Annotated in this window: 102 protein-coding genes (1 of these 102 running past the window's edge); 45 read left to right on the top strand and 57 right to left on the bottom strand. The window is 65.7% G+C overall.

The window, feature by feature from the left end; genetic code table 11:
* Positions 1-211: 211 nt before the first annotated feature.
* Together ACVWY6_RS13315 and ACVWY6_RS13320 are read left to right on the top strand one after the other, a co-directional pair.
* Entirely contained in the window at positions 212-478 is a 267-nt protein-coding gene (locus tag ACVWY6_RS13315; protein WP_023959022.1) for a metal-sensitive transcriptional regulator, read from the top strand.
* 187 nt (positions 479-665) lie between these two features.
* Entirely contained in the window at positions 666-890 is a 225-nt protein-coding gene (locus tag ACVWY6_RS13320; protein ID WP_457538632.1) for an ATP dependent DNA ligase, read from the top strand.
* A 33-nt stretch (positions 891-923) separates the two neighbouring features.
* Here the strand turns inward: ACVWY6_RS13320 and ykgO are convergent, their stop codons facing one another.
* Positions 924-1,046, bottom strand: a complete 123-nt coding sequence (gene ykgO, locus ACVWY6_RS13325) for a type B 50S ribosomal protein L36 (RefSeq protein WP_457538633.1) — start codon at positions 1,044-1,046, stop codon at positions 924-926.
* Between the two features lie 57 nt (positions 1,047-1,103).
* On the opposite strand from ykgO, the gene ACVWY6_RS13330 reads away from it, so the two are divergent.
* The gene (locus tag ACVWY6_RS13330; RefSeq protein ID WP_457538636.1) at positions 1,104-1,880 is read left to right on the top strand and encodes a SagB family peptide dehydrogenase; all 777 of its coding nucleotides are present in this window, start codon (positions 1,104-1,106) and stop codon (positions 1,878-1,880) included.
* Here the strand turns inward: ACVWY6_RS13330 and ACVWY6_RS13335 are convergent.
* From ACVWY6_RS13335 to ACVWY6_RS13360, 6 genes are all read right to left on the bottom strand, one after another.
* Positions 1,794-3,020 (bottom strand): MFS transporter, encoded by a 1,227-nt coding sequence (locus ACVWY6_RS13335; RefSeq protein WP_457538638.1) that lies wholly within the window; start codon positions 3,018-3,020, stop codon positions 1,794-1,796. The two genes, ACVWY6_RS13330 and ACVWY6_RS13335, sit on opposite strands and share 87 nt — an antisense overlap.
* Positions 3,017-4,399 (bottom strand): YcaO-like family protein, encoded by a 1,383-nt coding sequence (locus tag ACVWY6_RS13340; RefSeq protein ID WP_457538640.1) that lies wholly within the window; start codon positions 4,397-4,399, stop codon positions 3,017-3,019. The genes ACVWY6_RS13335 and ACVWY6_RS13340 overlap by 4 nt, the downstream gene beginning before the upstream one ends.
* A 16-nt stretch (positions 4,400-4,415) precedes the next feature.
* Positions 4,416-5,735, bottom strand: coding sequence for a CocE/NonD family hydrolase (locus ACVWY6_RS13345; protein ID WP_457538642.1), 1,320 nt, complete (start codon positions 5,733-5,735; stop codon positions 4,416-4,418).
* Positions 5,732-6,445 carry a hypothetical protein gene (locus ACVWY6_RS13350; protein ID WP_457538644.1) on the bottom strand — a complete coding sequence of 238 codons (714 nt, stop codon included), beginning with the start codon at positions 6,443-6,445 and terminating at the stop codon, positions 5,732-5,734. The genes ACVWY6_RS13345 and ACVWY6_RS13350 overlap by 4 nt, the downstream gene beginning before the upstream one ends.
* Before the next feature lie 92 nt (positions 6,446-6,537).
* Positions 6,538-6,660, bottom strand: a complete 123-nt coding sequence (gene amiA / locus ACVWY6_RS13355; RefSeq protein WP_023960198.1) for a streptamidine family RiPP — start codon at positions 6,658-6,660, stop codon at positions 6,538-6,540.
* 119 nt (positions 6,661-6,779) lie between these two features.
* A complete protein-coding gene (locus ACVWY6_RS13360; protein WP_457538646.1) occupies positions 6,780-7,715 on the bottom strand; it encodes an ABC transporter substrate-binding protein in 936 nt (311 codons plus the stop codon).
* 31 nt (positions 7,716-7,746) lie between these two features.
* On the opposite strand from ACVWY6_RS13360, the gene ACVWY6_RS13365 reads away from it, so the two are divergent.
* The 3 genes from ACVWY6_RS13365 to ACVWY6_RS13375 are packed head-to-tail and all read left to right on the top strand — an operon-like array spanning position 7,747 to position 10,564.
* On the top strand, positions 7,747-8,769 hold the full coding sequence (locus tag ACVWY6_RS13365) for a FecCD family ABC transporter permease (RefSeq protein ID WP_457538648.1): 1,023 nt from the start codon (positions 7,747-7,749) through the stop codon (positions 8,767-8,769).
* Entirely contained in the window at positions 8,766-9,782 is a 1,017-nt protein-coding gene (locus ACVWY6_RS13370; RefSeq protein WP_457538650.1) for a FecCD family ABC transporter permease, read from the top strand. Before ACVWY6_RS13365 ends, ACVWY6_RS13370 begins: the two co-directional genes overlap by 4 nt.
* A complete protein-coding gene (locus tag ACVWY6_RS13375) occupies positions 9,779-10,564 on the top strand; it encodes an ABC transporter ATP-binding protein (RefSeq protein ID WP_457538652.1) in 786 nt (261 codons plus the stop codon). The genes ACVWY6_RS13370 and ACVWY6_RS13375 overlap by 4 nt, the downstream gene beginning before the upstream one ends.
* Positions 10,565-10,576: 12 nt before the next feature.
* Here the strand turns inward: ACVWY6_RS13375 and ACVWY6_RS13380 are convergent, their stop codons facing one another.
* Positions 10,577-11,455, bottom strand: a complete 879-nt coding sequence (locus ACVWY6_RS13380; protein ID WP_030174956.1) for a siderophore-interacting protein — start codon at positions 11,453-11,455, stop codon at positions 10,577-10,579.
* A 464-nt stretch (positions 11,456-11,919) separates the two neighbouring features.
* On the opposite strand from ACVWY6_RS13380, the gene ACVWY6_RS13385 reads away from it, so the two are divergent.
* The gene (locus ACVWY6_RS13385) at positions 11,920-13,299 is read left to right on the top strand and encodes a cytochrome P450 (protein WP_457538655.1); all 1,380 of its coding nucleotides are present in this window, start codon (positions 11,920-11,922) and stop codon (positions 13,297-13,299) included.
* A gap of 78 nt (positions 13,300-13,377) precedes the next feature.
* Here the strand turns inward: ACVWY6_RS13385 and ACVWY6_RS13390 are convergent, their stop codons facing one another.
* Positions 13,378-13,539 (bottom strand): hypothetical protein, encoded by a 162-nt coding sequence (locus ACVWY6_RS13390; protein ID WP_023960212.1) that lies wholly within the window; start codon positions 13,537-13,539, stop codon positions 13,378-13,380.
* A gap of 337 nt (positions 13,540-13,876) precedes the next feature.
* Entirely contained in the window at positions 13,877-15,172 is a 1,296-nt protein-coding gene (locus tag ACVWY6_RS13395; protein ID WP_116916978.1) for an acetyl-CoA C-acetyltransferase, read from the bottom strand.
* A gap of 156 nt (positions 15,173-15,328) precedes the next feature.
* On the opposite strand from ACVWY6_RS13395, the gene ACVWY6_RS13400 reads away from it, so the two are divergent.
* Entirely contained in the window at positions 15,329-16,690 is a 1,362-nt protein-coding gene (locus ACVWY6_RS13400) for a 3-oxoacyl-ACP reductase (RefSeq protein WP_457538658.1), read from the top strand.
* A gap of 1 nt (position 16,691) precedes the next feature.
* On the top strand, positions 16,692-17,567 hold the full coding sequence (locus ACVWY6_RS13405; protein WP_457538660.1) for a MaoC/PaaZ C-terminal domain-containing protein: 876 nt from the start codon (positions 16,692-16,694) through the stop codon (positions 17,565-17,567).
* Between the two features lie 82 nt (positions 17,568-17,649).
* Here the strand turns inward: ACVWY6_RS13405 and ACVWY6_RS13410 are convergent, their stop codons facing one another.
* Both ACVWY6_RS13410 and ACVWY6_RS13415 read right to left on the bottom strand, forming a co-directional pair.
* Positions 17,650-18,246, bottom strand: a complete 597-nt coding sequence (locus ACVWY6_RS13410) for a TetR/AcrR family transcriptional regulator (protein ID WP_030174971.1) — start codon at positions 18,244-18,246, stop codon at positions 17,650-17,652.
* A 106-nt stretch (positions 18,247-18,352) separates the two neighbouring features.
* A complete protein-coding gene (locus ACVWY6_RS13415; RefSeq protein ID WP_457540132.1) occupies positions 18,353-19,486 on the bottom strand; it encodes a glycoside hydrolase family 3 N-terminal domain-containing protein in 1,134 nt (377 codons plus the stop codon).
* A 221-nt stretch (positions 19,487-19,707) separates the two neighbouring features.
* Between ACVWY6_RS13415 and ACVWY6_RS13420 the strand changes: the two genes are divergently transcribed.
* The 3 genes from ACVWY6_RS13420 (at position 19,708) to ACVWY6_RS13430 (ending at position 24,661) form a co-directional block, all read left to right on the top strand.
* Positions 19,708-20,268, top strand: a complete 561-nt coding sequence (locus tag ACVWY6_RS13420; protein ID WP_457538662.1) for a universal stress protein — start codon at positions 19,708-19,710, stop codon at positions 20,266-20,268.
* Positions 20,265-20,465, top strand: coding sequence for a DUF2613 domain-containing protein (locus ACVWY6_RS13425; protein WP_023960227.1), 201 nt, complete (start codon positions 20,265-20,267; stop codon positions 20,463-20,465). The genes ACVWY6_RS13420 and ACVWY6_RS13425 overlap by 4 nt, the downstream gene beginning before the upstream one ends.
* Positions 20,466-20,533: 68 nt before the next feature.
* On the top strand, positions 20,534-24,661 hold the full coding sequence (locus ACVWY6_RS13430) for an alpha-(1->3)-arabinofuranosyltransferase domain-containing protein (protein WP_457540134.1): 4,128 nt from the start codon (positions 20,534-20,536) through the stop codon (positions 24,659-24,661).
* Here ACVWY6_RS13430 and ACVWY6_RS13435 read toward each other — a convergent pair.
* A complete protein-coding gene (locus ACVWY6_RS13435) occupies positions 24,563-25,780 on the bottom strand; it encodes an acyltransferase family protein (RefSeq protein WP_457538665.1) in 1,218 nt (405 codons plus the stop codon). The genes ACVWY6_RS13430 and ACVWY6_RS13435 overlap by 99 nt on opposite strands.
* Before the next feature lie 149 nt (positions 25,781-25,929).
* Between ACVWY6_RS13435 and ACVWY6_RS13440 the strand changes: the two genes are divergently transcribed.
* Entirely contained in the window at positions 25,930-27,465 is a 1,536-nt protein-coding gene (locus ACVWY6_RS13440) for a DUF3068 domain-containing protein (RefSeq protein ID WP_051722040.1), read from the top strand.
* Between the two features lie 21 nt (positions 27,466-27,486).
* Here the strand turns inward: ACVWY6_RS13440 and ACVWY6_RS13445 are convergent, their stop codons facing one another.
* Genes ACVWY6_RS13445 through ACVWY6_RS13455 form a run of 3 tightly spaced genes read right to left on the bottom strand, consistent with a single transcriptional unit; the run spans position 27,487 to position 30,696 of the window.
* The gene (locus ACVWY6_RS13445) at positions 27,487-28,467 is read right to left on the bottom strand and encodes an LLM class F420-dependent oxidoreductase (protein ID WP_457538667.1); all 981 of its coding nucleotides are present in this window, start codon (positions 28,465-28,467) and stop codon (positions 27,487-27,489) included.
* Entirely contained in the window at positions 28,464-29,660 is a 1,197-nt protein-coding gene (locus ACVWY6_RS13450; protein ID WP_457538669.1) for a polysaccharide biosynthesis protein, read from the bottom strand. The genes ACVWY6_RS13445 and ACVWY6_RS13450 overlap by 4 nt, the downstream gene beginning before the upstream one ends.
* A gap of 22 nt (positions 29,661-29,682) precedes the next feature.
* A complete protein-coding gene (locus ACVWY6_RS13455) occupies positions 29,683-30,696 on the bottom strand; it encodes a DMT family transporter (protein ID WP_457538670.1) in 1,014 nt (337 codons plus the stop codon).
* Between ACVWY6_RS13455 and ACVWY6_RS13460 the strand changes: the two genes are divergently transcribed.
* The 3 genes from ACVWY6_RS13460 to ACVWY6_RS13470 are packed head-to-tail and all read left to right on the top strand — an operon-like array spanning position 30,695 to position 34,295.
* Positions 30,695-32,083: an aminotransferase-like domain-containing protein gene (locus ACVWY6_RS13460; protein ID WP_457538672.1), complete on the top strand. Its 1,389-nt coding sequence runs from the start codon at positions 30,695-30,697 to the stop codon at positions 32,081-32,083. The genes ACVWY6_RS13455 and ACVWY6_RS13460 overlap by 2 nt on opposite strands.
* Positions 32,084-32,102: 19 nt before the next feature.
* On the top strand, positions 32,103-33,824 hold the full coding sequence (locus ACVWY6_RS13465; protein ID WP_457538674.1) for a hypothetical protein: 1,722 nt from the start codon (positions 32,103-32,105) through the stop codon (positions 33,822-33,824).
* 3 nt (positions 33,825-33,827) lie between these two features.
* The gene (locus ACVWY6_RS13470; protein ID WP_457538676.1) at positions 33,828-34,295 is read left to right on the top strand and encodes a nuclear transport factor 2 family protein; all 468 of its coding nucleotides are present in this window, start codon (positions 33,828-33,830) and stop codon (positions 34,293-34,295) included.
* Here the strand turns inward: ACVWY6_RS13470 and ACVWY6_RS13475 are convergent.
* Positions 34,285-35,478, bottom strand: coding sequence for a glycosyltransferase family 4 protein (locus ACVWY6_RS13475; protein ID WP_457538677.1), 1,194 nt, complete (start codon positions 35,476-35,478; stop codon positions 34,285-34,287). The genes ACVWY6_RS13470 and ACVWY6_RS13475 overlap by 11 nt on opposite strands.
* Positions 35,479-35,535: 57 nt before the next feature.
* On the opposite strand from ACVWY6_RS13475, the gene ACVWY6_RS13480 reads away from it, so the two are divergent.
* On the top strand, positions 35,536-36,342 hold the full coding sequence (locus ACVWY6_RS13480) for a class I SAM-dependent methyltransferase (protein WP_030175011.1): 807 nt from the start codon (positions 35,536-35,538) through the stop codon (positions 36,340-36,342).
* Here ACVWY6_RS13480 and surE read toward each other — a convergent pair.
* From surE to ACVWY6_RS13525, 9 genes are all read right to left on the bottom strand, one after another.
* Positions 36,337-37,104: a 5'/3'-nucleotidase SurE gene (gene surE / locus ACVWY6_RS13485; RefSeq protein WP_457538679.1), complete on the bottom strand. Its 768-nt coding sequence runs from the start codon at positions 37,102-37,104 to the stop codon at positions 36,337-36,339. The genes ACVWY6_RS13480 and surE overlap by 6 nt on opposite strands.
* Positions 37,101-38,045: a PfkB family carbohydrate kinase gene (locus tag ACVWY6_RS13490; RefSeq protein WP_457538680.1), complete on the bottom strand. Its 945-nt coding sequence runs from the start codon at positions 38,043-38,045 to the stop codon at positions 37,101-37,103. Before ACVWY6_RS13490 ends, surE begins: the two co-directional genes overlap by 4 nt.
* Positions 38,046-38,150: 105 nt before the next feature.
* Entirely contained in the window at positions 38,151-40,673 is a 2,523-nt protein-coding gene (locus ACVWY6_RS13495) for an ABC transporter permease (protein ID WP_457540135.1), read from the bottom strand.
* A 14-nt stretch (positions 40,674-40,687) separates the two neighbouring features.
* Positions 40,688-41,470, bottom strand: coding sequence for an ABC transporter ATP-binding protein (locus ACVWY6_RS13500; RefSeq protein ID WP_023960256.1), 783 nt, complete (start codon positions 41,468-41,470; stop codon positions 40,688-40,690).
* Between the two features lie 202 nt (positions 41,471-41,672).
* Complete coding sequence (locus ACVWY6_RS13505) at positions 41,673-42,767, bottom strand: esterase-like activity of phytase family protein (protein WP_457538682.1); 1,095 nt, start codon at positions 42,765-42,767, stop codon at positions 41,673-41,675.
* 57 nt (positions 42,768-42,824) lie between these two features.
* Complete coding sequence (locus tag ACVWY6_RS13510; protein WP_457538684.1) at positions 42,825-44,657, bottom strand: phosphoenolpyruvate carboxykinase (GTP); 1,833 nt, start codon at positions 44,655-44,657, stop codon at positions 42,825-42,827.
* Positions 44,658-44,860: 203 nt separating this feature from the next.
* Positions 44,861-45,205, bottom strand: coding sequence for a DUF6802 family protein (locus ACVWY6_RS13515; RefSeq protein WP_457538686.1), 345 nt, complete (start codon positions 45,203-45,205; stop codon positions 44,861-44,863).
* 110 nt (positions 45,206-45,315) lie between these two features.
* Positions 45,316-46,785: a hypothetical protein gene (locus tag ACVWY6_RS13520; RefSeq protein WP_457538688.1), complete on the bottom strand. Its 1,470-nt coding sequence runs from the start codon at positions 46,783-46,785 to the stop codon at positions 45,316-45,318.
* Entirely contained in the window at positions 46,782-47,624 is an 843-nt protein-coding gene (locus tag ACVWY6_RS13525; protein WP_457538689.1) for a hypothetical protein, read from the bottom strand. The genes ACVWY6_RS13520 and ACVWY6_RS13525 overlap by 4 nt, the downstream gene beginning before the upstream one ends.
* 123 nt (positions 47,625-47,747) lie before the next feature.
* Between ACVWY6_RS13525 and trmB the strand changes: the two genes are divergently transcribed.
* From trmB to ACVWY6_RS13540, 3 genes are all read left to right on the top strand, one after another.
* Positions 47,748-48,548, top strand: coding sequence for a tRNA (guanosine(46)-N7)-methyltransferase TrmB (gene trmB, locus ACVWY6_RS13530; RefSeq protein WP_457538691.1), 801 nt, complete (start codon positions 47,748-47,750; stop codon positions 48,546-48,548).
* Positions 48,545-49,285 carry an NYN domain-containing protein gene (locus ACVWY6_RS13535; RefSeq protein ID WP_030175043.1) on the top strand — a complete coding sequence of 247 codons (741 nt, stop codon included), beginning with the start codon at positions 48,545-48,547 and terminating at the stop codon, positions 49,283-49,285. The genes trmB and ACVWY6_RS13535 overlap by 4 nt, the downstream gene beginning before the upstream one ends.
* Before the next feature lie 114 nt (positions 49,286-49,399).
* Positions 49,400-52,708, top strand: coding sequence for an MMPL family transporter (locus ACVWY6_RS13540; protein ID WP_457538693.1), 3,309 nt, complete (start codon positions 49,400-49,402; stop codon positions 52,706-52,708).
* 78 nt (positions 52,709-52,786) lie between these two features.
* Here ACVWY6_RS13540 and ACVWY6_RS13545 read toward each other — a convergent pair whose 3' ends face one another.
* Complete coding sequence (locus ACVWY6_RS13545; protein ID WP_457538695.1) at positions 52,787-54,967, bottom strand: DUF2339 domain-containing protein; 2,181 nt, start codon at positions 54,965-54,967, stop codon at positions 52,787-52,789.
* Positions 54,968-55,177: 210 nt separating this feature from the next.
* On the opposite strand from ACVWY6_RS13545, the gene ACVWY6_RS13550 reads away from it, so the two are divergent.
* Positions 55,178-55,789, top strand: coding sequence for a dihydrofolate reductase family protein (locus ACVWY6_RS13550; RefSeq protein WP_457538696.1), 612 nt, complete (start codon positions 55,178-55,180; stop codon positions 55,787-55,789).
* Positions 55,790-55,814: 25 nt separating this feature from the next.
* Here ACVWY6_RS13550 and ACVWY6_RS13555 read toward each other — a convergent pair whose 3' ends face one another.
* Genes ACVWY6_RS13555 through ACVWY6_RS13565 form a run of 3 tightly spaced genes read right to left on the bottom strand, consistent with a single transcriptional unit; the run spans position 55,815 to position 59,012 of the window.
* Positions 55,815-56,474: a response regulator gene (locus ACVWY6_RS13555; protein WP_023955867.1), complete on the bottom strand. Its 660-nt coding sequence runs from the start codon at positions 56,472-56,474 to the stop codon at positions 55,815-55,817.
* Positions 56,467-57,705 carry a MacS family sensor histidine kinase gene (macS, locus tag ACVWY6_RS13560; protein WP_457538698.1) on the bottom strand — a complete coding sequence of 413 codons (1,239 nt, stop codon included), beginning with the start codon at positions 57,703-57,705 and terminating at the stop codon, positions 56,467-56,469. Before macS ends, ACVWY6_RS13555 begins: the two co-directional genes overlap by 8 nt.
* An 8-nt stretch (positions 57,706-57,713) precedes the next feature.
* A complete protein-coding gene (locus ACVWY6_RS13565; protein ID WP_457538700.1) occupies positions 57,714-59,012 on the bottom strand; it encodes an AI-2E family transporter in 1,299 nt (432 codons plus the stop codon).
* Between the two features lie 115 nt (positions 59,013-59,127).
* Between ACVWY6_RS13565 and ACVWY6_RS13570 the strand changes: the two genes are divergently transcribed.
* A complete protein-coding gene (locus ACVWY6_RS13570) occupies positions 59,128-60,285 on the top strand; it encodes a lysylphosphatidylglycerol synthase transmembrane domain-containing protein (protein ID WP_457538701.1) in 1,158 nt (385 codons plus the stop codon).
* Positions 60,286-60,315: 30 nt separating this feature from the next.
* Positions 60,316-60,720, top strand: coding sequence for a DUF3054 domain-containing protein (locus tag ACVWY6_RS13575; RefSeq protein WP_023955863.1), 405 nt, complete (start codon positions 60,316-60,318; stop codon positions 60,718-60,720).
* Here ACVWY6_RS13575 and ACVWY6_RS13580 read toward each other — a convergent pair.
* Positions 60,710-61,612 carry an RNA polymerase sigma-70 factor gene (locus ACVWY6_RS13580; protein WP_457538702.1) on the bottom strand — a complete coding sequence of 301 codons (903 nt, stop codon included), beginning with the start codon at positions 61,610-61,612 and terminating at the stop codon, positions 60,710-60,712. The two genes, ACVWY6_RS13575 and ACVWY6_RS13580, sit on opposite strands and share 11 nt — an antisense overlap.
* A gap of 138 nt (positions 61,613-61,750) precedes the next feature.
* Here ACVWY6_RS13580 and ACVWY6_RS13585 point away from each other — a divergent pair, with 138 nt between their 5' ends.
* The gene (locus ACVWY6_RS13585) at positions 61,751-62,491 is read left to right on the top strand and encodes an SDR family oxidoreductase (protein WP_457538704.1); all 741 of its coding nucleotides are present in this window, start codon (positions 61,751-61,753) and stop codon (positions 62,489-62,491) included.
* 12 nt (positions 62,492-62,503) lie between these two features.
* Here the strand turns inward: ACVWY6_RS13585 and ACVWY6_RS13590 are convergent, their stop codons facing one another.
* The gene (locus ACVWY6_RS13590) at positions 62,504-63,151 is read right to left on the bottom strand and encodes a TetR family transcriptional regulator (protein ID WP_457538706.1); all 648 of its coding nucleotides are present in this window, start codon (positions 63,149-63,151) and stop codon (positions 62,504-62,506) included.
* Positions 63,152-63,409: 258 nt separating this feature from the next.
* On the opposite strand from ACVWY6_RS13590, the gene ACVWY6_RS13595 reads away from it, so the two are divergent.
* From ACVWY6_RS13595 to ACVWY6_RS13610, 4 genes are read left to right on the top strand one after another with little or no spacing between them, the layout of a single operon-like run.
* Positions 63,410-64,978, top strand: a complete 1,569-nt coding sequence (locus ACVWY6_RS13595) for a long-chain-fatty-acid--CoA ligase (RefSeq protein ID WP_457538708.1) — start codon at positions 63,410-63,412, stop codon at positions 64,976-64,978.
* Positions 64,979-65,004: 26 nt separating this feature from the next.
* Entirely contained in the window at positions 65,005-66,021 is a 1,017-nt protein-coding gene (locus tag ACVWY6_RS13600) for a cyclase family protein (protein WP_457538710.1), read from the top strand.
* Between the two features lie 34 nt (positions 66,022-66,055).
* Positions 66,056-67,327 (top strand): acyl-CoA dehydrogenase family protein, encoded by a 1,272-nt coding sequence (locus ACVWY6_RS13605; RefSeq protein WP_457538712.1) that lies wholly within the window; start codon positions 66,056-66,058, stop codon positions 67,325-67,327.
* A gap of 5 nt (positions 67,328-67,332) precedes the next feature.
* Positions 67,333-68,694, top strand: a complete 1,362-nt coding sequence (locus ACVWY6_RS13610) for a phosphotransferase family protein (protein ID WP_457538714.1) — start codon at positions 67,333-67,335, stop codon at positions 68,692-68,694.
* 73 nt (positions 68,695-68,767) lie between these two features.
* Here the strand turns inward: ACVWY6_RS13610 and ACVWY6_RS13615 are convergent, their stop codons facing one another.
* Positions 68,768-69,754, bottom strand: a complete 987-nt coding sequence (locus ACVWY6_RS13615) for an Lrp/AsnC family transcriptional regulator (protein ID WP_033336260.1) — start codon at positions 69,752-69,754, stop codon at positions 68,768-68,770.
* 134 nt (positions 69,755-69,888) lie between these two features.
* On the opposite strand from ACVWY6_RS13615, the gene ACVWY6_RS13620 reads away from it, so the two are divergent.
* From ACVWY6_RS13620 to ACVWY6_RS13630, 3 genes are all read left to right on the top strand, one after another.
* Positions 69,889-70,989 (top strand): NAD/NADP-dependent octopine/nopaline dehydrogenase family protein, encoded by a 1,101-nt coding sequence (locus ACVWY6_RS13620; RefSeq protein WP_030175088.1) that lies wholly within the window; start codon positions 69,889-69,891, stop codon positions 70,987-70,989.
* Positions 70,986-71,975, top strand: a complete 990-nt coding sequence (locus ACVWY6_RS13625) for a 3-hydroxybutyryl-CoA dehydrogenase (RefSeq protein WP_457538716.1) — start codon at positions 70,986-70,988, stop codon at positions 71,973-71,975. Before ACVWY6_RS13620 ends, ACVWY6_RS13625 begins: the two co-directional genes overlap by 4 nt.
* 214 nt (positions 71,976-72,189) lie before the next feature.
* Positions 72,190-73,551, top strand: coding sequence for an MFS transporter (locus tag ACVWY6_RS13630; RefSeq protein WP_457538718.1), 1,362 nt, complete (start codon positions 72,190-72,192; stop codon positions 73,549-73,551).
* Between the two features lie 11 nt (positions 73,552-73,562).
* On the opposite strand, the gene ACVWY6_RS13635 is transcribed toward ACVWY6_RS13630, so the two are convergent.
* The gene (locus ACVWY6_RS13635) at positions 73,563-75,203 is read right to left on the bottom strand and encodes an NTF2-like N-terminal transpeptidase domain-containing protein (RefSeq protein ID WP_457538719.1); all 1,641 of its coding nucleotides are present in this window, start codon (positions 75,201-75,203) and stop codon (positions 73,563-73,565) included.
* Positions 75,204-75,354: 151 nt separating this feature from the next.
* Here ACVWY6_RS13635 and ACVWY6_RS13640 point away from each other — a divergent pair, with 151 nt between their 5' ends.
* Positions 75,355-76,107 (top strand): pirin family protein, encoded by a 753-nt coding sequence (locus ACVWY6_RS13640; RefSeq protein ID WP_457538721.1) that lies wholly within the window; start codon positions 75,355-75,357, stop codon positions 76,105-76,107.
* A gap of 274 nt (positions 76,108-76,381) precedes the next feature.
* Here the strand turns inward: ACVWY6_RS13640 and ACVWY6_RS13645 are convergent, their stop codons facing one another.
* Genes ACVWY6_RS13645 through ACVWY6_RS13655 form a run of 3 tightly spaced genes read right to left on the bottom strand, consistent with a single transcriptional unit; the run spans position 76,382 to position 79,149 of the window.
* Positions 76,382-77,176, bottom strand: coding sequence for an ABC transporter ATP-binding protein (locus ACVWY6_RS13645; RefSeq protein ID WP_457538723.1), 795 nt, complete (start codon positions 77,174-77,176; stop codon positions 76,382-76,384).
* The gene (locus tag ACVWY6_RS13650; RefSeq protein ID WP_023962458.1) at positions 77,160-78,215 is read right to left on the bottom strand and encodes a taurine ABC transporter substrate-binding protein; all 1,056 of its coding nucleotides are present in this window, start codon (positions 78,213-78,215) and stop codon (positions 77,160-77,162) included. Before ACVWY6_RS13650 ends, ACVWY6_RS13645 begins: the two co-directional genes overlap by 17 nt.
* Before the next feature lie 58 nt (positions 78,216-78,273).
* Positions 78,274-79,149: an ABC transporter permease gene (locus ACVWY6_RS13655; protein ID WP_457538725.1), complete on the bottom strand. Its 876-nt coding sequence runs from the start codon at positions 79,147-79,149 to the stop codon at positions 78,274-78,276.
* Between the two features lie 543 nt (positions 79,150-79,692).
* Between ACVWY6_RS13655 and ACVWY6_RS13660 the strand changes: the two genes are divergently transcribed.
* Together ACVWY6_RS13660 and ACVWY6_RS13665 are read left to right on the top strand one after the other, a co-directional pair.
* Positions 79,693-80,367 carry a PAS and ANTAR domain-containing protein gene (locus ACVWY6_RS13660; RefSeq protein WP_457538727.1) on the top strand — a complete coding sequence of 225 codons (675 nt, stop codon included), beginning with the start codon at positions 79,693-79,695 and terminating at the stop codon, positions 80,365-80,367.
* Between the two features lie 31 nt (positions 80,368-80,398).
* Positions 80,399-82,408: a M13 family metallopeptidase gene (locus ACVWY6_RS13665; RefSeq protein ID WP_457538729.1), complete on the top strand. Its 2,010-nt coding sequence runs from the start codon at positions 80,399-80,401 to the stop codon at positions 82,406-82,408.
* Between the two features lie 79 nt (positions 82,409-82,487).
* On the opposite strand, the gene ACVWY6_RS13670 is transcribed toward ACVWY6_RS13665, so the two are convergent.
* Positions 82,488-83,402 carry a L,D-transpeptidase gene (locus tag ACVWY6_RS13670; RefSeq protein WP_457538731.1) on the bottom strand — a complete coding sequence of 305 codons (915 nt, stop codon included), beginning with the start codon at positions 83,400-83,402 and terminating at the stop codon, positions 82,488-82,490.
* A 240-nt stretch (positions 83,403-83,642) separates the two neighbouring features.
* Between ACVWY6_RS13670 and ACVWY6_RS13675 the strand changes: the two genes are divergently transcribed.
* On the top strand, positions 83,643-84,350 hold the full coding sequence (locus ACVWY6_RS13675; protein WP_457538732.1) for a GAF and ANTAR domain-containing protein: 708 nt from the start codon (positions 83,643-83,645) through the stop codon (positions 84,348-84,350).
* Between the two features lie 34 nt (positions 84,351-84,384).
* Here the strand turns inward: ACVWY6_RS13675 and ACVWY6_RS13680 are convergent, their stop codons facing one another.
* From ACVWY6_RS13680 to ACVWY6_RS13705, 6 genes are all read right to left on the bottom strand, one after another.
* Positions 84,385-85,236, bottom strand: coding sequence for an alpha/beta fold hydrolase (locus ACVWY6_RS13680; protein WP_023962448.1), 852 nt, complete (start codon positions 85,234-85,236; stop codon positions 84,385-84,387).
* Positions 85,237-85,299: 63 nt separating this feature from the next.
* A complete protein-coding gene (locus ACVWY6_RS13685) occupies positions 85,300-85,890 on the bottom strand; it encodes a TetR/AcrR family transcriptional regulator (protein ID WP_235189670.1) in 591 nt (196 codons plus the stop codon).
* A gap of 149 nt (positions 85,891-86,039) precedes the next feature.
* A complete protein-coding gene (locus ACVWY6_RS13690) occupies positions 86,040-86,753 on the bottom strand; it encodes an ABC transporter ATP-binding protein (RefSeq protein ID WP_030175131.1) in 714 nt (237 codons plus the stop codon).
* Positions 86,754-86,899: 146 nt separating this feature from the next.
* Positions 86,900-87,733 (bottom strand): ABC transporter ATP-binding protein, encoded by an 834-nt coding sequence (locus tag ACVWY6_RS13695; RefSeq protein WP_062796783.1) that lies wholly within the window; start codon positions 87,731-87,733, stop codon positions 86,900-86,902.
* Positions 87,723-89,744 (bottom strand): ABC transporter permease, encoded by a 2,022-nt coding sequence (locus ACVWY6_RS13700; protein WP_457538733.1) that lies wholly within the window; start codon positions 89,742-89,744, stop codon positions 87,723-87,725. Before ACVWY6_RS13700 ends, ACVWY6_RS13695 begins: the two co-directional genes overlap by 11 nt.
* Before the next feature lie 144 nt (positions 89,745-89,888).
* On the bottom strand, positions 89,889-91,160 hold the full coding sequence (locus ACVWY6_RS13705) for an ABC transporter substrate-binding protein (protein WP_457538734.1): 1,272 nt from the start codon (positions 91,158-91,160) through the stop codon (positions 89,889-89,891).
* Positions 91,161-91,479: 319 nt separating this feature from the next.
* Between ACVWY6_RS13705 and ACVWY6_RS13710 the strand changes: the two genes are divergently transcribed.
* Positions 91,480-92,310 (top strand): SGNH/GDSL hydrolase family protein, encoded by an 831-nt coding sequence (locus tag ACVWY6_RS13710; RefSeq protein ID WP_457538735.1) that lies wholly within the window; start codon positions 91,480-91,482, stop codon positions 92,308-92,310.
* A gap of 31 nt (positions 92,311-92,341) precedes the next feature.
* On the opposite strand, the gene ACVWY6_RS13715 is transcribed toward ACVWY6_RS13710, so the two are convergent.
* Both ACVWY6_RS13715 and ACVWY6_RS13720 read right to left on the bottom strand, forming a co-directional pair.
* Complete coding sequence (locus ACVWY6_RS13715) at positions 92,342-94,519, bottom strand: 3-hydroxyacyl-CoA dehydrogenase NAD-binding domain-containing protein (protein ID WP_457538737.1); 2,178 nt, start codon at positions 94,517-94,519, stop codon at positions 92,342-92,344.
* 44 nt (positions 94,520-94,563) lie between these two features.
* A complete protein-coding gene (locus ACVWY6_RS13720) occupies positions 94,564-95,772 on the bottom strand; it encodes an acetyl-CoA C-acetyltransferase (RefSeq protein ID WP_023962434.1) in 1,209 nt (402 codons plus the stop codon).
* A 158-nt stretch (positions 95,773-95,930) separates the two neighbouring features.
* Here ACVWY6_RS13720 and ACVWY6_RS13725 point away from each other — a divergent pair, with 158 nt between their 5' ends.
* Complete coding sequence (locus ACVWY6_RS13725) at positions 95,931-97,175, top strand: TetR/AcrR family transcriptional regulator (protein ID WP_457538739.1); 1,245 nt, start codon at positions 95,931-95,933, stop codon at positions 97,173-97,175.
* The gene (locus ACVWY6_RS13730) at positions 97,172-98,125 is read left to right on the top strand and encodes an adenylate/guanylate cyclase domain-containing protein (RefSeq protein ID WP_457538741.1); all 954 of its coding nucleotides are present in this window, start codon (positions 97,172-97,174) and stop codon (positions 98,123-98,125) included. Before ACVWY6_RS13725 ends, ACVWY6_RS13730 begins: the two co-directional genes overlap by 4 nt.
* 25 nt (positions 98,126-98,150) lie before the next feature.
* Here ACVWY6_RS13730 and ehuA read toward each other — a convergent pair whose 3' ends face one another.
* From ehuA to ACVWY6_RS13770, 8 genes are all read right to left on the bottom strand, one after another.
* Positions 98,151-98,912 carry an ectoine/hydroxyectoine ABC transporter ATP-binding protein EhuA gene (gene ehuA / locus ACVWY6_RS13735; RefSeq protein WP_457540138.1) on the bottom strand — a complete coding sequence of 254 codons (762 nt, stop codon included), beginning with the start codon at positions 98,910-98,912 and terminating at the stop codon, positions 98,151-98,153.
* A gap of 37 nt (positions 98,913-98,949) precedes the next feature.
* Positions 98,950-99,594, bottom strand: coding sequence for an ectoine/hydroxyectoine ABC transporter permease subunit EhuD (gene ehuD, locus ACVWY6_RS13740; protein ID WP_457538743.1), 645 nt, complete (start codon positions 99,592-99,594; stop codon positions 98,950-98,952).
* Positions 99,591-100,322, bottom strand: coding sequence for an ectoine/hydroxyectoine ABC transporter permease subunit EhuC (ehuC, locus tag ACVWY6_RS13745; RefSeq protein WP_457538745.1), 732 nt, complete (start codon positions 100,320-100,322; stop codon positions 99,591-99,593). The genes ehuD and ehuC overlap by 4 nt, the downstream gene beginning before the upstream one ends.
* Positions 100,323-100,346: 24 nt before the next feature.
* Complete coding sequence (gene ehuB, locus ACVWY6_RS13750) at positions 100,347-101,240, bottom strand: ectoine/hydroxyectoine ABC transporter substrate-binding protein EhuB (RefSeq protein ID WP_023962423.1); 894 nt, start codon at positions 101,238-101,240, stop codon at positions 100,347-100,349.
* Positions 101,241-101,520: 280 nt separating this feature from the next.
* Positions 101,521-102,588 carry a sulfate/molybdate ABC transporter ATP-binding protein gene (locus ACVWY6_RS13755; protein WP_457538747.1) on the bottom strand — a complete coding sequence of 356 codons (1,068 nt, stop codon included), beginning with the start codon at positions 102,586-102,588 and terminating at the stop codon, positions 101,521-101,523.
* Entirely contained in the window at positions 102,585-103,313 is a 729-nt protein-coding gene (locus ACVWY6_RS13760) for an ABC transporter permease (RefSeq protein ID WP_457540140.1), read from the bottom strand. Before ACVWY6_RS13760 ends, ACVWY6_RS13755 begins: the two co-directional genes overlap by 4 nt.
* A gap of 74 nt (positions 103,314-103,387) precedes the next feature.
* Positions 103,388-104,176 (bottom strand): molybdate ABC transporter substrate-binding protein, encoded by a 789-nt coding sequence (gene modA, locus ACVWY6_RS13765; RefSeq protein WP_457538748.1) that lies wholly within the window; start codon positions 104,174-104,176, stop codon positions 103,388-103,390.
* Positions 104,176-104,628, bottom strand: coding sequence for a TOBE domain-containing protein (locus tag ACVWY6_RS13770; RefSeq protein WP_457538750.1), 453 nt, complete (start codon positions 104,626-104,628; stop codon positions 104,176-104,178). The genes modA and ACVWY6_RS13770 overlap by 1 nt, the downstream gene beginning before the upstream one ends.
* Positions 104,629-104,728: 100 nt before the next feature.
* On the opposite strand from ACVWY6_RS13770, the gene ACVWY6_RS13775 reads away from it, so the two are divergent.
* The 3 genes from ACVWY6_RS13775 (at position 104,729) to ACVWY6_RS13785 (ending at position 107,648) form a co-directional block, all read left to right on the top strand.
* Entirely contained in the window at positions 104,729-105,535 is an 807-nt protein-coding gene (locus ACVWY6_RS13775; RefSeq protein WP_457538752.1) for a VOC family protein, read from the top strand.
* 278 nt (positions 105,536-105,813) lie between these two features.
* Positions 105,814-106,797 carry a daunorubicin resistance protein DrrA family ABC transporter ATP-binding protein gene (locus tag ACVWY6_RS13780; RefSeq protein WP_023962413.1) on the top strand — a complete coding sequence of 328 codons (984 nt, stop codon included), beginning with the start codon at positions 105,814-105,816 and terminating at the stop codon, positions 106,795-106,797.
* Complete coding sequence (locus ACVWY6_RS13785; protein ID WP_457538754.1) at positions 106,794-107,648, top strand: ABC transporter permease; 855 nt, start codon at positions 106,794-106,796, stop codon at positions 107,646-107,648. The genes ACVWY6_RS13780 and ACVWY6_RS13785 overlap by 4 nt, the downstream gene beginning before the upstream one ends.
* Positions 107,649-107,703: 55 nt before the next feature.
* Here ACVWY6_RS13785 and ACVWY6_RS13790 read toward each other — a convergent pair whose 3' ends face one another.
* Positions 107,704-109,056 (bottom strand): ROK family protein, encoded by a 1,353-nt coding sequence (locus tag ACVWY6_RS13790; protein WP_457538756.1) that lies wholly within the window; start codon positions 109,054-109,056, stop codon positions 107,704-107,706.
* A 457-nt stretch (positions 109,057-109,513) separates the two neighbouring features.
* Between ACVWY6_RS13790 and ACVWY6_RS13795 the strand changes: the two genes are divergently transcribed.
* From ACVWY6_RS13795 to ACVWY6_RS13805, 3 genes are all read left to right on the top strand, one after another.
* The gene (locus tag ACVWY6_RS13795) at positions 109,514-110,692 is read left to right on the top strand and encodes an LLM class flavin-dependent oxidoreductase (protein WP_023962405.1); all 1,179 of its coding nucleotides are present in this window, start codon (positions 109,514-109,516) and stop codon (positions 110,690-110,692) included.
* A 73-nt stretch (positions 110,693-110,765) separates the two neighbouring features.
* Positions 110,766-111,884: a dimethylsulfone monooxygenase SfnG gene (sfnG, locus tag ACVWY6_RS13800; protein WP_062796751.1), complete on the top strand. Its 1,119-nt coding sequence runs from the start codon at positions 110,766-110,768 to the stop codon at positions 111,882-111,884.
* Entirely contained in the window at positions 111,878-113,104 is a 1,227-nt protein-coding gene (locus ACVWY6_RS13805; RefSeq protein WP_457540142.1) for an SfnB family sulfur acquisition oxidoreductase, read from the top strand. Before sfnG ends, ACVWY6_RS13805 begins: the two co-directional genes overlap by 7 nt.
* A 22-nt stretch (positions 113,105-113,126) precedes the next feature.
* On the opposite strand, the gene ACVWY6_RS13810 is transcribed toward ACVWY6_RS13805, so the two are convergent.
* Both ACVWY6_RS13810 and ACVWY6_RS13815 read right to left on the bottom strand, forming a co-directional pair.
* The gene (locus ACVWY6_RS13810) at positions 113,127-114,089 is read right to left on the bottom strand and encodes a YihY/virulence factor BrkB family protein (RefSeq protein ID WP_031333389.1); all 963 of its coding nucleotides are present in this window, start codon (positions 114,087-114,089) and stop codon (positions 113,127-113,129) included.
* A gap of 69 nt (positions 114,090-114,158) precedes the next feature.
* Positions 114,159-114,962, bottom strand: a complete 804-nt coding sequence (locus ACVWY6_RS13815; protein WP_457538759.1) for a DUF72 domain-containing protein — start codon at positions 114,960-114,962, stop codon at positions 114,159-114,161.
* Positions 114,963-115,085: 123 nt separating this feature from the next.
* On the opposite strand from ACVWY6_RS13815, the gene ACVWY6_RS13820 reads away from it, so the two are divergent.
* On the top strand, positions 115,086-115,343 hold the 5' portion of the coding sequence (locus ACVWY6_RS13820) for a sigma-70 family RNA polymerase sigma factor (RefSeq protein ID WP_457538761.1). 771 nt of this gene lie beyond the right edge of the window; only the first 258 of its 1,029 coding nucleotides appear in the window; its start codon is at positions 115,086-115,088; the stop codon falls past the right edge of the window.

The raw sequence follows: 115,343 nt of genomic DNA on the forward strand, positions 1-115,343 counted from the left end.
TCGGTGGCGAACTGGGCTGTTGATCGGCGGTCGAGATGTCGGGCATGGCAACGAACCTTCTCTCCAGATGTCGACTAGATACCCCCTGGGGTATACACACAAGCCCGAACGTACCCCTGGGGGTATCGTCGGGTCAACCCCCGACCGAACCGCGCGCCTATACCCCCTGGGGTACCCTGGCATTCGTTACACAAACAGAGAGGCATGACCCGTGACCGGTGACGAAGAATCAATGGCGGCTGTACTGAACCGACTCCGCCGGGCGCAGGGACAACTCTCCGGGGTGATCGCGATGATCGAAGCAGGCCGCGACTGCAAAGATGTCGTCACCCAGTTGGCTGCAGTGTCACGCGCGCTCGACCGAGCCGGCTTCAAGATCGTCGCCTCAGGCATGCGCCAATGCATCAACGGCGCCGACGGTGACCAGGCGCCTTTAACCGAAGCCGAGCTGGAAAAGCTGTTCCTCGCTCTAGCCTAGAGACCTACCCGGGCATCCACACCCAGGTATTGCCCGATCGGCACAACAATACCGAAGTGGTTGTCGTAGGCTGGGTTCCAGGATTCGGTGCCGCCTAAGGTGGAATCGGCTCGCTGCTCCTGGGCGCTCACAACGCAGATGGCGAACTCGTCTACATCGGCCACGGGGTACCGGATTCTCTTCTGCGATGCGGCGGGAACTACTCGAGATGCTCAGCGAGATCGAGACATCGACTCCGCCGTTCGCTCAGACTCCCCCTCGGGCCATCGCAAAAGACGCTCACTGGGTGACGCCGAAATATGTCGGCGATGTCGAGTACCGCGAGTTCACCGGCAAACTCCGCCATCCCAGCTGGAAGGGATTGCGTGATGACAAGTCACCCGCCGACGTCGACTGGCCAAGAGACTACTGAATTATGCTGCGTCAGACAGTATTTCGACCTTCCCTACCCCTGCCAAGCCTTGAACCGCGGGTTCCCCTTGTTGATCACATAGATTTTGCCGCGACGGCGCACGACCTGCGAGCCGGGCTGGTTCTTCAACGACTTGAGTGATGCACGAACCTTCACGAAGCGACTCCTGTGTTGTCCTGGCTATTGACAATGATTGCCATTAGGCTACACCCCATGGATGGTCTGGTGGGTACGAGAGTCGAGCGCGCACGGGCAGTCCACAATGCCCTCACCGACTCGGGCCCTCCTGTGTCGCCGATCCGGCTGGCGGAGGGCGACGGGGTGATCACGCTGAGTGAACCCTCCGACGCGCCATCGGTTCCCATCGACGGCGTCCTCCGCGACCGGCGCTCGCGGTACAGCTACGGCCCGCTTGGCCACCCAGACCTGTCGGCGTTGCTGCGGTGGGCGCTCGGTCCACAGCGCACCGTACAAACCGGCGACGGCGAGGAGCGTTCCTTGACTTTCCACCCCAGCGCCGGTGGCCTGCCGTCGACCACCGCCTACGTGGTTGCGCTGCAAGCACTCGCCGAGATACCCGTGGGTGTGTACGAGTTCGACCGCGGCCACCACCGGTTGCTCCGGCGCAGAACAGGCGACGTACGCGGCGCACTCGCACAGGGTCTCGTTCAACCGCAGTTCGCCCGACGCGCTCCGGTTGTCGTCATCCTCGTCGGCGAACTCGACGCGACACTGACCAAATATTCTGAGCGGCACTATCGCACCTTGCATGTCGATGCCGGCCTGGCTGCAGCACACCTGTACCTCATCGCCACCGCACTCGACCTCGCCTGCTGTGCGATATCCGGGTTCTATGACAACCGGATCAGCGAGATGCTCTCGTTGCAGCGCAGCCAGGTCCCACTACTCGCCTTTGCCGTGGGCGCTCGGTGTGAGGTCGGCAAGCAGCGGGAGCCGAGCGACCCCCATCCGCCAGCCGACGAAGGCTGAACACAGCAGGGCCACCGCGCCGGCGGACACCGCCACACCGACACCGCCGACCTGCGCCACCGCCCCACCCATCGCAGCGCCGAACGGGGTACCGCCCATGGCAATCATCCGCGCCGTCGTGTTCACCCGCGCCTGCAACTCGTCAGGCGTGATCGATTGCCGCACAACGATTCCGTTGACGATGATCATCGTGTTGGCAGCCTGGTACACAACCAGGATCACCAGCGAGACGACAAACCAGGCCGTCTGTGCCCACAGCAGCATCGCCCCGGCGGACACGGCGATCCCGGCGAGGGTGATCTTCCCGGTATCCACGACGCGCTGGATTTTCGCGCTGACGAGGCTGATGAGGAACGCACCGAGCGCGGTGGCCGCGTACAACGCACCCAGTCGGGCGTCGCCATCGTCCAGGCCCAGTCGCCGGACACCCACCACCACCATCAGTCCGACCACCACCCCGTTGGCGAGGCTCACACCGATTCCCACCAGAGTCAGTGCACGCACCACCGGCTGCTGCCAGATGTATCGCAACCCCTCACCTATCTGGTCCGAGATGCGACGGCCCGGAACGGCTTCGACGGCGTTCGGGGGAATCGCGATGGTGACGGTGAGTGCCGCTGCAGACAGATAGCAGCATGCATCGATCGCGATCGCACCGGCGGGACTGAGCGCGGTGGCCGCCACACCACCCAGTAACGGTCCGGCGATCCCGATGACTGTACCCACGGACACCAATGTTCCTGTGGCGTCGGCTATCCGGTCGCGCCCGACCAGAGCGGGCACCACTCCGAACGACGCCGCATCGTAGAACACGAACAGCGTCGACACTCCGAAGGCAACGGTGAGGGCGTGCACGATCAGGACGTCCCCAGCGACATTCGCCAGCGGAATCGACGCCAGCGCAACCGCACTCAGCATCTGGGCGGCAACCAGGATGGACTTTCGGTCGAACCGGTCCGCCACCGCGCCGGCGAAGAGCCCGAACAGCAGATAGGGCAGCGACTCGACGGCGAACGTCACACCGGACAGCAGTGCCGAGCCGCTCTGCTGGTAGACGAGAAGGGGCAGTGCCACCAGCGTGACGGCGTTGCCCGCCCAGCAGATGGCGCGCGCGACCACGAATGTGCGAAACGGGTTCATAGGCTCGGAGGAGCCACCAGCAGCAACGAGTTCGGGTCGTCCGGATCGCAGCCCGTCGCCTCTGCTCGCGCGACCTCCCGCCAGCGCGGCAGACCGAAGTAGGGGAACCCCGCCGGGGCGTTCGGGATCAGACCGGCGGCGCACACCCGCGCCACCCGCAGCGACGTCAATGCGATGTCGGGCGTGGTGATGTCGCAGACAACGATCTGGTGACCGGCAGCGCGCAGTCGGTGCTTGAGATCCAGGAGGTCGCCGGTGGGCAGTTCGTCGATACCCACCGTGGTGGCCGGTTCGGTGAAGCGCGGCAGCAACGCTTCCTGCGTCAATGGATCCAGCCATACCTGCGCCTGCGCCCCGAGATCGCGGACATGCTCACTCCGCACACCGGCGGCATCGAGGTAACTGCGGTCCGCCCGATGGTCCAGATACAACCCGCGGGAGAGGACCCCCGCCTCCATGGAGCCGAACACCCAGCCGTCGGGCTCCAGCAGGCCCCGCGTGAACACCCAGCTGTGAATGGCCTCGAGTACCGCCTTCCGGGCGGTCTCGGCCGGGTCGAGCTTGGCGGAGAAACCCCCCGCCACGATGCCCAGTTCCGGGTCGTGGATCACCGCAGCGACCACCGGGACACCGAAGTATGCGGGCAATTCGAGCAGGTGACAACGTAATCGGGTGTCACCGAGGTCGTCGGCCAGGCCTGGCACGCTACCGATGTCGATACCGCGGGCGGGCAGGTTCAGATGCCACCACAACGACAGTGAGTCCCGTTCTACGAGTTCGAGCAACCCCCGGGCGGCGGCATCGTCCAGGCCCGCCCCGGTCGCGATGCCCGCGTAGTTCAGATGGTGTAGCCACGGGTCGCGCTTACGGGTACCGGTTCGCCAGTTGAGATAAACATACGACGCGGGTACCAGCGTCGGTTCTCCGTCATCACCGCGGCCCTCACACCAGGCGATCACGGTGTCATGGGTGAACCGCTCGAACGGGAACCGCGTCGTCTCGAGTTGCCAATCAGCGAAGAAGTTCAGTTCATCGGGCCCGAGATGGCGCACACCCGCGCTGCGTAACTCCCGAGATGTCGCCCGCAGCAGGCCTTTCGGCACGTAGTTGCCGCAGTACCGCTCGACGGCCTCGCCGATCGCCGCGATACGGGCACCCGCCTCGTCGGCGAAGGTGGTTCCGAGGGACACCAGGTCACTCGGCCAGTTCCCATGCGTTCTGGTGTCGGCGATCTCGGCGGTCAGTCCCACATACCGTTCAGGCATCGCGTCGAGCCGGTCCACGGGGTGCAGGGCCCGGATGACGCCGGCGTACGGATCGATCAGATCCTCGGCCGACAGAACGGCTGATGTGTTCTGTTCTGCCGCAGTCGGGTTCATGCGGGCATGCCAAACGTCACGGACTCGACCTCGCGAAGGACGGCACGCGTTTCGGTGCCGGCAAGGTGGTCGCAGCTGGACTGGAGATCCCGCGCGTGACGAGGGAAGGAATGCGCCGAGAGGATGAGGACCATCGATTCTCCTGTGTCGAGGTGGGCGGCCACCGGGTGAGGTGGATCGTCGTGTGCGTGGACATACCGTGCGCCGTCTGTTCGAGTCGACCGTCGCGGCGCCGGATGGCGAGCAGAGCGCCCCAGTGTCCGGCTCCGCGAGTCGGATGCACTCGTACGGTGGGTGTTCCGATGAGTGCGGCAGAACGGTTCGGCAGGTCGAGAACAAGGCAATCCGGCCGCGCGGCCGCCTCGCTGAGGTCTGCCCCGTGAGCCATCGAAGGGAAGGGATCGGTGGGGTCGGCGTGAAATCGCCCGCCTGGCAGAACAGTGGACGCCTCGGTGCTCGGCCACCGGGTCGGGTCCACCGTCCCTCCAGGGAGGCCGAGCACCTGCGCGCCGGTTGTGGGGGTGCCGGCACACACGTCTTCAATCCACGACTCCATGCGGCGGGCTCGGTCGGAGCCGCGCAGACTGTGGTCCCAGGGACCCATGACCAGCGCCGCCGGGCCACCCCAGGACGTCCAGAGGTCGACAGTGTCCTGCGCAAACCAATCCGCCATGCCACCGATGGCAAGCAACGGACAGCGCAGCCGCGAAACCTCGGCACCACGTTCACAATCTCGACGCTCAGCTCGGATCACTCTCTCCCACGCCGAGATCTGCGGTGTGGCGCGGCGACCGATGTCGGCCACCGGCAGCGTGTCGAGCAGGCCGTCAGGGATTGCGGCGCCGGGCGATTCGGATCCTTCACCGTGTTCGAGCCACCAGCCCACCCGCGACTGCAAGTAGAAGCATCCGTCGATGTTGCGCGCCGTCTCACCGAGGCCGAGCGCGGGAACCGCCACCGACACCCCGCCGACGGCGTCGACCCCCGCCTCGGCCGCGGCGATCGCCGTCTCCACCGCGCAGTGCGCGGAATACGACGTGCCGTACAGGATCACCGGTGCGCCGGCCCACGATCGGCTCGCAACCCACTGCAGGGTCGCGAGCCCATCGGCCCCCTCGTTCTCGAACGGCCGAAAACGACCGCGGGACCGGTGACGTCCCCGGACATCCTGGGTGACCACTGCGATTCCCCGACGGACCCATGCGTGCGCTTCTGCCCGATAGGCGTCGGCATCGTAGGGCGTGCGGATGACGAGAACAGACCTCGGCGCGGTATCCGGCAGGAAGACATTTGTGTGAAGTCCGTCGACCTGGGTCTCGGTCAGCGAACAAGTCATTGCGGCACAGCGGGAATGGGCAACACGGGTCGCCGGACCACCCGCAGGGTGCGTAGGTCGACAGTGGTCAGCAGATGCCGCGAGCGGCTCGTCGGCGACTCGGTGATCGGCCGATCCTGTCGCTCGTCGATCTCGGTGACGATGAGGTCTGCGATCACATCAGCTGCCCGATCAGACACCGGATGAAGGGACGACTCCAGCCGCAGCCCGCCGTCGACCGGTCGGTGATACGACTGCATCCGGTCACGATGAATGGCGCAGGCACGACGCCGGCCGACCACGTCCGCGATACCGACCGCCTGCGGCGTGATCACCTGGATGATCCCGTCGCGATAGCTGGCCAGGTCCACGGCGCCGACCTCGGCCGGGTCAACGGGATCGTCGCTGACGTGACAGACGACGTCAGCGCTCACCATCTCACCGGATAGCCGCGTTCCCAACCTCTTCGAGGTCGAAGCCGCAATCTTCCCCTGCCCACACACTGCCACGGTCGGCCGCGACACGGCGGTGACCACGTGACCTGCGTCGACCAAAGCACTCAGGGCGGCACGGACCCTGCCCGAGGCAGGTGACGCGTCGCCGGACAGCACCGACAAGAGCTCGTGCACCTCGTCACCACCCAGAGTGAGTTCGAAGTGCTCGTCGTCGGCGGTGCGCAGGACAAAGCCCTGATGTGCTTGATATATGGCGGTATTCGGGGACAGCTGCACGGGTCTCGCTTCTCATCCGGTCCCGCGTGCCACCCGGGACGTCACTCGAATGGCACGCGGGCTCTTGACACATCAGGTGATGCGAGGACCTATCAGTCCTCGGAATCCTGTGCGTCGTCGAACGGGTTCTCGACGAGCGCATTGCTGTGGCCCGCGGAATGGGTCGCCAGGCTCACCGGCGCCTGGATGGAACGGAAGAACTCATTGTCGTTCATGAATCTCCTTCGCTTGTAGTGAATTCGGCTGCATCGCAACCGAATCGGTCGCTCATCGAACGACCAGGACTCACGCTAGGCTATTTGACAATCATTTTCAATAGCGTTGGCGCCTCCCGTCAGGACTTTGCCAACTCGTCCGTCACCTCATCGAGAACGATGCCCAACGACACGGTCCCGCGGCCGGTGGCCCACAGGCCCGCCTCCACCTCGACCACGCGGTTGTTCTGTGCTGCCGCGATCGAGGGCCAGATCGGGTTCGTCGCCAGTCTCGCCGACAGCGGTTCCGCGTCGTCGCCGGACGAAAATGCCTGCGCGAAGATGACATCGGGGTTGACGCCGGCGATCTGTTCAACCGACACGGTTGCGAAGGCGTCGGTGCCGGCCGGCCACGGGTAGTCACTGACCTCGGCGAGAAGCGAACCGACCGGCGTCTCGACGGAGTCGACACCGAGACTGCCCGGCTCCCCGTACATCGACAACGTGGTGAGGTCACTGCGCTTCTGGCGCGCGGTTTCGACGCGCTCGACAAGCGATTGGGCCGCAGCGTCCGCCTCTGCCTGCTTGCCCGTCAATTGCCCTACGGTGCGCAAGAACTCGACCGAGTCCTGCCAGGAGGACGGATCGACGAGATACAACGGCGCGGACTCCTCGACAGCTGCTCGCAGCCCGTCTTGTACGCCACCGAGCCCGATGACCAGGTCAGGCTCGGACATGGCGATGTCTTCTACGTTCTCCTCACCGAAGCCGCCGGTGATCTTTCGCATGTCTGCGTCGGGCCCGAAGAACCGCTCATCGAGGGCCAGATCCTCCCGGTAGGCAACGGGGGTGATCCCCACTTCCTTGAGAGCGTCGACGCAGATCATTGTCAGACAGGCGATTCGGTCGGCCGGGCCCGCCAGGGTGACCGTGGTGCCGGTTGCGTCGGTCACGACGATCGACTCCGCGGCCGGCTCGTCACCGTCGGTGCCGCAGGCTGCCACCCCCAGTAACGCCAATGCCGATGCGGCCGCGACGAGGCCTCGAGTGGTGGACAGAGCGATGGACTTGCGCATTCGATCTCCCTTGCAGATGATGTTGAGCGAAATGATAACCATTGTCAATACGACTGCCCAGAGGCGACCCAACCGACGGCTCATCGGCTCGTTGCTGCTGGGTACGGCCGCGATCGCAGCGGTGGTGGTAGTCGCCCTGTGCGCCGGAGACCCGGTGGTGACGCCACTCGAGGCTTTCGCCGCACTCACCGACGCTTCCGATCCCCTTCACCCCTACGTGGCGGATTCCCGGTTGCCACGAGCACTGCTCGGCGTGATGTGCGGGGCCGCCCTCGGCCTGGCGGGCATCTTGATGCAGGACGCGATACAGAACCGCATCGCCGGCCCCGAACTCCTGGGCGTGTCCTCGGGCGCTGCCGTGGTGTTGACCGCGGTGACCGTGCTCGCGTTGCCGGTGGGACTGCACCAGCTGCCGTACGTCGCCCTGCTCGGCGCCGCAGTGGCCGGCTCGACGGTGCTCGTGGCAGTGGGAAAAACCCACGACCCCACCACGATGCTGCTGATCGGCTCGGCGGTCACCGCGCTGGCGTCTGGACTCGTGATCGCGCTCGTGAGCCTGGGCACCGAGGGCAACCTGCCATTGCTGTTCCGCTATCTGCTGGGAAGCCTCAGCGATCGCGGCTGGCCACACGTCGCGGTGGTTGCTCCCTGGCTCGCCGTCGCCGTGCCGGCAGCCCTGTTCTTACGGCACCGCGTGGCAGCGCTGTCGCTCGGCGACGATGTTGCAGCGGGCTTGGGCATCAACGTGTTTCGTGCACGGCTGTCGGCGCTCGGGTGCGCCGGTGTCCTGGCGGCGGTTGTCGCCTGCGTGTGCGGCCCGGTGGCGTACGTGGCCCTGTTGGCGCCGCACCTGTGCAGGTGGGCGCTGCGCACCACCAGCGCCCGCCGGGTCTTCTGGCTGACACCGGTCGCGGGCGCACTGTTGCTCACCGCAGCTGATCTCTTGTCCCGAATTACGCTGTATCCCATCGAGATCCCGGTGGGTATCACCACCACCCTGATCGGCGTCCCGACTCTGCTCATCGCACTACGCCGCCAGGACTCGGCGGCATGAGGGAACCGAACCTGCTGCGACCCCTTCCTCTCCTGGCCGGCGGCGCGGTCGTGCTCGTCGTACTCGTGATGGCGCATCTGATGATCGGGCGTTCCGACCTCGGCGCCGCCGACACTTTTCGAGTGCTGACGGGCACGTCGGATGTCCGCGCACACGAGGTCATCGTCCTCAAGTACCGGCTCCCCCGGGTACTCGTCGGCATGGGCGCCGGTGTCCTGCTTGCTCTCTCGGGCGCACTGCTGCAAGCCGTGATCGGTAATCCGCTCGCCGAGCCGGGAACCACCGGAGTCGGGGCGGGCGCGGCACTCGGTGTTGTCGTGGCCATACTCGCGTTCCCACGCCAGGGCTCCCCACCGCTCCCGTTCTCGTTGGCAGCCATCGCGTCGTTGGTCGGTGCGGTCGTCGCCGGTGCTTTGCTGTACCTGGTCGGCCGACGCTCACTCGCGGTGGCGGGAATTCTGTTGGGCGCCATCCTCGGTGCAGTCACCTCGTTGCTGCTTGTCGTCGACTCGCAGCCGATGGGCGTGGTGCTCCGGTGGCTCATCGGATCACTCAACGCGCGTACGCAGTCCGATTGGAATGCCCTGTGGCCCTGGGTCCTCGTACTCGGGGTTTGTGCTCTGCTCGCATCCTCGCGGGTCAATGTCCTCTCGCTCGGCGACATCACCGCCACAGGTCTGGGATTGCGCACGGCGCGAACCCGTTTCGTGCTGCTGATGGTCGCGGTGCTCGCGGCCGCAGCGGCCGTCACGGCAGCCGGTGCGGTGGCATTCATCGGGTTGATGGCACCACATCTGGCACGCATCCTCGTCGGCGGCGACTACCGGGATCTGATACCCGTCAGCATGGTGCTCGGGGCAATCGCTCTGTCGGCCGCGGATCTCCTGGCCTTCAGCATCACAATCGATCTGCCCGGGAGTGGCCCGGCGGTCACCGGCCTCCCGGTCGGCGCCGTCACCGCGTCACTGGGTGCGCCGTACCTGATCTGGCTCGTCCGAAAGGAACGCAGATGAATCAAAGTCCGCCGCTGCTCGAGGGATTCGACCTCGAGCTCGGCTATCGGGGACGTGCCGTCGTCGACGGCCTGAACCTGCGAATCGAGTCCGGTACCGCAACAGCACTGGTGGGGCCCAACGGCTCGGGCAAGTCCACGCTGCTGATGGCTCTGGCCCGGGTACTCACCCCCCGCCATGGGGAAGTTCGACTGGACGGTCAACCCATCGCCACGCGCAAGACGGTCGACGTTGCACGCAGACTCGCGATCCTTCCGCAGACCTCCACGATCCCGGCAGGGTTGCGGGTTCGCGAGCTGGTGGAACAGGGCCGGTATCCGCGTCTGGGTCCCCTTGCCATGCTCAGTCGCCGCGACGACGAGGTGATGACCAGGGCGATGTCGATGGCGGGGGTGACGTCGATGGCCGAACGGCGCCTCGATTCGTTGTCGGGTGGTGAACGTCAACGGGCCTGGATCGCGATGGCACTCGCCCAGGACACGAGCGTGTTGCTGCTCGACGAGCCGACCACATATCTCGACATCCGGCATCAGATCGATCTGATGGAACTCATCGTCGAACTCGTTCGCGCACATGACAAAACGGTTGTGATGGTGCTCCACGACGTCAACCAGGCCGCGCGATACTGCGATCGGATCGTGGCGATGCGCGACGGCACGATCATCGCCGACGGTCATCCGGACGACGTGCTGACCGCCGACCTGCTGCACACGGTGTTCGACGTACGCGCCCGGATCAGCCGTGACCCGGTGTCGGGGCGGCCGATGTTCACCGCGGAATGAAGTGCGGCGAGATCAGAGCCCAGCGCGTTCGAGCGCGTCGTCGAAGATCTCCGAAGCCACCTTTTCGCTCTTGCCGTCGGCGAGCGCTGCCGCATACACCGCGTACAGCTCACCACCGACCTGCTCGAACCTCTTGGCCCAGGCTTCCCCGTCGAATCGCCAGTAGCCGATGATGTCGCACTGATCGGCCTTCCAGCCGAACTGCTTGCGGAAGTGCTTGCGAACAGCGCGCGATGCCTTCGCCTCGGCGGCGAACCAGCAGTACCCGCGGCCCTCGGGGTGACCGAACTGCTCGACTGCTTCGCCGAGTCGGCTGTCGCCGTAACCGTTTCCGCTGCCGACCAGACTGATCAGGTCCACGTTGTCGCGCCGGGGCAGATAGTCGAGATCGGACTCGTCGACAACCTCCACGATGGCGGTGACCCGGGCCTGCGCAGACAGTCCTTCGATGATCCGGGCGAGCGCGGGCAGACCCGCGAGGTCGGCGACCAGCAGTTGCCACTCGGTGGTTGCCTCAGGGCGGTACCAGCCTCGAGCGTGGGACATCCCGACCTCGTCTCCGACCTGGGCACCCTGCGCCCACAAGGTGGCGACGCCGTGGTCGTGCACCACGAAGTCGACCACCATCGTGTTGGCAGTCCGATCGACAGAGCGAACCGTGTAATTGCGACCCTCCGGTGGGGTCTCCTGGTCGTAGTAGCCCCAGACACCGTCCCGGTTCTCCATCGCCGGGGGCCGGCCGCCACCAGCGGTCGGAAAGTAGATGCCGACCACTTCGTCCGCCAGGTCAGGCAGTTCGAGGACGGCCACATCGGGTACGGAGAAAACGATCCGGCGGAGCCGCGGGTTCAGCTCGGTGTTCTCGACCACCCGCGCAAACGAAAATCCCATGCGGGGAAGGTTACCCTAACCAACTGTCGTTGGGCAGTCGCGATCTTCGTCCAGAATGTTCTGCTGGATCGCCGCAAAGGCCGTGGCGCATGACGGACACAGCGTGTGGTGGTCGCTCACCGACCAGCCGTTTGCAGTGGCCACGGCAGCAGCGGCGGCCGGACCAGCAAATCTTGACGCCGCGAGCTCGAATCCGCACCACAGGCACATGATCGATGACGAATCCCCACGCATCAGACAGTCCACCTCGATAAGTCACCCCGGTGAGCCCACGGAATGCGGGCACACAGCGCGTCGCGCTCGGCGAAGTGTGCCCACAACGGCACCACGTCAAACCCCGTCGATCGGGTTTAAGCCCATCAGCAGTGGGAATTCGGCCACCACATTGCACGCAGGGCCAGACCAGCCGCCAGTGGGTCGACTCCTCGAAGTCGAAGCGCTCACGCCAGAGAGGACCACACCCCATGACCGAGACGACATCCGCGCACACGTCCGCCGGGCACATCGCTCCGGTACCCCGGATTCGCGGTGCCGGTGCCCTGCGCGTACTCGCGGAGCTCGGCTTTGCCGCCATCGCTGCCGGTGTCATCGTGCGCCGACCGCTGGTGATGGCCGGGCTCGAGCGAGTGCAAGCCGACTCCACCGCACTCAAGTGCGCGCGCCGACTGCGCGAGCAGTACGGGTCCGGACCCGTCGAGCTGGTACTGCCCGGCCGCCGGATTCTGGTGATCCTCGATCCTGCCGACGTCCAGCGGGTGCTCGAGGAATCGCCGGATCCGTTCAACCCGGCGACACGGGAGAAGAAGGCTGCGCTCAACCCGTTTCAGCCGCATGCGGTTCTCATCTCGGAGGGACACCTCCGTGAGCAACGACGGCTGGTCAACGTCGCCGCGCTCGACACCCCGCGTGAACTGCACAGGATGGCAAGCACGATCGCGGACGTGGCCGGTCAAGAAGCAGACGTCCTTCTCTCTCAGACGACAGAAGCGGGGTCCATGAGCGCCGACGACCTGTTGATCGCCTGGTGGAAAGCGGTACGGCGGATCACGTTCGGCGACGCCGCACGCGACGACGAGCAGACCACCGACCTGTTGAGAAGACTCCGGGCGGCCGGCAACTGGTCTTTCCTGTCGCGCCCGCATCCGATGCGACGGGAGCGGTTCATCGAGCGGCTGTACCAGTACGTCGCCGACCCGGCCCCCGGAAGTCTGGCAGCGGCACTCGGCGAGATACCGACGACACCTGCGGTCGACCCCATCGGGCAGATGCCCCACTGGCTGTTCGCATTCGACGCCGCGGGAATCGCGATGAGCCGTGCACTCGCGCTGCTGGCCACCCATCCCGAGCAGATGCAGCGGGCGTTGTCGGAGATCGGATCCGACGGCGCGGAGCCGCGCACGTACGACTTCCTTCGCGACTGCATGCTGGAATCGGTGCGACTGTGGCCCACCACGACCAGCATCCTGCGGGACACCACAGCCGACACCTACTGGGGCGACGACCGCTCGATGGTGGCCAAAGCCGGTGCCGGAGTCATCATCCAGGCGCCTGTCTTTCATCGGGACCCCGAACTGGCGAATTACGCCAACACATTCGCCCCGGACATCTGGAGCGACGGCCGGGCCGCAGCACGCCCGGATCTGGTGCCCTTCAGCGCCGGACCGGCCCGATGCCCTGGCGAGAACCTCGTCTTGTTCACCACGAGCACGTTCCTCGCCCATCTGTTGCGGGGTGGGCGCTTCACGCTGACCTCCACACCGCACCTGTCGCCCGACGCACCGCTTCCCGTCACCTTCAACAACTTCGGTCTCCGGTTCGAGGTGTCTGCACCCTCTGCGGTGTGATCGGGCGCTCCGCGGTGTGACCGGGCCAGCGGCCGTGGCCCGCCGGTACCCAGACGCGGCGGGCCCGGCGAGCGGACGTCAGCTCGGAGTGGCGCCGATCAACATCAACGCCAGCAGTCCGAGTACTGCCGCGACCACCAGATAACCCGACCAGCCCGGCCCGGGTTCGTCGCCGATCGGACGAGTGTGGGCACGGAACGTCGGTGACGTCCATGTCGCCGGCGGCGAGTAGGAACTCATGGTCCACCTCCTGATATCTCCCGCCCGACAAGGGCGGCTGACTCACACAGCGAGATTCCAAACGTCAAGAGACAGCTGTTTATTGCGTCCGGCGGACGGATGTAGCCGACGCCACATCGGGAGGCCGCGAGCCTCGCTTCGAGAGCGGTACGGGCGGGGTCGACGAGCGACCAGAGGAACCGGCGGATTGTCACACCGGGAAAAATAGGGCTCCGGTTGAGCTACAGGGTCGGGGGTCGTGCAGCTCAACCGGAGTTATCAAGTACTTCGCCGTAAGGGCGCCGGGCGTTACACACCTTCAAAAAGTTTTTTCAGATGTGCAATTCCCGGCGTCCGATCACGCCTCGATGATCGCGGTGACGCCCTGTCCGCCTGCAGCGCAGATGGAGATCAGCGCACGTCCACCGCCGTTCTCCTTGATCTGCTTGGCCGTCTGGGCGACGATCCGGCCGCCGGTGGCAGCAAACGGATGGCCGGCCGCCAGCGAGGACCCGTTCACGTTGAGCTTGCTGCGGTCGATGCTGCCCAGTGCCGAATCGAGGCCCAACCGCTCCTTGCAGTACGCATCGGACTCGAACGCCGCCAGCGTGCACAGGACGACCGAGGCAAAGGCCTCGTGAATCTCGTAGTAGTCGAAGTCCTGCAAGGTCAGGCCGTTGCGCTCGAGGAGACGCGGAATCGCGTAGGTGGGAGCCATGAGCAGGCCGTCGGGCCCGTTGACGTAATCGACCGCGGCGGTCTCGACATCCACGAGGTGTGCAAGCACGGGCAGCTTCTTCTCCGCAGCCCACTCGTCGGTACTCAGCAACACAGCAGAAGCACCGTCGGTAAGCGGAGTCGAGTTGCCCGCAGTCATGGTGGCGTCGCCGAGGGACACCCCGAAGACCGGCTTGAGGGTCGACAACTTCTCGACAGTGCTTCCCGGCCGCAGGTTCTGGTCGCGGGTGAGACCGAGGAACGGCGTGATCAGGTCGTCGAAGAAACCGCGGTCGTAGGCGGCCGCCATGTTCTTGTGGCTGGCTGCGGCGAGTTCGTCCTGGTCGGACCGCTTGATGCCGAACTCCTTGGCGGTGATCGCGGCGTGTTCACCCATGGACATGCCGGTACGGGGCTCACCGTTGCGTGGGATCTCGATCCCCAGCGACGTCGGGAGCTTGGCGATGGCCTTGAGGCGGTCGACGGTGCTGCGGGCCCGGTTCACTGCCAGCAGCGACTGCCGCAGATCCTCGGATACCGCGATCGGGGCATCGGAGGTGGTGTCGACACCGCCGCCGATACCGGCGTCGAACTTGCCCGTCGCGATGCCGTCGGCCACAGCAGAGATCGCCTGGAGACCGGTGCCGCAGGCCTGCTGGAGGTCGAAGGCCGGGGTGTAGGGCGACAACGCCGAGCCGAGGACCGACTCGCGGATGAGGTTGAAGTCACGCGCGTGCTTGAGCACGGCACCACCGGCCACCATGCCCAGCCGCTCGCCCTGAAGGCTGAACCTGCTGATCAGGCCGTCGAGCGTGGCGGTGAACATGTCCTGGTTGCTGGCCTTGGCGTAGGCCCCGTCTTGCTTGGCGAACGGGATCCGGTTGCCGCCGACGATCGCGACAGGTCGCACGGTACGGGTCTGGTTATTCGATACCACTGTGGATCTCCCAAGTTGTGGATGGCTCTTATGGCGTATTCTTACTCCCGAGTAAGTTCGTTGTCGAGCCGCCCCCGGGATATGCCCGACTCGGGTGGTGCACACAACACACATGCCGTACGCGAGGCGTTCAAAAGCAAAGAAAAGGGAGTGCACGTGTCTGCCACAGGAACCACCGACCTTTACTCGACCATCGTCAGCTCAGGACCGGGCGCATTCATCGCGAGCAAGGTCGGCTTGCCACAGCCGCCCACGCTGCGCCGCTACAAGGCCGGCGAGCCCCCGCTGGCAGGGCCCGTCCTGATCGGCGGCAACGGCCGGCTGATCGAGCCCCTTCGCGAGATCCTCGGAGAGGACTACGAGCTGATCGTGAACAACACGAGCGGTCGTGGAGCAGACAAGTTGGGCGCCGCTGTGCTCGATGCCACCGGCATCACCAAGTCGTCCGAGCTGTCGCAGCTGTTCGAGTTCTTTGCGCCCACCATCCGGTCGGCGGGCAACAGTGCGCGGTTCGTGGTCATCGGCACCACTCCGGAGCTCATCAAGAACCCGAGCGAGCATGTCGCACAGCGTGCGCTCGAGGGCTTCACCCGTTCGCTGGGCAAGGAACTGCGCAACGGCGCAACCGCCCAGCTCGTCTACGTCTCCCCCGATGCCAAGACCGGTTTGAGCGGACTGGAGTCGACCCTGCGATTCCTGCTGTCGGCGAAGTCGGCGTTCGTGGACGCCCAGGTCATCCGCGTCGACGAGAAAGATGCTGTTGCCCCGGCCAGCTGGGACAAGCCGCTGACCGGCAAGGTCGCCGTGGTCACCGGTGCCGCCCGCGGTATCGGTGCCACCATCGCCGAGGTCCTCGCGCGTGACGGCGCCCACGTCATCGCCGCCGACATCCCCGCGGCCGGTGAAGCGCTGTCGGCCACTGCCAACAAGGTCGGCGGAACCGCGCTGCCGATCGACGTCACCGCTCCCGATGCCGGCGCCAAGCTCGCCGAGCACGCACTCGAACGTCACGGCGGCATCGACATCATCGTCAACAACGCCGGCATCACCCGCGACAAGCTGCTCGCCAACATGGACGACGCCCGCTGGAACGCGGTCATCGGCGTGAACCTGATCGCCCCGCAGCAGCTGGTCGACGACCTGCTCGAGGCCGGCGCACTGCGCGAGGGTGGCGCGGTCATCGATGTGTCGTCCATCGCCGGGATCGCGGGCAACCGCGGTCAGACCAACTACGGCACATCCAAGGCCGGCGTGATCGGGCTCGTCGACGCGTACGCGCCGGTTCTGGCGGAGAAGAAGATCACCATCAACGCTGTTGCGCCCGGCTTCATCGAGACCGCGATGACGGCGGCCATCCCGCTGGCCACCCGCGAGGTGGGCCGTCGGATCAGCTCGCTGCAGCAGGGCGGTCAGACCGTCGATGTCGCCGAAACCGTTGCGTACTTTGCCAATCCGGCATCGAGCGCGGTGACCGGCAACGTGGTGCGCGTGTGCGGTCAGAGCATGCTGGGAGCGTGACGTGCCAAAAACCATTGAGCTGAAAGGGTTTCCGGCCACCTCCGACATCTATCGTCGCGCGGTGGTCGGGATGCTGCCCGGTATCGGCAAGTCCGGTCCCATCAAGGCCGACGCGCACCTCCCCGACACCGAACTCGCCCTGTCCGACGTCAAGGTCGACCTCGACCAGCTGCGCGCGTACTGCGCCAGCACCGGTCAGCGGTTCGGCGACACCCTGCCGCTGACCTTCCCGTTCGTGATGCAGTTCCCGCTCGTGATGGAACTGCTTGTCGCCCGCGACTTCCCGTTCTCGGCGGTGGGTTCGGTGCACGTGGAGAACACCATCGAACGTATCCGCCCGGTCGCGGTGACCGAGCCGCTGAGCATCCGTACACACACGGAGAATCTGCGGGAGCACCGCAAGGGGATGCTCGTCGACGCGATCTCCGAGTTCTCGGTGGGCAACGAGCTGGTCACCCGTCAGACCGCGACGTTCCTCAGTCAGCAGCGCACAAGTTTGTCCGGTGGTGAACGCGGCGAAGCCCCCAAGGACCGTCGTCCGGCGCCTCCGGACGCGACTCTGGTCGCCAACCTCGGCCTGATTCGTAAATACGCGTCCGCGAGCGGCGACCGCAACCCGATCCACATGAGTGACCTGGGCGCCAAGGCATTCGGGTTCCCGCGGGCCATCGCCCACGGGATGTGGACCGCTGCGCGCGTGGTGGCGAATGTCGAAGGACAACTGGACGACAAGGTCACCTACAACGTGCGGTTCGGCAAGCCGATCGTGTTGCCCGCCAAGGTGAATCTCTACACCACCCGCACCGGCGACGGATTCGACCTCTCGGTGCTGCATCCCAAGAAGGGGTACCCGCACCTCACGGCGACCATCCGCTGACCCCGAATTGGTGGGTTCGGGCGAGCATTTCCCCTGGTGGGACTCGCCCGAACCCACCATTTTTGGTTCAGGGGCGGTCGGTTCAGGGGCGGTCGCCCGCCAGGCCTTTCCAGCCCATCGAGACCATGAGGTCGGCGGCGACGTCAAGGTCGATGTCGCCCTCGGAGATCCGGTCGGCGACAGCCTCACCGGCCCCGACGAGCGCTACGGCCATCAGCTCGAAGTCGGTGTCGCTGGGGTGCGGGACGGTGGTGCCGCGACGCAGCAGATCGGCGACCATCTCGATCAGCCGGGCGCGGCTCGCGGCCACCAGGCCGGCGAACTTGGCCTGACCGCTGGCGAGGCGGTAGAGCACTCGCCATGATTCGCGGTTGTCGTGCACATAACGCAGAAAGCTGTAGATCACCGTGCGGGCCTGGTCGTGCTGGCGCAGATTGGGGTCGAACCCAGAGCTCATCGCCTCGATGAACCGAGCGCCTTCACGGCTGATGCACGCGCCGAAGAGTTCGTCCTTGGAGCCGTAATAGAGGTAGAGCATCGGCTTGCTGATACTGGCCTGGGCAGCGATCGCGTCCATCGACGTCTCACGAAAACCGTTGGCGGCGAACACTTGCACAGCGGCGTCGAGCATCTGCTGCTCTCGTACGGCGCGTGGCAAACGCTTCGTTCCTCCGGCCACGACGACCACACCCCCTTTGAATTCAGACGAATGTCACCTTACCAGCCGGTAAGTTCGCCGCGGCCCGTCAAGTGGCTACGGCGCCTGATCGGCAGTCGAGTTCTGATCAGCAGTCGAGCTCACCCTTGGCACGCAGAACCCGCACCACCGATTCATCGACCTGCTGGGCCGGCAGAGTGCCGGAACCCATCGCCGCAGTCATTGCGTCGAGCACCGCGGGCACCTTGTCGGTCGAGAGCCACAGGGCGATGTCGGCGCCGGCGCTGATCGCCAGGGTGGCCGCCTTCTCGATGCCGTACTTGGCACTGATCGCAGCCATGCCTGACAGATCGTCGGTGAAGATCGGACCGTCGAAGGGCTTGCCGCCATATCCCGTGCCGTCGCGCAGCAGGGACATCGCGGGTTCGCTGATGCTGGCGGGGGTGTCCGGACCGGTCAGGCCCGGCACGATCAGATGCCCGACCATCACCGCCACCCCGGGCTGGATCAACGTCCGGTAAGGAACCAGGTCACTGTCCTGTAGTTCGTCGAGATCCGGGGTCGCCACGGTTCCCGTGTGGGAGTCACCGGACCCGTGCCCGTGCCCGGGGAAGTGCTTGAACACCGGCATGATTCCCGCGTCCTGCAGACCATGCGCGTAGGCGTTGGCGTAACGGGTCACCACCGCGGGGTCGTCGCTGAACGAACGGTCCCCGATCACCTCGTCGTCGGATTCGTCGCTCACATCGGCGACAGGCGCGTAGTCGACGGTGATGCCGAGCTCTTTCATCTGCAGGCCCTGCTCTTTGGCCAGGGCACGCACCTGCTCCACCGTCATCGTCGCGGCCAGTTCGCGCGCCGACGGGCTGTCGATACCGAGGCCGGACAACCGCGAGACGCGGCCACCTTCCTGATCGACCGTCACCATGACCGGCGTCTCGGCCGCCTTCTGTACAGAAGCCACGCCGCCGTCGGACAGCATCCCGAGATCGGTCCAACTGCCGATGAAGACGCCACCGATCTGTTCCCGGCGCACGATGTCCACCGCATCCTGGGTGCCGGTCACCCCGACGACCAGCAGCTGGGCCAGCTTGCGCCGGGGCGACATCTCGGCCAGTTCGCGTGCGCCACAGGCTGCCGGCACCACCTGCGGCGCGGCGGACGTCGACGACGACGGTGCCACCGACGACGAGGACGGGGCGTACGCCGTCGTAGAACTGAGGCCGCTGCCGCCGTCGCTGCCACTGCATGCGGCGAGCATCGCCACGCTGACCGCGAGTACCGCGAGAGTGCGGCCGGGGCGATGCCGTCCGCCGCGCGTCGACGCAGGTCGACCGGCTCTTTCAAGCCTTGCGCGAGGACGGGTCGGGCTGGGCCGGGGGCGAGCGAACATGGCACGAGTGTTGCATGCCGCCCTGGTGTGACGTGGGTTACATTGAGCGGTATTCTGAGGCTTACAAGCCCGTACGGGAGGAAAACGCCATGTCCAGTCAGTCCGGTACCGGCAAGCAAGACACGATCATGATCGCTTACGACGGAACCGACAATGCCGACCGTGCGATCGACTACGCCGGCCGCTTCCTCGCCGCCCACCGAGCGTTTGTCGTCACCGCATGGGAATCGGGTGTGCACCAGAGCGCACGCCTGTCCGCACTCTCCGGAGGTATGCAACCCGTGCTGCACTCGGTGGTCGACCAGGACATCGACGACGCCCTCCACGAGGATGCCCGCACCCGCAACGCCCGGGGAGTCGAACGCGCGATCGCCGCCGGTCATCGCGCCGAAGGACGACTCGCCGAGGTCGATTCCACCGTCTGGGGTGCGCTGGTGGACGCCGCGGACACCCTCGACGTCGACATCCTGGTGACAGGCACCCGCGGGTCGTCCGGCCTGCGTGCACTGCTCCACAGCAGCGTTTCCGAGCACGTCCTCAAGCACTGCCATCGACCGGTGCTGGTGGTGCCGGCGGGGTGCGCCAAGCGCCGCGTGGATACCCGCGCCGACCTGCGCGCCAGAGCACGGGTGGTAACTTCGCTGCCATGATGAACAACCGCCTGATCGCCGGCGCCGTTGCTGGACTCCTGGGCGTGGTCGTGGCCATCGCGGCGGTATTTCTGGGTGGAGTACTGACGTCCGAGGACAAGCCCGCCACCGACGTCAACAGCTTCAACGCCGACAGCGGATTCGTGAAGGGCTCGGTGGACTACGGCACCAGGGACAACGCCGGAGTCACAAACTGACCAAACGGGGACTGCTTTTTGCAGCTCTGTGGGCGCTGCTGGCGTCATTCGTTCAATCTCCCGGCCTGATCGCTGCCGACACCAAGCTCGATCTGACCGGCGACCCCCTCGCCTTCCTCGGACGCGCGGCCCACCTGTGGTCGTCGATCGCCCCGCTCGGCCAGGTGCAGAACCAGGCCTACGGGTACTTCTTCCCACACGGTGCATTCTTCGCGCTGGGCGATCTCCTCGCGATACCGCCCTGGGTGATCCAGCGCCTGTGGTGGGCATTGCTTTTGTGGGTCGGTTTCGTGGGCTTCATGCGTCTCGCCGACGCCCTCGGGGTGGGATCGCGGTGGTCGCGCATCTGTGCTGCCCTGGTGTTCGTCCTGAGCCCACGGGTGATGACCACCATCGGATCCATCTCGTCGGAGACACTGCCGGTGATGTTGGCGCCCTGGGTGCTCGCGCCTGTGGTGATCGCATTGAATCGCGCACAGCCGACGAACTCCTTGCGGCGCCTCGCCTTTCAATCGGCATGCGCACTGGCATTGATGGGTGCGGTGAACGCTGTCGCCACGCTGGCCGCGGCATCCGTCGCCGTGTTGTGGTGGCTGCTGCACGCACCCCTGCGTGGTCCGGCTGCCCGTTGGCTCCGGTTCGGCGGCTGGTGGCTGCTGGGTTCCGTCCTGGCCTGTCTGTGGTGGCTGGTGCCACTACTGATCCTGTCGCGCGTCAGCCCCCCGTTCCTCGACTTCATCGAATCATCAAGGGTGACAACCGAATGGGTGTCGCTCACCGAAGTCCTCCGGGGCACCAGCGCCTGGACACCATTTGTCTCGCCGGAGCGGGTCGCGGGCGCCGGCCTGGCGACGCAGCCGTACGCAGTCCTCGCCACCGGTCTGCTCGCCGCCGCCGGATTGGCCGGGCTCGCGATGCGGTCGATGCCGGGTCGCGGCCGGTTGATCACCATCGCATTCGTCGGCCTGCTCGCCATCTGCCTCGGCTATCCCGGACAGCTCGGTTCACCGATCTCCGAGTCGGTGAGGGTGTTCCTCGACGGTGCCGGCGCGCCACTGCGCAACGTGCACAAATGGGACCCGCTGATCCGTATCCCGCTGGCCCTGGGTATCGCCCATCTGCTGGCCCGGGTGCCGACGCCGGACATCGTCGGCTGGCGCGAGACCGGTCGGGTGTTCGCCCACCCGGAACGGTCGCGACCGGTGGCGGCCGCAGTGGTCGTGGTGGTTGCCTTGCTGGCCGCGGGATCGATGGTGTGGACCGCCGGGCTGGCGGCGCCCGCGAGCTATCGCGCGATCCCGTCGTACTGGAAAGATGCGGCGACGTGGCTCGATGACCACGGCGCCGATGAGGATCGGCGCGCGCTGGTGGTCCCGGGGTCGCCGTTTGCGAATCAGACCTGGGGCCTTACCCGTGACGAGCCTCTGCAGGTACTCACCGAACAACCGTGGGCTGTGCGTGATGCCATCCCACTCACCCCTCCCGGCGCCATCCGCGCCCTGGACTCGGTGCAGCGGGCCATCGCGGACGGCAGGCCGTCGCCCGGGCTGGCCGCGACCCTTGCCGGGCAGGGCATCGCCTACGTGGTGGTGCGGGCCGACCTCGATCCGTCCACCTCCCGTTCGGCACGGCCGCTGCTCGCACAACACGCTGTCGCGGCATCGCCGGGAATGGTGCCGGTCGCGCGGTTCGGGCCGGACGTCGGACCGAACACCATCGAGGATGTGGTCGCAGACGACGGTCTGCGTCCGAAAATGCCTGCGGTACAGATCTTTGCGGTCGAATCGACCGTGTCTTTCCCAGGGACCCGGCCCGCCACGGTTCCACTGTCGTCGATGCCTCGGGTGGCCGGCGGTCCCGAAGCCCTTGCAACACTGCAGGACAACGCCGCGCTCGCCGGGCAACAGCCTCTCGGTCCGGCCCTGCTCGAATCCGATGCCCGCCGAGCGGGTCTCGCCGAAGCACCCGTGGTGGTCACCGACACCCCCACCGATCGCGAAGTCGACTTCGGGCGCGTGGACAACCACAGCTCGGCCATCCGGACCCCACAGGACCGGCGCCTGACCCAGAACGCCGTCCCCGATTACCCTGTGACCGGCCAGCCCTTGGTGCACGGCGAGTGGCTACTCGACGGGCAGCCTGGCGAACTGAACGTCAGCGCGTCCGGATCAGCTTCGGATGCAACGCAACTGGGACAGAGCGCTCCGGGCAGCTCTCCTGCCGCGGCATTCGACGGCGACACCAACACCGCCTGGGTCAGCCGTGGTCTCGACTCAGCGGTGGGGCAGTATCTGCAGCTCGACTTCACCCGCCCCCGCGAGCGCCTGGCCCTCGACATCACCGTCGGCAAGGCCCTCGGCCCCGAGGTGGACACCCTGCTCATCACCACCGAAGCCGGCAGTACGGTCGCCACCGGGGTCAAGGCCGGCACCCCCGCCACGGTGGTGCCGCCGAGCGGACCTACCCGGTGGGTTCAGATCCGGGCCATCGCGACCCAGGACAACACCGGCGGCAATCAGTTCGCGATCTCCGAGGTGACCCTGCGCGACGCGGCTGCTGCCCGCGATCTCCCCATCCGGCACCGGGTGGTGTTGCCGCAGTTGGTCGCCGGCCAACAGGTCTCGGGCTGGGTCCTCGGACCCGAGCTACCCGCTCGCGCGGCCTGCGTTCCCGGACCCGGCGCCACCCGCTGCTCGGCGGGGCTGGGCCTGGCGGCCGAGGAGCCAGGCGTGTTCGGTCGGGTGCTCTCGGTACCGACCACGACGTCGGTGGACACCTCGGTCACGGTCACCGCCAATCCGTCGGACGCTCTCAACGCCTTGCTGTCCGGGCTCGGCTCGATCGGCGCCTCCGCGGAGTCGGCCGTGACCGATCCGCGCGGCAGCGCAACGGCCGCGGTCGACGGCGACCCGACGACCACCTGGATCGCCGGGGACAGCGGCCCGACGGCCGAGCGACCCACTCTGCGACTCACCCTCCCGACCCCACGCGAGGTCGATGGATTACGGATCACTGTGCCACCGGGTCAGTTCCCGGCACGCCCGCAGCGTCTGGCCATCGACCTGGGCAACGGCAGGCAGGTCCGCGACATCCCCGCCGACGGCACCATCGAACTCGATCCCCATGTCACCTCCACGATCACGATCACCGTGCTGGAGAAGGACGAGGTGCTCGACGTGAACAGCCTCGGATTCGCCGAGGTGTCGCCCACCGGCATCTCGGAGATCGGTGTCCTCGGGGATCCGCAGCCGGTGGCCGACCCGAACCGACGAATCGACGTGAGCTGCGATCAGGGTCCGGGACTCACGATCGCCGGTGTGGCGCAGCGCTTCTCGCTGTCGGCCACGGTTCAGCAGCTGCGTTCCGGCGAACCCTTCCGGGCGACTGTGTGCGGCTCCGACCGGATCACGCTGCCCGCGGGTGAGCAGGAACTGATGGTCAACCCCGGCGACGCGTTCAGCGTCGCAGGGGTGAGCCTCACCGCCGGTTCCACACCGCGTGCGGTCCCGACACCGGTTTCCGTCCAGGAATGGGAGGCGATCGATCGCAGCGTCACCGTCGGTTCATCCGCCGAGGAACGGGTGCTCATCGTGCCCGAGAGCGAGAACGTCGGCCGGCAGGCACATGCGGACGGACGCGAGCTGACGCCCATCGTGGTGGGCGGTTGGCAGCAGGGCTGGATCATCCCCGCCGGGTACGCCGGCACGATCGACCTCACCTTTCCTCTCGACCGTCCGTACCGGTGGTCGATCGGTGTCGGGCTCGCCCTGGTGGTGCTGTTGTTCGCGATGACGCTCTGGCCCCAGAGAACCACAACACCTGTCTCGCTGCCGGTTTCACGCCCCTTGCGGGCAACTCTGGCGGGCCCGTTGTTCTTGGGCGTCGCCATGTTCCTGCTGACCGGGCCGATCGGGTTCGCGATCGCCGCCGCGGTCGCGGCCGCCCAGACCGCGGTGCTCATCACCCACCCGCGGCTGCGCCTACGGCGGAGTGCACCCGCGTGGGTGGCCGCGCTGATGATGGCCGCGACGTTCGGCCTCGCCGCAGGACCTTGGCGGTCGTCGCTGGGGTACAACGGCTGGGACTGGTGGGTTCAGTTACCGGCTGTGCTGGCCTTGGTGGTCCTGGCGTGGAACGCCATCGCCGTGCCGCGGTGGCTGATCCGGCTCCGGGTTCGCCGCCGCCGTCCTACCTGATCTGGCTTCCCACCGACGCAGCCACCGCCGCGCGGGATCTTCGACCCACGCGTAGCCGGCGGCCGAGATGCCGATCGTGAGGAGGACGGTCAGGGCCCACACGGCAGGCATCGATCCGGCGAACGGGAGGACACCCGCCAGAGGGAACACCGCCGACAGCACCACCAGATGCCAGATGAAGATCGAGTAGGACCACCGGCCGAGGGCCTGCATCGGCCCGGAATCGAGGATGCGGTGCGGCCGCGGCTCACCGAGCACCAACGGGCCGAGCAGCGCGAACCCCAGCACCGCGCCGAGGACGATCTTGACGGCGAACTGCCACGGGGCCAGTGGGGCCAGGCCGGTGGGCCCGGCGAGCTCGGTGCACGAGAGTGCGAAGGCCCCGGCCGCGACCACGGCCATGACGATCGGGCGCGACCCGACCCGGCTCAACACCCCGCCTGCGGGTACGACAACCAGTTCGGCGAGCACCAGTCCGGCGATGAACCATGGCATGTGACCCGGGAGCCAGTTCTTGGCCTCGACGCCCTGTGCGAGCGGGAGCTGTTCGGCCACCCACGCCCAGGCCAGACAGACCACCGCGACCGACAGCAGGACGGGGACCCGCCACCGTGCCCGGGGACCGCGCAACCACACCAGGAACCACGCGAACAACGGCAGCAGCAGATAGAAACTGACCTCGACCGACAGACTCCACATCTGCGTCAATCCGGCCGTCAGCGTCAGCGGGACGTACACCTGGGTGAGGGTGAGATTGGCCAGCCACACCGTCGCGCTTGCGGGGCGCGCGTCCGGGAGCAGGCTGAGCACCACCACCACGACCACCACGTATGCGGGCCAGATCCGGAGAACCCGGTGACGCAGGTACCGCGCCAGGCCGGGCACCCTGGCGGTCGGATCATGGGCTGCCGCGGCATGCGGCCGCCACAGCAGGAAGCCGGAGAGCGCGAAGAACAGGGCCACCGCCATGTCGAAGCGACCCCAGACCGCGCCGAGCACGTCGTCGCCCACCGAACCCGTCTGGAAGGCGACGTGGGTGGTCAGCACACCGATGGCCGCCAGCGCCCGCATTCCCTCGAGCGCGGGGACGAAGCCCTTGGCCTGCTGATCCGGACGCATGATCAGCCAATGTACCGGTGGCCGATCGTGTTGCGCCCTGTCCTGACGTGCCCGTTCCAGCCGACCTCGGCTGTTAGTCTCGCAAGAAACCACCAGCTGCACCGATCGAAGACCTGAAGGAGAACCGACGTATGGCTACAGGGCCTCGGATGTCTGCCAGAGACCTTGCCGGACCGGTCGCGATCTTCCTGGGGGCTCTGCTGCTGGTGGCCGCCATCGCGCTACCCCTCTATTACGTGGGTACGTTGAAGAAGACGCCGATGGACCTCGACATCACCAGCGTGTCGGACAGTCAAGCGCAGCAGGGTGTCTCGGGCAGCGATGCGCTGCCCGCGAAGATCTTCAACCGATGCTCGCTGGAAGGCCCGCGCGCCGAGGTCTCCGACGCACACCTGACCGATCAGCAACGCGTGCTCGTGGTGGACCCGGCCGATGCCGACAAGGTCACCTTCCAGGCAGGCAATTCCGTCCGCATCGACTCGTACACCGATGGCGACGAGACCGTCACCCCGCCCGCCGACGGAGCCGACTCCGGTTGCATGAGCTCGCTACTCACCGCCACCCGTGACCGCATCACCACCAACCGCGAGACCGCCGAGCCGCAGATCAGCGGTGGCGGACAGAGCGAGGTGCAGGTCGACGCCGGCGAGAACAGCGTCAGCCTCCCCGACCGCAAGGGCCTGCAGTACCGGTTCCCGTTCGGCGTCGAGAAGAACGACAGTTACCTCTACTTCGATCTGCCGACTCGCACCACCAACCCGTTGACCTTTGTCGACGAGCAGGAAATCCAGGGCGTGAAGACCTATCACTTCACCCAAGAGGTCCCCGAGATGGATCTGAGCACCCTGACCGATGCCAACGACCAGCAGCTCGCCGGAACCTCGATCGACCAACCTGCCGGCTGGTACGGCGGATTCCCGGGATCCCGGAACAACGACCGGCTGCCTGCCTCGCTGATCCAGAAGACCACTCGCGACCTGTACGTCGATCCGGTCAGCGGAACGATCATCAACGAGCGTGAGCACGTCCAGCAGTACTTCAAGCTCAACGTCAGCGAGGACTCCCCGCAGGAGATGCTCGACTACAAACTGACCGCACTGGACGTCGTCTTCTCGTACAACCAGAGCACCCAGGAGCAGTTGGCCAGTGACGCCAAGAGTCTCGACGATCCGATCAAGCTCTGGGGTCGCTGGATCCCGATCGTGATCGGAATCCTCGGCGTCCTGCTGCTGGCTGCGGGCGTGTGGTTGCTCCTGCGCGGTGGACCGAAAACCCCTGCGCCGGCCGCGGATTCGCCGTACGACCCGAACGAGCAGCAGCGCACCGATCTGATCGGACAGTACCGGGGCGACGACCGCGGCAACGTCTATCCCGCCGCCGGTGCACCGATGGGTTCGCACGAGCAACAGCCCTACGATCCCGATCAGACCCGCCAGATCCCCGCTGTGCGCGACGACCGCGGGGACGGTTTCGCCGAGGTCGGCGACCACTATCCGTACATGGATCAGCAACGGATCGGTAATGACGGTTCGGCGCAACAACCGCCATCGGGCGACCCGGGCTGGGTCACGCCGCAGCAATCCGACGTGCCCCAGACCGGTGCGCCTCAGTCCGATGCGCCCCAGTCACAGGATGACTCGCTGCGCCGCAATCGCGACGAGCCCTGGCGCCGGCCCGGTGAATAGTCCGGCGGGCCGGCCTACCGCCTAGGCGAACAACGGGGACAACGCTTTTCCGGCCAGTTCCACCATCCCGGGGACGTGACCGTTGGTGACCATGTTGATGGTGACGCCGTCCACTCCGGCATCGATCACGCGTTCCTTGATCTGTGCCGCGACCTCGTCGGGCGCACCAACAAAGAACCTGCTGTTCGCCTGCGCCCATTCCTCATCCGTCGCGGTGGCGCGGTCGATTCCCCTGGCCTTCAGCAGATCTGCCGCCTGAGCGCGGGCCTTGTCGCCATCGGGGTCGAGGATGACAAACGCCAGGTAACTGGTCTGGATCGTCGACCGGTCGCGGCCGGCTTCCTCGCATCGCTTCGCGAGTGCCTCGAGCTTGCGAGGCAACTCGTCGACCCCCGCGATGATGTTGAGGTGCTGCGCGTACCGGGCAGCGAGGCCGAACGTCTTCTTCTCGCCGCCTCCGCCGAGCATGATCGGAATGTCGGTGCGCAACAGCGGTGAGGTGCGGGTGCCGTGCGCCTGGTACCACTTGCCATCCAGCTCGGGTTTGCCTCCGCGCAGCATCGGTTCGATGATCTGCAACGCTTCCTCGAGTCGTTCGAAGCGTTCGGTGAATGTGCCGAACTCGTAACCCATCTCGCGGTGTTCGAGTTCGAACCATCCGGCACCGAGTCCGAGGATCGCCCGGCCCCCGCTGACCACGTCGAGCGTGGTGATGGTCTTCGCCAGCATCGCGGGATTGCGGTAGGTGTTGCCGGTGACCAGCGTCGACAGGTTGATCGTCGAGGTGGCCGTGGCGAGGGCACCCAGTGTGGTGTAGGCCTCGAGCATCGGCTCGTCAGGGGCTCCGATGCCAGGCAGTTGATAGAAGTGATCCATCACCAAAACGGTGTCGAAACCGGATCTTTCGGCTTCTTGCGCTTGCGCGATGACCGTGGGGAACAGCTCTGCGGTGGTGCCGGGGTAGGAGAAATTGGGGATCTGATAGCCGAGGCGGATGCTCATGCATCCACAGTACGACCGCGGTCTTGCGTCCGGGTGACGCTCAGCGCAACCAGCGTCGACACCGTTCCGACCACCGCGCAGCTCGCAGCGATCACCGCGAGCGTGACGATGCTGTGTGCAACGGTGACCACCAGCACCACCTCGACGGCGAGCACCGTCCAGCTCAGCAGGCCGATCCAGGTACGGTCGCGCGCGATGGCCGCCAGAAGGCCCACTTGCAGCACCGACAGCGCGCTCCCGGTGAGAGCGAACAACCAGAGGATCGGGGCGACCGGCCGGTAGTCCTCCCCGGCGATCACCGGAACCAGTGGCCCACAGATCGCCGCACCGACCACCACGGTCGCGGCGATGGCGGTGAGCCACCCGACCGCGGTACGCAGGGCGCCGGCCGTCTTCGCGACGTCTGCGAGTTGTGGGTACAGCACCACGCCGATCGCCTGCGGCAACCAGAACGCCGCCTTGGTGGCGATCGTCCCGAGCGCGTACACCCCAGCGTCGTATTCGCCGAGGATCGGCCGGGCGGCCAGCAGATCAACCGACGACAATGCGATCAGCACAAGCTGCACCTGCGAGGCGTGCAACACGAGCCGCAGCGCCAAACCCTCGGATATCGCGCTGTCGGCGGGCTTGTCCGCCAACACGATCAGCCAGATGACAGAAGCGGCGATGGCTGCGCCGACTGCGGTTGCGGTGAGGGCACCGGCCGCGCCCGCGCCGACCGCCAACGCGACCACGCCGGGAACGGTGCGGGCCATACCCACACCCGCCAGCACCCACGACAGCACCGAAAACCGTTGTCCGCCCTGCAATATGCCCTGACCGGCAGCGATCAGAACCAGCAGGGGCGCGGTGGAGAAAGCTGCGATCGTGGCCGCCAGGCCGGTATCGGCCACCGCCATCACCACCGGTACTGCGAAGGCCGCGGCCACCAGCACCGCAGCGGTGGTCCGCAGGGTGATCGAGATCAGGTCGGCGACGGCACGCCCTCGCACGACCTCCCGGGCGATCACGACCTGCAGAGCCAGCGCCGGGACACCCAGCACCAGCATCGCCTGGAGCAGCACTGCGAACTCGCCGTACTCCGCGGGCGACAACCATCGGGTGGCCGGCAGGTGGATGAGGTAGGCGCAGATGTTGGCGACCATCGTGCCGGCGGCCACGCCACCCACTCCCGCCATCGCACCCATCGCCATGGGTTCAGTCTCGCAGGAGCGATCAGCGGCGCAGGGAGACAGGCTCGTTCGCATCAGATGCGGCGGGCGCCGGCGCTGGTGGGACTGCGAGTGCGGCTTCGCGGAACCGCGCACGCTGCGCGATCCACACGAGCAGGCCCAGCACCACACCGACCGGGTAGATCCACCGGTCGAGGTGTTCGCCCAGCAGCAGCGCCGACCACGCGATGGTGAGCAGCGGCTGCACCTGCTGGATCTGGCCCACGCGGGCGATACCACCGCGGGCCAGCCCTCCGTACCAGGCGAAGAACCCGAGGAATTGGGAGATGACGGTGATGTAGACCATCCCGATCACCACCGGGCCGGTCAGCGAGAACGAGCCCGTCGCGGCGGTGAGCGCGCACAACGGAACCGATATCGGCAGCAGCAGCACTAGCGACCACGAGATGCTCTGCGCTCCGCCGATCCGTTTTGCCTGGGTTCCGCCGACCGCGTATCCGAACCCGGCACTGACCGTCCCGAGCACCATCCACAGGTGACCCCAGCTCAGCGCGAACCCGGACAGCGCGTCAGGACTCGTCGAGACCAGGAACGCACAGAGGACAAGCACGCCGGCGCCGGTCGCGCCCCAGAAAAGCCACGGCAGTCGTTCTCCGCCCAGCAACGCCGCGAATGTGGCGGTCATGGCCGGCAGCAGTCCCAGGATCACCGCACCGGTCGCCGAGTCGATCCTCTCCAGCGCCAGCGAGGAGAACAGCGGAAAACCGACAACCACACCCAGACCGGAACACAACAATGCGGCGAGGTCGTGCAGGGCCGGACGCTGCGCCCCGACGATCCGCAGATACGCCAGCGCGAGCAGCCCGGCCAGCGCCGCCCGCCAGACCGTGACCCCCACCGCATCGATTCCGGCGACGGCGAGTTTGTTGGCCGGCAGCGAGAAACTGAAGGCCAGGACACCGAGACAACCCAGCAGCACGCCGGCGTGAGCGGACGACTTTCGACGTCCGTTATCTGCTATCGCCGAAAACCGCGAACTGTTATCGTTGATCTTCATGTACAACGATAGCGGAGTATCGGTCCTGACCGAAAGTCTGCGTGCCCTGATCACCCAGAGCACGCCGGGTACCCGGCTCCCGTCGGTACGGACGCTGCAGGAGCAGCACCGCGTCTCGCCCAACTCTGTGCAGCGGGTTCTGCGCGATCTCGCCACCGAAGGTCTCGTCGACGTCAGACCGGGTGCCGGATCCTTTGTCGCAGCCGCGGCGCCACCGCGCTCGCCTGCCGACACCTCGTGGCAGGAATCGGTACTGGGCGCCCGGATGCCGCCCGAGCTCTCCCGCACGCTCGACCTGTGGCGTGTCCCCGGGTCCGAGGTCGTCCGGCTCAAAGGCGGGTACCTCGACGACGAACTGCTGCCTCACGCCGCACTCGACGCCGCCATGACCCGGGCGATCAAACGGTCCCGGAGCTGGGGCCGCTACCCCATCGAGGGCAGTCCGGAACTGCGCCGCTGGTTCGCATCCGAGATCGACGGCATCCACGCGTCGGAGGTGATCGTGACCGCCGGCGGACAGACCGCGCTGTCGGTGGCGGTCCGCGCGCTGATCCGGCCAGGAGAATCCGTGATCGTCGAGAGCCCCACGTACACGGGGCTCATCGCGATCGTGCGCAGTCATGGCGCCGAGGTCATTCCCGTGCCAATGGACTCCGAAGGAATCCGCACCGACCTGCTGGCCGACGCGATCAGCCGCACCGGCAGCCGCCTGCTCGTGGTGCAGCCGGCGTTCGCCAATCCGAGCGGGGTGACACTGGCCGCACATCGCCGCAAGCAGATCATCGAACTGGCCGAACAGCATTCGCTGTTCGTGATCGAGGACGATTACGCGCGGTACCTCGGCATCGACGGTGACCCGCCCCCACCGTTGACGGCACAGGATCCCAATGGCCATGTGGTGCACATCCGTTCGCTCACCAAGCCTGTCGGGCCCGGGATGCGGGTCGCCGCCCTGTGCGCTCGGGGACCCGCATTGGCGCGGCTGCGGGCAGCCAAGATGCTCGACGACTTCTACGTGGCCGGCCCGGTCCAGGAGGCCGCCGTCGAGTTCCTCAACTCTCCCGCGTGGCCCCGGCACAACCGGCAGGTGCGCCGGGCACTCGGAGAGCGCAGGGATGCCCTTCTGGGACACCTGGGCCGGCTGATCCCGGAGATCGAGGTCGCCGCGGTGCCCCGTGGCGGCATGCATCTGTGGGTGCGACTCCCAGACGGGCTCGACGATCGGGACGTGGCGGCAGCCGCTCACGCCGAGGGCGTCATGGTCGGCGAGGGAACGCCGTGGTTTCCCGCCGAATCCGACCACTCTCACCTGCGCCTGACGTTCGGGGAGACGCCGGTGCCAGTCATCGGCGAGGCCGTCTCCCGACTGGCGAAGGTGTTCCGTTAGCGCTTGTTAGGGTCCATGCATGACCCGCAGGCATTGGCTCAGCCTGTGGCTGACCAGCATCGCCCTGTCGATGGCGATCCTCGGGCCCGTCTTCGGTCCGGGATACCTGCTGATCCGCGACATGGTCAGCACTCCCCGCTCCTTTGTCACCGACTCGGCGCTCGGCTTGTCCGATTCTGCGCCGCGGGCCGTGCCGCAGGACTGGCTGATCGCCGTCGCCTCCGGCGTGATCGACGGTGGAATCGTGGTCAAGGCACTGACTTTCGCGGCCATCGTGCTGGCCGGCGTCGGGTACGGACGATTGGCTCGGCGCGTCCTGCCCGCGGCGGGGACACCCGGCATGCTGGCGGCCACGGTCATCGCCGTCTGGAATCCCTATGTGGCCGAACGCCTTCTACAGGGCCAGTGGAGTCTGCTCGTCGGCTACGCAGCGCTCGGATGGATTCTGGTCGCCGCGGTCGACGTCCGCCGCGGTTGCGGCTGGGCTCGCTGGTCGGTGCTGACGGGCTGGCTCGCCGTCGCCGGGATCACGCCGACCGGTTCACTACTCGCCGGACTTGTGCTGCTCGCCGGTCTGGTCATCCCGGCGCTTGCCCGGCGCGAATGGCGAATGGCGCTGACCGCGCCCGTGCTCTGGGCGGCGTCGTCCCTCCCGTGGCTGACCGCATCGTTCCTGGGTGCGGGCACCGGTACGGCTGATCCCGGATCCGTCGCGCTGTTCGCAGCCCGCGCGGAGCCGTGGCTCGGAACGGTCGGTTCGCTGTTGGGCCTCGGTGGCGTGTGGAACGCCGACGCCGTACCCGAGAGCCGGACCTCGCCGTGGGCACTGGTGGCCACCGCCGCCTTGCTGCTGGTTGTCCTCGTCGGGCTCCCGGGCCTGTGGCACCGCCGACGCAACCCGGTGATCAGGGCAGCAGGCGGCCTTGCGATCGGTTCGGTTGTCCTGGTCGCCCTCGCGGCCACGCCGTTCGGCATGGCGATCCTGGAATGGCTGGTCGATACGATGCCCGGTGCCGGTCTGCTGCGCGACACCCAGAAATGGATCGCCCTCGCGGTTCCGGCATACGCGCTGGCTGCCGCGTCAGCTGTCCAATCGGCCGGCCGACACGTGCCGAAAGGGTTTGCCGCCGTCGTCGCCTCCGCGCTGATTGTCGCCCCACTGCCCGACCTTGCGTGGGGTGTGGGCAACTCGCTCACCCCGATCCACTACCCGGGCGACTGGCAGGTCGTTGCCGACACCATCACGTCCGGACACGGCGATGTGCTCGTGCTCCCGGTGGGGACCAACCGCCAGTACGCCTTCGCCGATTCGGTGTCCCTGGATCCGGCCCCGAGACTCGTGCGCGCCGACGTCCTGCAATCGGGTGAGCTGATCGTCGACGGCCGCAGTGTCGATCGACCGGATTCACGGGCCACCCGCGCCGAGGAAGCACTCCTCGCCGGATCGTCCCCGCAGGCGCTCGCAGCACTGGGAGTCGGATGGGTTCTCGTCGAGGGCGATTCGGCCATCAACGCGGCGCCGCGCACCCTGGCCCAGCTCGACCTCGCGTTCGACGGTGCCGACCTGCGCGTCTATCGGGTGGACATCGATCGTTTGCACAGTGCAATCGGCGAGCCCTCATCAGTCGAGCGGGGTGCGCTGTGGGTTGCCCATCTGGTGTGGATTGTGCTGATCGCCAATGGATTACTCGCAGCTGTGCTGAAATGGCCCCACCGAACGGCGCACCGAAAGAGGCTCTAGGCAGTGGACGAGCTCGAAACCTTCACACAGATCGAAGCGATCAAACAGGTCAAATACCGGTATCTCCGTGCCTTGGACACCAAGGCGTGGGAAGAGTTCGAGACCACCCTGGCCGAAGACGTCACCGGCGACTACGGCGACAGCCTGTCGTTCACCACCCGAGCCGAGCTCGTCGACTTCATGAAGTCGTCGCTGGGGGCAGCGGTGCTGACCGAGCATCGAGTCGACCACCCGGAGATCACCGTCGACGGCGACGAGGCCACGGGCCGGTGGTACCTGCAGGACCGGGTCATCGTCGCGGACTTCAACTTCATGCTCTTCGGGGCGGCGTTCTACAACGACCGCTACATCCGGACGGCAGACGGATGGAAGATCAGCGCGACCGGCTACGACCGTACCTACGAGGCCACGGTGTCACTCGAGGACATGCCGAGCTTCAAGGTGAAGCCCGGTGCGGCACTCAATCTCTGACGAGGCCCGATACACGTCGCCCTGAGACCGTTTCGGCCAGAACATATTTCACCCGGGCGGCTGCCGCCGACCATGAGTAGTCCCCGGCTCGCTCTCGCGCCTTGTCGCCGAGTTCACGGCATCGCGCCGGCTCATCGAGCAATTCCGCTGTGGCCGAAACCAATTCGTCGAGGTCGTCTACGAGCAGTCCGGTCACGCCGTCGACCACGGAGTCGGTGAGGCCCCGAGAAGATCGATACCCGATGGTCGGTACGCCGTGCCCGGCGGCCTCGACGACGGCAAGTCCCCACCCCTCGGTCTGCGACGGCATCAGATGCAGCGCCGACCCGGCGAGGATGCGGTGCTTGTCGGATTCGCTGACATGCCCATGAAAACTCACGCGCCGGTCGACACCGAGTTCGGTCGCGCGCTCACGAAGACGGGTCGACCACCAGCCGTCGCCCACCACGTCCAACGTCACGTCCGGATGGGTGGATGCAAGCCGGGCCATCACCTCGAGCGCGTGTTCGATCTGCTTGTGCGGCACCAGACGAGAGAGCACCACCAGCCGGCGCGGATCCGGTTCGACATTGACGTGAGGTGACGGGTCGGTGCCTGCGCGCACCACCGACACCCGGCCGGCGTCCACACCGAGTGAGACGAGATCTTCGGCCGACGGCAACGACACGGTCAGGTACTGCGAATCCCGATGCACCCAGGGTGAAAGGCGGGATTCGATGAACCATCCGATCCGGCCCATCGCGGCGCCGGCGACCGGCCATTGGCGGCGATGGCAGTGATGCACCAAAACCACCACCGGCGCGCGCATCACCCAGCGGGCGAAGAAGGGGATGCCGTTCTGGGTGTCGATCACCACGTCGGGATCGAGCCCGGCCATCGGTCCACGACCGAGCCGGCCGGCGACGATCGCCGCGAGCGCCCGCGGGTACACGCTGAGTCGGCCACCGCCGCGCGAGACCCGGATGCCGTCACGGATCTCCGTGCGCGCCGCACCCGGGTAGCCGGCCGTCCGCAGGGTCACGCGCACGCCGTCGCGGACGAGTTCGGCCCCGATGCGCTCGAGGTACCGTTCGCTGCCGCCACCCTGCGGGTGGTCGGAGTCGCGCCAGCACAGCAACAGCACCTCGCGGACGGGCGCGGTGGGCTCACCTTTGGCGACGTTGTCAGGTTGTTCGTTTTTCACTGTTGGCCAGGGTAGCGGCCGGATCACCACCGACGTCCGACCCGTATCGTTTCGCTGGTGAAAGACACCACCCGCCGTGCCCGTCAGCGCGCCACGGTGGTCCGTTCGGCCACCTTGCTGAACCACTTCCGGTACGAGCAGTCCGACCCCGACCGCTTCTACGGCGCCCTCGCCGATGACTCGGTGGAGTTGATCGAGGCGCTGCACCGCGGCGTCACGGGCCTCGACCCCGGCGGCCCGGCCGGCCTCGACGGCAAGGTTGTCCTCGATGTGGGAGGCGGTCCCGGCTACTTCGCCGAGGTGTTCCGGCGCCGCGGCGCCCACTATGTGTCGGTCGAACCTGACCCGGACGAGATGCATGCCGCCGGTCTCCCCCAGCAGGCCGGTGTCCGCGGGTCGGGGACTGCACTGCCGATCGCCGATGCCGTGGTGGACATCTGCTACTCGTCCAATGTCGCCGAACACGTCGCCGAGCCCTGGGCCATGGCCCGCGAGATGCTGCGGGTCACTCGCCCCGGCGGCCTCGTCCTGCTCAGCTACACCCTCTGGTACGGACCGTTCGGCGGCCACGAGATGGGTTTGACCCATTATTTCGGCGGTGCCCGGGCGGCCCGCTGGTACACCAATAAGCACGGCCACCGGCCCAAGAACCTCTACGGCACATCGTTGTTCAAGGTCACCGCAGCCGACGGGCTGCGGTGGGCACATTCGGTGCCGCCTAGCGAGGCGACGCTGGTGGCAGCCTTTCCCCGGTATCTCCCGGGGCGGCTGTGGTGGGTGATGAAGGTGCCGCTGATCCGGGAAGTACTGGGCACCAACTTGGTGCTACTGCTCCGTAAGGCCGACCCGACGAATCCGCTATAGGACAAGCCCGTCGAGGTCGGTGTCCGGGGCCTCGATCGGCGGGACCCGGAGAGCGGTCACCGTCGCCCACCCGTCCGCGATGAGGGCGGCATCCGAACCCGGCGGGCTGTCGTCCTGCTCCTGGGCACGGATCTCGTCGAAGGTCACCGCCACCGACTCCTCATCTCGTTCCCCGATCCGGGCCTGCACGGCCCCGAACGGTGCAAGCGATGCCCGCCGCAGCCCCTCCAGATCCGCTCTGGCCAGATCGGGGATGTTGACGTTGAGCACCGAACCGGGCTGGGCCTTGTCGACCACCCACGCTGCTGCGACACGCGCGACCTCGGCGACGCAGCCCCAATCGCGGGGCTCGGCGGCGTCCACCGACACCGCCAACGTCGCGGCGCCGTGGGCGGCAGCGGTGAACGCCGCGCCCACCGTCCCCGAGTGCAAGATCGCGTGTCCGGTGTTGGGTCCGTGATTGATTCCGGAGAACACCAGATCCGGAGGTGACCCAAAAGCTCCGTCGCACGCGACAAAAGCGATGAGGGCAGGCGACGCGTCCACGGCGTAAGCCGTCACGCCGGGCAACTCGGTCAGGTCGGTGGCTCGCATCCGCAACCGGCCGCCGTCTTCGATGGCACTGAGCGACGCGCTCGCGCCGCTGCGTTCCCGGTCGGGCGCAGCAACCACCACGTCGAGACCCAGGTCGGCCGCAACTCTCGCGAGCACGCGGATCCCGGCACGGTCGATACCGTCGTCGTTGGTGATCAGCACCTTCACGACGTGCCCTTTCCGGGTCGGTCCACCTTGCGGACCTCGGCTCGTTCGGCCAACTTCCGGACCACCTCGCCGTGGCCCGTCGCCAGCCCTCGCCGGGTCACCGTTGCCGCACCTGCCGCGACCGCCAGCCGCAGTCCCGACTCGAGGGACTCGCCCTGCGCGGTCGACACGGCCAGCGCAGCGGTCATCGAGTCGCCGGCACCCCGATGGTCGATCGATTGGGCGGGCGGCGCGATGGCCTCCCAGAACTGACCGTCCTCCCAGGCCAGCGTGGATTCTTCACCACGCGAGATCACGACCACCCTGGCGCCCTTTTCTCCGAATTTCTCCATCGCCGTGGCAAGATCCGCAGGCTTCTCCGACTTCGCGAACCCGTCCTCGACGAGGTCCTCGTGACTCACCTTGAGGATGTCGAGGCCACCTTCGAGCGCGCTCTGCAAGGTCGGGCCGGACAGGTCGGCCACCACCGGGATGCCGTTGGCCGTCAGATCTGCAGCCAGGCGTCCGTAGGTCTCATCCGGGATCACCCCGTCCTCATGGGGGCCGCCGAGTGCCGCGACGCCCGAGGTGAGCCCCTCGGCAAGGCAGTTGCTGAAGAGGTCGTCCACCTCGTGCCGGGTGAGCACTTGTGGACGCACACTCACCACCTCGAGGCGGTTGCCGCTGCGCCGATCGTGGACGTACGAGCCGTTCTCGCCGCCCATCGCCACGCCTCGCACCGCGACGCCCTCACCTTCGATCAGTGGGCGCAGTATCTTTCCGGCCTCGCCGCCGAACACCCCACACAACGTGGTGTTCAGGCCGAGCGTCTCCATCATCCGGGCGATCCAGAAACCCTGCCCTCCGGCGTGGACGTGCAGCTCCGCAGCGTCGCTGGCGTCGGCTTCGATTGTTACGGTCAGTAAAGGGGTCGGGGCGAAAACCAGACCATGTGAACTCATGATGTCCTCCTCGCGGCCCGCTTACCCGCTCGCGCCGGCCGGAAAACGGACAGAACCCCCGCACCGGGATCGGCGCGGGGGTTCTGTTGTCTGCAGTGTCGTGGACTAGTTGTCGATCGCGTCCAGCGGTTTGGTCTTCGCCGCCCGCGAGGCCGGCCACAGGGCCGCCAGCACTCCGACAACGGCCGCACCGACCAGCGTGATGACGATCAGACTCCACGGCAACACCGGAGCACCCAGACCCCAGTACTTCAGGGTGCGTACCAGCGCCCAGCCGAATGCCACGCCCAGCACCACACCGAGCAGCGCACCGAAGATCGCGATCAACAGCGACTCGACGTAGATCGTCCGCCGTAGTTGAGCACGGGCCATCCCGATCGCCCGCAACATCCCGATCTCACGTTTGCGTTCGATCACCGACAGGGCGAGCGTGTTGACGATGCCCAGGACTGCGATCACCAACGCCAGTCCGAGCATTCCGTAGAGGACGCTCAGCATCTGGTCGATCTGCGATGACTGCTCGCCCTTGAACTCGGCAGGCGTCCGGATCTTCACCGTCAGGTAGTCGGCGGTGACATCTTCGACCCGGTCGCTCACCTCGTCGACGTTGGCGCCCGGCACCGTCTTGATGGCGGCGAAGACCTCTTGCCGCAGCGGTGACGGGATCAGCTTCTCGTAGGCATCCGAGCCCATCGCCCACGGATCGATCAGCGGGTTGTCCTTGAAGATGCCGGTCACCCTCACCGGGACCACCGTGCCGTCGTAGTTCGTGAACTCGATCGTCTCGCCGACGTTCCAGCCCTTCTCCTTCGACGTGCGTTCGCCGACGATCATGCCGTCCGGTTCGATCGTTCGCGGCCCCTCGACCATCTCGTACGGGGTGACCGAGTACATGTCACCGTCGGGCGAGTACCCGAACACGCCCTGACCATCGACCTCGGCCTGGATACCCCCGAAGCCGACAACCGATTCGACTCCGTCGATCTCGGCGATGGCCTCCACCACCAGGGGCGAGAACCCGCTGCCCTGATCGCCGGACACCAGCAGATTCGCCGTCAGTCCGGTGTCGATCGCATCGTCGATCGTGCCCTTGAACGTCGAACCGAGAGTGCCGATCACCGCCACCAGCATCAAACCGAGTGTCAACGCGAAAGCTGTTGCGGCAGTACGCCTCGGATTGCGGACAGCGTTGGTACGCGCTAGCTGACCGATCTTGCCGAAAGGCCGTGCCAGCACTGCACCGAGCACGGTGACCGCCGGACGTGACAACGCAGGCGCGGCGAACACCACCGCGAAGATCATCACCAGCGCACCGAGTCCGACGATGCTCGCAGCTCCGGACCCCTCACCGGAGGCACCGATCGCCAGCAGCGCCAGTGCGATGACCGCCAGCACGATGCCTGCGATGGTGCGCACCTTGAGTGACGCCTGACCATCGGTGAGGCTCTCCCGCATCGCCTCCACGGGCGACACCTTCGATGCCCGTCTGGCCGGCGCATACGCACTGACCATGGTGACGAGGATGCCCACCAACAGACAGGCGATCACCGCCGACGGACCGATCTGGAGCGACGTCGTCGGCAGACCGGTCGAGGACGTCACGGCCTTGAGGACTGCTGCGATACCGATGCCGGCAGCCAAGCCGACCAGCGCGCCGATGAGCCCCACGACAAACGCCTCGAGGAGCACCGAACGGGTGACCTGTTTGCGGCTGGCCCCGATTGCCCTGAGCAGGGCCAACTCTCGCACCCGCTGGGCAACGATCATCGAGAAGGTGTTGTAGATGATGAACGTGCCGACGATGAGTCCGATCGCGGCGAACGCCAGCAGGATGTAGTTGAAGACGTCGAGGAACTGGTTGATCGAGTCCTTCTCGTCCTGACGCACCTGGTCGCCGGTGCGCAGCTTGTAGTCGTCGCCGATCAGGCCTGCGACACGTTCTTTCAACTGCTCGGGGCTGACACCCGGCACCGCCTGCAGGTCGATCGCCTGCGAATGCGAGCCGTCGGTGAACAGGTCTTTGGCAGTCTCCTCCTGGAACTGGATGCTGGTGAATCCGCTGGTGGCGCCCGGCACGTCGAGGATGCCGACCACCGTCACCTCCATCGGCGCCCCGCTGCCACGGCCCACCGCCACCTTGGTGGTCGAGCCGAGCTTCAGGTCGGCCTCGTCGGCGGACGAATCATTGAGGGCGATCTCGTTGGGGGCAGTCGGAGCACGGCCGTCGATGAGATTGCTCTCGGTGTCGGACAGCCGTTGGTCCGGCGACTGGAAGGCGCTGCCCACACTGGGCGCGCCACCCGTCTGCAACGCCTTGCCGTCGGCCTTGGCGATGGTGGCCGGACCGCTGTACTGCGGCAACACCTTTGCCACTCCGAGCTCGGCCTTGTTGTCCTCGATCTGGGTGAGGACCGAATCGGGCACACCCGACGAATTGGAGTCCTCCGGTGAGATCTGGGTGTCCACGCCGAGTGCGACCTTGTCGAAGATCCCGTCGAAGGCGCTGGACACGGTCGCGGTGAAGATCATCGAACCGGCGACGAAAGCGGTGCCCAACACGACCGACAGAACAGTCAGGACAAGGCGAAGCTTATGCGCGCCAAGGTTTCTCAGTGAGACCTTACGCATCGCATTCGATGCCATCACAGTTCCTTGGGAGCGCGCGAGAAGCCTCCGGTCGACGGGGTCTCGTCGAGGTTCTTCATGTACTCGAAGATCTCGTCGGCATCGGGATTGCGGAGCTCCTGCACTATCTGGCCGTCGGCGAGGAAGACCACCCGGTCGGCATAGCTCGCCGCACGGGGGTCGTGGGTGACGATCACAACGGTCTGGCCGAACTCGTCGACCGCGGCGCGAAGAATGCTGAGCACCTCGCCCGACGACCTGGAGTCGAGGTTGCCGGTGGGCTCGTCACCGAAGATGATCTCGGGTTGCCCGACCAGCGCTCGCGCACACGCCACGCGCTGCTGCTGACCGCCGGACAGCTCGCTGGGGCGATGGCCCAGACGGTCGGCGATACCGAGGCGCCCGATCACGGTGTCGAACCATTGCTGATCGGGTTTGCGGCCGGCAATGTCGAGCGGCAGCGTGATGTTCTCCCGGGCCGTCAGGGTCGGCACCAGGTTGAAGGATTGGAACACGAAGCCGATCCGGTCCCGGCGCAGGAGCGTCATCTGCTTGTCGGAGAGATCGGTCAGATTGGTGTCGCCGATGCTCACCGTTCCGCTGGTCGCGGTGTCGAGTCCGGCGAGGCAGTGCATCAACGTGGACTTGCCGGACCCGGACGGGCCCATGATGGCCGTGAACTCACCTCGGACGAACTCCGCGGTGACACCCGCCAATGCATGCACTTGGGTGTCTCCGGATCCGTAGATCTTCTTCAGATCGCTCGCGCGGGCCGCAACTGCGGTGGGTGGGGCGGTCATGTCTGGCCTTTCTCATTCTCGGTCAGTTGATGCACGATGCCTGGCTACCGGCAGTACAAATACTGACTGCCATGCCATCGCCGAATCATCGGGGACCACCCTGATCTTTCCCCCTACATCCCGCCGACGAATCGGCCGTGAGGATGATTTGGCCCCCTCGCAGTAGTACCGCAGAGTGAGGTCGCGGTCCAGCGAATACAGGTCAGTCAGGGAATTGCACGGCCATGACGTGCAGCTTGTTGGGTACGGCAGGCGAGTTGAAGCCGTTGTCGGACACGGCGAGAAGAGCGCGCCGATTGTTCGAGAGTCTCGGCCCCCACGCCAGACCTTCGACGTCGCCCGGCCTCAAGTTCGTCAAACTGCTCAGGTTGTAGACCAAGTGCTTCGGCATCGCCTTCTCGTTCCCTGCCAGGGCTGCTTTACCCGTGACCCGGTCGGCGCCGTTGGTGGTCGTCCAGAAGATCTTGATGTCGTAGGAGTTGCGAGCGGGATCGTAACCGCGTTCGAGCACCAGGAAGTCGGTCTTGTTGACGGCCAACACCTCCGAGACACCCTTGAACGCCCGGCCCGACGAACCCGGGGTAAGCGGGTCGGTGCGATAGACGAACTCGCCGCTCACACTTCCGTTGCCACGTAGTTGCAGAAGCCGCGAGCTGGTGCCTGCGGCCAGGGTGGGCCGTGGGCCATCCTGGGCGAGTGAGTTCTCGGTGATGGTGCTGATGAGGCCGCCCTCGCTCACCGCCAGGGATTCCAGACCCAGGTGCCCCCGCAGCCCACTGCCCTTCTTGGGGACATACGCAGCGGGGAGCGCGAAGTCCCGCTGATGGAGCCCTGGGGCCGAGACCATCCGGATGAACGGCTCGGGCCCATCACTGGCGACGATCAACGAGTTGCCGTAGTGCCTGATGGTCTCGAACTCGTAGCCGGAGCCGGGCAGCATCGGGATGTTGTTCGGCCCCAGCACCACACCACCGCCGACCAACGCGGGGGCGCCGACCGACATGCCGTCGCGGCCCAGTGGAACGCTGACGTCGTAGTAGCGGGTGGGACCGTTGGCGCCGGTGTCGTCGGTGATCACCGAGTAGTTGCCACGACCGTCACCGTCGATGCCGGAGATGCCGCCGAAGCGGGCGGGCGCCGGAAGCCAGTCGAACGGCAGGTTTGTCGTCGACAGGAACTTCGCGGACACCACAGGTGCTGCCGCCGCATTCACTGGTGCAATCAGACCCGCTGCCAGCGTGGCCGCGACAACTCCTGTGGCCGTTGCCAATACACCGCGCAGCTTCGCTCGCCTCATGGGCGGGATGTTACCGGTGCCGCCCCACCTGCGCGCGTTCAGAAGTGACTTGAAGGATCAAGAATCGGCGCCGAGCCGATGCTTGAGCGCCTCGAACTCGTCCCGGATGCCCGACGGCAGCTTCTCGCCGACGAAGTCGAACCATTCCTCGATGGACGGGATCTCGCCGCGCCACTCCTCGGGGTTCACCGCGAGCGCTTCGGCGACGTCGGCCTCGGAGACGTCCAAGCCGTCGAGGTCCAGCGCTTCGGGCGTCGCCACGATGCCGATGGGGGTCTCCACACCGCTGGTCTTGCCCTCGATGCGTTCGACGATCCACTTCAGCACGCGGCTGTTCTCACCGAATCCTGGCCACAGGAAGCGCTTGTCGTCGCCGCGACGGAACCAGTTGACGTAGAACACCTTCGGCAACTTGGACTCGTCGGCGTTCTTGCCGAGGTCGATCCAGTGGTTGAGGTAATCGCCGACGTTGTAGCCGAGGAACGGCAGCATCGCCATGGGATCGCGGCGGATGGCGCCGACGGTGCCCTCCGCTGCTGCGGTCTGCTCCGAGCCGACGGTGGCGCCCATGAACACGCCGTGCTGCCAGCTACGGGCCTCGGTCACCAGCGGGATGGTGGTCTTGCGCCGGCCGCCGAACAGGATCGCCGAGATCGGCACACCCTGCGGGTCATCCCACTCGGGTGCCATGATCGGGCACTGGCTCATCGGGGTGCAGTACCGCGAGTTCGGGTGCGCAGCCTGCGTATCCGAGTCCGGGGTCCAGTCGTTCCCGCGCCAGTCGATGAGGTGCTGGGGGTCGCCTTCGAGGCCCTCCCACCAGACGTCCTTGTCGTCGGTGAGCGCAACGTTGGTGTAGATGGTGTTGCCCGCCTCCATGGTCTTCATGGCGTTGGGGTTGGAGCTGTAGTTGGTACCGGGCGCGACACCGAAGAAGCCGAACTCCGGGTTGACCGCGTACAGGCGGCCGTCTTCGCCGAACCGCATCCAGGCGATGTCGTCACCGAGGGTCTCGGCACGCCACCCGGGGATGGTGGGCTGGATCATCGCGAGGTTGGTCTTGCCACAGGCGCTCGGGAACGCGGCGGCGATGTAGTACGCCTTGTCCTCCGGGCTGATCAGCTTGAGGATCAGCATGTGCTCTGCGAGCCAGCCCTCGTCGTGGGCCATGGCCGACGCGATGCGCAGCGAGTAGCACTTCTTGCCCAGGAGCGCGTTACCGCCGTAACCCGAACCGTACGACCAGATCTCGCGGTCTTCCGGGAAGTGGGTGATGTACTTGGTCTCGTTGCACGGCCACGGCACGTCTTCCTGGCCGGCCTCGAGTGGGGCACCCAGTGAGTGCAGCGCCTTGACGAAGAAGCGGTCCTCGCCCAGCGCCGCGACGACGTCGGGGCCGACCCGGGTCATCACACGCATGGAGAGCACGACGTATTCGGAATCGGTGATCTCGACACCGAGCTTGGGGTCGTCGGAGCCGAGCGGTCCCATGCAGAACGGGATGACGTACATGGTGCGGCCGCGCATGCTGCCTCGGTAGAGCTCGGTCATCGTCGCGCGCATCTCGGTCGGATCGACCCAGTTGTTCGTGGGGCCGGCGTCGATCTCGTTCTTCGAGCAGATGTAGGTGCGTGATTCCACGCGTGCGACGTCGGCGGGGTCGGAGTTGGCCAGGAACGAGTTGGGCTTCTTCTTCTCGTCCAGCTTGGTCATGGTCCCGGCGGCGACGAGCTGGGTGGTGAGGCGATCCCACTCGTCGTCGGAGCCGTCAGACCAGACAACCCGCTCCGGTTCGGTGAGTTCTGCGACTTCTCGCACCCAGGCCAACAGTTCGGCGTGCGACGTCGGCGCGCTGTCGGGATCCAAACCGGGAATGGTTGCTGAAGTCATGTGTCATCTCTCCTACCGGTGACCGACGGGCACAGGAACCGCATGGGTTCATCGTCTGCGCCGGTCAGCCCCTCCGTGGCGGCCTTTTATTCAGATTACTTCGGGCGTACCCGCTGGCATCAATCGGGGCGTGTATCAGGGCACATCTCACCGTGTGAGTGACGAACATTGTAGTCGGCCCAACAACGCGCTGACCAGCCGAGCTATCGGAGTCGACCGGCGTCGGTGGCTGTCCATTCCCCGGTCGCCGGGTCCAGCCGATGCGAGCTGTAGCCGCCATCGCCACGCACCTCTGTGATCAGATCCACCTGACCGTCACGATCACTATCGGTGTACACGGTCAATCCAGCTGGTCCTGGCCTCGTGAGCGAATCCGCGACCCCGTCGGCGTCGGTGTCGATGTCGGCGGGCCCCAGATCCCAGACCCTGTCGTTCTCGACGATCCAGAGATTGTCGTAGACGCCGTCGATGGGCGGCGCCGAGACCGGATGGACGAACACCGGCTCATTCTGGTCGTCGCCGCATCCGGCAAGGAAGTCGTTGTCCATACCGTGCACCCACCCGCCCGTCGAAGAAGAAGTGTCCCGGTGGGTTGGACGCAGAACACGTCGGCACGGTTCCCGCCCACCGAGGGTCGAGTGCGAGAGGTCAGGTCAGATCAGTGTCCGATCGCCTCGAGGAGGGGGTCGAGCCGGTCCCGCACCTCGGCCGCAGCCGCAAGTTTCGCGAGGTCGCCGTCGCGACGACCGACCGCCGCCTGCCGCACCCGCCTGATCTCGCGGTCCATTTCGGCGATCCGGGCGGCAGCCCCTTGCGACCGCCTTTCGTAGTGGCGGGTGAGTCTGCCGCCGATGACCGACTCGGCACTGGAGACCTGCCGCACTATCTCCCGCTCGATCTGTGACCGCAGATCACCGACCGCGTCGTGCGCCCATGTCGTCATCGCCGCCCGCCGGGTCGACAGTCGGCGTATCCGGACCATCCCCACCGCGATCCCTACGCCGAGGACAAGCGTCAGCGGCATCGAGATCCACTGCAATGTGTCGACCGCCGCCATCGGGGTGACCACCAGACGGCCGAGACCCAGACCTGCCGAGGCCCCGAACACCACGAGCAACGCCTCCTCGGCGCCCCGGCGCGGCACCGGCAGGGCGGGAACTGCCACCGTCTCGTAGGAACGGGCCGGCGCCGTGGGGGCCGCCTGCTCCAGCCCGAGCATCGTGCGCGCCTGCAGGCCGTCGAGCTCGTCGTCGAGCCGGTGGAGGATGCCGGTGCGGACCTCTGTCGGCTCGCCCTCGAGCCACTGCACAAACGACGTTTCGCCGGAACGGTTGAGTCGCGCCGCAGCTGCTGTCGCCCCCGCGTCGATGGCTCGCGTCGTCGAATTGAGTGCGCCGGTCACGTCACCACGGATCTGCCCGGCACCGGCGCGCAATGCAGCCAACCGGTCCATCCGACCGCGGTCACGGGTTCCCGCGAGCACTGCCCGCTCGTCCAACAACGCGGCGGCGGGGTCCGAGCCATGGTCGACAGTGGCCAGGTCCTCGACAAACGCTTCGAGAGTGCGATCAGCGGCCACGGTCGCCAATCGTTCGCGGCGATCAGTGGGGTGGAGTTGCTCGTGCAGCCAGCCCGTCAGCGCCTCGAATCCTGAGCCGGTGTGATGACCGGCCAGCGCGGCCGCGGCCGACACGGCAAAGATCGGCAGTCGTCCGTGCGGGTCGAGTAGCTGTCGATTGGCCTTGAGCAACGTGGGCCAATCCCAGAAGGCATCGATCTTGTTGCAGACAAGCGCGACGATCGGCGCGGTGGCGGTCAGGGCTCGCAGCAGCTCGACCTCTGGTTCCCCCACCCCTGATGAGGGATCCACGATCAGCAGGGCAATGGCCGCGCCGCCGCCTCTTCCGTGGACATCACCGTCCGGCCGATCCACCTGATCCGGCCCAGGCCACTCGGAGGCCTTGATGCCTGCAGCATCCAACGCCGCGGCGATCGAGGTGACCCCGACGCGACCGAGCCCTGCCACCATCACCACGTCGGAATCGACCTGGCCGATAGACGAACCGGTCAGCTCCGAGACACCGGCCACCACGGCCCGCATCTCCCGCAGGTCAGCGGTCGTCGTCATGTCAGCGCTCCCGACAGCATGGATCCGGACAAGACGTGCTCGATCTCGTCCCGCAGGATTCCCTGGGCCGCGATGATCTCGAGCTCATCGACCACCCGTCCGACGCGTCTGTGCTCGGCAAGGGACGCAAACTCCGTCAACGGGTCGGCCAGTGCGTCGAGTCCACTGCGCTGGTGGAGCCGGGCGGCGAGTTCCTCTACGGTCAGAGGCCCGCCGCTCAGCAGGGCCAGCGCACTGGCGATGCCGTACGCATCGAGCCTGCGCAGCAACGACAGCCGTTGCAGGCGCTGGTGCGGCCCGCCCGCGTCGAGGAACTCGGCCTGCATCGGCGGCACCTGTTCACCTGCCGTGGCCATGGCGGCCATGAAGTCGATGTCGTCCATCCGCAGATCCGGTACCGCCAGCAACGGCATCACCGGCACCACCGCCCGACCGAGCGATGCTGCGCATTGCGCTGCGCGATCACGAGCGGACGGCCATGACCCCAGCGAGTCCGCTTTCCCCAGAACCACCAGGCTTCGACGTGGATCGAGGTCGGCGATCGCGGCGACGTCGTCCGGCCGGGGCCAGCCCGAGAGCACGTGGAGCCATGCGTCCGCATCGGACGCGTCGTCGCCCGGTCCGATCGGGCTGACGTCGTAGGACTGCCTCAGCGCACGGGCCACGGTGTCGCGGCCGGTGCCGAATCGGCCCACCACGGCCACCCTCAGCGGCCCCTGCAGATCGTCGACCGCGCGGCGCAACGCGACGGCCCCCGGCAGGTGGTCGCACAGAGCGTGCAGCCGGCCCATCAACTCGCCGATCCGAGAGTCGGCCGGCCCATCATCGTGCCGATACATGTGATTCCTCCCCCGAAGAGCCTTGCCACCTGGTCAGACGCACGATTGCAGTGCCCGGTTCCGCCTCGCCGCAACACGGCTTGATCGCGGTTTGGTAAACCCCTGCTGTCACATCGGTGAGTAATGCGGGACTATGGCCGGGTGACTAGCCCAAACCCGAAGGCCCAACGCAGTGTGTTGCCGGCGCCGGACGAGCGGTCGGCTCCGGATGACAAGGCCGAGATCGACGCGGCCCGCCGTGAACGCGCGCGTCTCTACCCTCGGGTGACCAGCTTCCGGTCGCGCCGCGGCAGTCTCACGCCCGCTCAGCAGGACAACTGGGAGCGGCTGTGGCCTTCGGTGGGTCGAGAGGTCAGCGAGAACGACCGGATCGATGCCGAGGCCTGGTTCGGACGTAACGCGCCCCTGATCCTCGAGATCGGCTGCGGAACAGGGACCTCTACCGCCGCGATGGCGGCCGAGGAGCCCGACATCGACGTGATCGCCGTCGACGTCTACCGGCCAGGGATCGCACAACTCCTCGGGATGATCGGCCGGGAGAACCTCGCCAACATCCGGGTCATTCGAGGTGACGCCGTGATCGTGCTGGGGCACATGATCGCGCCCGCCTCGCTGACCGGAGTCCGGGTGTTCTTCCCCGATCCGTGGCCCAAAGCTCGCCATCACAAGCGGCGTCTGCTGCAGCCGAGCACCATCGAGCTGATCGCCGAGGTGCTGCGGGACAACGGTGCGCTGCACATCGCCACCGACCATGCCGACTACGCCCACTCGATCGCGGAGGTGCTCGGCAGTCAGTCCCTGCTGATGCCGGCCGAGACCGCCGTGCCGTTCTCCACGGCCCGGCCGGTCACGAAGTTCGAGGGACGCGCCGAACGCGAAGGCCGCCCGGTCACTGAGTTCGTTCTCACAAGGGTCCCCCGATGAGTCCTGCATCCTATTCGGACGAGCCCGTCAGCACACCCGACAACTCGGTCGCCCACACCATCTCGGGGGCGAGCCAGGAAGCCCGGGTGCTGCTGATCTGGGACGCACCGAACCTCGACATGGGTCTCGGGTCGATCCTCGGCGGCAGGCCCACCGCAGCTCACCGGCCCAGGTTCGACGCTCTGGGACGCTGGCTGCTGGGTCGCACAGCGGACATCTCCGCGGCCACCACACCGTCGGTCGACGGCACCGCAGGCGCCCGCAGGAGCTTCGCCGCGGTCCCCGAGGCGACCGTCTTCACCAACATCGCCCCTGGTACGGCCGAAGTCGTGCGCCCCTGGGTCGAGGCGTTGCGTAATGTTGGTTTCGCTGTTTTCGCCAAGCCCAAAGTGGACGAAGACAGCGACGTGGATTCGGACATGCTCGACCACATCGAGATGCGCAGGCACACTGTGGGGCTGGCGGGTCTGATCGTCGCCTCGGCGGACGGGCAGGCCTTCCGCGAGCTTCTCGAGGACGTCGCCGCCGATGGGGTCCCGGTGCAGGTGCTCGGATTCCGCGAGCACGCAGCGTGGGCACTGACGTCGGAGAGTTTGGAGTTTGTAGATCTAGAAGACATTCCAGGTGTGTTCCGGGAGCCCCTGCCCCGGATCAGTCTGGACTCGTTGCCCGAAGAAGGCGCGTGGCTGGCTCCGTTCCGGCCGTTGTCGGCACTGCTGTCCGGCCGCCCCACCTGAGAGCGATGAGCGAGCTGTGACATCGACGCACGATTGGCGACGTCACGGACGTCCCCCGCGCGACCACTCTCAACCAGCGAGTGACGAACTAGCGAGTACGGAAAGGAACCTGCGGTGTTTGGTGCCATAGGCAACTTCGTGTACCGGCTGCGCTTTGTGGTCATCGCGGTCATGGTTGCCCTGATGGCCGGGCTCGGCCTCTACGGGCTCGACCTCAACAAGCATCTGAGCCAGTCCGGATGGTTCGACCCGGGCTCCCCCTCGGTCGAGGGCTCGCAGCTGCGTGACGAGGTACTCGGCCGGGACCACAAGTCGGACGTCATCATGCTGGTGACGCCGCCGGCGGGCACCAAGGTCGACGACCCGGCGTTCGCCACCAAGGTCGAGCGAATCGTCGAAGACCTGATCGCACAGCACGGTGACGTCGTGGACCGCACCGACCCCGGCATCGTGGACCCGTTCAAACCGGCCGCGAACGACTTCGACAAGGCCACCCAGGCGCAGGTGCAGGCACGGCTCTTCGACGCCTCCCGCGAACACGGGTTCGTCAGTATCGGTGTCCGAGGTGACGACGACACCACCATCTTGAACAACTACAAGAAGATCGAGCCCTTCTTCGACGACCTTCCCGAGAAGTACGACCTACCCGGCACGACCATCGAGATGGCCGGGCTGCAGCCCGTGGCCGGCGCGATGTCGGCGGGGATGGACGAAGACATCAAGCGCGCCGAGATCATCGCGCTGCCGCTGGTCGCCGTCATGTTGTTCTTCATCTTCGGCGGTGTCATCGCTGCCTGTCTGCCCGTGGTGATCGGTGGCCTGACCATCGCAGGCTCGCTGGGCATCATGAAGCTGCTCACCCACGTCACCGAACTCAACATCTTCGCCCAATCGGTGGTGACACTCATCGGGCTGGGTATCGCCATCGACTACGGATTGTTCATCGTCAGCCGGTTCCGCGAGGAGCTGGCCGAGGGATACACCACCAAGGACGCGGTGCGCCGGACCGTGATGACGGCCGGTCAGACCGTGGTGTTCTCGGCGACCATCATCGTCGCCGCGCTTGCGTGCCTGCTGCTGTTCCCGCAGGGCTTCCTCAAATCGGTTGCCTACGGCGCGATCGCGTCGGTCAGTCTCGCGGCCATCTGCTCGATCACCGTGCTTGCGGCGATCCTGGCCATCCTCGGCCCACGCATCGACATGTGGGGCTTCTCGTTCCTGCGCCGTACCAAGACCAAGAAAGAGGTCGAGGACAGTTTCTGGGGCCGCCTTGCCGGCTGGGTGATGCGCCACCCACTCAAGACCGCGATCCCGGTCGTTCTCTTGCTCCTCGCGTTGGTCATCCCGTTCGCGGGCATCCAGTTCGGTGGCATCACCGAGAAGTACCTGCCGCCGAACAACGACAACCGCATCGCGCAGCAGAACTTCGACAAGTTCTTCCCGACCGAGCGCACCGAAGAGATCAAGCTCGTCATCGAGTACAACCCGGAGAGCAGCGACGACGCGGCCAAGCTGCAGACCATCGCCGACGAGGCCAACAAGATCCCCGGTTTCACCAAGGAGTTCACCCTCGACGGCGCGCAGGCCGAGGGCAACGTCGTCGAGTTGGCTGCCGGTCTCATCGACCAGAACACCGCAGGTGAGGCGGTCAAGGAACTGCGTGACATCGACACGCAGGGCCTCAACATGTACGTCGCGGGAACCCCTGCCCTGACGCAGGATTCGATCAACGCGCTCCTCGACGACCTACCGCTGATGGTCGCGCTGCTGATCCTGGTGACGAGCCTGCTGATGTTCCTGGCGTTCGGCTCGGTGGTGTTGCCCATCAAGGCGGCACTCGTCTCGGCGCTGGGACTCGGATCGACCCTGGGCATCTTGACCTGGATCTTCATCGACGGTCACGGGTCGTCGATCGCCAACTTCACGCCGGGCCCGCTGATGTCTGCGGTCCTGGTCCTGATCATCGCCATCATCTACGGCCTGTCCACCGACTACGAGGTGTTCCTGCTCTCCCGGATGGTTGAAGAACGGCAGAAGGGCGCGAGCACCACCGACGCGATCCGGCGCGGCACCGCGCACACTGGCCGGATCATCACCGCGGCCGCGGCCATCCTGGTGGTGGTCACCGGCGCGTTCGGGCTGTCCGAGATCGTGATGATGAAGTACATCGCGTACGGCATGATCGCCGCACTGATCCTCGACGCCACCATCATCCGCATGCTGCTGGTGCCGGCAATCATGAAGCTGCTCGGCGACGACTGCTGGTGGGCCCCGCAGTGGATGAAGGTGATCCAGGAGAAGATCGGTCTGGGCGAGACCATCCTCGACGACGAGAACGACCCGGGTCGTGCGGCGCGAGCTGTCCGCGGGGCCCGCAGCGCCGGCACCGTGGTCGCCGAGGCACCCACGTCGGCGATGCGGATGCAACCTGCGACGGACGGTCGTCGACCGGTTCCCGCTGGTGCCCCCGCAGCGCGCCCCTCCGGTCCGATCGGACGGCCCCCGGCTCCGAGGCCTTCCGGCCCCATGTCCCGTCCGGCGCCGGATCGGGCTGTGCCACAGCAGGATTCCGAACCGCAGCCACGCGCCACACCGGTTCCCGCGATGGGTGGCGTCCGCAAGCCGTCGTCGTGGACCGACAGCACGTCGGATGCCGGTCCCCGCCCGGCTGACACCAATGGACGCATCGGGCAGGTCCGCAGGCCCGACCCGATCCGGCCAGGGCAGCCCCAACAGGCCGGTCGACCCAGCGAACCTCCGGTGAGCGGCGTCGTCCGCCGGGCACCGAGCAGGCCCGCCCCTGATTCGGATCCGGTGGCGCCGCGCACACCCAATCGTGAGAACGCCCGCCGCAACCGTCCGGACACCGGCGGTTGGAGTCTCGGCGCCGGCGGGATCCGCCTGGGTGACCCCGTTCCTGCGAACGGCACGCCCGGGCCGTCCGAGAACGGCTCTGACCAGCATCACCAACCCGGCCGACCACCGCGTCCGCAGCCGATCCGTTCCGACCGCATCGGACCGCAGCAAGACCCTCGCCCGACCGAACCGCGGCCCAGTGGTCCACCGGTGTCGAGTCCGCGCGGCGTGCCCGCGGGCCGGCAAGATCGCGCTGGCCGATCCGACGGCGACCCGAGCAGCCCACTGCGCCGACGGCCCGACCTTGGCCCGGCAACCCCGGCTGGTCAGCCGTTGATCGCCTCGCTCAACCCCGAGCAGGCGCAACGTACGCAGAACCCCGCGCCGACACCTGCACCGCCGTCGCCGCGGCCGACGGCACCGGAACCGGCGCCGGATGAGGACGACTCGTCTAGCGGGCGCAGACGCGTCCGCGGTGCCGGCGACGGCCAGATCAGCGTGCGAGATCTGTTGCGCCGCCGCACCGATGGCCCCGGTTCCCAGTCCGGCTCCGAGTCAGACAACTGACCTGCCCATACGAAAGGGTGACCGCCACCAGTTCGGTGACGGTCACCCTTTTGTGCGCGTTGCTGCGCCGGCTTCTGATCAGTGCCGGGCTGGCGCGGGTTCGCTGTTGGGTCGACCGGGTTCACCGGCACCCTGCCCCAGCGCCCGGGCATAGCCGGCACCCACTGCGAGCAGGATCAATCCGACCACGATGAACACCGTCACCCGGAAGATCCCGTCCAGGGTCGCCAGATCGAACAAGAACAGCTTCGCCACGGCGGCGGCGGTCAAGCCGAGCCCCGCGCCGACGGCCATGTTCCGGCTGAGTCCACCGAAACTCCTGTGTCCCCGGGCAATCGAGATCGAGACGATCAACAAGGTGGCCGCGACCACCATCCAGCAGATCGTCGCGGCGACGTGGCCACCGAGGAATCCGCCGTCGGGTCCACCGAGCGCGACGCCTGCTGTGACGGTCAGCGCAGTGAGCGCATACAGGGAGATGAGCGCCGACACGATGCCGAAGGCCTGAACGTTGTCCGCAGAAGGGCGGGCACTGCTCGACCGGTACCACGCCCAGAAGTTTGTCCACACGGCGGCGATCAGGAGCACGCTGCCCACGATCACCGAGATGGCCTGTCCCCCATCGATTGTCGGCGCCTCGACCACATCGTCCGGCGAGCAGATCACGAGGAAGGCCATACCGCCGATCAACCCGATCACCACAGCGATCAAGCGCGCCACGTGGTCTCGTCGTGCACCGACGGCAACCACCATCGACATCGCCAGCAGTACGGGGGCAACCACCGGGCCCTCGAACGCGACCACGACGGCGATGACCGCTGCGGCAGCCGACGTGCTTGCGTAGATGTGCCGCGACACCGCCGGCAACGAACGGTCGAGCGCCGCCAGGGCCAGCAGCGCCAACGAGGCCCCGGCGATGAGACCGGCGGAAACGGGCCTGCTCAAGGCAATCGGAGACAGCAGTACGGGGATCACCGTGACGCAGCCCAGCAGAGCACACAGATGGGGAAGGGCCGTGGTGCGCAACAACACTGCTGACGACGCCACACCGAACACTGCGTTCACAGCGATCGCCACGGCGGTGAGGGCGAGATGACTTTCGTCGCCCCATGCGATCGTGCAGATCCACAGAGTGAGAACCGAAGTGCTCGCGACAACCCGTACCGCGTGCAGCAGCGGCCAGTCGTTGCCGAGCTGGATGGGGAAAGCACCGATCGACATGGCGAGCATGAAACCGATGAGCAGAAGTGATGGTCCCTCGGTGAGCACCGGGGCAAGGATGAACACCGGGACGAGCACCAGCAGTCCCAGATGTTGCGAATCCCAGCGCCGGGCCAGCAGCAGCCCACCGAATGTGACCGCGGCCGCCAGCAACAGTCCCCCGTAGTCCGGGAGCCAGTCGTAGAAGCGGGTCACCGCCACCACGTCGAGGTAAGCCGCCGCGATACCCGTTGCCGACAGCGCGATGGCACCGACACGGCCACCGGGCCGGGCAGACATCTTCATCGCGATGACCACCAGAGCGACGGCGAGACCGGCACCGGCGCCCACCCGGATCTCCGGGCGCAGGATTCCCGCCTGAGCGGCGAGCACCAGCATCATCACCACGCCGATCAACGTGACGGCAACACCGGCAACGGCAAGGATTTTCCCGATCAGTCCACCGCCCGGGTCAGCGGTCATGCGTTGCCAGAGCGACGCCGTCGGCGGTGGCGGCGGGCCGGCCGGGCTCTGCAGAGCGCTTCGATAGTGCGCCGCCGTCGCAGCCGCGAGGTTCTGGCTCCCGGGATGCTGGGGTGCCGGACCCTGGGGCGCCGGGCGAGTTGCTCCGGGATTCTGGAACTGCGCGGTCGGCTGCACCAGGGTTGTCGGGGGTTGCGGCATCATCCACGACGGATACTGCGTCGGAACCTGCTGCGGCGGAGCCTGCTGTGCTCGGCCGGGTACGTACGAGCCGGCCGGCATGCCCGGCCGTGGGTACTGGGGTGGTCGAGGCGCCTGGGCGCCAAGGGGTGGTTGCGGGTGGGGTGTTGGCTGGGTTTGCGACTGCACCGCAGCCTCAGGTGCAGCTGCCTCACGTGCAGCAGCCTCTGGTGCTGCGGCCTCTGCGGCTGGACGGTGAGTGGGCTCGGCCTGTGACGAACGGGCCAGAACGGTGCCCAGCTCGAGTAATTCGCTTGATACCCGGGCGAATTGACTCGACAACGAGTTGAAGTCAGCGGAGAGCCGGCTGATGACGGCCTGATTCGGTTCGGTCATGTATCGATGGTCGCGAACGCCCCGCCGCGGCGGATGAGTAACTCTACTCATTACTCATAGGGACTTACCACGAGCCGGCGACCCACCCCGGCCAGAAGTGGCGGCCCGAGAAGGCACAGGCCCGGAAGGTGTCGCGGTACCTTGCCGATGAGTTCTGTCGCCCATACGAGTCTGACTTCACGTCAGCCCCTCAACCAAGAAGGAACACTCATGCCGCGCACCAACCTCTCCATGTCCATGTCGGCGGACGGCTATGTCGCAGGCCCGGATCAGAGCGAAGAGCATCCGTTGGGTGTCGGCGGTCAGCTGCTGCACGGCTGGCACATCGGGCCCGCCAGTGACCATCCCGTGAACATGCAGATCGTGTCCGAGATGATGGACGGGATGGGCGCCACCATCATGGGACGCAACATGTTCGGGCCGGTTCGGGGCGACTGGGGCAATTCGGACTGGACCGGATGGTGGGGCGATGAGCCGCCCTACCACTGCCCGGTCTTCGTCCTCACCCACCATGCCCATGAGCCGATCGCTCTGGAGGGCACGACGTTCCACTTTGTCACCGACGGCATCGAGTCCGCGTACGCGCAGGCCGTGGCAGTCGCCGATGGACGCCCCATCAGCATCGCGGGCGGTGCTTCGTGCGCCCGGCAGGCGATTCAGGCGGGCCTCGTCGATGAGATCGACCTACAGGTGAGCCCCGTCATCTTGGGTTCGGGTGAGCGACTGTTCGACGGTTTCGACGCCGGGACCCCACAGCTCGAACTCGAGCGGGTCCTGGAGGCTCCCGGAGTGGCCCACCTGCGCTACCGCGTCAAACGGTGACAGCTCGGACACATCAACACGGAGGTCAGCCGGGTTCTGTGTCCAGACCGTTCTCGATGGCGTAGCGCGTCAGCTCGACCCGGTTGCCCAACTGCAGTTTGCGTAGCGTCGCCTGCACATGGTTTTCCACCGTGCGGTGGCTGAGCGACAGTTTCGACGCAATCTGCTTGGCACTGAGACCCTTCGCGACGTATCGGAGCACCTCTGTCTCACGGTCGGTGAGAGCAGGTGCGTCAACGCCGCGGTCTGGGTCTCGCGCTATTCGCCGGTACTCGCCCAGGACCAGGCCGGCCAGCCCAGGGGTGAAGACTGCCTGGCCCGCGGCTGTCGCCCGCACCGCCGACAACAGTTCTTCTTTCGACGCACTCTTGACCAGATATCCGCTGGCTCCGGCCTTGACCGCTTCGAGGACGTCGTCGCGTTCATCGGACGCCGACAGCACCAGGACCCGCGTGGCGGGTGACGCCTCGAGGAGACGCACCGTCGCCTGAGCGCCGTTGCCATCGGGCAGCTGCATGTCCATCAGCACCACATCCGGGCGAACGGCCTCCCCGCGCCGGGCAGCCGAATCCACGCTGTCCGCGGTGGCGACCACCTCGAATCCCGCGTCGGAGAGGTCACGCGCCACCCCGTCCCGCCACATCGGGTGGTCGTCCACCACCATCACCCGCAACACATCAGGCATGAGCAGAACCCCTCCGTTGATCGTCTGCGGACCGGCTCGCGTTCCCGCCTGCCATCCGTTTGGACACCTCGAGTTCCCATTCGGTTCCCTCCCCCGGTGCGGTGTCGAGCCGGGCCGTGCCCCCGAGCGCCTCGATCCGCGCCACGATCGACTCCGACACACCCATCCGACCCTCCGCGACAGCCTGCGACAGCCTGCCCTCGGCAATGCCTCGCCCGTCGTCGCGGATACTCACCACCACCTGTTCACCGAGATCTTCGATGAGCACGTAGGCGCGCACACCGGGGCCTGCGTGCAGGCGAACATTGTCGAGGGCGTTGACCACGGCGGCTTCCAACTCCACGGCGAGCCGGTGATCCACCGGTACCGGCTCACCCGGCTCGCTGATGGTGACCAGGTCACTCGCGTGGGGCCGGAGCAGCATACGTAGATCGATCTCCGCAGGCTCACCGGGAACCAAGGCCGGTTCGATGTCCGCGATCAGGCGCCGCAGCGACCGCTCCTGCTGGCCGGCGAGCTCAGCCAATTGAGCTGTCTCGCCGCCGATCTCGGCCCCGCGCCGACTGATCAGCGCGAGCACCTGGAGTACGCCGTCGTGTACCTGGCGGCTCAGCCTGGCGCGCTCGTCGGCGGCGGCTGCCACGCGCATGGCCTGTTCGATCCGGACGTGATTGCGGCGGGCGGTCACCGATGCCAGACCCACCCCCACTCCCACGGCCAGCAAGACGACCACGGTCGCGTCCCGCCCGACGTTGAGGTCGTAGCCCCCTTTGGCCACCGCGCTGGCGATTCGCACGGCCAGCCCGAAAGCTGCACCGATCAACGGGCCGCCGAGGATGGCCGCGGACACCACCGCGTTGGTCGCCCACAGCGTGGTCGGAAACGACTGGTTCGACGCCGCCCAATCGGCAGAGGCGATGAACCTGGTGGCGACGATCAGCGCACACACCACCACCAACTCGATCCCCACCCAGAGCCATCGGCGGCCGGTGCCCTTGAGATAGAGGATGGTGCTCACACCGGTCCAGAAGGTCAGGATCGCGAAGAGGAACCAGCTCCAGGCAACGCGCTCGTAGTCCCCGAACACGGCGAGCTGGAACCCCAAGGCGTAGATGTAGCTCAGGAGGCGAAAGACCTGCGCCGCCCGCCACATCGGCCCCACCGGGTCGGCGTCGTCGGTGGTGGCGTCACGCCGGGTGAGGGACCCGAGCCGCCCAGGACGGTACGACATCACCGAACTCAGCTCGAATCGGCGGTATTGCCCGCTGTCCCACCGATTTCGGGCTCGCCGCGAGCACTGGGCGTGCCGGGCACCGCCGACTCGTCGACCACATCGCCGCGAACACCGGGCGCATTCTTCTGGTCCCACAGTGGGCCATCGGGCTCGGCCTCGTACATACGCTCGGCATCGCCGTGTTTTCGCAAGGCGGCCTCCCGCGCCGCAGCAACACCATGCGCCTCTGCCGTCCGCTCCTGCAACGTCCGTACCGCCGTGTTGAGGAAGGCGATGATCGGCACGGCCAGGAGCCCGCCGATGATCCCCGCCGTCACCAGGCCGGCCGCGATACCGAGCACCACGGCGACGGGGTGCAGGCGAACCGACCGCCCGAGCAGGAATGGTTGCAGCACATGACTTTCCACCTGCATGACCGCGACGACGATCGCGAGCGAGATCGCAGCGGCGACCCAGCCCTGGGTGACCAGCGCGACCAGCACCGCCAGGCTGCCGGTCACCAGCGCGCCGACGATGGGAATGAACGCACCGATGAAGACCAACGAGGCCAGCGGTAATGCCAAGGGGACCTGCAGGATAGCCAGACCGACGCCGATCCCGATCGCGTCGACCGCCGCCACCACCACGGTCGCCCGCACATAACCGACCAGTGAGCCGAACCCGCGTTGCCCTGCCTCCCAGACCTTTTCCCGTGATGCCTGCGGGATGGCGAGGGTGAGAAACCGCCAGATCTGACCGCCGCCGTAGAGGAAGAAGATGATCAGGAACAGCATCAACAGTGCGCCGGTGACGATCTCGCTCACCGTGGTGGCGGTGGCCAGCGCGCCGGAGGTGACCTTGTCTTCGTTGTCCTGCAGCACCTTGATCGCGTCGTCGCCGAGGTGGTCGATCTGATCCTGGCTCAGGTTCAGTGGCCCGTCCACGAGCCAACCCCGGCTGTCGTCAATCGTTTTGGTGACCTCGTCGGTCAGTTGGGGTACACCGTCGATGAACTGCTGCACGACAAAGGTCAGAATCCCGGCGATGGCACCGATCCCGACGATGAGAGTTCCCACCACTGCCAGGGACCGTGGTATCCCCCGCCGGTTGAGCCAGTCCACCACCGGAACAAGCAGCGCGGTACCCAGGATCGCGAGCCCGATCGGGACGAAGACCTCTTCGAAAGACTGGATCACCCGCATCAAGGCGTAGACGGCGGCACCGATGACCAGCAGGCGCCATGCCCATTCCGCGGCAGCCCGCACGACCGGATGTACCTGAAGTCGATCGACTACACCGCTGTCCTGGGTCTTTCCATCGCTCACCCGGGCAACACTAGACCCGAAACACCGTCTACGCGGGCAACTGAAGTCGTCGCCAGTACACCGTCTGGCCGACCATTTCCGAACCGTGGCACACCCGCCCGATAAGGTGCTGGACATGACGGCGACGCGCGGGGCCCGCCGCCGGTTCTGGTGGGTGCGTTGGGTGGTTCTCGCCCTCGTCCTGGTGGTACTGGCCGTTGAGGCCTACCTGGTGTGGCCGAAACTGAAGGAAACCTGGGTCCACATCGATGACATCGAGTGGGAGTGGGTGGTGCTCTGCATCCTCGCCTCCATGTTGTCGATGGACAGCTTCGCGCAGGTCCAACGTGCACTCCTGCGGTCGGCAGGCCTCAAGATCAAGCAGTGGCAATCGCTTTCAGTGATCCTTGCCGCCAACTCGCTGAGTCAGACCATGCCCGGGGGCCAGGTGATGGCGCCGGCTTTCACCTACCGGCAGACCCGCAAGTGGGGAGCCACGCCTGTTGTGGCCTCCTGGCAGGTTGTGATGTCGGGACTGCTCATGGGTGTCGGACTGGCGGTTCTCGGATTGGGCGGCGCGCTGCTGGCCGGCGCCAAGACCAGCCCGTTCTCCATCATCTTCTCGATCAGCGGTTTCATCGCGTTCGCTCTCGTGGCCCAGTACATCGCGCGGCACCCGGAGTCGATCGAGGGGATCGGCGTCACGATCCTGCGGTGGATCAATCATCTGCGCGACAAAGCGGCCGACCACGGGGTGGTCCGTTGGCGCGAGATTCTCGTGCAGCTACGCGCGGTGCAGCTCAAACCCAAGGACACCTCGATCGCCTTCGGCTGGTCGTTGTTCAACTGGGTGGCCGACGTCGCATGTCTGGCCTTCGCCTGTTACGCGGTCGGCGGCCAACCGAGCATCGCCGGCCTGATGGTCGCCTACGCGGCGAGCAAGGCGGTCGGCACCGCCATCCCCCTCCTCCCGGGTGGGCTCGGGGTGGTGGACGGCGTGCTGGTTCCGGCGCTGACCTCCGCCGGCATGGGTGCCGCGGAGTCGGTGACCGCGGTGCTGGTCTACCGCATGATCAGCTATCTGCTGGTCGCCCTGATCGGCTGGGTGGTGATCTTCGTTATGTTCCGGGGCACCTATCGCGCTGAAGACAACGTCGATCTGATGGAGAAAGAGGTCGACGCCCAGCTCCAGGACAGCACGTCAACGGACCGCAACCTGGGCACTTCTGACCCCGACCCGCCTGTCGTCCATCCGTCCGACGACAAGCCCGATTCCCCCGATTCGGTTCGCTGAGCCGCTCGGCAAAACGCTACGGTGGCCTCTATGCGCCGATTGTTCACCGCCTCAGCAGACTTCTTCGCGGTGCTGGTCTTCGCTTTCATCGGTCGGATGAACCATGCCGAAGGCCTGTCGCTTCACGGACTGTTCAGCACCACATGGCCCTTTGCCCTGGGCGCAGCGATCGGATGGTCGCTCGCCTACCTGTATGCGCACATGCGCGCCGATCACGGCTTCGACTACCCGTTCCACCCCGAGCGTGTGTTCCCGGACGGGGTGCTGGTGTGGGTCGGCGCCGTGGCCATCGGCATGATCCTGCGCCAGCAGTTCCATCAGGGTGTGGCGCTCAGCTTCATCATCGTGGCAACCATCGTGCTCGGTGTCTTCCTGCTCGGCTGGCGCGCGGCCCGCGTGGTGCTCTCCCGACGTCGTCAGACGGTCACCACCTGACGGCCTCGTCGGGGGATATCGACGACGACAACGCAGCGACCGCGTGCAGCTTGGCGGGGTTCCTGACGAACAGCAGTGTGTTGATCCCGTCGGCCCCGATGTCGAACGACAACACGGTGTCGGGCCGGCCATCCCGAATGGTGAGCACAGCCGGTGACCCGTTGACCTCCACCAACGTCGAATAGGCGCCGGCGGCGAACTTCTCGAGTGTCCCGAGGACGAACCTCGCCACCTTGGCGCGACCGATGATGGGTACCCGCGCGGCACTGACCACACCGCCTCCGTCGCTGACCGCCGTCACCTGCGCGGTGAGCACCGACTCGAGTGCGGCCAGATCCCCCGACTGCGCGGCGGCGAGGAATGCGCCCAGGATCTGCGCCTGCTGGTCCGGGTCCGCCGGAGCCGCCCTCTCGACGGCGATGTGGTCGCGGGCACGGCGCACGAGTTGTCGGGCATTGGCCTCGCTGGTGTCCAGCAGCTCGGCGATGTCGCGGTACGGGTAGTCGAAGGCCTCACGCAGGATGTACGCCGCGCGCTCCTTGGGAGCCAGACGTTCGAGTAACCGCACCACGGCCATCTCGAGCGCCTCTGCTCGTTCGGCGCCCAGTGCCGGATCGTCGGTGGTCGATATGGGTTCAGGCAACCACGGTCCGACGTAGGTCTCCCGGGTCGCCCTCGCGGACGTCAGCGCGTTGATGGCCAGTCGGGTCGCTGTGGTCGCCAGGAATGCCCCCGGATCGCGAACGGCCGATCTATCGGTTCGAGACCACCGCAACCATGTGTCTTGCACCACATCATCGGCGTCCGATGCCGTACCCATCATCCGGTAGGCGATCCCGAACAAACGAGGTCTGACCTGCTCGAACTCGGCCAGTCCCGCTTCCTGCGCCATATGACGTCACCCTTTCGTGCCAGGCCGTTCCTCCGCTGGTGAACGTTCGAGGCCCTTCTGCCCGCATGAGCTTGTCACATTCGCGGGTGGCTGCCGGTCTTTGACTGCGAGAGGATCACCACGACGAAGGGCTTGAGCATGACGACTTATCTGGTCACCGGAGCAACCGGCCGGATCGGTGTCCCCACCACCAACCGCCTGCGGCAAGCGGGGCACGACGTGAAAGCGCTCAGCCGGCGCGCGGGCGACGGCATGATCACCGGAGATCTCAGGACCGGCGTCGGCATCGCCGAGGCCATGGACGGAGTCGACACCGTCATCCACCTGGCCACCACCAACGGGGCCGGCGACATCGAAGTGGCGCAAAATCTCGTGAGTGCGGCGGCCGAGGCGCACGTCGAACACATCGTCCTGCTGTCGATCGTCGGCATCGACAAGATCCCCTTCGGCTTCTACCGTCAGCGACTCGAGATCGAGGCGATCGCCGCCGCCGGTCCGGTCCCACTGACAATCCAGCGGGCAACCCAGTTCCATCCTTTTGTCGAGCAGATGTTCCTCGCGCAGCGGTTCTCGCCGGTTCTGCTGTGTCCGTCGATCAGTTTTCAGCCCATCGCAACCGATGAGGTCGCAGCCCGGCTGGTGGACCTGGCGGCCGGCGATCCGATGGGACGCGTCGATGACATCGGCGGACCGGAGCAGCGGACGGCGCGCGAACTGCTGGCCGAGTGGAAACGCGTGACGGGTCGTCGCCGTCCCGACTTCCCGGTGCGGCTTCCGGGCAAGACCTTCGCGGCGTTCAGGGACGGCGAGAACTTGGTTCCCGGAACACCTTTCGGGCGCGAGACGTTCTCCCTGTACCTGACCGCCAAATACAGCTGACCCCGGCGGCCTTCAGTTGCGAGCGGGCGGTCGGTAGCCGACGGCGTCGCGGGCCACGGCCTGGTACCGCTCGATGATCTTTCCCTCGCTGGCGGGCCCTGACGGCCGAAACCACATCGCGACCGCCGTGCAGGCGGTGACGACAAAACGGGAAGCCTCGGTCGGGTTGGTGGTGAGGAAGACTTCGCGCCTCACACCATCTGCGACGACCCGGTCGAAGATACGTTGCTGCGCATCACGATTGGCGATCACCCGCTCGAGGGCAACGGCGTCGAGGCTGCGCAGTTCGGAGTTGCCGATGTAACTCTCCAGCGGATTCTCTGCGTGCACACCCACATGCGTGCGCACTATCGCGTCCAGCCGGTCGGCCGGATTGGCCGGGGCGTCGAGCAGGGCCTTCTCGGTGCTCTCCACCAGCGCCTCACCGCCGCGGACCAGAATGGTCACCAGCAGATCGTGTTTGGAACCGAAATGGTTGTAGATGCTGCCCGCACTGAGTCCGGCAAATCCTGCGATGTCCCGGACCGACGTCCCGTGGTAGCCGCGTGCAGCGATCATCTGCACCGCAGCACTGAGGATCGCTCGCGCCGTGGGGTCATCCCCCGGCCGGACAGCCGCCGAGGTGAACTGCGCGGCAGCTCCTGTCGCACGCTCGGTCATCAGGCCCCCTTCACGAGTGGACTCTCCTGCACCGACCCGTGCCCGGCATCGGTGTGATTCGGCCGTCGGTGAACGATCATTCAGTACCCAGTTGGCGGCGGCGACAACCCAGCGAGTCCAACACTACCAACCATCACGTGCGAAAAGGCAGTCCGAGCAAGGTCTCGAAGCCAGTCCAACAAACCGCTGCGCGACTGTCATGGGATCGGCTACGGTGCCGCTGAACGCTTGTTCACCAGCTGGACGTCGAGGAGCAGCATGAGCACTTTCGAGACCACGACGGTGGCGGCGGCCCCCGGACGGCGTATGTCCCACGGAGATCAGCTCGCTCGCAACGCAAGGAAGGTTCCCGACCGCGTAGCCTTCGAGTACAACGGCCACTCTCTGAGCTACCGCGAACTCGATGCCCGCACCAACCGGCTGGCCCGGGGAATGCAGACCCTCGGAGTCGAACGTGGCGACCGGGTCGCCGTGCTGATGCTCAACCGGCTCGAGCTGATCGAGACCTATTTCGCCGTACTGAAACTCGGTGCGATCGTCGTGCCGGTCAATTTCAGGCTGTCGGTGGCCGAGATCGTCTATGTTCTCGACGATTCGGACGCCACGGTGTTGTTCGCCGACCATCTGCTGGCGCCCAGGGCCGCGCAGGCAACGGGATCGCGCACCCTTGTCGTCAGCGGCGGTGACCACGAGGATGTCGAGCAGGCAATCGATTACGACACCCTCCTGGAGACCGACGACGACTCGCTCGACATCGACGTCGACGAGAACGAGCCCGCTTTCATCATGTACACCTCGGGAACAACCGGAAAGCCCAAGGGCGCGGTACTCACCCACATGAACCTGCTGATGAACACCATCAACGTCTGCCTCGAGCAAGGGGTGAGCGGTGACGGCGAAGTCGGGTTGTCCGGCTTACCGCTGTTCCACATCGGCGGCTTGTCGGGGATGCTCGCCTACGTCTTCGTCGGTGGCACATCGATTCTCATCGACGTCCTGAACTTCGACCCCGTCAAGGCGCTCGAGACCATGTCGGAGCGAGGGGTGGTCGCCGGGTACTTCGTCCCCACACAGTGGAAGGCCATCTGCGAGGCCGCACTGGCCAGGAAGCTCGACTACTCGCTCGAACGCATCGCCTGGGGCGCCTCGGCCGCTCCTCCGTCGGTGTTGAAGGCCATGTCCGACGCCTTCGGCGACGTGCCGGTCTTCAACGTCTTCGGCCAGACCGAGATGAGTTCTGCCACTTGCATCCTGCGCGGAGAGGATGCCCTCCGGAAGAACGGCTCGGTGGGTAAGCCCCTGATGAATGTCGAAGTACGTCTGGTGGACCCCGACATGAACGACGTGCCGGTCGGCGAGGTCGGTGAGATCGTGTACCGCGGGCCCACCGTCATGAAGGAATACTGGCGTAACCCAGATGCCACCGCAGATGCCATGCGGGGCGGCTGGTTTCATTCCGGCGACCTGTGCGTGATGGATGACGAGGGTTACATCAAGGTGGTCGACCGGACCAAGGACATGGTCAACTCCGGCGGGGAGAACATCTACTGCGCCGAGGTCGAGGACGCCATCGACTCGCACAGCAAGGTCTCCGAGGTCGCCGTGGTGGCCAAACCGCACCCCCGATGGGTGGAGACCCCTGTGGCAGTCATCGTCCCCTCGGACCCCGCAGACCCGCCCACCCTGGAAGAGATCTCCGAGCACTGCAAGTCGCTGATCGCGTCGTACAAGAAGCCGACGGAGATCCTGGTGGTCGATGCCCTGCCCCGCAACGCCGTGGGCAAGGTGCAGAAGTTCAAACTGCGCGATCAGCTGGCGCAACCCTAGACATCTCACGACCCGACAGGAGAACCATGGGACGCACACAAGACGGCGGCAACTGGTCACTGGCCTGGACCCCGCCGGACTACACCGTCGACGAGAAGGGCAAGCGCGTTGGTTACGTCAACACCTCACAGCCCAACAACTGGGGCCGCTGGGGCGAGGACGATCAGCGCGGAACCGCCAACTTCATCACCCCGGACATGGTCAAAGCCGCTGCGGCGCTGATTCGTACGGGACAGACGGTCAGTTGCGCAATCCCACTGGACGCTTCCGGCCCGGTCCACCCGAGTCGGCCCGGGGTGGTGCACCTGTTCGGCTACACCGGCGCCGACTTCACGGTCGGCTCACAGCTCCAACTGATCGCGCCCCGCATCCAGGGCGCCGACGACTACATCTTCATGCCACTGCAGGGCAGCACCCAGTGGGACAGCCTGGCGCACATCTGTTCTGACGATGTCATGTACAACGGCTACTGGATCGGGAACACCGAGTCCGGCGGCGGTGCGGGCCGGAACTCCATCCACCAGCTGAAGACCTCTCTCGCCGGCCGCGGTGTCCTGCTCGACCTCGCCCGGTGGCAGGGCGTCGACCGGCTCGAACCCGGGGTCGCGATCACCCCCGGCGACCTCGACGCCTGTGCCGCCGAGCAAGGGGTCACGGTGGGCACCGGCGACATCTTGCTGCTACGCACCGGGCATGTTCCCTGGTTCTATTCGCTTGCAGACAAATCCGAGTTCTGGACGGCCGGATCGCCCGGGCTCGGACGCGACTGCGTGGAGTGGATACACCGTAAAGAGATCGCCGCCGTGGCACTGGACAACATCGCCACCGAGGTCGAGCCCGCCGAGGACCCGAGCGACCGACTGTATCCGCTGCACATCCGGTTGATCCGCGACCTCGGACTCACCTTGGGTGAGGTGTGGTGGCTCGACGACCTCGCCGAGGTATGTGCAGCCGAGGGCCGCTACGAGTTCTTCTTGTCCGCCCCGCCGCTGAACGTCACCAATGCCGTCGGCTCGCCGTTGAACCCCATCGCGATCCTGTAACCGCCCACACTCACCGATCAGCAAGGACAATTCAGTGGATTTCGACCTGCCCGAATCGATCACGCAGACACTCAGGGAGATTGACGAGTTCATCGAGGCGGAGATCAAGCCTCTGCAAGAGGCCGACGACAACATGCGGTTCTTCGACCATCGGCGCGAGTACGCACGCACAGATTTCGAGGGCGGTGGGGTGCCCCGCCGGGAGTGGGAAGAGCTCCTCGGCCAGATGCGTCGGCTCGCCGATGACGCCGGCTGGCTGCGGTATGCGCTGCCCGCCGAGGTCGGTGGTCGTGACGGCTCGAACTTCGACATGGCCGTCATCCGGGAACATCTGGCACACAAGGGTTTGGGTCTGCACAACGACCTGCAGAACGAGTCGTCCATCGTCGGGAACTTCCCGTTCGCCCACATGTTGATGCAGTTCGGCACCCCTGAGCAGCGTGAGGAGTTCCTCGAACCCATGATCCGCGGGGAAGCCCGCATCGGCTTCGGTCTCACCGAACCCGACCACGGGAGTGACGCCACGTGGATGGAGACCACCGCCCGGCGCGATGGTGACGACTGGGTCATCAACGGCGGCAAACGATTCAACTCCGGCATGCACAACGCCACTCACGATGTGGTGTTCGCGCGCACCTCGGGCAAAGACGGCGATGCCCGCGGCATCACGGCATTCTTCGTTCCCACCGACCTGCCCGGTTTCTCCGTCGATTTCCAATGGTGGACGTTCAACATGCCCACGGACCACGCCGAGGTCACCATCAGTGATGTGCGGGTGCCGAATTCGGCGATCTTCGGCGCCGAAGGCGAAGGCCTTGCGGTCGCGCAGACGTTTGTCCACGAAAATCGGATCCGGCAGGCCGCCTCCGGAGTCGGTGCGGCTCAGTACTGCATCGACCGCAGCGTGGAATACGCGCGCAAGCGGATCACGTTCGGCGCTCCACTGTCGAGCAGGCAGGCCATCCAGTTCCCACTCGTCGAATTGCACACCGAGGCCGAGATGGTTCGCGGCCTCGTCCGCAAGACGGCGTGGGAGCTGGACCGATTGCCGCACATGCAGATCAGCGACAAGGTGTCGATGTGTAATTACCGGGCCAACAGGCTGGTCTGCGACGCCGCCGATCGCGCCATCCAGGTGCACGGGGGGATGGGTTACACCCGCCACATGCCGTTCGAACACATCTATCGACACCACCGTCGGTACCGGATCACCGAAGGCTCCGAAGAGGTTCAGATCCGCAAGGTGGCCGGCTACCTGTTCGGATTCGCCGGACCCGGCAAGATCAAGACCGACAATCAGGCGTGAATTCGATGGAACCCGGCACCGACGACATCGGTCTACGCCTCACCGAACGACTGACAACTGTTCTTGGCCAACCGGTTCGGATCGCGCAGCTGCGGCGACTGACGGCCGGGGCGAACAGTGAGACGTGGTCGTTCGAGGCACACCACGGCGCGCATGTGCAGCGAATGGTGCTGCGTCGTCAACCCGGTGGTGGCCACGGCCCGATGGGTATGACGAGGGAGGCCGAGGCCATCGCGGCCGCGCACGCTGCCGGCGTCCCGGTACCTCGGGTGGTGGACTACGCCGATGACGGTGAAGCACTGGGCGCACCGTACCTGATCGCCGACCACATCGACGGTGAGACCATTCCACGGAAGATCCTGCGCGACAACCGCTATGCCGACGCCCGCACCTCGATGGCATCGGAGCTCGGTCGGACGCTGGCCCGGATCCATTCCATCCCGCTCGGCTCGGTGCCGGCCTTGCGCAGTGCCCCGACTGCGGATCTCGACCATCTGCGCACGATCTACCTCGACCTGGACACACCGTCGGCCGTCACCGAGATCGCGTTGGCGTGGCTGGCCACTCACCAACCCGAACCGGTCGGGGAAGCCGTGGTGCACGGCGACTTCCGCAACGGAAACCTGATCATCGACGAAGGAGGGCTGGCCGCCGTCCTGGACTGGGAGCTCACCCACATCGGCGATCCCAGGGAAGACCTGGGCTGGCTTCTGGTCAAGTGCTGGCGATTCGGTACCGAACCCGAGGTCGGTGGCTTCGGTTCGATCGACGAGCTGCTGGACGGTTATGCCGAGATCAGCGGGTCGCGGCCCGACAAGGACGCGGTTTGCTGGTGGCAGATCTACCGCACGGCATGGTGGGGTATCGGTTGCGCCCAGATGGCGCAGCGACACCTGTCGGGCGAGGTCCGGTCGGTGGAACTCGCTGCCATCGGCCGGCGGGTCTGCGAGCAGGAGCACGACCTGTTGCTCGCCCTCGGTCACCCGGCCGACCCCGCTCCGACCGAGTTGACCGAACTGCCGTGGACCGAGTTACACGGCAGACCGACCACCCCGGAACTCGTCGGTGCGGTCACCGAGTTCCTCCGCGCGTCCGTGATGACCGCCTCCGACCCGGCTCTCGCATTCCAGGCCCGCGTCGCCGCCAATGTGCTCGACATCGTCGAGCGTGAATTGACATACGGGGGCGTCCAGCAGCAACGCCGGCGCAGTCGCCTCTCTGACCTCGGCTTCGACACCGAGGCCGAGTTGGCCCTGGCGATCCGCTCCGGGTCGATCGGCGCCGACGACCCGGCCGTCGTCGCCGCCACACGCGCCGCTGTGACTGATCGTCTGATGGTGGCCAACCCGCGATATCTGAACATGTAGGACCGGCGCGAGCGCGTTCGGCGCTCTCGCTCGCCGTGCGGTCTGCGGTGTGCGGTGTGCGGTGGTGGCAGGGTCACAACACCACTGGTACGGACCCGATCCGGCGCCCGTCACGGTCGAGCACGGAGCCGAGTCTCTTGGAGGTCTCGAGCGTGACAGACCGGTCCACCACTGTCAGCCCCGGCACCCGTCGCTCCAGTTCGTGTTCGAACTGCGACAGCTCACTGATGTGGTGCAGCCACACGGTCATGATCACGTTTGCGGTCCCGGTCACCTCGCAGCAGACGCGTACCTGAGGAAAGGCGTCGAGCGACTCGACCAGAGTGTCGAGGGCGCGTGAGTTCCCGCGGGCCCAGACGTTGGCGGTCACCGGCCACGCGCTGTAGGCATGCGCCACCTCGCAGCGGATCGACAGGATTCTCTCGGCCATCAGCCGGGTCAACCGCCTCCGGACGGTCGGGGCACTGAGTCCGGTGAGGTTGGCGAGGTCGACGGCGGATCGGCGGCCGTCGGTGGCCAGGGCAGCCATCAGTTCCAGGTCCGCCTCGTCCGGCTCGTGTGTCATCGGCACGGGCGCAGGTCGGTACTGGGCCAGCGCCGCCTCTTGGGTGTCCGACAGCGCGTGCACCCGCCAACGCTCGCTCTCCCCGTGCACACGCATGACCACGCGGGTACGGGTCCGGGCCGAACCATCGGTATCTGCCAGCCGCTGAACCCAGTCGCCGAGGAAACCGAGGTCGGGCACCATCACCGTCAACAGCAGGTCGCTGTCGCCGGCAGTGCGTTGGATGGTCGCCACGTGACGATCCCGGATCAGTTCGTCGAGTAGACCTTTCGGGCGCGCCGCGGTGTGTACTTCCACAAATGCGCTGCAGCACTTGTCGAGGTACGCACCCCCCGGGTACGTCACTATCCATGCGAGCCCGTTCTCCACCAGGCGGTCCCACCGCCGCGAGGCGGTTGCCGCACTGATTCCGAGTACGTCCCCGACGGCTCCCCACGGCGCGCGCGGCGCCACCTGCAGCGCATGCACGATCTGATCATCGATGTCGTCGGTCACAGCACAATCGTGCAACATGACAGCGAAATTTTTCAGTCGACGCCGGAGCCGAGACGCCGACGGGTCGCGATTGTAGTTTTCTCGCATCGCAATTGGAGCCGCGCGAGCGGCACGATGAGAGACGAGGAACGGGTATGAAGGTTTGTGTCATCGGTGGTGGCCACGGCGCCTATGCCGCGGCTGCGGAGCTGACCGAGAACGATCACCATGTGACGTGGTGGCGCCGGGAGCAGAGTGCTTTCGACGCCCTCACGTCGGTGGGTCACCTCGACATCAAAGACCATCGCGGGGCACGTCGGATTACGGTCGACGGTGGCGGCATATCGGTGACTTCCGATCTCCGTGATGCGGTCGCCGCGGCCGATGTGATCGTCATCCCGATACCCGCTTTCGCACATGATGATCTCGCCACCGCCCTAGCCCCACATCTGCAGGACGGGCAGGTCGTGTACCTGCCGCCAGGTAGCTTCGGCTCGTTCATCTTTGCTCGCGCACTGCATGATTCGGGAAATCCGGCCGACGTTGCCTTCGCGGAGACCGGCACGCTCCCCTACCTCGCCCGCAAGTACGGCGAGTCCAGGGTGGTCGTGAGCGGGTATGCCACCCGTCTACCCACCGGGGTGTTCCCGGCACGCCACACCGACCGGGCACTTGCCACCTTGACCGAGGTCTACCCTTCGGTGGAACGAGTCGAGGACGCACTCAGCGGAGCGCTCATGAATGCCGGGCCGATCATCCATCCACCGCTGATCCTCATGAATGCCGGCCCATTGGAACATTTCCCGGCCTGGGACATCCACAACGAGGGCACTCAGGATTCGATCCGCAGGGTCACATCGGCACTGGATGCAGAGCGCATCGCGGTACGACGCGCCCTGGGTTACTCGGCCCCACATTTCCCTCTCGCGGACCACTATTCGGCCGACGGCGACGAGTGGATGTACGGAAATGCGGCACACGAAAAGCTCACGGACAGTGGGGATTGGCGCGAGAAGATCGATTTGCACACGCATCGCTACATGACCGAAGACGTGGAGATCGGGCTGGCCCTGCTGTCGTCGGTCGGCCACTGGGCATCGGTGCCCACACCGGTCGCCGACGGCCTACTCGCCCTCGCGGGTGCGATCACCGGACGCGCCACCGGCACCGGTGGCCGCACGCTCGAGGCGCTCGGCCTGTCCGACCTCGATCGCGACTCGATGTCGGACTTCCTGCGGAACGGATTCTCTCGGTGACCATTTCGAATGTCGCGATAGTGGGCGCCGGGCGCATGGGCCAGGGAATCGCGGCGGCGCTCGCGTTCGGACACGTCGCGGTGTCCGTCGTGGACCTCCGTGACCGCGGCGACGGCACAGGGTCGTACCTGCAGGCGGTGGAGGCGTCGATCCGCTCCATGCTGGAGCGAAAGGTCATCCTCGGGCTCTTGCACCCCACAGACCTGGAAGAAGTAATCGATCGGGTCACGGTCGTGTCGGCTCCGGACGCCCTGACCTCGATGTCTTCTGCCCAGCTGGTGTTCGAGGCCGTCCCGGAGATCATGGAGGTCAAACGCGTTGCGCTGTCGTGGATCGAGAACACCGTCGAAGACGATGTACCGATCGCCTCCACGACGTCTAGCTTCCTAGTGACCGACCTCTACGAGTTCGTCTCCCACCCAGAGCGATTCCTGAACGCACACTGGCTCAATCCCGCCGACCTCATCCCCCTGGTGGAGATCAGCGCCGGCGTCCACACGAGCGAGCTGGCGGTCGAGGCCACACGGGAACTGATGATCGCCATCGGCAAGACCCCGGTGACCTGCTCACCTTCTCCTGGCTACATCGTGCCGCGCCTGCAGGCGTTGGTGATGAACGAGGCAGCCAGGATGGTGGCCGAAGGTGTTGCCAGTGCCGAAGACATCGACCGTGCGGTGCGAATCGGTTTCGGTGCCCGCTTCTCGGTTCTGGGGCTCCTCGAGTTCATCGACTGGGGTGGGTGCGACATCTTGTACCACGCGTCGAACTACTTGAGAGGTGAACTGGGCGAACGATTCTCGCCTGCCGAGCTCGTCGAGTCGAACATGGTATCCGGTCGTCGAGGCATCTCCGACGGGCAGGGATTCTATACTTTTGACCCGCTCACCGTCGACGAGTACCAGGCCCGCCGGACCGCCGAGTTCGCCCGCATCCTCGACGCCTTGGGTGAACTCCCGCGCTACGGGGATCTCGTTCCCGCGACTTAGCCGAGCACACAGCAACTCTCAGGACAGCGTCTGCCCGGCGTTGCGCTCGACGCTGCCCTGATGGCCCGAGGTCGCAGCCAAGGTGGCTGCGCAGTAAGGCTTTTCCCTATTCGCAGCGCGCCGAGATGCGCGCATCATCGATCCATCCGCCAGACCCGGGCCCTGGCATGTTCGCCAGACCCGGCACTTTTCATCTGTCACGAGGAGCATAGACATGGTGGCCACAAATCATCCAGTCGCACGAGCCGGCGAAGACCGCCGCGAAGGAGCCACTCGCATCGGGGTGGCCTCCGGCGCCGGAACCATCCTGGAGTTCTACGACTTCGCCATCTACGGCACCGCCACCGCACTGGTGTTCAACAAGGTGTACTTCAACGTCGACGACCCGTGGTTCGGCACGTTCCTCGGCTTCGCCACGTTCGCGGTCGGGTTCATCATGGCCCCGATCGGCGCGGTGATCTTCGGGTACTACGGTGACAGATTCGGCCGACGAACCGCGCTGACCACTGCCTTCCTCCTGATGGGAGGGGCGACTCTGGTGATGGGCATCCTGCCCGACAGCAACGCCATCGGTGTGGCGGCACCCATCATCCTGATATTCCTGCGCATGGTGCACGGCATCTCACGAGGCGGCGAGATCGGCGGGGCCACCTTGCTCGCCGCCGAACACGCACCCCGCGAGCGCCGAGGACTCTATGGCGCTTTTGTCACGTTGGGCTCGCCGGTCGGCGGAATCCTGGCCAACCTGTCGTTCGCGCTCGTACTGCTGCTCCCCATGGAAGATGTGATCGCGTGGGGCTGGCGGATCCCGTTCCTGGCCGGCGGTCTGGTGCTCGCGATCGGGATCTGGACCCGGGTGAAGATCAGTGAGACACCCGATTTCGTGGCGACCACCGCCGAAGAAGACGTCGACGCCCCCAAGGCGCTCGCGGTCGTCAAGGAAAACTGGAAGCGGGTGGGACTCGCGGCGGGTATGAACATCGGCCAGAACTGCTACGCGTTTCTGCTGTTCACGTTCATGCTCTCGTTCTTGACCGAGTCATCGCCCGGCCGTGGCTTCGTCCGCTCCGAGGTTGTCCTCGGAATCACCGTGGCCCTTGCATGCCACGCCGCAACCGTCGTACTGGGCAGCTATTTGTCCGACCGGATCGGACGCAAACCCGTGATCGGGTTCGGCATGGTCACCGCACTGTTGTTTGCACCGTATCTCTTCTGGGTCACCGAGAACGGGTCGTTCACCGCCTGCATCACGGTCATCTCGATCGGGTTCGCGCTGACCGGATTCGTCTACGGACCAATCCTCACCACGTTTGCCGAGCTCTTCCCGGTCAGCCAGCGCTACAGCGGGATCGGCATCGGCTTCCAGGTCGGGGCGGTGCTGGGCGGCGGTTTCGCACCGATGATCGCCAACCGACTGGTCAGCGCAACGGGCAGCGTAATCCCCGTCGGCTTCTACGCCGCAGCCCTGATGGCGGTGAGTCTGGTGTGCCTGCTGTCGATCAAGGAGAGTGCTCCGGTGATCAAGGACCGCCGCGAGGCACGCCGCCATGCCGACGCCCTGGCCAGGACCCACTGAGCCATCCGGAACTACTGCGGATGTACCCGAGGTGTCAGGAAACGTTGCGCCACAGCAAGTGCCGCAGTACCCGACCGTTCGCCCTCGCAGTAGACGACAAAGACCTTGCTGCCCGAGATGCCGACAAACCAGCCCGGACCCTGCGGGCCGTTGGTGCCCACGAGCGCTCGCATTCCGGACGCATTCGTCAGGTCGCTGGCATCACCCGTGGTGGCGGTGTCGCGCATGGCCTTGCCGACCGTGCCGAGCACCGCAGGATCCACGGTCCCGAGCTCTCCCCCGGAGACCCGGCCCGGTTGTCCCACGATGATGGACGGGGCGATCGAACTGCCGCGAGCTATCGCCACCCCGAGCGTCGCCATGTTCAGCGCGGACACGGTGAGGTCCTCGGAGCGGAAGGTCACCGGCTTTGCGTCGATGCCCTGCCCTCCGCCCTCGGGGCGGACACCGGGGATGGTGAAGTCCACGTCGAGGCCGAGTTGGGCCAGCAACGCGGCCGCCTTCGAATCATCGGATCCGGCAACCTCGTTGATGACCTTGGCGGCCGGGCCCAACGTTGTGCCTGCCGGGTACTGCCTGCCGATGGTGATGCCGTGTTCGGTGGCCAGGTCGTTGCGGGTGGACGCGCGGATCGCCCCGGTCTTGGCGTCGAGCACCAGGATGCTCGCCGGTTGTGCAACCTCGACGACGGCGTCGAGGGCGTCCAACTGGGTGATCGGGTCGATGGTGGTGGGCACGTTCGGCCCGGCCGGCCCCTGCTCACCGGCGAGCTCCAGCGGCTTCTGGCCGGGCGCCAGCATCTGGACCGCCCACCCGGATGTCGCGTCGCGGATGGCCTGCCAGTAGTCGTGGACGCCGTCGAGTACCGGCGAATCCAGTCGCCGGTCGATCAGGACCAGCTGCGGCACCTTCCGGATCGAGACTCCGGGCACCGACTTCGGGTCGCCGGCCAGCGCCACCATGTCCGACTCGCGCACGGAGACGACGGTGACCGGCTGATTACCCGAATCGCGGAGCTGCTGGGTCATCACGGCGGGGGTGACCAGTGGCGCGAGCGGGGCGATGATTCCGGCAAGTGCCGTGGTCGCTGCCCCCAGATCACGGGTGGCGCCGGGATCGAGAACGATCTCGTTGATCGTCTGCAGGTTGAGCATCGGCTTGCCGGAGCGGTCGAGCACCACCGGCGAGGGCCGTGCGTCGGTGCGGATGTTCCGGAGGCTTCCCCCGGCGGGCATGTCGTCGGCGAGTAGTTCGGGTTGCCAGTTCACCCTCCAGCCGAGGGACAGCTTGCGAGCCGAGCCGGCCGTCTTCGTGGTGAATTCGCGCTCGTTGCCGAGTTGCCAGGTGGTCTCGAGGTCGAATGTCGCGGTGCCGTCGGTGTACTCCTGGGCGTGCCCCACCTTCACGTCGACTTTCTGTGCCGACATCCCCGTGAGGGTGGCCTGCAGCGCGGTGCCGGCCGGCCCCGGCGCCGATGTGAACCCGGCCGCAGCCGCCGAATCCTGGTCTTCCATCGCGGCGGCGAACTGGTTCAGCATCGCTGCGGCGCCGGTGTCGAGTTCCTTGCCGAAGGCGCCACAAGACGTGGCGGCAAGCGCGCAGACGAGCGCAAGAACTGCAATGGCCGCGGAACGGCCGGGGGAACGACGCATAGTCACAATTTTCACTCCTGTAACAGGGTGAATGGCACCAATGTAGTTTCCGACTTGCTTACGAGACCGTCACAATCGAGTAACTACCCTTAAATCAGCTGCTTTTCGGCCCTATTCGTCCACTTTGCGACCACGACCGAGCAGGCGGAAGATGGATGGGGTGAGTCTCCATCAACTGGTCCGCGCTGACGACCGACCCACCACCCGCATCGACTGGCTCGATTCGCGGCACAGCTTCTCGTTCGGCGACAACTACGACCCGGCCAACACACATCACGGTGTGCTGTTGGTGAACAACGACGACCGCGTCGCCCAGCAGCAGGGCTTCGACACCCATCCTCATCGGGACATGGAAATCGTGACGTGGGTGCTGTCGGGGTCGCTGGTGCATCAGGACTCGATGGGCCATTCCGGCGTCATCTATCCGGGGCTCGCCCAGCGGATGAGTGCGGGCACCGGTATCCGGCATTCCGAACGCAACGACACCTGGCAGCTACACCAGGGAACTGGCACCGACCCCGTGCACTTCGTGCAGATGTGGGTGCTTCCCGACGAAGCCGGCATCGAGCCCGGCTACGACCAACTCGACATCGGCGATCAGTTGCAGTCGGGCGGGCTCGTCACCGTGGCGTCGGGTATGCCGAAGTACGACTCGGCGATCCGGATCGCGAACCGCTCGGCAGCCTTGCACGTGGCCCGGCTCTCGGCCGGCCAATCGATCACCTTGCCGGAGCTGCCGTGGGGCCACGTCTTCGTGGCATCGGGGTCTGTGGATCTCGAATCCACCGGCCGGGCGCACTCCGGCGACGCAGTCCGGATCACCGATGGGGGCGGCGAGAGACTCACCGCCACCACCGACGCCGAAGTCCTGATCTGGGAGATGCATAAAGCACTGGGTCAGTAGCTGCACGACCGCGCTGCCCGCGAGAGGCGAGTCAACCAGCAAAGGCCTCCCCACCTACTCCCGCACGGTTTTGTGCCTCACGCCCATGTTTGAACACGGGCGTGAGGCACAAAGCCGTGCGCCAGCAAGACAACGGCCCGAAACTTCACCGCCTCACCCCGCCCGGCAGACGGCCCGCGTGCTCTGGACAGAGGAGCGAGGGAGCGCAGCGACCGAGTCGACGAAGGAAGAGCACGCGACACAGGCCGTCTGCCCGCGAGCGAAGCGAGCCAAACTACACAGCAGCAGCCGCCTTCACCGCATGACTGACCTCCGACCGCAATGCGTTGTACTCGGATGAACTCCGGAGTGCTTCGGCATCGACGTCGCCTCGCGGTAGATCGACCTCTATGTCGAGTGCTATCCGGCCGGGACGCCTGGTCAGCACCACGATCCGGGATCCGAGAAACACGGCTTCCTCGGCACTGTGGGTGACGAACACCGAGGTTCGGCCGGTGTCGGTGCTCACCGCACGCACGTCTTCTTGCAACCGCTCCCGCGTGAGAGCGTCGAGCGCGGCAAACGGCTCGTCGAGCAGGAACAGCGGGTTCTCGGCGGCCAGTGCGCGGGCGATGGCCACGCGCTGTTGCTGTCCGCCCGAGATCTCCCAGATCCGCCGATCGGCGGTGCCCTCCAGACCGACCCGTTCCAGTAGTTGGTCCCGTCGGCCCGGCCGGTCCGATGTGGCGACACCGGCGTATCTCAGCGCCAGGTCGATGTTGCCGCCGACGGTTCGCCAGGGAAAGAGGCGCGGTTGCTGGAACACGACGCCCGCCGAGTCGCCCGGGGTGGGTGGGCGGCCGAGCACGTCGACGCGGCCTTCGGTGGGCCTCTCGAATCCCGCGATCAGCCGCAGAAGGGTGCTCTTGCCACACCCCGAGGCCCCGACCAGGACGAGGAATTCCCCGGCCGGTACATCGAGGGAGACCGGACCGACCGCGGTGACGGTGTCCGAACCCTTGCCGTAGCGGTGCGAGACGTTGTCCAGCCGGATCGCACCCGACGTCGAGGCGTCACTGTGCGAAGGCACCGGGCAAACCTTCGACGTAGATCGCCTGCTGCAGTTGCTCGAGGGTGGGCGCCTTGTCGATCTGCTTCTGCTCCACCAGGAACTCTGCGGCACTGAGCAGGTTGTTGGCGAGGTTGCCGACGGCCCCCGGCGTGCCGAGCCACTGCGGCGACGCGATCGATTCCGGGGTCAGGTACACACCCTGCTTCAACTGACCGAGTGCCTCATCTGCGCTGATCCCCAGCTCGGGTGCGATGAACCCGGCCGCTGCGGCGGGATCGGACTTGATGAGCTCGAGAGCGCGGGCCTGCACCTTGCGCCATGCATTGACCGCTTCCGGGTCGCTCTCGATCAGCTTGTTCGACACCACGCCGAGATCCAGTGTGGGATTGCCTGATTCACCGATGGCCCGGCTGGTGACCAGATCTTTGCCGGTCTTGCGCAGCTCGTCGAGCGTCGGCAGCCAGGTGTAGGCGGCGTCGATGTCGCCGCGTTCCCATGCCGCCAGGATCGCTTGGGGCTGCAGGTCGACGATCTTGACGTCGCTCGCTTTGAGACCGGCCTGCTCGAGGGCGACCAGCAGACTGTAGTGAGCTGTGGACGCGAGCGCGGTTCCGATGGTCTTGCCACGCAGATCGGCGACGCTGTTGATGTTCGTGCCGTTCCGGGCGACGAGCGCCTCGTTGTCACCGGCGACATCCAGGACGAACGCAACCTTGTAGCCGATGGGTGAGGCGCCGGACAGTCCGCGGGCCACCGGGCTCGACCCGATTGCGCCGATGTCAATCGAGTTGCCGATGAACGCCTGGTTGATGGTGGCTCCGGATTCGAACTTCGTCCACTTGATGGTGTGGTCGGGCAGCGCTTGCTCGAGCCACTTCTGGTTCTTGACGATGAGGTCGCCGCTGGGGAAGGCCTGATATCCGATGGTGATGGTCTTGCCGCTGTCGCTGTCGTCGGAGCAGGCGGCGAGGCCGAGCGTCAGGGTCAGAGCCGCGAGCGCGGCGACCACGGTTGTCCATCGTCGACGCAGGCGTCCGGGCAGGGCTGTATCACTCATGTTCGTTCGGGTTCTTTCTCTCTGTGGGACTTGCTGTATGGAGTTCAGGCGGAGTGGGTCAGGCGCGACCACGCCAGGGCACGGTCTTGCGCTCGATGAGTTGCAGCAAGCCGTCGATGATGAGCCCCGAGGTTCCGATGGCGACGATGCCCACCAGTACCACCGGAGTGTTGTTGTAATTGGCGGCATCTCGCACCATCCCGCCGATTCCCGGCAGACCGTTGACCAACTCGGCCGCGACCAATGACGAGTAGGCGACGCCGACCGCGAGGCGGATGCCGGTGAAGGTCTCCGGCAATGCCGACGGCACCACCACATCTTTGATGACGTCGAACTTGCTGCCGCCCAGCGCCTTTGCCGCTTCTGTCAGGCTTTGCGGTGCTGCCAGCACCGCAGATGTGGTGGCGACGGCCACGGGAGGGAACGCAGCGATGGCCAGCAAGGTGATCTTGGGTTCTTCGTTGATGCCCAGCCAGATGATGAGCAGGGAGAAGTAGGCCAGCGGCGGCAGGGTGCGCAGGAACGTGATCCACGGTTCGAAGACCGCGCGGACCTTGCCGAACGTGCCCATCAGCAAGCCGAAGGCGATCCCGACGACGATGCCGATCACGGTGCCGTATGCGATTCGTTCGAGGCTGATCAGGAGGTGCTCGTACAGGTATTTGCCGGCGTAGCCCCGCACCCCGTCGTTGGTCGTCGAGGTCTGAACGAAGGCGTCCCATACCGCACTCGGGGCCGGAACGAGGGTCTCGCTCCATATCTTCAGGCTCACCACGAGCTGCCACAGCGCGATGAAGATGATCAGCGACAGAACCGGCAAGCCGATGCGCGACAACACCTTCGAGCTGCGCCGCCCACGGGGCGACGATGCCGGAGTGATGGCCCGGTCGCCGTCCTGATCGGTCGGTTCGGAGATGGCTGGCACTACTGACACTGCAAAACCCCTGGTGACATGGAGGCTCGTATCGAGCGGGAGACGATCGATCCCCGAGGCCGGTCGGGGGCCGCGCCGGAAGGATCGATCAAGAGGGACGGGAGAACGCGCTCAGGCGTCGGCCGACAAGCCGCAACCGCGCTCGAACATGGCTATCGACAACAGCTCTGGGCGCCGACGCGGCACAGATCCACCGCAAGCCGTCGCACCAGGGTCGTCGTGAACACTGCGTCACAGTAGCCCCGCCGACATCGGGCAGGACGAGATACAGTTCGCCCGCTCGCAACTCTTTACGCCCTGGCGGGCATGTAGTAGGCACGACATCGGCCGACGATGGCTCTCACTGGTCCACATCCGGCATCACAGGCGGTGAGCGGGGGTGCGTCCGCCATTGCGACTCGTCCGCGGGGCGTGTGGCGATGGATCGCACCTTCATGCTAAAAAATCTTTAGCTCCAGATAGTGGGCCTCATCTAGCCGCCAACCTGCACCACAGCGCGACGGTTCTACAACTCTGTCCGCACGTTGGCCGAGGAGCTTCTACATGGAAAACAACCCCACCGATGGTCAGTCCATCGAACATGTCCTGGGTGGCACCCCACACACGGTGGGTAGTTTCCGCTTCTACGCCAGAGAACGGCGTTGGGAGTGGTCTGATGAGGTCGCCGCGATTCACGGGTACCGTCCCGGCGAGGTGAATCCCACCACGCAGTTCCTGCTCGACCACAAACATCCCGACGACCGCGAGCGGGTCGCCCAGGCCATCGACGGCCTGGTCCGGGACGGTCGGCCCTTCAGCAGCCGTCACCGCATCATCGACCGCGACGGCCGGGTTCGGCACGTGCTGGTCATCGGCGACCAGATGCTGGACGAGTCGGGCGCCGTGACCGGCACCGAGGGCTTCTACGTCGACCTCTCCGACGGCCACGACAGCGAGCTCAAAGAGACGATGGACGCGGCGGTCAAGAACTTCGCGACATCGCGGGCCGTGATCGAGCAGGCGAAGGGCATGTTGATGCTGGTCTACGGCATCCCGGCCGACCGGGCTTTCGACGTCCTGACCTGGCGATCACAGCAGACGAACACAAAACTGCGAACCCTGGCACAGAACATCGTCGCCGCTGCCTCGGGCGCGGTGACCATCGACGACACGGCTCGCCAGAGCTTCGACCACCTGTTGCTCAATGCCCATCAGGATGCCGAACCGGCCGTCGGCTGACGAAAACTGGCTCTAGTGCCAGGATGGTCTGGTGACTTCTTCCACCGATACCCCTTCCATCACCGCCGACGCGTCGGACCCCAGGTCCGGGATCGACCTCAGCTGGGTCGATGAATCGGTGCGTCCGCAGGACGACCTGTTCGAGCACGTCAACGGGGCATGGTTGCGCGAGCACATCATCCCCGACGATCGTCCCGTCGACGGCGCGTTCCATGTGCTCCGCGACCGCGCCGAAGAGAACGTCCGCGACCTGATCACCGAATGCGCGGAGAACGACCCGGCCCCGGGGAGCGACGCCCAGAAGATCGGCGACCTCTTCGCCAGTTTCATGGACGAGTCCCGCATCAACGAAGTGGGCATCTCGCCGATTCGCGGCGACCTCGACGATCTGGCCGCTGCTGCGGACCGCACCGAGCTGGCCCGCCTCGTCGGTGCACAGCAACGCCGTGGCATCGGCGGGCTGTTCGGGTATTACGTCGACACCGACGCCAAGCAGTCCGACCGATACTTGATCCACATCACGCAGTCGGGGATCGGTCTGCCCGACGAGTCCTATTACCGCGAGGACAACCACGCCGAGACCGTGGCCGCCTACCGCGCACACGTGGAGAAGATGTTTGCACTCGCCGGCTTCGACGACGCGGCAGCGCGAGCGGCAACGGTTGTGGATCTGGAGACGGCCATCGCCGCGCAGCACTGGGACGTGGTTCGCCGCCGCGACGCCGACCTGTCCTACAACCTGCGCTCTTTTGCCGAATTGACCGACCAGGCAGCAGGCTTCGACGTCGAATCCTGGATCTCGGGGCTGCACACCGAACCTGCGACCACGTTCGGCGAAGTGGTGGTCGGGCAGCCGACTTTCGTCGAAGGTGTGGCGGCGTTGTGGGCCGACCGCGACCTCGACGAGTGGAAGACATGGGCGCAGTGGCGTCTGTTGCATTCGGCATCGCCGTACCTGTCCGACGAGTTCGTCGCCGAGAACTTCGCCTTCTACGGCAAGACCCTCACCGGTTCGGAGGTGATCCGCGACCGCTGGAAACGCGGGGTCGGGCTGGTGGAGCAGTGCCTGGGCTTCGCTGTCGGGAAACTGTATGTGGCCAAGCACTTCCCGCCCGAGGCCAAAGCCCGGATGGACGTCTTGATCGACAACCTCGTCAAGGCCTATCGCCGCAACATCAGCGACCTCGACTGGATGAGCCCGCAGACCCGCGAGAAGGCGCTGGTCAAGCTCGAGAAGTTCACCCCGAAGATCGGTTATCCGGCGACCTGGCGCGACTACTCATCGCTACGCATCGAACGGGACGACCTGTTCGGCAACATCGCTCGCGCAAGCGCTTACGAAGAAGACCGGGAGTTCGCGAAGATCGGCAGCCCGGTTGACCACGACGAGTGGTTCATGACCCCGCAGACGGTCAACGCCTACTACAACCCCGGCATGAACGAGATCGTCTTCCCCGCGGCCATCCTGCAACCGCCGTTCTTCGATCCCGAGGCCGACGATGCGGCGAACTACGGCGGCATCGGCGCGGTCATCGGTCACGAGATCGGGCACGGGTTCGACGATCAAGGTGCCAAGTACGACGGCGACGGCAACCTGGTCGACTGGTGGACCGACGACGATCGTGCCGAATTCGGTACCCGCACACGCAAACTCATCGACCAGTACGGCAACTTCACCCCCAAGGGCCTCGACGAGAAGTACAAGGTCAACGGCGAGTTCACCATCGGCGAGAACATCGGCGACCTCGGCGGGCTGTCGATCTCGTTGGTGGCGTACCAGATCGCGTTGGACGGCAAGCCTGCCCCGGTGATCGACGGACTGACCGGTCTGCAGCGGGTGTTCTACGGGTGGGCTCAGGTCTGGCGCACCAAAACCCGTGACGCCGAGGCCATCCGCCGGTTGTCGATCGACCCGCATTCACCGCCGGAGTTCCGCTGCAACGGGGTGATCAGCAACATCGACGCCTTCTACGAGGCCTTCGATGTCAGCCCCGACGACGCCCTGTATCTCGACGACGGGGACCGCGTCCGCATCTGGTGACCCCAGCACCCCGATTTTGGTGGGTTCCGGTGAGCACGACCTGCGGGTTCACTCGCCCGAACCCACCAAGATCGGGGGTCTACGGCGTGGTGAAGTCGGTGAGGCCGTCGGTGGGGTCGACGGTTCCGCCGATGGTGTTCTGCACGATGACGGGTGCGCCCTTGGGTGCGTTCTCGAAGAACCAGCGGCCGTCCTCGGTGCTCACGTTGAGGCAGCCGTGCGAGACGTTGGTGTTGCCTTGCTGTCCCACCGACCAGGGCGCAGCATGCACGAAGATGCCGCTGTTGGAGATACGCGTCGCGTACTCGACGTAGGTGCGGTAGCCGTCGGGCGAATCGACCGGCACCCCGTAGGTCGAGGAGTCCATGTACATGTCGGCGAATCGTTCCCCCACGGTGTAGACCCCGTTGGGGGTGGGGTTGTCGTTCGACCCCATCGACATCGGCATCGTGCGCACCACGTCACCGTCGACGGTCACGGTGATGGTGTGGGTGTTGTCGTCGGCAGTGGCCACCCATGACTCGCCGATCGTGAAATTCGATGTGGCACTACCGGCTTCGACAGTCACGTCGGTGCCGGCCGGCCAGAATCCCTCAGGCTTCCACCGAACCTCTTTGTGGCCCACCCAGTAGAGGTGGCCCTTTACTTCCGGACTGGTGGTGACGCGGATGGCCTTCTCGGCGGTCTTCTTGTCGTCGACGGCGTCTTGGAACCTGATCACCACGGGCTGCGCCACGCCGACGGTCTCACCGTCAGCTGGATCGAGCGACGGTGTGGAGAAGTTCGCCCGGCCGAGTGGGCGGTCGTCGCTCGGCGAGGTACTGGGGGTGGTGCTGGGGGCCGAGGGCGCGGAAACGCCCGGGACCTCGGGCCCACCGGGCCACAGGGGGTCGGCTCCGATGGGGGACGCAGAGATGCCCGCACACAGAGCAGCCCCCGCCACGACGACCGTCAGCCGGCCGAGGCCGCGACGGCTCGTTGCGTTGATCTGCATGTAATTCCTTCGGTTGATCCCCCGCACGCCAGAACGCCCAACATACTCGACAGGGTGTCCTTTGTTCAACGGCCACAACCGAATGCGAGAGTCGTCGTTCACATCACCATCTCGCCAAGTATTCCCACGTCGCAGCTATTTCCGGGGCAGTATGATCACGTCAGTCGAGACGCGGCAATTTGACATCGGAAAGTAAGCTTTCCCTGTCGTCGGGAAACGGCATTGCGAGGATGAGGTCACATGGAGTCACAGCAGATCTACCCACCGTCCACCGCCCTGTCGGCTCAGATGGCCGACGTGGCGCGGCTTTTGCGGTCGGAGAGTAAAGACACCGAGTCCATTTTGCATGCTATCTCAAAGTCGGCCGTTGAGTCGGTTCCCGGCGCGGAGTACGCCAGCGTCACGCTCGTGACGGGCAAAGGCCAGGTCCAAACACCCGTGATGATCGGTGACCTGGCAGGCAAGTCGGACGAGTTGCAGCAGGAACTCGGAGAAGGTCCCTGCATTCGCTCGGCCCTCAGCGAAGAAACCGTGCGCATCGACAACATGGCAACCGACTCCCGCTGGCCGGCGTTCGCCGCCGGCGCGAACGAGCTCGGCATCAAGTCGATGATCTGCTTCTGCCTCTACATCGAGAACGAGAACTTCGGCGCTCTCAATCTGCACAGTTCGACGCCGAATGCGTTCGACGACGAGTCGGTGTCGATCGGCTCGCTGTTCGCCGCGCACGCCGCGATCGCGTTCTCAGCCGTTCGCGAACGTGACCAGATCCGCGCCGCTCTCACCAACCGCGACATCATCGGTCAGGCCAAGGGCATGATCATGGAACGGTACGGACTCGACCCCGACGAGGCCTTCCGCCTGCTGGCACGACTGTCACAGGATGCCAACGTCAAGCTCGCGGAGATCGCCCTTCAGGTTGTCACCGCCGGACCCGACGCCCACTGACCCAACAGCGGCGACCGGTTGCCGGCGACTCGACTCACCGACCCAGGAAGTCGAGTACCGCTCCCTCGAAGGCCCTCTTCGCCTCGATCATCACCCAGTGGCCGCAGTTGGGGAAGATGTGCAGTTCGGCGTTCGGGATCAGCCGCATGGGCACCATCGACATGTCCGGCGGACTCACCCGATCGTCGCGACCCCAGGTGAGCAGGGTCGGGCACGACACCTTGTGCATCATCGACCAGTAAGGCGGCGTGTCCGATGCGGCCATGAACTGTTGCTGCATGGCGAAAGCCGCTGAGCCGTACATCATCTGCGCGGTCTCCTGTGCGTCCGGGTTGATCGCCGCTTCCCATCGCTCCTCGATGAGCTCTTCGGTGATGAGCGCGGGGTCGTAGACCATGGCGGTCAGCCACCGCACCAGCTTGTCCCGGTCGGGCCCGTCGGTGAACTCCTGCAACAACCGCAGTCCTTCGCTGGGGCTGGAGCTGAAGACGTTCGGGCCGACGCCGCCGATGGTCACGAGCTTGCTGACCCGCTCGGGCTTCTTGATCGCCAGGTTGACCCCGACCACACCACCCATGGAGTTGCCGATCACCGGCGCTGATTCGATACCGAGAGCATCCATGAACCGGATGACCGACGATCCGGCGGTGAGCACGGGGTGTCCTTTGACCGGGTCGCTGACCCCGAAGCCCGGGAACTCGAGCACGTAGCAGTGATGGGTCTCTGCAAAGACCCCGATGTTGCCGCGGTAGTTGCGCCAGCCGGTGACACCTGGTCCCGAACCGTGCAGCAGGATCAGCGGCGGACCCGACCCCGCTTCGTGGTACCGCAGTACCCCTTGGTCGGTCTGCAGTTCCCTTTTGCTCTCTTCATATGTCACGTCCACCGCTCTAGATTAGAACGTGTTCCTGTTTCGCGGGTGCGCACGGTCGGTTCTCGTCGCGCCCCGTCATCGCGTTGCGAGTGACTCGTCGATCGCATGGAGTTGACGGACCTCCACCGAACGCAGTACCGCGAGTGACGCCGTCACCGCCAGGTCGCACGCCGCGTCGATTCCCGCACCGGACACGATCACCGCGCGGTAGGCCACGTCCAGGCTCATCCCGAGGAGCAGCGAGGCCAGGGTGTCGGCGCTGGCCTGCACCTCCACCCCTCGTTCGGCGTAGTTGGCCCGGAGTCGTTGCGCAATCCGCGGTTCCAGGGCTGCGAAGAGCCTGCGCCCGGGGACGTTGTCGTCGGCGCGGTTGGTGAGCAGTACCCGGAAACCCTCGGGCTGTTTCCGGGCATACTCGAACAGCGACTCGACCGAATACTTCGCCCGGTCACCGTAGGCCATGGTTTCGCCCTTGTCGTACGCGGCGAACATCCATGCGGTCAGCGCATCCAGCTCACGGTCGATGACTGCGTCCACGAGCCCGTCACGAGAACCGAAGTGCGCGTACAAGGTCACCCGTGAGGTGCCACCCCGGTCGGCGATCATGTCCATCGTTGCGCGTTCGGCGCCGACGTCCGCGATCACCGACAGCGCGGCGTCGAGCAATTCGGAATCGGTGGGACGGTTCCGAGTGCTGCGGGCAGCGGCTTTCGCTGCGGACGGCTTGGCAGGAGATCCACCACGCTTCTGGCTGCTCGCCTTCGGCACTGCCCCTCCTCCACGCGAATCTGACGCAGCATCCACCGAATCGGTGTCTAGTGCGTGGCCGCGACGTCGCCGTCGACCCGGCCGAAGTATGCCGCCTCCACCTTGTCTCGTTGTCCTCGGAGGTCACTTGCGGGCCCGGACAGTGCAACCCGGCCATGGTGCAGCACTATCGCTGAGTCGGCGATCGCGAGCGCGAGGTCGATGTGCTGCTCCACCAGGACCACCGCCATGTCCTGCTCGTCGGCGATGGTGCGCAGACGGGGCAGCAGATCTTTCACCGCGATCGGCGACAGTCCCAGGCTGAGTTCGTCGATGAGCAACACCTTCGGTCTGGCCAGGAGCGCCTTGGCCAGGGCCAGCATCTGCTGCTCCCCACCCGAGAGATTGCCGCAGCGACGACCTTTGAGGGTCTTGAGCTTCGGGAAGTACTCGAAGACGTCACTCAGCTCGGCACCGTTCTTGCGTTTCGACAATCGGAGGTTGTCCGAGACCGTGAGCTTGTGGAACACACCACGGTTGTCCGGCACCATCGTCACCCCGCGGCGGGCGTTGCGCTCGACGCGTTTGTCCAGCGGCTGTCCGAGTGCGGTGACCTTGCCCGACAACATGGGTAGCGCACCGATCGTCGCGAGCAGGGTGGTGGTCTTTCCGGCGCCGTTGGGCCCGAGCAGAGCCAGTATCTCCCCCGCGCGCAAGCTGGCATTGAAGTCGCGGACGGCCGGCACACCGCCATATCCGACGTTGAGGCCCTCGATGGTCAGAACCGGATCACCGGATCGGGTTGTGGGGGCACGCTTGTCGGTTCCGGCTGCATGCGCCCCTGCAGGACGTGTTGCGGGAGTGTCGGGCAATGACGGGTCGGTGCCAGAAGGGTCGGTGCCCGAAGGATCTGTCCCAGATGAATGTGTCACTGTGCCGTACCTTTCTGCAGTACAGGCGAAGCCGCGGACTGTCCGTTTTCGTCGATCTCTACTTCGGCCTCCACCTCGGCACTGCCCAGGTAAGCCGACACGACCTTGGGGTCGTCGCGGATCTCCTGAGGGGGACCCGCAGCGATGACCTTGCCGAAGTCGAGCACGTACAAGCGATGGCACACATCGAGGACCAGTGACATGTCGTGGTCGATGAGCAGGACACCGATTCCGCTGGCGGCGATCCGGCGCAGCTCGTTGCCGAAGTCACGACTCTCATGAGTGTCCAGACCTGCGGCCGGCTCGTCGAGGAGCACCATGCTCGTGCCCCCGACGAGCGCCCGGGCCACACCGACCAACTTCTGCTGGCCCAAAGCCAGTTCACTCGGACGCTTGTCGGCGGCCTCGGTCAGACCCACCATCGCGAGCGCGTCGCCGATTGTGTCGGCCGGCGGCTTGGAGCCGGTGAATACGTCGGTGACGAGCGCCTTGAGTCCCGGTTTCTGCACCGCGACCGCCAGGTTCTCGGCCACGGTCAGATCGGCGAACAGCTCACCCGCCTGCCAGGTTCGGGCCATTCCCGTCCCCCGCCGCCGGTGAGGAGGGCGTCCGTCGATCCGGACGCCCGCCATCGACACCTCACCGGTCGACTTGGTGAAACCGGTGACGGCGTCGACGAAGGTGGTCTTGCCTGCGCCGTTCGGACCGATCAGTCCGACGATCTCGCCGGCACCGACCTCGAGGGTGATGTTGTCATTGGCGACGACGCCGCCGTACCGCACCGACAGATTGCGGGCCTGCAGCAGTGCGCCATGTGCTTCAGCCGACATGAGAGCTCGCTTTCGGTTCGGATGTTGCGACCGACTTCGTGTCCGGTCCGGATGTGTTGTTGTTTCGGTTCTTCCCGGCCCTCGCCTTGATGTGGTCGACGGTCTCCCTGACGGCTCCGACGACGCCGACGGGGTTCAGGACCGCCATCAGCAGCAGGCTGCCGGCGGCGATGATCTGGTAGTACTGACCGAAATCGATTGTCTGGGTGAGGAACACGTATCCCACGCCCAAGGGGCCGATGATGCCGGCGATGAAGGCACCCGACACCGACGTGATCCCGCCGACGTAGGTCATCGCCAACAAGGTCAGCCCGATGATCACCGTGAACGACGCTGCCGACAGCTGTCCGCGGCTGTATCCGATGAGGCATCCACCCACCCCGGCCAGGAATGCCGAGAGGGCGAAGCCGAGCAATTTTGTTGCGGCGACGTTGATTCCGACCGAGGCGGCGGCCCGCTCATTCGAACGAACGGCCAGGAAGGCGCGTCCGGTGGCGCCTGCCATGAAACGCATCACGATGAGGGTCAGCACGGTCACCACCACCAGGACCATCATCGAGAACTCGATGGTCGTGAGTTCCGAACCTTGGCGCACCGACAGGTCCCAGCCGAACAACTTCGGATCGGAGATCAGGTTGCCCTCGAACGGGGTGATCGACGGGTTGTTGAACACGAAACTCTGGATCGCCAGCGCCGCCGCCAGCGTCACCACTGCGAGCTGGGCACCGCGAATGCGCAGGGCGGGAACGCCGACGACCACTCCGAGCGCGGTGGCGATCAGCGCCGAGAGCAGGATGCTCAGCGGGAACGGAACGCCCCAGTTCGTCGTCACCTTCGACAGGGCAAACCCTGCCGAACCCGCGAAGGCCATACTCGCCAGCGAGATCTGACCGAGATAGCCGGTCAGCAACACCAGCGACAGCGCGATCAGCGACAGGATCATCGACGTCACGATTCCGAATCGCCAACTGCCGGATGTCAACAGCACCGCCGCCACCACGGCACCAATCGTCAGCACAACAGGGATCGGACGGATCTTCGGAATGAAGACCGCGGGCATCTTGGCTTCACCGAGCGAGCCACGAGACGGGATCTTGCCGCCCAGCAGGAACAGCGCGATCACCACGACGATGAACGGCACGGCGTCGCCGACACCGGTCTGTGCCCATGTCGGCCACCACTCCAGGGTGCCGGCCCACAGGATGACGGCCTGGAACGCACCGAGCACAAGGCCTGCGACACAGGCGACCCCGAACGACGTCAGCCTTCCGACGAGTGCGACGGCCAGTGCCGGGATGATGTAGAACGTGTAGCTCGTCGCATCCAAGCCGATGGTGTACGCACCGAGCACCACGATGAGACCTGAGGCCGCACCGGTGATGACCCACACGATGGCGGCGAGCCGGTCGGGCGAGTACCCCGCGAGTCGTGCCGCGAGTTCGTCTTCGGAGCCGGCGCGGGTGGCCACCCCGAAGGTGGTCAGACTGAAGTAGGCCCAGAAGAGCAGCGCGATGATTATCGCCACGACTGCGAGCAGGAGGTCGCTGAGGTTGATGACGGCCCCGGCCAGCTCGAAGGTGGTCTGCGGCAGGATCGGCAGCGCCATCAGCGATTCGGTGTCGAATCGCAGGTCCACGAGCGCCTGGAGGAACAGCATGAGGCCGACCGATGCGACGACCTGCGCCAGCACCGGGGCGCGGCGCAAAGGCCGGAAGATGAGGTAGTGCGCGATCAGCGCCCACAGCGCAGCAGAGGCCACACCGATCACGATGGCGAGCACCATCGGCGTCGGACTGTCTTCACTGCCGAGGCTGATGCTCCCGATCGGGAGGACATACGTTCCGTCGGTGCGCAGTGCGGCAACCACATACACCGCCCACAGGGCGATGGAGCCCTGCGCGAAGTTGATGACACCCGTGGCTGCATAGATGCCCACCAGCGATGTGGCGAATACGGAGTAGACCGACCCGACCGCAAGGCCGAGGACGACGAATTGAAGGAATTGACTCATGGGTCGTTGCCCACCTCACTGTGTGGATCTGCGTGACAAGGCGAATATGCGCGTGATCAAGGCATCAAGGCCAGGGGGTGGATCACTCGAGTGTCTCGAGCGATCCACCCCCCAGTGGTTTGTACTGTCGTGGAGCGGGTTCGGCTAGCTGGCGCCCGGGATGGCTTGCAGTGCAGCCGGGTTGGGCTGGGTCAGTCCGCCGCCGACGGGCTCGGTCTTCTTGTCACCGACCACCTCGAAGACGAACATCTCGGTGGTGCAGTTCGGCGAGGTCGCCTTGCCACAGCTGAGCTTCGGGCCCAACCAGCTCTGGTAGTCGGTCACGCCCTTGAGTGCGGCGAGGATCGACGGTCCGGTGTACTCGGCCGGCTTGGCGGTGTTCAGCGTCCGGGCGAAGTCGACGAATGTCGAGAAGGTGCCGTAGGCGTAGAAGCCGCCGGAGTCGCCTGCCTCATCCACGTACTTCTTGGTGATGTCCAGGTTTTCCTGCATCTCGGCCGGGGCCGAATCCTTTGCCGGCTCGAGCCAGATCGGCGAGTAGGTCTGGGCGCCGACAGCCTGTGCACCCATCGTGTCGATGAACTCGGTGCAGGCAGCGAGGAACATGGTGTTCTTGAAGCCGACGGACTTCAGCGACTGCGCGAGCTTGGTGCAGTTGGCATCGGTCTGCGACGTCATCAGACCACCCGCATCGGGGTTACCGGAGTTGATCGTGGATGCAAGCGCGGTGTAGTTCGGGTTGGTGGGTGAGTAGTAGACGCTCTTCACGTCCAGGCCGAGCTGCTGGCCCAGCGGCATCAGGATGCGTTCGAATGTCTGCCGTGCGGCTGCCACATCGACATTGGCAAGAGTCAGGGAGTTCTTTCCCTGCGCCTTGAGCGACTGCATCACGCCCACCAGGAAGGACGCCTGCGGCGGACCGAAGTAGACGCGGTTGTCCGCTGACGAACCGGTCACCGAGTCGAATGGAATCTGGCCCACGAGTGGGATGTTCGCCGACTTGAGAATGGGGAGCGCAGCGCTGGATGCGGCGTCGTAGCCGTCGATGACCGCCGTGACCCCTGCCTGCACAAGCTGATTGGCGCAACCGATGGTGGACTCCGGCGCCGACACGTCGACCGCGCAACTGGTGACCTCGAGCGGATGGCCGTCGACACCACCGAGCGTCTCGTTGATGTACTTGACCGCCGCCTTCTGGCCGACCTCCACTCCGGGCTGGGTGATGGGGCCGTTCGACGGATTGAGGAATCCGACCTTGATCGGAGTGCCGGTCGCCTTGGTACCGCTTTCCGATGGTGCGGCCGCAGCGCTGCTGCTGCCGCCGTCGGACCCGCTGTCGTCGCTACAGGAGACGACGGAAAAGACACACGCCGCCGCGACAAATACTGCCGCCGTCCGGCTGGTTCTCTTACGCATTTCAATGCCTTTCCCGGCGGCCATTTGGTCATGACTAATAAGCCCGGACCAGGCCCTCCGAGTTACACGGGATGTGCGCCGGATGCGAATGCATTCGGCGTGCCCAGTCCGGGGTGTGATCTGGGCCACTCGAAAAGTAGCCCTTGCCTTACAACGGTGTCAAGGTGAATTCGGGAGCAATTCGGGAGCAGAAATAGGCCTGTTGATAAACCGCGAACCCGCCCGAAATGCCCGACTCTGAGCTATAACCGTGCAGCTTGACGCGGTGCGCGCGGAGCGGCGCACCGGAAAGAGCTGGGTCGCCACATAAAATGTCACGGTGAGTTATTCACGTTTTGTGGCCATCGGCGACAGCCAGACCGAAGGAATGTGCGACGGTGACGATGTCACCGGATACCGCGGATGGGCCGACCGGCTCGCCGAACGCCTGTCCCGGGACAATCCCGATTTCCGCTACGCCAATCTCGCCGTGCGCGGACGCCGAACGCGCCAGATCCGGGATCAGCAGCTCTACCCCGCGCTCGCGATGGAACCCGACCTGATCGCCGCACCTCTCGGCATGAACGACGTGCTTGCCAGCACCGGCCTCGCAGAGGTCCGCCGCGACCTCGACTTCATCTATCGTGAACTCGCCCGGACCTCGGCGACCGTGCTGATCTCCACCTATCCCAATATGGCCAGGACCGTGCCCATCGCGCGGCGGATCGAGTCACGACTCCTGGCGGTCAATCAGATGATGCGCGAGTTCGCCGACAGCTACGACTTCGTTCTCGTCGATCTCGCCAGCGCCCCAGTGCTTCTCGACGCGCGGTCCTGGTCACCCGACCGGTTGCACGCATCGCCCTTCGGTCATGATCGGTTTGCGGCCGGAGCCGCGTATGCGCTGGATCTTGCTGACAGCGAACCTGACTGGGGCGCTCCCCTGCCACCACGCCCAGAGCTGACCGCAGCCCAGATCATCGCTCGCGAAGCACTCTGGGCCCGAACGTTTTTCATTCCCTGGATCATCCGGCGCATGCGGGGCAGGTCACTCGGCGACGGACTGTCGCCCAAACGACCCGAGTTGGCCCCTGTCCACCCACCCACCGGCGGGTACGACAACGGCCCGGCCCCCTTGCGGGAACCGGGCCGTGACGAGCCGAGTCGCTGACCTGTCGGTCAGTCCTCGATCACCGGGAGCGTCAGTACTTCTCGCCCTTGGCTGCCTTGTCGACGAGCGACTGCGGCGGCTCGAAGTGCTTGCCGTACTTCGATGCCAGATCGCGTGAGCGGTCGACGAAGCCCTGCAGGCCACCCTCGTACTGGTTGATGTACTGGATCACGCCGCCGGTCCAGGCGGGGAATCCGATACCGAAGATCGAGCCGATGTTCGCATCGGCCACGGTCTCCAGCACACCCTCGTCGAAGCACTTGACGGTCTCGAGGGCCTCGGCGAAGAGCATCCGCTCCTTCATGTCCTCGAAGGGGATCTCCTTGGTGCCCGAGTTGAACGCCTCACGCAGACCCGGCCAGATGCGGACGCGCTTGCCGTTCTCGTCGTACTCGTAGAAGCCCTTGCCGCCGGAGCGTCCGGGACGACCGAGGTCGTCGACCATCTTGTCCACCACGGCATTGGAACCGTGCTGGGGAACCGGCTTGCCCTCGTTGGCGAGTGCCTTCTCGGTTTCCTTGCGGATCTTCTGCGGCAGGGTGAGCGTGAGCTCGTCCATGAGCTGCAGCGGCGGAGCCGGGTAGCCGGCCTGTGCGCCCGCCTGCTCGATGAACGTGGGCTCCACACCTTCGCCGACAGCCGCGATGGCCTCGTTGATGAAGGTACCGATGACCCGCGAGGTGAAGAATCCACGACTGTCGTTGACGACGATCGGGGTCTTGCGGATCTGCAGGGTGTAGTCGATGACCTTCGCCAGCACGGCGTCAGAGGTCTTGGCGCCCTTGATGATCTCCACCAGAGGCATCTTGTCGACCGGCGAGAAGAAGTGGATACCGATGAAGTCCTCGGACCGCTTCACACCTTCGGCGAGACTGGTGATGGGCAACGTGGAGGTGTTGGATCCGAGGACCGCGTCGGGCTCGACGATGTCTTCGATCTCCTGGAACACCTGGTGCTTGACCTCCACCGACTCGAAGGCCGCCTCGATCACCAGGTCGACACCCTTGAAGTCGGCCGCATCGGTGGTCGGGGTGATGCGGGCGAGCAGCGCGTCGGACTTCTCCTGGGTGGTCTTCCCACGCGAGAGAGCCTTCTCCTCCAGCTTGACCGAGTAGTTCTTGCCCTTTTCGGCGGCCTCGATGTTGATGTCCTTGAGGACGACCTCGATGCCGGCCTTGGCCGAGACATACGCGATGGCCGCGCCCATCATGCCGGCGCCGATGACACCGACCTTCTTGGCGGTGTACTTCTCGAAACCCTCGGGACGGGATGCGCCACCGTTGATGGCCTGCAGGTCGAAGAAGAACGCCTTGATCATGTTCTGAGCGACCTGGCCGGTCACCAGCGACACGAAGTAGCGCGTCTCCACGACGTCCGCGGTGTCGACGTCGACGTATGCACCCTCGATCGCGGCAGCCATGATGGCACGCGGCGCCGGCATCGGGGCACCCTTGAGCTGCTTGCGCAGGAGGGCGGGCATGGCCGGGAGCATCTGGGCCAGCGACGGGCTGGTCGGTGAGCCACCGGGCATCTTGTAGCCCTTTGTGTCCCACGGCTGTGCTGCTTCGGGATTCGCCGAGATCCACGCCTTCGCAGCGGGGATCAGTTCGTCCACCGAACCGACGACCTCATCCACGAGACCGGTTTCCTTCGCCTTGGTGGCGTTGAAACTCGGGCCCTGCAGCAGCACGTTCATCAACGCGTTCTGGAGGCCGAGGAGACGAACCGTACGGACCACGCCGCCGCCGCCGGGCAGCAGACCCAGGGTGACCTCGGGCAGACCGATCTTGATGCCCTTGACGTCGGCAGCGATGCGGTAGTGGGTGTGCAGCGCGATCTCGAGGCCGCCACCGAGTGCGGCACCGTTGATGGCCGCGACCACGGGCTTGCCGAGGGTCTCGAGCCGGCGCAGCACTGCCTTCATCTGGTTGGCGTTGTTAGTGATCTGGGTGGCCAGTTCGGCCTTGTCCACACCACTGCGGTCCGACGTCATGTCCTTGAGGTCACCGCCGGCGAAGAAGGTCTTCTTCGCCGAGGTGAGGATCACGCCCGAGATGTTGTCCTTCTCGGCCTCGAGGCGGTCGACAGTTGCCGCCATCGATGAGTTGTACAGGTCGTTCATGGTGTTGGCGCCCTGGTTCGGGTCGTCCATGGTGAGCACAACGACGCCGTCGCCGTCCTGCTCCCAGCCGATCATGTTGTCAGTCATAGGTATTCAAAGCTCTTTCTGGCGAAGGGGAAGAAGTCCGGAGGTCAGACACGCTCGATGATGGTGGCAACACCCATGCCGCCACCGATGCACAACGTGATCAGGCCGTAGCGGCCGCCGGTGCGCTCGAGCTCGTCGAGCACGGTGCCCACCAGCATTGCGCCGGTTGCGCCGAGCGGGTGGCCCATCGCGATGGCACCGCCGTTGACGTTGGTCTTCTCGTGCGGGATCTTCAGATCCTTGAGCCACTTCATGACAACCGAGGCGAACGCCTCGTTCAGCTCGAACACGTCGATGTCCTCGACGGTGAGTCCGGCCTTCTTGAGTACCAGCTCGGTGGCCGGGGTGGGTCCGGTGAGCATGATCGTGGGGTCGCTGCCGGTCTGTGCGGTGGCCACGACGCGGGCGCGCGGGGTGAGGCCGGCGCGCTTGCCTGCCTCTTCGCTGCCGACCAGCACCAGAGCTGAACCGTCGACGATGCCGGACGAGTTGCCGCCGGTGTGAACGTGATTGATCTTCTCCACGTTGACGTACTTCTGCAGCGCCACGTCATCGAAGCCGGTCATCGCGGCCAGGCCCTCGAAGGCCGACTTCAGCTTGCCCAGGCTCTCGACAGTGCTGCCGGGACGACGGTGCTCGTCGTGGTCGAGCAGCGTGACGCCGTTGATGTCCTTGACCGGCACGACCGACTTGGCGAAGTATCCGCCCGACCATGCGGCCTCGGCGCGCGCCTGCGACTCGGCGGCGTACGCGTCGACGTCTTCACGGGAGAAACCTTCGATGGTGGCGATCAGGTCTGCGCCGATGCCCTGCGGGGCGATGTAGAGGTCGTAGGCCGTGGCGGGGTCGGTGAACATCGCGCCACCGTCGCTGCCCATGGGCACGCGCGACATGGACTCGACGCCGCCGGCGATGACCAGGTTGTCCCAGCCCGATGCGACCTTCTGGGCCGCGAGGTTGGTGGCTTCGAGGCCGGAGGCACAGAAGCGGTTGATCTGGGTGCCCGGCACGGTGTCCGGCAGTCCTGCCACGAGGGCGGCGGTACGCGGGATGACCGCACCCTGCTCGCCGACGGGGGAAACCACACCGAGGATCACGTCGTCGATGTCGGCGGGATCCATGTCCGGGAAGCGGACCTTGAGTTCGTTGATGAGGCCGACGATGAGGTCGACGGGCTTCACGCTGTGCAGCGAGCCCTTACGCTGCTTGCCACGAGGCGTACGAATGGCCTCGTAGATATATGCATCAGTCACGCTGAGGTTTCCTTTCAAATGAACTGCGATGTTCGCGGGCGCTCGCCTCGCTGATATTCCTCCAGCTACATGAGGCTAACGCGCTGTAACTTATTTGACCATACCCCGAGTACAGAGCAGCATTCAATAGCGCCTTCATGAGCTAGGGTGGATTCACAATGTCCACCAACCCCGACGTCACACCCGTCTCGCGCCCCCAGCGCCAGAGTCGGCCCGCCGATCGCAAGCGCCAGCTGGTCGACCGCGCGGCCGAACTGTTCCTGGCGCGAGGGTACGACCACGTCTCGGTTGCGGACATCGCCAAGGCCGCAGGCGTCACGGGCCCCTCCATCTACCGTCATTTCGCCGACAAACAGGCGATCCTGTTCGCCGCGGTGATGTCGGGCGTCGAGGACATCGAGCAATGCACCGACACCGCCCTCTCCCCCGCGGCAGACGGCCAGATCCCGATCGGCAAGGCCATCGAGAAGCTGTGTGCGCTCGGCGTCACCAATCCGAACTCGGCAGCACTCTGGCGTTGGTCCACCGCCCACCTGTCCCCAGAGCAGAACGACGAGGTAGCCCGGCGTACCCGCACCGTGCTGCACCGGTGGTCGGGGGCGGTCTTCGGTCACCGCACCGACCTGTCTCCACGTGATGTCGACCAACTGGCGTGGACCATCCTGAGCGTCAACGGCAGTGTGTCCGTACACCGCACCCGCATCTCGAACTCACGCGCCATCGCACGTCTGGTGACGCTGGTCGGCCGGGTGGTGGAGATGACCCCCGATCACGCAGCCGCCATCGCACCTCCACCTGCAGGTCTCGCCGAGCCCGCCGGCCGGCGCGACGAGATCCTCGACGCGGCCGCCGAACTGTTCCAGCGGCGCGGATTCGCCACCGTGGGTGTCGACGAGATCGGCGAGGCCGTGGGTATCACCGGCCCCAGTGTCTACAAGCACTTTCCGAGCAAACAAGCGATCCTGATCGCGATCAGCCAGCGCAGCGCCAACCGCCTCGAGGCCAGCGCGATCGCCGCGTACTCGGTGGCCGACAACCCCGCAGCCCTGCTGTCCCTGCTCGTCGACTCCTACATCCAGGTCCTCACGTCCACTCCGGACCTGTCGGTCTCGTTCAACAGCCGCAGCGTCCTCGAAGGTTTCGACAATGGCGAACTCATCCTCTATCAACGCCGGTACGTGGCACGATGGGTGAACCTGGTCGAGCAGATCGAGACCGACCTTCCAGGCCCGGAGGCCGCACTGACCGTGCACGCAGCACTGACCATCGCCAATGACGCCATGCGCTTGCGTCGCAACTGGACTCGGCCCGAGATGCCTGCGTTGCTCGCGTACCTGATGAAAGGCGTACTGGGCCTGCGCGTGGTTCCGGCAACCGATCCCTCTCGGACGCCGATGTCATGACCGACGAGTCGGATGTCTCCGCTGAAGCGATCGAATCGCTGCTGCTCGGCGGCAAGCGACTGTTCACCCGTGAAGACGTCACCGCCGCACTCAACATCCCGACCGAGTTCGCCGACCGGGTGTGGACCGCTTTCGGGTTCGCCATGGACAAGACCGACGAACCCCTCTTCACCGCCGACGACGTCCAGGCCTTGCAACTCGTCCATGGTCTCGATGAGGCACAGCCCGAGGAGTTCGAGATCGGGATGGCACGTGCTCTCGGCCAGACGATGTCGCGGCTGGCCGAATGGCAGGCACACCACATCGCCGAGCGAATGCGGGCCGCCGACAGTCCGGACCTCGCCCAGATGCTCCAGGCTGTCCAGCGGGTGCAAATCCTGATCTGGCGCCGCCACCTGTCTGCCGCACTGCAGAATGCGCTCTCGATGAGTGAGGGCGAAAATCGCACCATGGCAATCGGTTTCGTCGACATCGTCGGCTACACCAGTCTCTCACGCAAGATCGGGATGGAAGAACTCGACGATCTCCTCGAGACGTTCGAGACGAACGCGTTCGAGGTGGTCAACTCGCGCGGTGGTCACGTGGTCAAGACGCTCGGCGATGCGGTGATGTTCTCCACCGAGGATCCGGTGGCGGGCGCCGAGATCGCCGTTGCGTTGCAACATCTCTCGGCCGAACACGGCCTGCCTCCGCTGCGGGTGGGTGTTGCCCTCGGAACCGTGTTGACACGACTTGGCGACGTCTTCGGCGAGCCCGTGAACATCGCCGCTCGCCTCACCAGCTCGGCGCGCCCGGGCACAGTACTCACCGACACTACATTTGCGAACGCGGTCGATGACGAGCGGTTCTTCTTCAAGTCCGTCGGCCCGCTCAATGTGCGGGGTTACAAGCGATTACGTGCGCGCAGCCTGGAACCGAACCGGAAACCGGCGAGCGTCACCGACTCCTGACCGTTCGACGGTTCGCGACAGGCCTTCACTTGGACAGGACTGCCTTGAGGAACGTCTTGGTACGTTCCTGCTGGGGGCTGGTGAAGATGTCGACCGGGTCGCCTTCTTCCACGATCTTGCCCGCGTCGAACACCAGGACGCGGTCGGCCACATCGCGGGCGAAACCCATCTCATGGGTCACGATCAACATCGTGATCTCCGTCGTCTCGGCGATCGTGCGCAACACCCCGAGCACATCGGCCACCAGTTCGGGATCGAGCGCCGAGGTCACCTCGTCGAGCAGCAAGACGTCGGGGTCCATGGCCAGTGCCCGCGCGATCGCCACGCGCTGCTGCTGACCGCCGGAAAGCTTTGTCGGATGGGCGTTCTCCTTGTCCGACAGTCCTACGGTCTCGAGCAGTTCGCGCGCCCTGCTGGTCGCTTCCGATTTGCTCAGGCCCAGCACATGGATCGGGGCCTCGGTGATGTTCTGCAGCACAGTCATGTTGGGGAACAGATTGAAATGCTGGAACACCATGCCGATCTTGGCGCGCACCACGCGCAGGTGCTTCTCGGACGCACGAACCAGTTTGTCCCCCTTGTATTGGTGGGTCAGCGGTGCGCCGTCGACCCAGATCACTCCGCCGTCCAGCGTCTCCAGGGTCATCAGCAACCTGAGGATGGTCGTTTTGCCGGAGCCGCTTGGACCGATCAGGGCCACCCGTTCGCCTCGGGTGACCCGGAAGTCCAGGTGGTCGAGCACCACATGGTCGCCGTATTTCTTGACGACCTTGTCGAACAGGATCATCGGTGTGTCGTTGTCGCGCGCCGAGCCCGACGTGCCCTCAGTAGGCAAGGTGCTTCTCCAGTCTTCTGATCAGGACGGATGTGGGGTAACTGGCGATGAGGAAGATGACCCCGGCCATGGTGATCGGTTCGAGGTATTGAAAGGTCTTGGCGCCGTACTGCTGCGCCGCGGTGACCATCTCGACCACGGTGATGGCGAAGAGGAACGGGGTGTCCTTGAACATCGAGATCGCGTAGTTCCCCAGTGCGGGTGTGGTCTTGCGGATTGCCTGCGGCAACACCACGGCCCGCCACTTGCGCACCGTCGGCAGCGACAGTGCGTGCGCTGCCTCCCACTGGCCCGGTGGTACCGCGTCGATGCCGGCGCGATAGACCTCGGCCATGTAGGTGGAGTAGTGAACACCGAGTACAACGATGCCGATCTGCAACGCCGAGAACTGCGGCAGCAGGTAGTAGGCGAACAGCAGTTGCACCACGAGTGGGGTGAGGCGGATGAACTCGGTGACCATGCGCAACGGAACCGTCACCGCTTTGGGGGCACTGTGCCGCACCACCGCAACGGCCAATCCCAGCACCGCCGCTATCAGGAAGCCCAGCACGGTGGCCAGCAACGTGATCCGGAACCCTTCGAGCAGCACCGGCAGCGAGTCGAACGCCCGTTCCCAACTCCACTGCGCATTCATCGGCCCACCCCGATGCTCTCGCCGGGCCGCTCAGGGCGCAGCCGCAGAACCTCGCGCATCGATGGGCCCGCCCCGAGACGCGACTTCGCGCGGACCTCCAGCATGTTCATCACCAGCGTCAGCACGTAGGCGATGCAGAAGTACAGAACCAGACCGATCCCGAACGCGAACACCGTGTCGCCGGTCCCTCGTCGAAGCTGCTCGATTTGATACGTGAGATCCTGCAGCAGAACGAAACTGGCCAGCGCGCTGCCTTTCAGCAACTGGATCAGCAGGTTGTTCAGCGGCGGCAACATCTGCACCCAGGCCTGCGGAAAGATGATGCGGTGCAGCCGCTGCCACGGTGAGAAGTTGAGCGCCACAGCGCCTTCCCACTGGGTGGCAGGTACCGCAGCAATGGATCCACGGACCACTTCGGCGCCGTACGCGCCGTAGTTCAGGCCCAGGGCGAGAATCCCACAGAACATCGCTTCGAGCTGGAATCCGAGCAGGGGCAACACGTAGAAGAGCCAGAACAACTGGACCAGTAAGGAGGTGCCTCGAAAGAACTCCACAATGGTGCGGGAGACACCCCTGACCAGCACGTACTTGTTTCCCACAGCGAGACCGAGTAGGAGGGCGAGCACAAAGGCAAGCGCAGCGCCGCCGAGCGTCAGGTAGATCGTCGTGAGGATGCCTTCCTGGATGCGAGGCCATGCATCCAGGAAGGCGTCGAAGTTCTCACCCACGGAGGGATACCGCTCCGGTCGGGATCAAACGCCCTCACACAGTTGGGCAGTGGTCAGGTTGGGATCGGGCAGTTCTTCTTCTGTGAAGCCGAACTCGCCGACCAGATCCAGATACTTCTGCGGATCCGACGTGATCTTCGCCAGTTCGGCGTTGTACGCCTCGAGCAACTCTTTGTCATCGGTGCGGAACACCGTGGCACCGGCACCCACCTGCGGCTTTCCGTCAATGTTCGCCACGAAGGACTCGGTGACGTCAACCGGCGCGCCCGGGTTGTTGGTCTTCATCCAGTTGAGTGAGATGGCGGTCAGCGCAAAGACGTCCGCACGACCCGAGGTGACGGCATCCATCCCGTCCTGCGGCGTGGCCACCTGCGTGCTCTCGATCCCCAGGGACTCGGCGTAGTCCGACTCGACCGCACCGGTCATGGTGGCCAATCGGGCGCCGCTGTCTTTCACCGACTGCATGTCTTTGAGCCCCTTGGGATTGCCCTGCGTGACCATCAGTGCGGTGGTGTAGTTGAACTCGGGGTCACCGAACGCGGCCTGCTCGCAGCGCTGCGGCAAGATCGACATCCCGGCGCTCACGACATCAAACCGATTGGCCTGCAATCCGGGTATGAGAGAACCGAAATCGGCGTTCACACCCTCGACGGTCTCGATTCCCAGGTTCCCGAAGATCTCTCGGTGCAGTGCCACCGTGGCACCGGTCAGATTGCCGTCCTGCTCGAACGAGTAAGGCGCCTCACCCGCGAACCCCACGGTGACAACACCCTTGTCCTTGAGTTCCTGCAGGTGGTTCGAGTCGTCACCGGAATCGGTCGACGTGCACGCCGCCATGGTTCCCGCAGTGAGGGTGACCACGGCGAATGTGATTGCACACCTGCTGGTTACACGCTTGCTCAACACGTTCAATGCCATCTGTCTGGCCTTCCGCTCACTGTCGGGTGCGCAGACAGGCAGCCGCCGACACGCAGGTACCCTCCCCGCCGACGAACGCCATGCCACCCACCCGACTACTGCAGTCTCATCGTTCTCTCCGGTTGGGTGAACGTAACACCTTTCGATGCATCACCGATGAGTGTCGGAATATTCTGATGCCCGAGAATCGGGGTGGGCGCATCCCCGGCCATCGGCAGGCGACCACCGAAAACGCAGACTGCAAGAAACAGTTCATTACCAACGCGAAAGAGCGGGGGTATCAGTGCCGACTCTCGTACACGGTCACTTCACTCGCCTTGATCACCAGGAACACCTCATCGTCGGCAACAAGTCCCAGCTCGGCGACGGCCGACCAGGTCACGGTCGCGGTGAGGATCGTCCCGTCAGCAACCCGGGCGTCGATCCGTGCGAGATCGCCCTGCGGAACGAGTTGCACGACAACGGCCTTCACGGCGTTACGCGGGCTGCCGCTGGGCCGCTCCCGATAGACGGCGACAGCGCGCGGGGAAAAGGCCGCCATTACAGCACTTCCCGGCGCGATCGGCGCATCGAGCAATCCGGAGACCGCAAAGCCGGCGGCTTCCAGGACGTCACCGTTCCAGACTCCGCTCACCAGATTGAGTCCGGCGAGTTGCGCCGAGAACTGGTTGATCGGGCTGGCCAGCAAGTCACGGACCGGGCCACGCGCCACGATCCGGCCCTCGGCCAAGATGATCGCCGAGTCAGCGAGCGTCACGGCGTCAGCCACGTCGTGGGTTACCAGGACCGTGATCCGCGCGCGGTCCGCGAGAATCTGTCGGAGCATCGACCGGATGCGATGGACCACATCCACATCGAGTGCACTGAACGGCTCGTCGAGCAGCAGCACCGACGGCTCGGTGGCAAGCGCGCGCGCCAGCGACACCCTCTGTGACTGACCTCCGGACAGTTGCGCCGGCTTGCGATCCGCGAGTTCGGTGGCGCCGACGGCGTCGAGCCACTTGTCGGTGCGAGCCCTGATCTGAGCTCTTGGCAGGCGCCTCGCCGACGGTCCGAACGCCACGTTCTGCCTCACGGTGAGGTGTGGGAACAACAGTCCCTGCTGCGTCAGCATCGACACGTCGCGTCGGTGTGGAGGCATGAAAGTGCTGTTGCCGAACAATTCTCGCGATCCCAGGGCTATTCGTCCGATACCCGGCCTCGACAATCCGGCCAGCAGATTCATCAGTGTGCTCTTGCCGGCCCCGTTGGGGCCCATGACGGCGACGGTATGCCCCTGTGGAACAGTCAGTTCGACGTCGATGGCCGGCAGCTCATTACGCAGCGACGCGACCAGATCGCCGGTCACAGCACAGCCGTCCGCCGCGAATCGCGCACGTGCACGGCCACCACGACGAGCAACGCGACCACGACGAGCACCACGGAGAGCGGAAGCGCCTGCTCCGGTTCACTGATCGACTCCACGTAGATCGCCAACGGCGCAGTCTGGGTGACACCCTGGAGATTGCCCGCGAACGTGATCGTCGCGCCGAACTCGCCGAGCGCACGGGCGAACGCCAGCACCATTCCGGAGAGCAGCGCCGGAAACACCAGTGGCATGGTCACTTTCCACAGGGTGCGGGTGGGCGATGCCCCGAGCGTGGCCGCCACCTGTTCATATCGCGCCCCGACGGTGCGCAGCGCTCCCTCCAGACTGATGACGAGAAAGGGGAGTGCCACGAAGGTCTGCGCCAGCACCACTGCCGAGGTGGTGAATGCGATGTCGATTCCGATGGCCGAAAGATGTTCGCCCACCAGGCCGAACTTCCCGAAGGCGTAGAGGAGACCGATTCCCCCGACCACCGGTGGCAGGACCAGAGGTAGCAGCACCACCGAACGCACCACGCGCACGGTGCTGCCACCGCGCCGCGCGAACACGATCGACATCGGAACGCCCAGAAGGATGCACAGGACGGTACTGATCGCGGCCGTCTGCACACTCAACGCCAGTGCGTCCACGGATGATTCGGACGTGATGTTGTCCCAGAAGTCGTCCCAGGGAGTGTTCACCGCCAATGCGATGGGCGGCAGCATCACCAGTGCGATACCGAGGGCGGCCGGCACGTACAACCATGCCGGAACGGCCTTGAGACCGGATTGCGAAGCCTTCACGTCGCCGGCCCGAAGCCCATTCGCTCGAGTACCGCCGCCCCCTGCGCACCCGTGACCATCTCGACGAATTGCTGTGCCAGAGGTGCGTTCTCCGACTCGGCTACTGTCCCGATGGGATATGCGTTGACCACCGCGGCAAGGGCGGGGTCGGCGACAGTGGTGACCGAGTCACCCGCGCCGACGGCGTCGGTGACGTACACCAGTCCCGCGTCGGCCTGCCCCGTCTGGACCTTGCCGAGTACCCCGGTGACCGCCGTTTCCTCACTCATCGGCTTGATGTCGATACCGGTGTTCTTCTCGACCAGGGCGGCGGCGCTGCCACAGGGCACACTCACCGAGCAGATGACAGTCGTGACACCGTCTTTCGTCACGTCGGCAAGGGTACGGATGTTCTTCGGATTTCCCGGGGCGGTGACGATGGTGAGCACATTGGTGGCAAAGATCTGCGGATCAGCCACCTTCTCGCCCAGTTTCGCCATGCTCTTCTCGTCGGCCGTGGCCACGACGTCTGCGTCGGCGCCCTGTTCGATCTGCGTGACAAGCGCCTGGGAGCCGTCGAAGTTCAGGGAGACGTCGACGCCGCCGTGCGTCTCGGAGAACTCGTCGGCCAATGCCGTGAAGCTGTTCTTCAACGAGGCTGCGGCGAACACGGTGAGGCCGGCTTCGTCGTCTTGTCCGCCTTCTGTGCCGCTGGTCGAGCACCCTGCGAGCACCAGGGCGGCAGCGAACACCACACCGAGCGACTCGGAGAGTCGAACCGATGTCGTGGGTCTCCGCGGGCCCATCACCTGCTCCTGGTCTCGACGATGACCGTGGTGGCCTTGACCACGGCTGTCGCGACCTCCCCGGGCCGTAGCCCGAGTTCGTTCACGGCGTCGGTGCTCATCAACGAGGTCACCTCGAACGGGCCGCACTGCAAGGTCACCTGGCTCATCACCGGGTCGGAGCGGACGTCGGTGACCAGGCCCACGAATCGGTTACGGGCCGAACGCGCCACCGGTGCATCGGTCGACACGACGCTGGGTGCCCGGTCTCGCGCGACCCTGGCCAGGTCGGCGCCGTCGACCACCTGACGGCCGCTGCCGTCGACATGGGCGGGCAGCTGTCCCCCGCTGATCATCCGGCGTACCGTGTCGTCGCTGAGGCCGAGGAGTTCTGCCGCCTGTCGAATCTTGAGATCGCCCACCTGACGATGGTCCGCCGCATGTGCGGCGCTGTCAATCGAGTACAGCCGCATCTGCGGATCTTGATCCGGTTCGCCGTCGGCGCGATGAGTTCCGGCGGCGCCGTGTGTCTACCTTCCCGAGATCCTTTTCCACACTTCCGAGGAGCCAAAAATGCCAGTTCCCACCCACTCCGACGGCGTTGCGGTCTGGTTCGACCTGTCGAGTACCGACCCCGGCGCTGCCGCGGACTTCTACGGCCGCCTGTTCGGCTGGGACCACACCGAGATGGACGAGCGCTTCGGCGGGTATTCGCAGTTCACCCACAAGGGCAAGCTGATTGCCGGCCTCGGTCCGAAACCCGACCCGGGAATGCCGGACTTCTGGTGCACCTACTTTCAGACCTCCGACATCGCGGCCGCCGTCAAACGCGTCGCCGCCACGGGTGGCAGCGTGCTCCAAGATCCGATGGAGATACCGGAGCAGGGCACCATGGCGATCGTGACGGACCCGGGGGGCGACCCCGAGACAGGCGCAAACCCACACGGCGCGGTGTTCGGCTTGTGGCAACCAGGCCAGCACACCGGCTTCGAGTTGCACATGGAAGCCGGTGCAGCAACGTATTTCGAGCTGCAGAGCACCGGCTACCCACGAGCCGTCGAGTTCTACGGCGAGGTGCTCGGCAAACCCGTCGTCAGCCTCTCGGACACGGACGAGTTCCGATACAGCCAGCTGAGTCTGCCCGACCGGGCGCCGGGCGAGGGCTACGCCGGGATTATGGACGCCTCCGGCTACCTGCCGTCCGAGGTCCCATCGCACTGGGCCATCTACATCGGCACCGAGGACGCCGACGCAACCGTTGCCAAGGCCGTCGAACTCGGTGGGGCTGTCGTGGCCGCGCCGGAGGACACCCCGTACGGGCGACTCGCCACGATCGGCGACCCGTTCGGGGCAGTGATCAAACTGCAGCAGGTTGCCTGAGACGACTGCCGGGTGCGGGCCTCGGCGACGAAGTCCGACACAGGGCGACGGAAAGTCGCCGTCGCAGACGAATACAAGATGAACGGACCACCGGGGGACGAGCCCTTGACTTCAAGCGCACTTGAACGTGAACCATCAGATCAGCTGATCAGGACAGAAGACCATCGGAAGCCGGATTTGTCTGATTCGGCCTTCATCCACCAGAGGAGTGTTCCGTGACCCAGCTCGGCGATAAAAGCGCTGGCCCGATGTCAGAGTCGGTGGATACGGTTACCCGCATGACAACTGCCACGGGGGCCACCGACCTAGCGATCGAAGCCATCGACCTGGTCAAAGAATTCGACGGTGTTCGCGCCGTCGACGGAGTTAGTTTCTCAGTTCCACCAGGGTCCGTCCTGGGACTGCTCGGGCCCAACGGCGCGGGCAAGACCACCACGGTCCGCATGATGACAACACTGAGTCAGCCGACGTCGGGCACTGCTCGCATCGCCGGATATGACGTACGGGAGAACCCGGATCTCGTCCGCAGCAACATGGGCCTCACCGGTCAGGCTGCGACGGTCGACGAATTGCTCACCGGCCGCGAGAACCTGTGGATGATCGGAAGCCTCTACGGCCTTCCCCGTAAAGACGTACGCCGGTCCGGCGACCAACTGCTCGAGCAGTTCTCGCTGACCGACGCTGCGGACCGCGTGGTCAAGACCTACTCGGGAGGTATGCGCCGTCGGCTCGACCTCGCGGTCAGCCTCCTGGCCTCGCCGCCGGTGCTCTTCCTGGACGAGCCCACCACCGGCCTCGACCCGCGCAGCCGCCAGGAACTCTGGGACGTGCTGCGATCGCTGGTGAACGACGGAACCACACTGCTGCTCACCACGCAGTATCTCGAAGAGGCCGACCAGCTCGCCGACGACATCGTTGTCATCGACAGGGGCAAGATCATTGCCGCCGGCACGCCACTACAACTCAAGGAACAAGCCGGACAGGCCAGTCTGGTCATCACGGTCTCGCATGCCGACGATCTCGAAGAAGCCACCCGGTTGCTGCGCGAGAACAGCGGCGAGGTCTTTGTCGAGGAGTCCGCACGCCAGCTCACCGCGAGCGCCGATGGGCTCGCCGACCTGACCCGGATCGCCGGGATCTTCGAACGCAGCGAGATCGCAGTCGACGACATCGGACTCACCCGCCCGAGCCTGGACGACGTCTTCCTCTCCCTCACCGGACACCGCGCCGAGGACGCCGACAACGAGGAGAACAAGTCATGACCACCACCACGTCACCCGCCGACACCGGCCGCTCCACCCCGAAATCCGCTACAGGCCGGCCTGATCTGGTCCGAGAATCCCTGGTCATGGTGCGGCGCAACCTGTTACACACCAAGCGCCAGCCAGAGATGCTGTCCGACGTCACGGTGCAGCCGATCATGTTCGTGCTGTTGTTCGCGTACGTGTTCGGTGCGTCGATCAGTCCTGGCTCCGGATTCGACTACAAAGAGTGGCTGTTGCCCGGCATCATGGGCCAGACCATTGCCTTCTCTGCGTTCATCGTCGCGCTCGGTCTCACCAACGATCTGGAGAAGGGCATCATCGACCGCTTCCGGTCGTTGCCGATGGCACGGTCGTCCGTTCTGGTCGGACGTTCGGTCGCAGCGCTGATCCACTCGTCGATCGGCATCGTGGTCATGGCCATCACGGGTCTGCTCATCGGATGGCGCATCCACGAAGGCATCGCCAAGGCCGCGTTGGCTTTTGCTCTGGTGCTGGTGTTCGGGTTCGCCATGATCTGGTTCGGCATCCTGATCGGTTCGGTCATGCGGTCGCCAGAAGCGGTCAACGGCGTGATGTTCACCTTGCTGTTCCCGATCACGTTCTTGTCCAACGCTTTTGTGCCCACAGAGCCCATGCCCACCTGGTTGCGCACCATCGCGGAGTGGAACCCGATCTCGTCACTCGTCCAGGCGATGCGCGAATTGTGGGGCAATGGACCGGCGGCACCGGCCGATGCCCCGTGGCCACTGCAGAACCCGGAACTCTCCACGGTGCTCTGGTCGGTGGCACTCACGCTGATCTTCGCGCCGTTTGCGTTGCGCGCTTACCGCAAGCGCACCACGGACTGACAACACCCTGTGTGGACATCGAGCGGGCCGGTAAACCGGCCCGCTCGATTGCGTTTCACAGACTCCGGGACAGAGCCTCGATCGGGTCGCTGTAGATCGCATCAAGCGAAACCGCGCCGGCGGCCTGCTGCTGCACGGTGGCACCCGACCGTGACACGCGCACGTCGCGTCGCTCGGACACGGAGGTCTCGCGAACAGCTCTGGCCACCACGGGCAGAGTCGAAGGCGCATCCGTGAACGCCTGCCCGCCCAGGACAACGTGGTCGGGGTTGAAGATGTCAGAGATGAGGCCGACCGCACGGCCGAGTACTTCGGCCCTCTCGGTCAGGATGGCGCGGGCCACGTCGTTGCCTGCGGCAGCGAGCTGGTGCACGTCTTCGACGGTCTCGATGGTCAACCCCGCAGCGATCGCGGCGTCGACCACACCGGTGTCGCTCACGGTCGGTTCGAGGCGACCGGTGCGGTGCGGGTCGAGGAGTTCGGTGCGGCCTGCGGGGAAATGTCCGATCTCCGGCGGCCCGGCGGTGGGTGTGTACACGCTTCCACCGACGGTGAAGGCGATACCCACCGTTTCCCGGGCGTAGAAGTAGACGAAGCTGCCGCCTTCTTGACCTGGATCGACCAGCAATTCCGCTTGGGGGTTGAGCAGGAGTTCCGCGGCGGCCATCGCCTCGACGTGCGACGCCACCGAGATGGGCAGACCGATCACCGACGCCAGTACTTCACCGACAGGTGCGGACTGCCAGTTCAACCGGGAATGGCTCACACGTCCGCCGTTGTCGACCCGGCCGGCCAGCGCCACCCCGGCCCAGAGCACACGCTTGTTCTGCCAGCGGGAGAGGAAACGTTTCGCGCTCAATCCGATCGACGTCAGGGTCTGCTCGGGGGTGTCGGCAGCCGGGGTCGGGATCTGGATGGCGCCCACCACGCGGTGAAACAGGTCGTGGGTGGTGATCGAGGTGACCTTGAGACCGATGTGGATGCCCACCGTCAGGTATTCGGCGGTGTTCAGCTCGAACGGGAGACGGGGACGACCGATGGCGCCCGCGGGTGCCAGGTCGGCGCGCTCGCGCAGTAGCCCGGCCTTCAGCAGGGCGCTGACCTGACGGTTCACCGTCGAGATACTCAACCCCGATGCGGCCGATGCCGCGTCGCGGAACACCGGGCCGTGCAGTCGGGCCGCTCGTAGGACAACTGCCGCCGGTTTGGTCGACAGATGAAGCTGAGGTGTTGCGACGTGGATCCCGGCGCGGGTTCCGCCGAACTTGGCGGGCGCCTTCTGCTGGCCGGGCGCAAGCTGCGGATGAGCGGGCCGAACAGGCGAAACGATCCGAGACCCGGCCGGCGCATTGGGTCGAGCGGACGGGCGAACAGGTGTTGCTATGCGGTGGTCAAGTGTTGCAGTCATCGAAGGTCCTCATCGAGTTGTCGCCTCCAGGACCAACGATGGCCGGGGCGGGGAGATGTCTGAGAGAAATGCCGCGAGCGCGGCGGTTCGGGTCAGGACATTCGACAACAGAGGACACGAGCGAAAGGCAGACGACATCCCAGCGCGGTGGTCACATAGGTGACCTCCGGGATGTGGTGGCCGTTGCTCGTCATGAAGGTCAAAGTAGCAGCGGCGACGACACCTGTCCAACGGACCGGGGTCGTGGACGTGACGATCTGAGCGCAGGTCGGCACCGCGCTCACCGGCGAGAATAGCCCCGCCGCAGCAGCGACCGCCGAGTTGGAATCACACCGATCCGAACCCTGGGATCGCCGCGTGGACGCCGCCCACACTGTGTTCGAAACTCCGGGCTTTTGGCGTCGTCGACCACGGGTCGATCCAGACGAACCGCCCGACAAACAGAAAGGCGTCCTCCGTGTCCCTGCATTTCCACTGGTTCCTGCCGACGTATGGCGACTCACGGAATCTGATGGCGGGTGGTCACGGTTCTGACATGTCCGGAGATCGGCCCGCTGATCTGCGTTATCTCAATCAGCTCGCCGGTGCCGCCGAGGTCAATGGATTCGAAGCCGTCCTCACGCCCACCGGCTTGTGGTGCGAGGACGCGTGGTTGTCCACCGCGATGCTGCTGGAGACAACCGACACCCTCAAGTTCCTCGTCGCCCTGCGACCGGGGCTGACCAGCCCCACCCTGTCGGCACAGATGTCGGCGACCTACCAGTGGCAGTCGAAGGGACGACTCCTGCTCAACGTGGTCACCGGAGGTGAATCGTCGGAACAGCGTGCATTCGGCGACTTCCTGTCCAAGGAGGCCCGGTACGAGCGTTGCGGCGAGTACCTCGACATCATCCGGCAGTTGTGGACCACCGACGGCCCGGTGGACTTCACGGGCAAGCATCTGAGGGTCGAGGGCGCTCACCTGGCCCGTAAGCCCGATCCGCTTCCGCCGGTGTTCTTCGGGGGTTCCTCCCCGGCAGCGGGAACCGTCGCGTCCAAGTACGCCGACACCTATCTGACCTGGGGTGAGAAACCCGACGCCGTCGCGGAGAAGCTCAACTGGATCCGCGGGCTCGCCGCGGACGAGGGTCGTGAACTGTCCTACGGAATCCGGCTGCACGTGATCTCGCGGGACACGGCGGAACAGGCCTGGGCCGAAGCCGACCGGCTTCTCGGTGCACTCGACCCTCAGGTGGTCGCCGGAGCCCAGCAGAACCTCGCCCGCTCGGAATCAGAAGGGCAACGGCGCATGCTCGAACTGCACGGCGGAGGCACCGCGTTCAGCAGCGGTACCGATGCCCGTTCGCTGGAGATCTACCCGAACCTCTGGACAGGCGTCGGGCTCGTTCGAGGCGGAGCCGGCACGGCGCTGGTCGGCTCGCACGACGAGGTGGCCGACCGCATCGCGGAGTACGCGGCTCTGGGTCTCGATCACTTCATCCTGTCCGGCTACCCCCACGTGGAAGAGGCCTACCACTTCGGAGAGGGCGTGCGCCCGAGGCTCGTCCGGCGCGGCCTGCTCAGTGCCGATGACCGCGTGTCCGAGCCTGTCCGAGGAGCCTTCCTGCCGTCGTTGTCGCCGGCAGGCGCGTCCTGACGGGCTGCGCCTTCACCCAACCCGCCTTCACCTAGCCCGATTGACCCCTCCCGCAGAACCATTGGAGCAAACCGTGAGCACCGAACACATCGCCGATCAGATCAAGTTCGCCTACTGGGTCCCCAACGTCAGTGGCGGCCTGGTGACCAGTGACATCGAGCAGCGAACGAGCTGGGACTTCGAGTACAACAAGAAGCTCGCACAGACCGCCGAGAACAACGGCTTCGAGTACGCACTGTCGCAGGTGCGGTACATGGCGTCCTACGGTGCCGAGTTCCAGCACGAATCAACAGCTTTCAGCCTTGCGCTGTTGGGGGCCACCGAGAAGCTCAAGGTCATCGCAGCCATCCATCCCGGCCTGTGGCATCCGGCGGTGCTGGCCAAGTTCGGGGCCACCGCCGACCACCTGTCGGGCGGCCGGTTCGCCATCAACGTCGTGTCGGGATGGTTCGCCGGAGAGTTCAAGGCGCTGGGTGAGCCCTGGCTCGAGCACGACGAGCGCTACCGGAGAAGTGCCGAGTTCCTCGAGGTGATCCGAAAGATCTGGACCGAGGACAATGTCGACTACGGTGGCGACTTCTACCGGATCCGTGACTTCACCCTCAAGCCCAAGCCGCTCAACACACCCGAGCGCCCCAATCCCGAACTGTTCCAGGGAGGTAACTCCACCGCGGCCCGCAGCAATGGCGGACGCTTCGCCGACTGGTACTTCTCCAACGGCAAGGACTTCGATGGTGTCACCGAGCAGGTCGACGACCTGCGTGCGGTCGCCAGGGCGCACGACCGCGAGGTGAAGTTCGGGCTGAACGGGTTCATCATCGCCCGCGACACCGAGGCCGAGGCCCGGGACACCCTCCGGGAGATCATCGAAAAGGCCAATCGTCCTGCAGTCGAGGGGTTCCGGGATTCGGTGCAGCAGGCCGGCGCGTCCACCTCGGACGGCAAGGGCATGTGGGCCGAGTCGAGCTTCGAGGACCTCGTGCAGTACAACGACGGGTTCAAGACCAAGCTGATCGGCACGCCGGAACAGGTTGCCGAGCGGATCGTCGCCTACAAACGACTCGGCGTCGACCTGGTCCTCGGCGGGTTCCTGCACTTCCAGGAAGAGATCGAATACTTCGGTGCGAAGGTGCTGCCGCTGGTTCGTGAACTCGAAGCGGCCGACGCGGAAGCCGGCGTCGGCGCATCGTGAGCACCGCGATCGCCTCTCGCATCGACACTGCCGAGCAGGCAGTGTCGGTGGCCCACGACCTGGCAGCACATTTCGCCACCGGGGCGGTGGCGCGCGATCGCGACCGCAAACTGCCCTATCGCGAGATCGATCAGCTGTCGGCCAGCGGACTGCTGGCGATCACGGTTCCGAGCCGTTTCGGTGGTGCAGATCTGCCGCCGAGCATCGTCGCCGAGGTCGTCCGCATCCTTGCAACAGCCGATCCCAACATCGCGCAGATCCCGCACAGCCACTTCGTGTATCTGAATCTGCTTCGTCTTGCCGCTGATCCACCACAACAGCGCGATCTCTTCGAGGCGGTATTGGGCGGAAGCCGGATCGCGAATGCGCAGTCCGAGCGGGGCGGCAAGACCGTCGCCGACATCACCACCACGGTCAGAGCGGACCGCGGCGTACTCCGTCTGGACGGCTCGAAGTACTACTGCACCGGATCGCTGTACGCCCATACGCTCGCAGTGCTGGCACGGCTCGACGACCCCGACCACAAGACGGGGCTCGAGGAAGGTGAGTACGTGGCGTTCATCCCCGCCGACGCCGCCGGTGTCCGCATCGTCGATGACTGGAACGGACTCGGCCAGCGCACCACGGGCAGCGGCACCATCACGTTCGAAGGAGTGTCCCTGCGCCGCGACCAGTTGGTCGCCCGGGCTCGCGCGGTGGGCGCCCCCGCCGGGTACGGCGCGTTTGCCCAGCTGCTGCACGTGGCCATCGACGCCGGCATCGCTCGCGGAGCACTCTCTGCTGCAACAGATTTTGTCCGCAGCCGCAGTCGCCCCTGGTTCGAGGCAGGTGTTGATCGCGCCATCGACGACCCGTTGGTGATTCAACGCGTCGGCGAGTTGGCCGTGGAGGTGATCTCCGCCGAGGCAACCCTGAAGAGCGCCGGCGAGGCGGTGGACGCCACGTTCGTGGCTGAGGCCGACGCGACAGCAGAGCGAACCGCCGCCGCTTCGATTGCGGTGGCGACAGCGAAGATTGTTGCCGACCGGGCCTCCAACGAGGTGTCGAGCGCACTCTTCGAGGTGTCGGGAACGCGAAGCGCCGCAGCAGATCTCGGCCTGGATCACTTCTGGCGCAACGCGCGTACGCACACCTTGCACGACCCGGTGCGGTGGAAGTACCAGCACATCGGTCGTTCGTTGCTGCACGACACACCACCACCGCTGCACGGGGTCATCTGACGCCAGAAGCGCCGAACGGGTCTCAGGTGTCGTCGTCCTTGCGGAACGTGACATCGACGTGTTCGAAACCCTTGGCTCGCTGGGCCTTTGCTTGACGGGTGTATGTCTTGCGGTCACCGTGGGTGAGGTCCACGGCGTCGGTGAACGGGGTCAGCAACGCCCTCGGGTAGAGGTGATGCACTCTCACCACGTTGATCTCCGCGGTGAACACCACGGCGATGGAGGTGAGATAGAAGAACGCGAGAAGGCCCAGAACCACGGCGAACACACTGTTGGTGGTGCTCGCGTTCTTCACCACCTGGGTGACGTACACCGTTCCGAATGTCTGCAACAGCTGCCAGACGATCGCCATCGCGACCGCGCCCGGCAACACATCGCGATAGCTCACGTCGTTGCTGGTACTGAGGCGGTAGGCAATGGTGAACACCGCCGAGTTGATGACCACTGCCAGAAGACCGATGGTCACCCCCTCCAAGGCCCCCAGGGGCCCGGGTAATCCGGCGAAGGTGGACAACACAGCGGTACCCACCAAGGTCATCGCCAGCACGGTCAGCAGGAGCAGGCTGCGGAACCGGGAGAAGATCGGGTTGGGCCGGTTGTTACGCGGCACCTGCCACACGGTGTTCATCGCGTTCTGGGCCGCCTGGCCGACACCCGAGGCGCCGTACAGGGCGCCGAGGATGCCGATCACGATTCCTGCTGTGCCACCGCTGAGTTCCTGCGGTTCGCCGAGCTGCGGGCCGATCACCGGGAACTGGCCGAGCGCCGAATCGAGTACCTTCGCCTGCCACTCGGGATTGTCGTCGAGCACTATGCCGACGCCGGTGGTCAAGAGCAGCAACAAGGGGAACAATGCGAGAAACGCGTAGTACGTCATGAGAACGGCGAGATATCCGCCCTGATCGTCCGCGTATTTGTAGATCACGGCGATGCCGAAACCCAACACGGGGTGCCGCCTCTGCAGCTTGTCCAAACGCTCGATCATCATGCACCCCAGTCGTTGCCTGGCGCGCCATCGCTTGTTGAGCGCAGCGACAACGCTACCCGAGCCAGGTCACTGCAAGCGGTCGAGCAACCCTTTCGCGTCGTACGGTGCCCTGACCTTTGCGTCGTTGTCGAAGTAGACGAACACATCGCGGTCCACTGCACGCGCCCGGAACCGCTCGGCCCACGAATCGAGTGCCTCGTCGGTGTAGCCGCTGGTGTATAGCTCGGTGTCGCCGTGCAGACGGGCGTAGACGAAGTCGGATGTCACCTCGTCGATCACGGGGAACTTGCCCGCCGAGTCGGCGAGCACCAGCGCCATGTCGAGCTCGCGCAACAGGTCGGGCAGCTCCGGTGTCATGAAACTCGGATGCCGCACCTCGAGGGCGTGACGAATCGGCCGCTCCGCATCGGTTGTGGTCCAGGCCCGGTCGGCGATGCGGTCACTGTGTCCCATGGAGAGTTCGGCTGCTTGGGTGGTGGTTCGCGGCAGCAGATGCGCGAACGCCGTGAGTGTCTCGGCGTCGAACGGCAGATTGGGCGGCAGTTGCCACAGGATCGGCCCCAGTTTGGGTCCGAGTGCCAGTACGCCCGACGCGAAGAAGGTGGCCAGCGGCTGGTCCACCTCGACGAGCCGCTTCATATGGGTGACAAAGCGCGGGCCCTTCACCGAGAAAAGGAAGTCGTCGGGCGTCTGCTCCGCCCACTTGAGGTAGCTGGTCGGCCGCTGGAGAGAATAGAAGGACCCGTTGAGTTCAACCGAGTTCAGAACCCGGGAGATGTACTCGAGTTCGCGGCGTTGGGCCAGGCCCTCCGGATAGAAGGTTTTTCGCCATGGCGGATACACCCACCCCGAGGTGCCGACTCGAATCATTCCCCAACCTCTACACGAGCGGCGGCCATCGCTCGACCGGGCACCCGAAAACCGCCCAACCTGGCGCAATCCATCACCAAAGAACCCTGGTTGTTGTCAGACCGCTCCCGTAACCTTTTCCCCATGACTATCGAGGCCGCGGTAGATTCTGACTTCCTTGAAGTCACCGAACCGTACCGACGTGAACTGCTCGCACATTGCTATCGGATGATGGGTTCACATCACGACGCAGAGGACCTTCTCCAGGAGACGTTCATCCGCGCCTGGCGTGGTTACGACCGGTTCGACGGTCGCGCTTCGGTGCGTACGTGGCTCTACAAGATCGCCACCAACACCTGCCTCACCGCTCTCGGGTCCAAGCAGCGCCGGCCGCTGCCCTCG

The organism is Williamsia sp. R60 (assembly GCF_054063855.1).

Excerpts from the sequence above, each read along its gene's own strand:
- ACVWY6_RS13600 (WP_457538710.1), top strand. The coding sequence starts at position 65,005 with ATGGGACGCACACAAGACGGCGGCAACTGGTCACTGGCCTGGACCCCG.
- ACVWY6_RS13375 (WP_457538652.1), top strand. The coding sequence starts at position 9,779 with ATGAATCAAAGTCCGCCGCTGCTCGAGGGATTCGACCTCGAGCTCGGC.
- ACVWY6_RS13585 (WP_457538704.1), top strand. The coding sequence starts at position 61,751 with ATGACGACTTATCTGGTCACCGGAGCAACCGGCCGGATCGGTGTCCCC.
- ACVWY6_RS13345 (WP_457538642.1), bottom strand. The coding sequence starts at position 5,735 with ATGACTTGTTCGCTGACCGAGACCCAGGTCGACGGACTTCACACAAAT.
- trmB (WP_457538691.1), top strand. The coding sequence starts at position 47,748 with ATGCGGGACTATGGCCGGGTGACTAGCCCAAACCCGAAGGCCCAACGC.
- ehuA (WP_457540138.1), bottom strand. The coding sequence starts at position 98,912 with ATGATCCTGTTCGACAAGGTCGTCAAGAAATACGGCGACCATGTGGTG.
- ACVWY6_RS13640 (WP_457538721.1), top strand. The coding sequence starts at position 75,355 with ATGGATGGGGTGAGTCTCCATCAACTGGTCCGCGCTGACGACCGACCC.
- ACVWY6_RS13330 (WP_457538636.1), top strand. The coding sequence starts at position 1,104 with ATGGATGGTCTGGTGGGTACGAGAGTCGAGCGCGCACGGGCAGTCCAC.
- ACVWY6_RS13570 (WP_457538701.1), top strand. The coding sequence starts at position 59,128 with ATGACGGCGACGCGCGGGGCCCGCCGCCGGTTCTGGTGGGTGCGTTGG.
- ACVWY6_RS13790 (WP_457538756.1), bottom strand. The coding sequence starts at position 109,056 with ATGACTGCAACACTTGACCACCGCATAGCAACACCTGTTCGCCCGTCC.
- ACVWY6_RS13450 (WP_457538669.1), bottom strand. The coding sequence starts at position 29,660 with ATGGCGATGGGTGCGATGGCGGGAGTGGGTGGCGTGGCCGCCGGCACG.
- ACVWY6_RS13505 (WP_457538682.1), bottom strand. The coding sequence starts at position 42,767 with ATGAGGCGAGCGAAGCTGCGCGGTGTATTGGCAACGGCCACAGGAGTT.
- ACVWY6_RS13535 (WP_030175043.1), top strand. The coding sequence starts at position 48,545 with ATGAGTCCTGCATCCTATTCGGACGAGCCCGTCAGCACACCCGACAAC.
- ACVWY6_RS13415 (WP_457540132.1), bottom strand. The coding sequence starts at position 19,486 with ATGCTCGCCGCATGCAGTGGCAGCGACGGCGGCAGCGGCCTCAGTTCT.
- ACVWY6_RS13700 (WP_457538733.1), bottom strand. The coding sequence starts at position 89,744 with ATGAGTCAATTCCTTCAATTCGTCGTCCTCGGCCTTGCGGTCGGGTCG.
- ACVWY6_RS13455 (WP_457538670.1), bottom strand. The coding sequence starts at position 30,696 with ATGAAGATCAACGATAACAGTTCGCGGTTTTCGGCGATAGCAGATAAC.
- ACVWY6_RS13385 (WP_457538655.1), top strand. The coding sequence starts at position 11,920 with ATGACCGAGACGACATCCGCGCACACGTCCGCCGGGCACATCGCTCCG.
- ACVWY6_RS13675 (WP_457538732.1), top strand. The coding sequence starts at position 83,643 with ATGGAGTCACAGCAGATCTACCCACCGTCCACCGCCCTGTCGGCTCAG.
- ACVWY6_RS13320 (WP_457538632.1), top strand. The coding sequence starts at position 666 with ATGCGGCGGGAACTACTCGAGATGCTCAGCGAGATCGAGACATCGACT.
- ACVWY6_RS13610 (WP_457538714.1), top strand. The coding sequence starts at position 67,333 with ATGGAACCCGGCACCGACGACATCGGTCTACGCCTCACCGAACGACTG.
- ACVWY6_RS13510 (WP_457538684.1), bottom strand. The coding sequence starts at position 44,657 with ATGACTTCAGCAACCATTCCCGGTTTGGATCCCGACAGCGCGCCGACG.
- ACVWY6_RS13420 (WP_457538662.1), top strand. The coding sequence starts at position 19,708 with ATGTCCAGTCAGTCCGGTACCGGCAAGCAAGACACGATCATGATCGCT.
- ACVWY6_RS13780 (WP_023962413.1), top strand. The coding sequence starts at position 105,814 with ATGACAACTGCCACGGGGGCCACCGACCTAGCGATCGAAGCCATCGAC.
- ACVWY6_RS13445 (WP_457538667.1), bottom strand. The coding sequence starts at position 28,467 with ATGAGCATCCGCCTCGGCTATCAGATCCCCAATTTCTCCTACCCCGGC.
- ACVWY6_RS13460 (WP_457538672.1), top strand. The coding sequence starts at position 30,695 with ATGTACAACGATAGCGGAGTATCGGTCCTGACCGAAAGTCTGCGTGCC.
- ACVWY6_RS13370 (WP_457538650.1), top strand. The coding sequence starts at position 8,766 with ATGAGGGAACCGAACCTGCTGCGACCCCTTCCTCTCCTGGCCGGCGGC.
- ACVWY6_RS13520 (WP_457538688.1), bottom strand. The coding sequence starts at position 46,785 with ATGACGACGACCGCTGACCTGCGGGAGATGCGGGCCGTGGTGGCCGGT.
- ACVWY6_RS13500 (WP_023960256.1), bottom strand. The coding sequence starts at position 41,470 with ATGACCGCCCCACCCACCGCAGTTGCGGCCCGCGCGAGCGATCTGAAG.
- ACVWY6_RS13660 (WP_457538727.1), top strand. The coding sequence starts at position 79,693 with ATGGAAAACAACCCCACCGATGGTCAGTCCATCGAACATGTCCTGGGT.
- ACVWY6_RS13770 (WP_457538750.1), bottom strand. The coding sequence starts at position 104,628 with ATGCGGCTGTACTCGATTGACAGCGCCGCACATGCGGCGGACCATCGT.
- ACVWY6_RS13490 (WP_457538680.1), bottom strand. The coding sequence starts at position 38,045 with ATGAGTTCACATGGTCTGGTTTTCGCCCCGACCCCTTTACTGACCGTA.
- ACVWY6_RS13550 (WP_457538696.1), top strand. The coding sequence starts at position 55,178 with ATGCCGCGCACCAACCTCTCCATGTCCATGTCGGCGGACGGCTATGTC.
- ACVWY6_RS13390 (WP_023960212.1), bottom strand. The coding sequence starts at position 13,539 with ATGAGTTCCTACTCGCCGCCGGCGACATGGACGTCACCGACGTTCCGT.
- ACVWY6_RS13730 (WP_457538741.1), top strand. The coding sequence starts at position 97,172 with ATGACCGACGAGTCGGATGTCTCCGCTGAAGCGATCGAATCGCTGCTG.
- ACVWY6_RS13545 (WP_457538695.1), bottom strand. The coding sequence starts at position 54,967 with ATGACCGAACCGAATCAGGCCGTCATCAGCCGGCTCTCCGCTGACTTC.
- ACVWY6_RS13630 (WP_457538718.1), top strand. The coding sequence starts at position 72,190 with ATGGTGGCCACAAATCATCCAGTCGCACGAGCCGGCGAAGACCGCCGC.
- ACVWY6_RS13775 (WP_457538752.1), top strand. The coding sequence starts at position 104,729 with ATGCCAGTTCCCACCCACTCCGACGGCGTTGCGGTCTGGTTCGACCTG.
- ACVWY6_RS13670 (WP_457538731.1), bottom strand. The coding sequence starts at position 83,402 with ATGCAGATCAACGCAACGAGCCGTCGCGGCCTCGGCCGGCTGACGGTC.
- ACVWY6_RS13340 (WP_457538640.1), bottom strand. The coding sequence starts at position 4,399 with ATGAACCCGACTGCGGCAGAACAGAACACATCAGCCGTTCTGTCGGCC.
- ACVWY6_RS13360 (WP_457538646.1), bottom strand. The coding sequence starts at position 7,715 with ATGCGCAAGTCCATCGCTCTGTCCACCACTCGAGGCCTCGTCGCGGCC.
- ACVWY6_RS13705 (WP_457538734.1), bottom strand. The coding sequence starts at position 91,160 with ATGCGTAAGAGAACCAGCCGGACGGCGGCAGTATTTGTCGCGGCGGCG.
- ACVWY6_RS13725 (WP_457538739.1), top strand. The coding sequence starts at position 95,931 with ATGTCCACCAACCCCGACGTCACACCCGTCTCGCGCCCCCAGCGCCAG.
- ACVWY6_RS13435 (WP_457538665.1), bottom strand. The coding sequence starts at position 25,780 with ATGCGTCCGGATCAGCAGGCCAAGGGCTTCGTCCCCGCGCTCGAGGGA.
- amiA (WP_023960198.1), bottom strand. The coding sequence starts at position 6,660 with ATGAACGACAATGAGTTCTTCCGTTCCATCCAGGCGCCGGTGAGCCTG.
- ACVWY6_RS13465 (WP_457538674.1), top strand. The coding sequence starts at position 32,103 with ATGACCCGCAGGCATTGGCTCAGCCTGTGGCTGACCAGCATCGCCCTG.
- ACVWY6_RS13715 (WP_457538737.1), bottom strand. The coding sequence starts at position 94,519 with ATGACTGACAACATGATCGGCTGGGAGCAGGACGGCGACGGCGTCGTT.
- macS (WP_457538698.1), bottom strand. The coding sequence starts at position 57,705 with ATGTCGTACCGTCCTGGGCGGCTCGGGTCCCTCACCCGGCGTGACGCC.
- ACVWY6_RS13760 (WP_457540140.1), bottom strand. The coding sequence starts at position 103,313 with ATGCTGCCGCCCATCGCATTGGCGGTGAACACTCCCTGGGACGACTTC.
- ACVWY6_RS13635 (WP_457538719.1), bottom strand. The coding sequence starts at position 75,203 with ATGCGTCGTTCCCCCGGCCGTTCCGCGGCCATTGCAGTTCTTGCGCTC.
- ACVWY6_RS13555 (WP_023955867.1), bottom strand. The coding sequence starts at position 56,474 with ATGCCTGATGTGTTGCGGGTGATGGTGGTGGACGACCACCCGATGTGG.
- modA (WP_457538748.1), bottom strand. The coding sequence starts at position 104,176 with ATGGGCCCGCGGAGACCCACGACATCGGTTCGACTCTCCGAGTCGCTC.
- ACVWY6_RS13525 (WP_457538689.1), bottom strand. The coding sequence starts at position 47,624 with ATGTATCGGCACGATGATGGGCCGGCCGACTCTCGGATCGGCGAGTTG.
- ACVWY6_RS13495 (WP_457540135.1), bottom strand. The coding sequence starts at position 40,673 with ATGCGTAAGGTCTCACTGAGAAACCTTGGCGCGCATAAGCTTCGCCTT.
- ACVWY6_RS13365 (WP_457538648.1), top strand. The coding sequence starts at position 7,747 with ATGATAACCATTGTCAATACGACTGCCCAGAGGCGACCCAACCGACGG.
- ACVWY6_RS13595 (WP_457538708.1), top strand. The coding sequence starts at position 63,410 with ATGAGCACTTTCGAGACCACGACGGTGGCGGCGGCCCCCGGACGGCGT.
- ACVWY6_RS13650 (WP_023962458.1), bottom strand. The coding sequence starts at position 78,215 with ATGAGTGATACAGCCCTGCCCGGACGCCTGCGTCGACGATGGACAACC.
- ACVWY6_RS13335 (WP_457538638.1), bottom strand. The coding sequence starts at position 3,020 with ATGAACCCGTTTCGCACATTCGTGGTCGCGCGCGCCATCTGCTGGGCG.
- ACVWY6_RS13815 (WP_457538759.1), bottom strand. The coding sequence starts at position 114,962 with ATGATTCGAGTCGGCACCTCGGGGTGGGTGTATCCGCCATGGCGAAAA.
- ACVWY6_RS13380 (WP_030174956.1), bottom strand. The coding sequence starts at position 11,455 with ATGGGATTTTCGTTTGCGCGGGTGGTCGAGAACACCGAGCTGAACCCG.
- ACVWY6_RS13575 (WP_023955863.1), top strand. The coding sequence starts at position 60,316 with ATGCGCCGATTGTTCACCGCCTCAGCAGACTTCTTCGCGGTGCTGGTC.
- ehuD (WP_457538743.1), bottom strand. The coding sequence starts at position 99,594 with ATGAATGCGCAGTGGAGTTGGGAACGGGCGTTCGACTCGCTGCCGGTG.
- ACVWY6_RS13620 (WP_030175088.1), top strand. The coding sequence starts at position 69,889 with ATGAAGGTTTGTGTCATCGGTGGTGGCCACGGCGCCTATGCCGCGGCT.
- ACVWY6_RS13425 (WP_023960227.1), top strand. The coding sequence starts at position 20,265 with ATGATGAACAACCGCCTGATCGCCGGCGCCGTTGCTGGACTCCTGGGC.
- ACVWY6_RS13515 (WP_457538686.1), bottom strand. The coding sequence starts at position 45,205 with ATGGACAACGACTTCCTTGCCGGATGCGGCGACGACCAGAATGAGCCG.
- ACVWY6_RS13810 (WP_031333389.1), bottom strand. The coding sequence starts at position 114,089 with ATGATCGAGCGTTTGGACAAGCTGCAGAGGCGGCACCCCGTGTTGGGT.
- ACVWY6_RS13580 (WP_457538702.1), bottom strand. The coding sequence starts at position 61,612 with ATGGCGCAGGAAGCGGGACTGGCCGAGTTCGAGCAGGTCAGACCTCGT.
- ACVWY6_RS13785 (WP_457538754.1), top strand. The coding sequence starts at position 106,794 with ATGACCACCACCACGTCACCCGCCGACACCGGCCGCTCCACCCCGAAA.
- ehuB (WP_023962423.1), bottom strand. The coding sequence starts at position 101,240 with ATGGCATTGAACGTGTTGAGCAAGCGTGTAACCAGCAGGTGTGCAATC.
- ACVWY6_RS13695 (WP_062796783.1), bottom strand. The coding sequence starts at position 87,733 with ATGTCGGCTGAAGCACATGGCGCACTGCTGCAGGCCCGCAATCTGTCG.
- ACVWY6_RS13440 (WP_051722040.1), top strand. The coding sequence starts at position 25,930 with ATGTCTGCCAGAGACCTTGCCGGACCGGTCGCGATCTTCCTGGGGGCT.
- ACVWY6_RS13590 (WP_457538706.1), bottom strand. The coding sequence starts at position 63,151 with ATGACCGAGCGTGCGACAGGAGCTGCCGCGCAGTTCACCTCGGCGGCT.